The organism is Candidatus Hydrogenedentota bacterium (assembly GCA_019637335.1).
In the GTDB taxonomy this organism is placed as follows: domain Bacteria; phylum Hydrogenedentota; class Hydrogenedentia; order Hydrogenedentales; family JAEUWI01; genus JAEUWI01.
Map to the genome: position 1 here is coordinate 57,672 of JAHBVV010000015.1, position 95,877 is coordinate 153,548.

At 64.7% G+C, this 95,877-nt stretch carries 64 protein-coding genes and 1 pseudogene (1 of these 65 cut by a window edge); 25 read left to right on the forward strand and 40 right to left on the reverse strand.

Going from position 1 to position 95,877, the window contains the following annotated elements; translation table 11 throughout:
- The 3 genes from KF886_16160 to htpG all read right to left on the reverse strand — a co-directional run.
- Nucleotides 1-92 carry the beginning of a hypothetical protein gene (locus tag KF886_16160; GenBank protein ID MBX3178890.1) on the reverse strand. 1,129 nt of this gene lie to the left of the window's left edge, so only the first 92 of its 1,221 coding nucleotides appear in the window; its start codon is at nucleotides 90-92; the stop codon falls past the left edge of the window.
- Between the two features lie 289 nt (nucleotides 93-381).
- A complete protein-coding gene (locus KF886_16165; protein ID MBX3178891.1) occupies nucleotides 382-1,068 on the reverse strand; it encodes a hypothetical protein in 687 nt (228 codons plus the stop codon).
- 150 nt (nucleotides 1,069-1,218) lie between these two features.
- On the reverse strand, nucleotides 1,219-3,168 hold the full coding sequence (gene htpG / locus KF886_16170) for a molecular chaperone HtpG (GenBank protein MBX3178892.1): 1,950 nt from the start codon (nucleotides 3,166-3,168) through the stop codon (nucleotides 1,219-1,221).
- 287 nt (nucleotides 3,169-3,455) lie between these two features.
- Here htpG and KF886_16175 point away from each other — a divergent pair, with 287 nt between their 5' ends.
- From KF886_16175 to KF886_16185, 3 genes are all read left to right on the forward strand, one after another.
- Entirely contained in the window at nucleotides 3,456-4,283 is an 828-nt protein-coding gene (locus KF886_16175) for a hypothetical protein (protein MBX3178893.1), read from the forward strand.
- 371 nt (nucleotides 4,284-4,654) lie between these two features.
- A complete protein-coding gene (locus KF886_16180; protein ID MBX3178894.1) occupies nucleotides 4,655-6,229 on the forward strand; it encodes a sodium:solute symporter family protein in 1,575 nt (524 codons plus the stop codon).
- Nucleotide 6,230: 1 nt separating this feature from the next.
- Nucleotides 6,231-6,377 (forward strand): hypothetical protein, encoded by a 147-nt coding sequence (locus tag KF886_16185; GenBank protein ID MBX3178895.1) that lies wholly within the window; start codon nucleotides 6,231-6,233, stop codon nucleotides 6,375-6,377.
- Nucleotides 6,378-6,450: 73 nt separating this feature from the next.
- Here KF886_16185 and KF886_16190 read toward each other — a convergent pair whose 3' ends face one another.
- The gene (locus KF886_16190) at nucleotides 6,451-7,134 is read right to left on the reverse strand and encodes a methyltransferase domain-containing protein (protein ID MBX3178896.1); all 684 of its coding nucleotides are present in this window, start codon (nucleotides 7,132-7,134) and stop codon (nucleotides 6,451-6,453) included.
- A gap of 266 nt (nucleotides 7,135-7,400) precedes the next feature.
- Here KF886_16190 and KF886_16195 point away from each other — a divergent pair, with 266 nt between their 5' ends.
- The gene (locus KF886_16195) at nucleotides 7,401-8,795 is read left to right on the forward strand and encodes a sensor domain-containing diguanylate cyclase (protein ID MBX3178897.1); all 1,395 of its coding nucleotides are present in this window, start codon (nucleotides 7,401-7,403) and stop codon (nucleotides 8,793-8,795) included.
- Between the two features lie 53 nt (nucleotides 8,796-8,848).
- On the opposite strand, the gene KF886_16200 is transcribed toward KF886_16195, so the two are convergent.
- Nucleotides 8,849-10,198: a Gfo/Idh/MocA family oxidoreductase gene (locus KF886_16200; protein MBX3178898.1), complete on the reverse strand. Its 1,350-nt coding sequence runs from the start codon at nucleotides 10,196-10,198 to the stop codon at nucleotides 8,849-8,851.
- A 217-nt stretch (nucleotides 10,199-10,415) separates the two neighbouring features.
- Between KF886_16200 and KF886_16205 the strand changes: the two genes are divergently transcribed.
- Nucleotides 10,416-11,354 carry a hypothetical protein gene (locus KF886_16205; GenBank protein MBX3178899.1) on the forward strand — a complete coding sequence of 313 codons (939 nt, stop codon included), beginning with the start codon at nucleotides 10,416-10,418 and terminating at the stop codon, nucleotides 11,352-11,354.
- Here KF886_16205 and KF886_16210 read toward each other — a convergent pair.
- From KF886_16210 to KF886_16235, 6 genes are all read right to left on the reverse strand, one after another.
- Nucleotides 11,332-12,279 (reverse strand): tetratricopeptide repeat protein, encoded by a 948-nt coding sequence (locus tag KF886_16210; GenBank protein ID MBX3178900.1) that lies wholly within the window; start codon nucleotides 12,277-12,279, stop codon nucleotides 11,332-11,334. The two genes, KF886_16205 and KF886_16210, sit on opposite strands and share 23 nt — an antisense overlap.
- The gene (locus KF886_16215; GenBank protein ID MBX3178901.1) at nucleotides 12,279-14,303 is read right to left on the reverse strand and encodes a metallophosphoesterase; all 2,025 of its coding nucleotides are present in this window, start codon (nucleotides 14,301-14,303) and stop codon (nucleotides 12,279-12,281) included. The genes KF886_16210 and KF886_16215 overlap by 1 nt, the downstream gene beginning before the upstream one ends.
- Nucleotides 14,304-15,444: 1,141 nt before the next feature.
- Nucleotides 15,445-17,394, reverse strand: coding sequence for a cytochrome c biogenesis protein CcsA (gene ccsA / locus KF886_16220; protein ID MBX3178902.1), 1,950 nt, complete (start codon nucleotides 17,392-17,394; stop codon nucleotides 15,445-15,447).
- Nucleotides 17,391-18,536 (reverse strand): cytochrome c biogenesis protein ResB, encoded by a 1,146-nt coding sequence (locus KF886_16225; GenBank protein ID MBX3178903.1) that lies wholly within the window; start codon nucleotides 18,534-18,536, stop codon nucleotides 17,391-17,393. Before KF886_16225 ends, ccsA begins: the two co-directional genes overlap by 4 nt.
- 37 nt (nucleotides 18,537-18,573) lie before the next feature.
- Nucleotides 18,574-20,355 carry a hypothetical protein gene (locus KF886_16230; GenBank protein ID MBX3178904.1) on the reverse strand — a complete coding sequence of 594 codons (1,782 nt, stop codon included), beginning with the start codon at nucleotides 20,353-20,355 and terminating at the stop codon, nucleotides 18,574-18,576.
- A 271-nt stretch (nucleotides 20,356-20,626) separates the two neighbouring features.
- A complete protein-coding gene (locus KF886_16235) occupies nucleotides 20,627-21,730 on the reverse strand; it encodes a 1-acyl-sn-glycerol-3-phosphate acyltransferase (protein MBX3178905.1) in 1,104 nt (367 codons plus the stop codon).
- 692 nt (nucleotides 21,731-22,422) lie between these two features.
- On the opposite strand from KF886_16235, the gene KF886_16240 reads away from it, so the two are divergent.
- A complete protein-coding gene (locus KF886_16240) occupies nucleotides 22,423-25,494 on the forward strand; it encodes a c-type cytochrome (protein MBX3178906.1) in 3,072 nt (1,023 codons plus the stop codon).
- An 895-nt stretch (nucleotides 25,495-26,389) separates the two neighbouring features.
- On the opposite strand, the gene KF886_16245 is transcribed toward KF886_16240, so the two are convergent.
- The 3 genes from KF886_16245 to KF886_16255 all read right to left on the reverse strand — a co-directional run bounded on the left by KF886_16245 (nucleotide 26,390) and on the right by KF886_16255 (nucleotide 32,119).
- Entirely contained in the window at nucleotides 26,390-27,868 is a 1,479-nt protein-coding gene (locus tag KF886_16245) for a tannase/feruloyl esterase family alpha/beta hydrolase (protein MBX3178907.1), read from the reverse strand.
- A 57-nt stretch (nucleotides 27,869-27,925) separates the two neighbouring features.
- Nucleotides 27,926-29,719 (reverse strand): metallophosphoesterase family protein, encoded by a 1,794-nt coding sequence (locus tag KF886_16250; GenBank protein ID MBX3178908.1) that lies wholly within the window; start codon nucleotides 29,717-29,719, stop codon nucleotides 27,926-27,928.
- Between the two features lie 93 nt (nucleotides 29,720-29,812).
- Nucleotides 29,813-32,119, reverse strand: a complete 2,307-nt coding sequence (locus KF886_16255) for a tetratricopeptide repeat protein (protein ID MBX3178909.1) — start codon at nucleotides 32,117-32,119, stop codon at nucleotides 29,813-29,815.
- A 193-nt stretch (nucleotides 32,120-32,312) separates the two neighbouring features.
- On the opposite strand from KF886_16255, the gene KF886_16260 reads away from it, so the two are divergent.
- The 3 genes from KF886_16260 to KF886_16270 all read left to right on the forward strand — a co-directional run bounded on the left by KF886_16260 (nucleotide 32,313) and on the right by KF886_16270 (nucleotide 40,642).
- Nucleotides 32,313-34,949, forward strand: coding sequence for a hypothetical protein (locus KF886_16260; protein ID MBX3178910.1), 2,637 nt, complete (start codon nucleotides 32,313-32,315; stop codon nucleotides 34,947-34,949).
- Nucleotides 34,950-35,334: 385 nt separating this feature from the next.
- Nucleotides 35,335-38,235 carry a hypothetical protein gene (locus KF886_16265; GenBank protein ID MBX3178911.1) on the forward strand — a complete coding sequence of 967 codons (2,901 nt, stop codon included), beginning with the start codon at nucleotides 35,335-35,337 and terminating at the stop codon, nucleotides 38,233-38,235.
- Between the two features lie 361 nt (nucleotides 38,236-38,596).
- A complete protein-coding gene (locus KF886_16270) occupies nucleotides 38,597-40,642 on the forward strand; it encodes a hypothetical protein (GenBank protein MBX3178912.1) in 2,046 nt (681 codons plus the stop codon).
- A 71-nt stretch (nucleotides 40,643-40,713) separates the two neighbouring features.
- On the opposite strand, the gene KF886_16275 is transcribed toward KF886_16270, so the two are convergent.
- The 3 genes from KF886_16275 to KF886_16285 all read right to left on the reverse strand — a co-directional run bounded on the left by KF886_16275 (nucleotide 40,714) and on the right by KF886_16285 (nucleotide 43,998).
- Nucleotides 40,714-41,706: a Fic family protein gene (locus KF886_16275; protein MBX3178913.1), complete on the reverse strand. Its 993-nt coding sequence runs from the start codon at nucleotides 41,704-41,706 to the stop codon at nucleotides 40,714-40,716.
- A gap of 54 nt (nucleotides 41,707-41,760) precedes the next feature.
- Complete coding sequence (locus KF886_16280) at nucleotides 41,761-43,131, reverse strand: right-handed parallel beta-helix repeat-containing protein (GenBank protein MBX3178914.1); 1,371 nt, start codon at nucleotides 43,129-43,131, stop codon at nucleotides 41,761-41,763.
- Between the two features lie 102 nt (nucleotides 43,132-43,233).
- Entirely contained in the window at nucleotides 43,234-43,998 is a 765-nt protein-coding gene (locus KF886_16285; GenBank protein ID MBX3178915.1) for a phytanoyl-CoA dioxygenase family protein, read from the reverse strand.
- Nucleotides 43,999-44,173: 175 nt separating this feature from the next.
- Here KF886_16285 and KF886_16290 point away from each other — a divergent pair, with 175 nt between their 5' ends.
- Nucleotides 44,174-44,971, forward strand: a complete 798-nt coding sequence (locus tag KF886_16290; GenBank protein ID MBX3178916.1) for a hypothetical protein — start codon at nucleotides 44,174-44,176, stop codon at nucleotides 44,969-44,971.
- A 12-nt stretch (nucleotides 44,972-44,983) separates the two neighbouring features.
- Here the strand turns inward: KF886_16290 and KF886_16295 are convergent, their stop codons facing one another.
- Entirely contained in the window at nucleotides 44,984-48,241 is a 3,258-nt protein-coding gene (locus KF886_16295; GenBank protein ID MBX3178917.1) for a LamG domain-containing protein, read from the reverse strand.
- 163 nt (nucleotides 48,242-48,404) lie between these two features.
- Nucleotides 48,405-49,556 carry a DUF2961 domain-containing protein gene (locus tag KF886_16300; protein ID MBX3178918.1) on the reverse strand — a complete coding sequence of 384 codons (1,152 nt, stop codon included), beginning with the start codon at nucleotides 49,554-49,556 and terminating at the stop codon, nucleotides 48,405-48,407.
- Nucleotides 49,557-50,118: 562 nt separating this feature from the next.
- On the opposite strand from KF886_16300, the gene KF886_16305 reads away from it, so the two are divergent.
- The 4 genes from KF886_16305 to corA all read left to right on the forward strand — a co-directional run bounded on the left by KF886_16305 (nucleotide 50,119) and on the right by corA (nucleotide 53,769).
- On the forward strand, nucleotides 50,119-50,322 hold the full coding sequence (locus KF886_16305) for a hypothetical protein (protein ID MBX3178919.1): 204 nt from the start codon (nucleotides 50,119-50,121) through the stop codon (nucleotides 50,320-50,322).
- A gap of 61 nt (nucleotides 50,323-50,383) precedes the next feature.
- Complete coding sequence (locus tag KF886_16310; GenBank protein MBX3178920.1) at nucleotides 50,384-50,980, forward strand: Fic family protein; 597 nt, start codon at nucleotides 50,384-50,386, stop codon at nucleotides 50,978-50,980.
- A gap of 184 nt (nucleotides 50,981-51,164) precedes the next feature.
- On the forward strand, nucleotides 51,165-52,676 hold the full coding sequence (locus KF886_16315) for a hypothetical protein (protein ID MBX3178921.1): 1,512 nt from the start codon (nucleotides 51,165-51,167) through the stop codon (nucleotides 52,674-52,676).
- A gap of 4 nt (nucleotides 52,677-52,680) precedes the next feature.
- Nucleotides 52,681-53,769: a magnesium/cobalt transporter CorA gene (gene corA / locus KF886_16320; protein ID MBX3178922.1), complete on the forward strand. Its 1,089-nt coding sequence runs from the start codon at nucleotides 52,681-52,683 to the stop codon at nucleotides 53,767-53,769.
- 135 nt (nucleotides 53,770-53,904) lie between these two features.
- Here the strand turns inward: corA and KF886_16325 are convergent, their stop codons facing one another.
- On the reverse strand, nucleotides 53,905-54,765 hold the full coding sequence (locus KF886_16325) for a DUF1080 domain-containing protein (GenBank protein ID MBX3178923.1): 861 nt from the start codon (nucleotides 54,763-54,765) through the stop codon (nucleotides 53,905-53,907).
- 418 nt (nucleotides 54,766-55,183) lie between these two features.
- On the opposite strand from KF886_16325, the gene KF886_16330 reads away from it, so the two are divergent.
- The 3 genes from KF886_16330 (at nucleotide 55,184) to KF886_16340 (ending at nucleotide 58,536) form a co-directional block, all read left to right on the forward strand.
- A complete protein-coding gene (locus tag KF886_16330) occupies nucleotides 55,184-56,740 on the forward strand; it encodes an HNH endonuclease (GenBank protein ID MBX3178924.1) in 1,557 nt (518 codons plus the stop codon).
- Nucleotides 56,741-56,760: 20 nt separating this feature from the next.
- Complete coding sequence (locus tag KF886_16335; GenBank protein MBX3178925.1) at nucleotides 56,761-57,231, forward strand: SMI1/KNR4 family protein; 471 nt, start codon at nucleotides 56,761-56,763, stop codon at nucleotides 57,229-57,231.
- A gap of 198 nt (nucleotides 57,232-57,429) precedes the next feature.
- Nucleotides 57,430-58,536, forward strand: coding sequence for a hypothetical protein (locus KF886_16340; GenBank protein ID MBX3178926.1), 1,107 nt, complete (start codon nucleotides 57,430-57,432; stop codon nucleotides 58,534-58,536).
- Between the two features lie 116 nt (nucleotides 58,537-58,652).
- Here KF886_16340 and recQ read toward each other — a convergent pair.
- From recQ to KF886_16400, 12 genes and pseudogenes are all read right to left on the reverse strand, one after another.
- Nucleotides 58,653-60,443, reverse strand: a pseudogene (gene recQ / locus KF886_16345) (DNA helicase RecQ).
- Between the two features lie 181 nt (nucleotides 60,444-60,624).
- Complete coding sequence (locus KF886_16350; GenBank protein ID MBX3178927.1) at nucleotides 60,625-61,233, reverse strand: acyloxyacyl hydrolase; 609 nt, start codon at nucleotides 61,231-61,233, stop codon at nucleotides 60,625-60,627.
- Between the two features lie 123 nt (nucleotides 61,234-61,356).
- The gene (locus KF886_16355; protein ID MBX3178928.1) at nucleotides 61,357-62,154 is read right to left on the reverse strand and encodes a hypothetical protein; all 798 of its coding nucleotides are present in this window, start codon (nucleotides 62,152-62,154) and stop codon (nucleotides 61,357-61,359) included.
- 36 nt (nucleotides 62,155-62,190) lie between these two features.
- Nucleotides 62,191-62,739 carry a membrane integrity-associated transporter subunit PqiC gene (locus tag KF886_16360; GenBank protein ID MBX3178929.1) on the reverse strand — a complete coding sequence of 183 codons (549 nt, stop codon included), beginning with the start codon at nucleotides 62,737-62,739 and terminating at the stop codon, nucleotides 62,191-62,193.
- A 68-nt stretch (nucleotides 62,740-62,807) separates the two neighbouring features.
- On the reverse strand, nucleotides 62,808-64,049 hold the full coding sequence (locus tag KF886_16365; GenBank protein MBX3178930.1) for an MCE family protein: 1,242 nt from the start codon (nucleotides 64,047-64,049) through the stop codon (nucleotides 62,808-62,810).
- Between the two features lie 82 nt (nucleotides 64,050-64,131).
- Nucleotides 64,132-64,911: an ABC transporter ATP-binding protein gene (locus tag KF886_16370; protein MBX3178931.1), complete on the reverse strand. Its 780-nt coding sequence runs from the start codon at nucleotides 64,909-64,911 to the stop codon at nucleotides 64,132-64,134.
- A gap of 25 nt (nucleotides 64,912-64,936) precedes the next feature.
- Nucleotides 64,937-65,728 carry an ABC transporter permease gene (locus KF886_16375; protein MBX3178932.1) on the reverse strand — a complete coding sequence of 264 codons (792 nt, stop codon included), beginning with the start codon at nucleotides 65,726-65,728 and terminating at the stop codon, nucleotides 64,937-64,939.
- A 6-nt stretch (nucleotides 65,729-65,734) separates the two neighbouring features.
- Entirely contained in the window at nucleotides 65,735-66,049 is a 315-nt protein-coding gene (locus KF886_16380) for an STAS domain-containing protein (protein MBX3178933.1), read from the reverse strand.
- Nucleotides 66,050-66,196: 147 nt separating this feature from the next.
- The gene (locus KF886_16385; GenBank protein ID MBX3178934.1) at nucleotides 66,197-66,598 is read right to left on the reverse strand and encodes an ATP-binding protein; all 402 of its coding nucleotides are present in this window, start codon (nucleotides 66,596-66,598) and stop codon (nucleotides 66,197-66,199) included.
- Nucleotides 66,599-66,611: 13 nt separating this feature from the next.
- Nucleotides 66,612-68,312 carry a SpoIIE family protein phosphatase gene (locus KF886_16390; GenBank protein MBX3178935.1) on the reverse strand — a complete coding sequence of 567 codons (1,701 nt, stop codon included), beginning with the start codon at nucleotides 68,310-68,312 and terminating at the stop codon, nucleotides 66,612-66,614.
- Nucleotides 68,313-68,626: 314 nt separating this feature from the next.
- Nucleotides 68,627-71,416: a PKD domain-containing protein gene (locus tag KF886_16395; protein ID MBX3178936.1), complete on the reverse strand. Its 2,790-nt coding sequence runs from the start codon at nucleotides 71,414-71,416 to the stop codon at nucleotides 68,627-68,629.
- A gap of 233 nt (nucleotides 71,417-71,649) precedes the next feature.
- On the reverse strand, nucleotides 71,650-72,864 hold the full coding sequence (locus KF886_16400) for a beta-galactosidase (GenBank protein MBX3178937.1): 1,215 nt from the start codon (nucleotides 72,862-72,864) through the stop codon (nucleotides 71,650-71,652).
- A gap of 290 nt (nucleotides 72,865-73,154) precedes the next feature.
- Between KF886_16400 and KF886_16405 the strand changes: the two genes are divergently transcribed.
- Nucleotides 73,155-74,222 (forward strand): DUF1559 domain-containing protein, encoded by a 1,068-nt coding sequence (locus tag KF886_16405; GenBank protein MBX3178938.1) that lies wholly within the window; start codon nucleotides 73,155-73,157, stop codon nucleotides 74,220-74,222.
- Nucleotides 74,223-74,330: 108 nt separating this feature from the next.
- On the forward strand, nucleotides 74,331-75,347 hold the full coding sequence (locus KF886_16410) for a phytase (protein ID MBX3178939.1): 1,017 nt from the start codon (nucleotides 74,331-74,333) through the stop codon (nucleotides 75,345-75,347).
- Nucleotides 75,348-75,353: 6 nt separating this feature from the next.
- Here KF886_16410 and rfbC read toward each other — a convergent pair whose 3' ends face one another.
- Nucleotides 75,354-75,908, reverse strand: a complete 555-nt coding sequence (gene rfbC / locus KF886_16415) for a dTDP-4-dehydrorhamnose 3,5-epimerase (protein MBX3178940.1) — start codon at nucleotides 75,906-75,908, stop codon at nucleotides 75,354-75,356.
- A 40-nt stretch (nucleotides 75,909-75,948) separates the two neighbouring features.
- Nucleotides 75,949-76,737 (reverse strand): lipid-A-disaccharide synthase N-terminal domain-containing protein, encoded by a 789-nt coding sequence (locus KF886_16420; GenBank protein MBX3178941.1) that lies wholly within the window; start codon nucleotides 76,735-76,737, stop codon nucleotides 75,949-75,951.
- A gap of 310 nt (nucleotides 76,738-77,047) precedes the next feature.
- Between KF886_16420 and pyrR the strand changes: the two genes are divergently transcribed.
- The 3 genes from pyrR (at nucleotide 77,048) to KF886_16435 (ending at nucleotide 79,993) form a co-directional block, all read left to right on the forward strand.
- Nucleotides 77,048-77,632, forward strand: a complete 585-nt coding sequence (gene pyrR, locus KF886_16425) for a bifunctional pyr operon transcriptional regulator/uracil phosphoribosyltransferase PyrR (GenBank protein ID MBX3178942.1) — start codon at nucleotides 77,048-77,050, stop codon at nucleotides 77,630-77,632.
- Nucleotides 77,633-78,619: an aspartate carbamoyltransferase catalytic subunit gene (locus KF886_16430; GenBank protein ID MBX3178943.1), complete on the forward strand. Its 987-nt coding sequence runs from the start codon at nucleotides 77,633-77,635 to the stop codon at nucleotides 78,617-78,619.
- A 99-nt stretch (nucleotides 78,620-78,718) separates the two neighbouring features.
- Nucleotides 78,719-79,993, forward strand: coding sequence for a dihydroorotase (locus KF886_16435; protein ID MBX3178944.1), 1,275 nt, complete (start codon nucleotides 78,719-78,721; stop codon nucleotides 79,991-79,993).
- Between the two features lie 11 nt (nucleotides 79,994-80,004).
- On the opposite strand, the gene KF886_16440 is transcribed toward KF886_16435, so the two are convergent.
- Complete coding sequence (locus tag KF886_16440; protein MBX3178945.1) at nucleotides 80,005-82,065, reverse strand: hypothetical protein; 2,061 nt, start codon at nucleotides 82,063-82,065, stop codon at nucleotides 80,005-80,007.
- Nucleotides 82,066-82,075: 10 nt separating this feature from the next.
- Nucleotides 82,076-83,359: an acetylxylan esterase gene (locus KF886_16445; protein MBX3178946.1), complete on the reverse strand. Its 1,284-nt coding sequence runs from the start codon at nucleotides 83,357-83,359 to the stop codon at nucleotides 82,076-82,078.
- 455 nt (nucleotides 83,360-83,814) lie between these two features.
- On the opposite strand from KF886_16445, the gene KF886_16450 reads away from it, so the two are divergent.
- Genes KF886_16450 through KF886_16460 form a run of 3 tightly spaced genes read left to right on the forward strand, consistent with a single transcriptional unit; the run spans nucleotide 83,815 to nucleotide 89,199 of the window.
- The gene (locus KF886_16450) at nucleotides 83,815-85,275 is read left to right on the forward strand and encodes a hypothetical protein (GenBank protein MBX3178947.1); all 1,461 of its coding nucleotides are present in this window, start codon (nucleotides 83,815-83,817) and stop codon (nucleotides 85,273-85,275) included.
- An 18-nt stretch (nucleotides 85,276-85,293) separates the two neighbouring features.
- Nucleotides 85,294-85,785 (forward strand): GNAT family N-acetyltransferase, encoded by a 492-nt coding sequence (locus KF886_16455; GenBank protein MBX3178948.1) that lies wholly within the window; start codon nucleotides 85,294-85,296, stop codon nucleotides 85,783-85,785.
- A gap of 9 nt (nucleotides 85,786-85,794) precedes the next feature.
- Nucleotides 85,795-89,199, forward strand: coding sequence for a PSD1 domain-containing protein (locus KF886_16460; protein ID MBX3178949.1), 3,405 nt, complete (start codon nucleotides 85,795-85,797; stop codon nucleotides 89,197-89,199).
- Nucleotides 89,200-89,428: 229 nt separating this feature from the next.
- Here the strand turns inward: KF886_16460 and KF886_16465 are convergent, their stop codons facing one another.
- The 4 genes from KF886_16465 to KF886_16480 all read right to left on the reverse strand — a co-directional run bounded on the left by KF886_16465 (nucleotide 89,429) and on the right by KF886_16480 (nucleotide 94,784).
- Entirely contained in the window at nucleotides 89,429-92,101 is a 2,673-nt protein-coding gene (locus tag KF886_16465) for an ankyrin repeat domain-containing protein (GenBank protein ID MBX3178950.1), read from the reverse strand.
- Between the two features lie 84 nt (nucleotides 92,102-92,185).
- Nucleotides 92,186-92,698, reverse strand: a complete 513-nt coding sequence (locus KF886_16470) for a class IV adenylate cyclase (protein ID MBX3178951.1) — start codon at nucleotides 92,696-92,698, stop codon at nucleotides 92,186-92,188.
- A 130-nt stretch (nucleotides 92,699-92,828) separates the two neighbouring features.
- Entirely contained in the window at nucleotides 92,829-94,457 is a 1,629-nt protein-coding gene (gene groL, locus KF886_16475) for a chaperonin GroEL (protein ID MBX3178952.1), read from the reverse strand.
- Between the two features lie 39 nt (nucleotides 94,458-94,496).
- A complete protein-coding gene (locus tag KF886_16480; protein ID MBX3178953.1) occupies nucleotides 94,497-94,784 on the reverse strand; it encodes a co-chaperone GroES in 288 nt (95 codons plus the stop codon).
- Nucleotides 94,785-95,877: the final 1,093 nt, after the last annotated feature.

The following is a 95,877-nucleotide window of genomic DNA, read 5'->3' on the forward strand; positions in this document are numbered from 1 at the left end:
TCCACGGGCGCCGCGCCCGCGGACAGCATGGCCAGGGGAAGTGCGGCGGCGATCGCCCCCATGAAATAGTGCTTCAGCCCGTGGTGTTTCATCTGCCGGCCTCCTGTCTCTTGACAACCTCGCTTGTACCCTAAGACATCCGGGCGGTTTTGTCAACCCCCAGGGTGTAGAGCCAGTACAGCACGTTCCGGATCGGAGCGCTGGTCGCGGCGTGGGCCGGTACGTCTCGGCGCCGGGATACTACCGCGCCCGCGGTTCATAGCGAAGGGCCGCGGGGGTCGGGGTCAGCGGCATTTCCAACCGAGCTTACTCCAAACTATACTATTACTGCATTGCCAGGCAGGTGGCACAGAAGGCTCGTCCGCCACGCACGCCACCGCCCTACACCGTATGGACCGCCGCGCTCACCCGCTCCACGAACTCCCGCAGGGCCGCGTGACGCTCCGGATCCGCCAGGCCATCCGCCGCCCCCGGGCCCACCACCACGCGCGACGCGCCAAAACGAATACAGCGCGCGGCGTCTTCGGCCGACTCCGCGCCTTCGGCTTCCAGCGCCACGGCGTACTCGTGGTAGCGGATGTTTTCGTGCAGCAGCCGGATCCGCTCCCAGGCGGCGCGGGGCAGGCCACCGCGTCGCCGTACCGGATCCGCGCCGAGCAGCAGCAGGCGATCGATCTGGGGGAAGAGGTAGTTCACCTTCGTAAGCGGCGTCGCCGGGAGCACCGCAATACCGGCCTGCCGCCCTGCGTCCCGGATCTGCGACAGCGCCCGGTGGATGTGGACGCATTTTTCCAGGTGCAGCGTAACGGTGTCCGCGCCGCTCGCCAGCACCGCCGTGAGCACGCGTTCCGGCTGCGCCACGAGCAGGTGCGCGTGGCAGGGGATCGCGGATACGGCCTTCACCGCCGCAATGGCCGCCGGGGCGAATCCGAACACCTCCACAAAGCGGCCATCCGCCACGTCGAAGTGGAACTCGTCAATCCCCTGCTGCTCCAGCGCGCGCACCGCGCCCTCCAGGTTCAGAAGGTCGAGCGCCTTCATATCCGCCGCAAAAGCCGTCTTGGACACAACATTCTCCCGCTGTTACCCGTGCGAATCACGGGCAATCAATCTACCACACCCGCCGCGCGGGCGGCCAGAAACAGGCGAAGGGCGGGCCCGCGCGCCCGTGCGCCGGCCCGCCCTCGCGGTATCGTCTTCCGCTGTACGGCCCCGCCGTCAGCCCGCCTTCACCATCAGATCCGCCACCAGCTTGCTGAACTGTGCCGGGTTGGGCAGATCCCCGCCCTCCGCGAGCAGCGCCTGGCCATGCAGTAACTGCGCGTAATCTTCCAGCCGGGGATCGTCCTGGCTGGCGTCGTAGATGTCGTGCAGCTTCCGCAGGACCGCGTGATCCGGGTTCAGCTCCAGGATACGCTTGGACGCCGGAAATTCCTGACCCATCTGGCGCATCATCTGTTCGAGCTGCGGCGAAAGATCGCCGCCATCGGTCACCAGGCAGGCCGGCGAGTTCTTCAGCCGGTTCGACAGGCGAACCTCCTTCACGTGATCCTTCAGCTTGTCCTTCAGGCACTCCAGCAGCGACTGGTATTCCTTCTCCTTCTCCTTCCGCCGCTCCTCGGCCGCCTTCTTCTCCTCCTCCGTGCCCAGCTCCACCGCGCCCTTGCTGATGGATTTCAGCTCGAAGTCCTTGTGCTTGAAGACCTGCTGGCACCAGATCTCGTCCACCGGATCGGCCAGGATCAGCACCTCGTAGCCCTTGTCCAGGAAGCTCTCCATGTGCGGCGAGGACTCGATCTTCGCGCGGGACTCGCCCGTCATGTAGTAGATGGCCTCCTGGCCCTCCTTCATCCGCTGGATGTAGTCGGCCAGCGTCGTGTACTCGTCGGGATCGTTCGTGGACGAGAACAGGCACAGGTCCAGGATGGCCTCCTGGTTGTCCCGATCCTGGAAAATGCCCTCCTTGAACACCCGGCCAAACTCGTTCCAGAACGCGATGAACTCGTCCTTGTCGTCCTTGTACTGCTTGCGGAGGAAGTCCAGCACCTTGCTGACTATGCCCTTGCGCATCCGCTCGATCTGCCGGTTCTGCTGGAGAATCTCGCGCGAAATATTCAGCGAGAGATCTTCGGAATCCACCACGCCGCGCAGGAAGCGCAGATACTCCGGCAGCAGCTCCTTGCAATCGTCCATGATGAACACGCGCTTGACGTACAGGTGCACGCCGTGGCGGACGCCGTGGTAGTAGAGGTCAAAGGGCGCCTTCGCCGGCACATAGAGCAGCAGCGAATACTCCAGCGTGCCCTCGATCTTCGCCTGGATGCGCGCCGCGGGGTCCGTCCAGTCGTGGGAGATGTGCTTGTAGAACTCGCTGTACTCCTCGTCCGTCACCTCGCTCTTGTCGCGAAGCCACAGGGCCTTCATCGAGTTCAACGTCTCGGTCTTGACGACCTTCTTCTCCTCCGCGCCCTCCACCGGCTTCCCGTCCGCGTCCCGCTCGATCTCCGTCCGCTCGATGTCCATCTGGATCGGGTAGGCCACGAAATCGGAGTACTGCTTCACGATCTGGCGGACCTGCCACTCCTGCGTGTAGTCGTTCAGGCCGTCCTCTTCGTCGGTGGACTTCAGGTGCAGCGTCACCGTCGTGCCCGGCTCGTCGCGCTCCACTTCTTCGAGCGTGTACGTGCCGTCGCCCGTCGACTCCCACCGCGTCGCCGTCTCCTCGCCCGCCTTCCGCGTCAGCAGCGTCACCTTGTCCGCCACCATGAACGTGGAGTAGAAGCCCACGCCGAACTGCCCGATGAGCTCCGCCGACACCGCCGATTCCTTGCTCTCGCGGAGCTTCTTCATGAATTCCTTCGTGCCGGACTTCGCGATCGTACCGATCAAATCGATGACCTCCTCACGGGTCATCCCGATGCCATTATCGGCCACCGAAAGCGTGCGCGCCTCCGCGTCGGGCTCGATCCAGATCCGCAGCTCCGTGCCCTCGTCGAGCAGCGCGGGATTCTTCAGCCCCTCGAAACGGCGTTTGTCCAGCGCGTCGGAGGCGTTCGAGATGAGTTCCCGAAGGAAGATATCCTTGTTGGAATAGACCGAATGAATCATCAGGTCCAGCAGCTGCCGCGCTTCCGTCTGAAACTCAAACGTTTCTATGGGTTTGCTCATGGTTCATTTCTCCAATGCTTCAAACAAGCAAAGAACAAGACTGGAAAAAAGTGTAAATCGGACAGGAATCTGCCCTGCGAACCCCATATTTTAGCGAAATTCCCCAAGAAATGCGAAAACGCGAACCAACCGCCCCAACCGCACCTGCCTACAGACCTAAAGCCTGAAGCCTAAAGCCTATAGCCTGCAGCCTCAAAAAAACCTGTCACTCCTTTCTCCCCGCGGATCGTTGCTATACTACCGGCTGCCCATGCTCTATCCGATGACTGCAGGAATTCCCGACCTCCATGCCACGCACCCGAACAATTCGTTACGCCCTCCGCGCAATGGCCCTGCTCGCCATTCTGCCGCTGACCGCCGCCGCGGACGACCCCGTCCCCGTGCGCTCCGGCATCGTCTGGCTCGACTGGGCGGCGGACCAGGTCGACTTCGCCCTGCGCGAGGCCGTGCCCAGCGATCCCCTGGCCGCGACCCACTCCATCGAGTCGATAGAGATCTACCGGCTCCAGCAGGAAATCCACCAGCTCCGCCTGCTCATCGAGAACGAGTTCATCGACCGTATTATCGCCTTGGAAGCCGAGCTGCGCGCGGTGCGCGGCGCGCTGGCCAGCGGACAGCCCGTCCCGCAGCCGACCGGCCCGATCATACCGCGTCCCGACATCCCGCCCGCCAGACTGCGCGAGGCTGCGCCGCGCCCCGGCCCATCGGCGGAGGAAATGGCGCTGCCCGAGCCTACCGCGCCCGAGTCTTTACCGCCACCCGCCGAGTTCGTATTTACCGCCGTCGACGAGTGGGGGCGCGACCCGGAACTCGTCGCGGAGCTCGGTGGAGACGCGCAGACCCTCATCGGCATGGCCGGTTTCGTCCCGCCCGGAAGCCGCCGCGAGGATGTGGAAGCGCTTATCCAGGACCTTCGCGCGCAGTATGACGCCTACGACAATATCAACATTGAGATCTTCGACTCGAAAGCCGCCGCCCGCGGCTTCGCCGAGCGCCAGTCCGTGGATCCGGGCCACCACATCGCGAGCATCTCGCGCCACAAATCCTCCGGCCGCGATGTGCTCCTCTACCTCGGCGGCGGCAAGCCCGAGCCCGTCCCGCACGCGGCGGAATAGCCCCGGGGATACAGCCAATTTAGTTCATCCGGTATTGGCGTACGTGGACCGCCGATTCATGTCTGGCCCAAGGAAGATAACCCCGGTCTCTTCATGGGCGGCCAATGTGGCGGCTGTATTAACTTGTGGCGTTTGTTGTGTCAGGCAGGGATGCCTAACCTCCTGTTGCGCCGCTCGTTTGAGGGATTGTTGGCGGAATTGGGGATCGTTGCTCCCAGCACACGAAGGCGCCGGGGCGCCGCCGCGGGAATGCCAACGATCCTTTGCGGCGCTTGCAATCAAACCGGGAAAACGCCATAGTGATGGGGCCTGCGGGGTGTGTGCGGGCGATACGGATCCCGTTTGACCGCGAGAAGGAGGAGCGCACGTTCATGGAGTCTTACGCCGCCGTTTTTGCCCAGACCAACTTTTCCGCGCTGGACTGGGGGATTGTGCTGCTGTACCTGGGACTGTCCGTCACCATCGGCGTCCTGGCCAACAAGTACGTGGGCAGCCTGAGCGACTATATCGTCGCGGGCCGAGGCATGCGGACCGCCTTGGGCATCGCCACCCTGACCGGAACCGAAATGGGGCTGGTCACCGTCATGTACAGCGCCCAGAAGGGCTTTACCGGGGGCTTCGCGGCCTTCCACATCGGGGTGATGTCCGGCGTCCTGGCCCTCTTCATTGGCGTCACGGGCTTCATTGTCACCCGCCTGCGGCGCGAGGAAGTGCTCACCATTCCCGAGTACTACGGCAAGCGCTTCGGAAAGACCGCCCAGGTCCTCGGCGGCGTCATGCTCGCCTTCGGCGGCATCCTGAATATGGGCATGTTCCTCAAGGCCGGATCCATGTTCATCGTCGGCATTACCGGCCTGCCCGACGACGGGTGGGTCCTCAAGGCCGTCATGATCACGCTGCTGACGCTCGTGCTGACGTACACCGTGCTCGGCGGTATGATTTCCGTCATCCTGACCGACTACATCCAGTTCGTCGTCCTGTCCATGGGCCTTTTCCTGGCCACGGGCCTGGCGATCATGAAACTCGGCTGGTCCCCGGTATTCGATACCCTCGCCGAAACGCGCGGGGAAGCCGCATTCAACCCCATGATCGCCGAGAGCGGATTTGGCCTGGAATACATCGCCTGGATGGCCTTCCTCGGCCTCGTCAACTGCGCGCTGTGGCCCACCGCCGTGGCGCGCGCGCTCGCCTGCGACTCCGAGCGCACCGTCAAACGGCAGTACATGTGGTCGTCGATCTCCTTCGCCATCCGCAACATCGTGCCGTATTTCTGGGGCATCTGCGCCTTTGTCTGGGTCATCGGCCACCCGGAACTCAATGCCGTCTTCTTCCCGGAATCGGGAACCGGCCTCGACACCCTCTACGCCATGCCGGTCTTCCTCGGCCAGCTCCTGCCCATCGGCGCCCTCGGCCTCCTTACGGCCGCGATGATCGCCGCGTTCATGTCCACGCACGACAGCTACCTCCTGTGCTGGAGCTCCGTGCTGGCCAACGATGTCCTCAAACCGCTCATGGGGCCCCGCCTCTCCGATAAGGGCGCCGTCCTGGCCACGCGCATCTTCGTCGTCGTTATCGGCCTCTGCATCCTCACCATCAGCTTCGTCTTCCCCCTGCGCGAAGACCTCTGGGACTACATGGCCGTCACCGGCGCGATCTACTTTACCGGCGCCTTCGCCGTCCTCACGGGCGGGCTCTACTGGAAGCGCGCGAGCAAGGCCGGCGCCCTGGCCGCCCTCTTCTGCGGCGGCACCGCCGTATTCGGGCTGGGCGCCGTCCAGCATGCCGTGCTCGCGATTCTGGGTGTTGGCGAGGAACGCGCGCAATCGCTCATGGCCACCTTTACCGGCGCGCGCGTGGGGCTGTTCACCGTGGCCCTGACCGTCGTGGTCATGGTCGCCGTCTCCCTGCTCGTTCCCGACAAACACCCCAACCGCAAGGAAGCATGATATGGCATTCTGGATTTTTCTCTGGAAGGCAACCTTCATTATCGGCATGCTGCTTTTCGGGCTGCTGGCCGCCTACGTCACAATCTTTGGCGCCCGCGACGTCAAGCACCTGCTCACGACGCTGAATCGGGAGCACGGAAAGGAATAGAGGGCGGCGGGCGCGCCGCGGCGGCAGAGCCACGGCGCGCCAGCCGGGTCAGGTCACGGGCGATCCGGCAGGATCAGGCGTCACGCCCGGCGGCCACCGCCGCGAGCGATCCCACCGCGATCCGGATGGGCAGGGACCAGATTTCAAAATCTTCCTCGGATACCACGTTGAAATTCGCCCGATCGAGGAAGCGCGCGACGTCAATGGGCTGGCAATCGACGATGTGAGGGAAATGGCGGTGCATCCACACATAGGAACGCTCCATCGGGCCCGTTCGCTCGCCCTCGCGCGGGGTCGCCATCGCCACCACACCGAGCCGCCCGCCCCGCTTCAATACGCGCTCGACTTCATTTAGCGCCAGCGGGATGTCCTCCAGCGGCAGCAATTCCAGCGTGAAGCAGAAAAACGCCGCGTCAAAGCTGGCTTCCTCGAAGGGAAGCTGCCGCGCATCGCCGATCTTCAGCACCGTGCGGGACAGCAGGCTCCGGGCCCGCAGCTTTTCCTCGGCAATCTCGCGCATTTTCGGGGAGATATCCACGCCGGCCACCGTACCCTTCGGGCCGACGCGTTCCGCGAAGTCAACCAGGCTGTTGCCCGTCCCGAAGCCGATTTCGAGCACCGATTCCCCCGGCTGGAGGTTCAGGGCCCGTTCCCCTTTCTCGCGCGCCTGGTGCTCGCTGGCGTCGGCTATCAGGTCGTAGGACTGGCTGATGCGGTCATAGAAGGAGCGGTTCGTTTCGAGGTGCACGTTTTTCATCGGACTTGAAACTCCCTGGTTGTGCGCCGCATCCGCGCAACAAGGGTGTCGCGACGGGTGGGGCGCGCCTTGAAGTTCTCTCTTACCAGCGTAACGTAAAACGCCCCCGATCGCAAGGCTCGGCACGCCGAATTCTTCCCCCTTCTCTAAAGTGTTCCATTCGCGATCACTGCGCCGCGGACGGGGTGGTATACTCCACTCAGCCGCGGTCGCCCGGCAGCCTGGCCCGGCGCACGCTGGCCGATTGTTCCCGCCGAAGGCAAATCATGCAAGAAAAGCCATATTATTCGCCCCTCCTTTATGGGTGCATCCTGTTCTCCGCCGCCATGCTTGCGGGCGAAGTCGTGCTGCGCCTCGTGGCTTCGCGCGCGGCGTTCGCCGTGGAAAACCAGACCCTCGCCGAGGCTGCCGCCATACGCTCCACCATCGAATCGCAAACCAGCGCGGCCGCCTACCTGGCCATGGGGCTCAGCGGCTACCTCTCCCTCGCGCCCGAACTTGCTCCAGACGACATAAACCGCATGCTGCGCGCGCTGCACCGCCACGGAAGCCATATCCGGAATATCAGTATCGCGCCGGGCAACCGCATTACCTGGGTCTACCCGCCGGAGGGAAACGAGGAAGCCCTTGGGCTCCACTACGAATCGCTGCCCGCGCAGTGGCCCGACGTGAAGCGCGCGATCGACACCCGGCAAAACGTCATCGCCGGCCCGATCCCCCTGGTGCAGGGCGGCTTCGGACTCGTCTCCCGGACGCCCGTTTTCCGCGAGGATGGCGGCTACTGGGGCATGATCAGCATCGTCATCGATATCCAGAGCCTGCTGGAGGCAACCGCGAGCTCCCTGCCTCCCGACACCCCGCGCTGGGCCCTTCGCGCTTCGCAACGCTATCCAACCGGACCACGGTACTTTTTCGGCGAAGCCGATCTATTTGCCGAAGACCGGCCGAGTGGCGCCGCCTCGCTCGCCGGAGACAACTGGGAAATCGCCGTCGCACCGCGCCGGAAAGGCGGCCTTCAACCCCTACACCAGTGGCTGATCCGGCTCATGAACACGGGAATCGCCCTCGCCTTCGGCGTCATGGCCTTTCTCGTGCTGCGCGAACGGGAGCGCGCCCGGCACCTCGCCGATCACGACACGCTTACCGGCCTGCCCAACCGGCGCCTGCTCTTCGAACGCCTCGAACAGTGCACCGCGCTCTCCCGGCGCTATGGCGCGAACTTCTGTATCCTCTACCTCGATTTGAATTCGTTCAAACCCATCAACGACCAGTACGGACACCAGGCCGGCGACCTCGTGCTCAAGGAAACCGCGCGCCGCATGCGCGAGCGCGTCCGCGCAAGCGATACCGTCGCACGGATCGGCGGCGACGAATTCGCCGTGCTGCTCCCCGATACCCGCGAAATCGAGGGCGCCCGCGCCGTCGCCGACAACCTCCTGCGCGCGCTGGAGGAGCCCATCGCCAGCCGGGGGCGAACCTTGCACGTCAGCGCCGCCATTGGCATCGGTCGCTTTCCGGATCATGGAAACTCGGCGGAGGCGCTCATGAACCGGGCGGACGAGGCCATGTACCGCGCCAAGAACGGCGGGGGCGGGGGCATTGTGGCGCTGCCGGGACTGAGGGAGCAACAGGCCGACAGCACGAATGGCGATCACCACTAATTCGATAGCCTAACCTATGGTCCCCGGTTGCGGTGGGCCGGCCTGCCCGCTCTTCACGCCAGCGACCAGCCTTCCCGGTATTCGCGCCGGATCAGCGCCGCCGCTTCGGGAACATTGCGGACCGCAAGGGCCGCGGGATCCCACTCCAGCTTGCGCCCGAGCCGGTACGCCAGGTTGCCCAGATGGTTCGCTTCGGTCAGCCAGCCCGCGTACTCGAAGTTGCACGTAGTCGGATCCCCGGTCTTGCACGCGTGGATCCACTCTTCGTAGTGCCCGATAGAAGCCGGAATAAAGGGCTCGGGCGGCGTGAAGCCCTCGAAATCATCCTCGGGCAGCAGCATGTGCTTGCCGTAATCGGACAGGATCATGCCCTTATCGCCAACGAACAGCACCCCGCTGTCCCACTGCGGAATCGCGCCTTCCTTCCAGAGCGGCGGGCGGTGCGTGCCCTGATACCAGCTCAGCGTCAGCGGCCCGCGATCCCCGCGCGCGCCATAGGTGTATTTCACCTCCATCGACGCCGGCGCAATTTCCGGATTCACCGGCGGGCCCGCCGCCTCGACCGTTTGCGGGTAATCCAGATTCAGCGCCCAGAACGGCAGATCGATCCAGTGGCTGCCCAGATCCGACATCGTGCCGTTGCCGAAATCCCACCAGCGATACCACTTCGGGCCCGGCACATAGATCTCGTTAAACGGGCGCGCCGGCGCGGGGCCCACCCACAAGTCCCAGTCCAGCCCCGCCGGGACCGGGTCCGCCGACGCCGGGCGCTCCTGCACAAACACAATGTCCTTCGCCGCGTCCGATTCCGCCTTCGACGCGTGCCAGCCCCACGCGCGGCCCACCCACACATGCACCTCGCTGATCGTCCCGACGGCCCCGGTCTGCACCAGCTCCACCACACGCCGGTAATTGTCGCCCGCGTGAATCTGCGTGCCCATCTGCGTGGCGACGCCGGCCCGGTTGGCGGCCTCGCGGATTACGCGCGCTTCGTGGATTCCGTGGGTCAGGGGCTTTTCGCAGTAAACGTGCTTCCCAAGTTGCAGGGCCGGAAGCGTCGCAAACGCGTGCGTATGCTCGCAGGTGCTCACCACGACCGCATCAAATTCCGACGCGTGATCGTATAACTTCCGGAAATCGCGCACCTTACGCGCGCCCGGGTGCTTCTCCGCGGCCGCGTTCAGGTAGTCCTCGTTCACATCGCACAGCGCAACGATGTTCTCGCTGCTTACCCCGTTCATATTCGCGCCGCCACGGCCCCCGGAACCGATGATGGCGATGTTCAGCTTGCTGTTCAGGTTCTGCCCGCGAACGATGGCGGGCGCACCGAAAATTGCGGCGCCGGCCGCTGCCGCCGCGGTTCCAAGGAATTTTCGCCGGTTGTACGGTTGTTTCGTTTTCATGGCGTTCTGGCTCCTAATCCGGATGGCCTTCAGGCGGGTCACTGGGAAAAGGCCAGTCTAACGCCCCCGGGCGATGGCGGTCAACCGCACATCGCGCGGGAACTTTCATGGGTGTGCGAAGATCAGGTACGGTGCGGGTGCGCTCCGGCGCGCGGACCTTTCCGGCCGGGCGCGAGCGTGTTCCGCGAAACGGCAGCCAACCAGCAGGAGAACCCCCATGAGACAGCCCATCAAAGCCCGAATCCGCATCCCGATGCTCGCGGTCGGGATCCTGGCCGCGGGGGCGCTTTCCCCGGCGGCAACGGCCCTGGAGGCCACCCCGGGCCAGATCACCTTCGACTCGATTCAGGAGTCGGCGCGGATTGCGCTCACGCACAACGGGTCCCCGGTGCCCGCATCCGCCGTGCAGTCGGTCAAACTCTATGTGGGCAACCACGACTACGACCACATGATCCAGGTGTCCCGCGAGGATGGCGCGATCACCGTGCGCCCCACGGGCATGCTTGAACTCGGCACCTACGACCTGGCCATCCGCACCACCAGCGGAGAGACGCGGGTTCCGGTGTATGCGCTCCTGCAAATCGTAGACGCCAGCCTCGAAGCGCGCGCCGCGCGCCTCGGCGTCACCGTCGAGGAGGTCAAGGCCCGCCTCGGCATCAGCCAGGCCGTCGGACAAGACCGCGTATCCCTGAATATTCCCGACCTGTTCTATGTCGGCCAGGCCCTCGAAATGACCATACCCCTTCAGGCCGGGCGCGACGCAGTCTGGATGATCAACGGGACGGCGCACACCGCCGCGGGCGAGACGTTCCGGTTCGTCTTTGAGCAGCCGGGCACGTATGACATCGGTTATCTGGAATCGGCAAACGGTAAGACTGTCGCGGTAGGCTTGGACACCGCCCTCGTTGTGCCCGAACCGGTCGTGCGGACCAGCGTGGCCGCGGGCACGAAACTGACCCTGCACGCGCCCGCCGGCTACCAGGACGTGGTATGGACGCTGGACGGTGAACCCGCGGGCGTCGGAGCGGACTGGTCCGGCGAATTCACCGCGACGGGCGAACACGCCGTGGCGGTTCGCGCGAGCAACCCCGCGCCCGGAACGCGGCAGGACTTTCGCGTGGTCACCTACAAGATCACGGTGACCCCGGCGCAATAAGCGCCTCAAACTCGCTGAGCCACCCGCCCGGGACCCCAAGCGCGCGCGCTTTCTCCAGGTGGTCCCGGGCGATTTCGGTTTCCCCGAGAAGCCCGAAACCCAACGCGGCGTACGCCATCAATTGCGGATCGCGGCCCGCCCGCCCCGCGTTCCAGCGCGCGCTTATCTCGGCCAGCGCGGCGCGCGCGTCGGCGTGCTGCGCCTCCCGGTCACCCTGGCTCGCGTGTACGCGCGCCCGGAGCAACAGCCACGTGCTCTTCCACTGCGCCCGGGCCAGGTTCGCCTCGATCTCCGGCATCGCGTCAGCGGCGCGGCCCGCGTCCACAAGCGCCCACACCCACGTGCGATGCAGCACGGCGCTGGGGTTGCGCGCCCGCGCCGCGGAAAGCGCCTCCGCCCGCTCCGCATGCCGCCCCAGCCTGGCGAGGGCCTCGGCCTCCCCCAGAAACCAGTCCACCTCCGGGCGGGGCGACGCCAGGGCGGCGCGCCACGCCGGAAGCGCATCCTCCCAGCGCTCCGCCCGCGCCCGCGCCTGCGCCACGATGGCGTGGTACGGGGCCTCCCGCTCGGGGCCATCCTCAAGGGCCAGTCCCTGCTCCGCCACGGCCGCCGCCCGCTCCAGCTGGCCGCCGCGCAACAGGCATTGCGCCAGCCCCGCGATCGCGAGGCCATAGCGGGGCTGCAGCGCCAGCGCGGCCTCAAAATCGGCGATGGCCGCCTCCCGCTGCCCGAGATACTCGTATTCCGTCGCGCGCGCCGAGAGCAGCCGCGCCGTGGGGCCGTTGGTCTCGATCCGGTGCGTGATGGCATGAACCACGTCGCCCGGCGCGTCGTGCGCGCTCACCGGAACCGCCAGCAGCACCGCCGCCGCATAGCAGAGCGCCAGCCCGGCTAACCGTGCCGTATTTACACGAATCGCGACCATCACCGGCGGATCTGGAAGGCCAGGTACTCCGCCGCCGCGCCGGCCGGGACGTAGCAGCCCAGGTACGCATCGGGAAGGGCCGCGCCCGGATCAAACTCCACCTTCAGATCGCTGCCAAACTCCAGCCGAGCCCGGGTTCCCTCGCCGGCCACTTCCAGGGGAAGCCATTTCTCCCGCTCCACCGCAACCGCCTTCTCCACAAGAGCCGTCTCCACCCCATCGGCCACGCGGCTCACCCGGATCGCCCCAGCGGCCGCGTCCACCACCGCGCGCCAGTGATTGGCCGCGTCGACATATCCGAACACCAGGCCCGCCTTCGCGCCGGTCTCGGACGTGAAGCGCAGCATGGTCTGGAAGCGAAAGCGCGGGACCGTCGCCGCGTCGAACAACCCGATCAGGTCCTCCGCGCCCGCCTCCGCGCGCAGGTGGCGCTGCTTTCCATCCGCTTCGCCCGCCACGCGGAGCCCGCCGGCAGAACCCTGCGCCACGCTCCAGTACTGCGGCGGCGCCCCGATGCGGTCTTCCCGGAAGTTAAACGCAAGCCGCGTAATCAGCGACAGATCGTGGACCGGCTGCCACGGATTCTCAACGCGCACGGGAGTCACCTGCCCCTGCTTCACAATGCTGAAAAGATCCCGCCGCGCGCCGAACTTGTCCAGCATGACGCCGGTAAGGGTGTCGCCCTGAATGTCCAGAATCACCGACCCGTGCTCGAGAATGATCTCGCGCATGACCGGCATCGTCCCGCGCCGTCCCAGGCCCGCGCCACCATGGCCCGCAACCACGTTCACCGCGCCTTCGTTCGGGTTCAGCCCCGCACTCTTGCGGTAGGCGCCGTCGCCCTCCGGGTTGCCGTCGCCATCATCCAGAATGACGCCCTCGGCGACCGTCGGCGTGGCGTAGGCCCCGTCCATCAGCATGCTGCGCTCGTATATGTGCGAATGGCCCGTCAGCGTCACGTCCACGCCCGCCGACTCCAGGATGGGCATGATGTGCTCGCGCATTTCGATAAGCTGGCCCTCGACATCGCTGTCGTGCGAACCCTTCGAATAGGGCGGGTGGTGCCAGAACGCGATCATCCACTTCGCCTTCGCCTGCTCGAGGTCCGCCCGGAGCCACTGCGCCATCGCCCCGTCCGGCTTGCGATCCAGGTCATGCGAGTCGAGGCAGATGAAGTGCACGTCCGCAATGTCGAAGGAATAGTACGCCTCCGTGCCCGAGGGCGCGCCGCCCACTTCGCCCGCCGTGGGAACCACATACGCATCGTAATAGGGGCCCACGCCCGTTATCCCGCGCGACGTGTTGCCCTCGTGGTTTCCCATCGTCGGCCAGCACACGGTATTGCGCAACGTCGCCTGATACGGCGCGAAGAAGTGGTGGTGAAACTCCCAGTCCGTCCCGTCGCCATACGCCATGTCGCCCACGTGGATGTAGTGATCCAGGGGGCGCTTGGTCTCCGCGATAAACCCGCGCATCGCGTCGTGCACCAGCGCCTGATCCGTGCCGCCCGTGCCCGAATCGCCCACCACCCAGATCCGCATGTCCGCCGTGCTCCCCACCGGCGGGTGCGTCACGAAATAGTGGTCCGCATCGCCCCCAGCCAGCAGACGGTCGCCGTCGTAGATGGCGTAGTACTGCTTCGTGTTCGGAGCGAGCCCGCGCACGGGCGCCTCGTACTGGTGCGTGTTCGGAGCCGTCGACGGGTCGTGATCGTCCGGACGGCGCTTCGCGGCGTCCTCCGCCGGCTCCTGGTAAAGCCGCGGGACGTCTTCCGGCGCGTTCACGTCCGCCGCGACCCGCAGCGTAATGGCCTCGCCGGACACCGTGCGCGCCAGCGCGTCCGGCGCGTCACCGTAGCGCAGCACCGGCGTTATCGCGCCCAGCGTCCGCCAAACCACCACCACGCCGTCCGGCGACGCCTGCTGGAGGTATGGGGCCCGGTGAAGTTCACCCGCCGCCAGGGCGGGCCAGGCCGCCAACAAGGCCACGGAAGGAATCAATAAAAGGCGCAAGAGATGTTGCATGGGAATCGCTCCGGTGGGTTGCGCCGCGCCGCGGGGGAACACCGCCCCGCGCGCGGTTGCCCCATAGCATAATCTCCCAACGAGAAGCGGTCAAGGAGAACGAGAACGTGGATTCCTGGTTCAATCGCTTCAGCAACACATGGAGCCCACACCAGTTCCTTTGCGTCTTCGCGCCTTCGCGTGAATATCAATCCTTCTCCAACTTCTTTCCTTCGTGGTCTTCGTACTACTATCCGTCATTTTCTTGTTTTTTTGGCAAGTTTATTGGAAAGTAACACGGTAATCCATTCATACAAATCAGGTTACGTAGCCGAAACGCGGGTTCGAAATTCGGCCCAAACTATCGGCGAAGTCTTGAGAAAACACCCCGAAGGGGCACGGCAGCTTCGAGCCCCGGGCAACGCCCGGGGTTAACGGAATAGGTTTCCTGTGAGCCCTGAAAGGGTCGAAGATGCGCCGAAGGCGGACGGCGGAGTTCTTGCTCGTACGCTGAACTGCGCTGCCCTTTCAGGGCGAATAAAAACTACACCACGCTTTTCCCTGGGCGTTGCCCAGGGCTCGAAGCTGCATTGGCCCTTCGGGCCGGAAGAGCGGGAATCCCGGGGCCTTTGAATTCATCATCGACGCGCCTGGAAGCGCCACACAATTCGCGTTCATCCACGTTCATTCGCAGTTCAAACTTGATTGCGGCCAAACGCTGCTCCAGGCAATCCGCACTCAATACATGATTCGGCCCCTGGCTATGCCACACAGATTATTCAATCCGAAGGGACCTGACCGCACGGTCGAGGTGCTCCGGATCGCCGCCACCCAAATGATTTCTTTGTGTTCTTTGTGCTCTTTGTGGCTCCCAATCCGATCGCCCGCGCGCCGCACGCCTTGACCTCGCATCGCGCCCTGGATCGCCTCCTTGCAACTTTGCATGAATAACACCGCTTCTCAATCTTCTTCATTTCGTGCCCTTCGTGCTCCTCGTGGTGATCCCCCCTTCGGTTGCGGCCAGAGGCTGCTTCGCGTTCTTTGCGGTTCCAGAAAGACGGCGGCGCACGCCCCCCAATCCACTTCGCGCCAGAATAAAAAACGCCGGGCGGAGACGCATCTCGCATCTCCGCCCGGCGGCAAAACCAATCTGTGAGCCGGCTCAGGCCGTCGCGGCCCGGGCAGCGGCTTCGTCCTTCTCGCGGAACCAGACCCACGAACCGGCGGCAATCGTAATGAGCTCGATGGCCCAATAGACCACCAGCGCGTTCATGATGCCGCTGGTAAAGCCGTAGCTGTGCAGGCCGACGCCAAGCTGGTTGACGCCCCACCAGGAAAACGCGACGACCATCGCCAGGATGACCGATCCCTGGGCGATCCCCAGGTCCTTGATATGGCGTCCCATCTTCGCGTGGAGAATCACCAGGCTCCACAGGCAGATCATCAGCGCGCCGTTCTCCTTCGGGTCCCAGCCCCAGAAGCGGCCCCAGCTGTAGTTCGCCCAGATGCCGCCGAGAATCGTGCCAACCGTGGAGAAAACCAGCCCGAAGCAAAGCACGCCATACGTCATGCGCGTCAGGGTCCGGTAGAACTCCTTGTCGCTTTTCTTGAAGTTGAAAAGCTTCCCGAAGATGTACACGTGCGCCAGCGCGCCGGAAAGCATGCCCGCCGCGTAGCCCACGTTGATGATAGTAACGTGGGTGGCGAGCCAGAAGTTCGTGTCGAGCACGGCCACCAGGCTCGGCATGGTGTCCACGCCCTCCTTGAGTTCATAGCGGTAGGCCAGGAACATCCCCGCCATGCCCAGAAACGCGCCCATCGCCATCGAAATGCCCTGGCGGTTCACCCACTCCAGGAACATCGCCACAAGCACCGTGCAGGCCGTGATAAACAGGATGGTCTCGTATAGCGTCGTGATCGGCGGGCGATCCCGGATGATGCAGCGCAACGTAATCCCGACTATCAGCAGGATCGTCGGGATCGCCACGCCCACGGCGGTCACCTTCGGCATCCAGCGGCTTTGCGGAATCAGCCAGCTCAGCGCCACCAGCAGGAACGAAAGCACATACAGCCACTGGCTGTAGAAGATATACTTCGCCTTGTAATAGTGGACTTCCAGCGGGATCTTGTTGTATTCGCCGCGCTCCGCGGCCCGCCGCGTCACCGATTCGTGCAGATCCGACACCGCCGCCAGAAACGCCGCCCGATCATCCCGGCTTGAGACAAGCCTCTCCAGCGACGAAAGCATCGCGGCGGCTTCGTCGTTGAAATCAAACTCCTGCACCGCGCCCGCCGCCATATCCGCCGGCGTCCGCCAGACCTTGTCCTCCGCCTGTGGCGGCGGGAACATGGGGATTCCCTGCGCGAGCATGACCGTCTGGTCGAACTCCTCCATGATCCGGCTGAGCGGCGCCACCTCGCGGTTGAGCTGCGCGGAGTCCATGGCGTCGCGCTGCGCGCGGAGCTGGTTGAAGACCTCGGTGAATCGCTTCAGCGCCACGCTCAGCGGCACGCCCTCCTCCTCGGGAAAGGCCTTACCCATCAGCGTGTCGTCCCCGGGAACATCGTAACGCGCCTCGGCAAACTCCAGGAAGCGCAGCTTCTTCTGGAAGACGAAGACATTGTTCGCCAGATTAAGCACGCCCTGCTGGATGCGGTCGCGCTTCTTGGAGTCGATCTCGTTGTACTCCATCGCCAGGCTCATCAGCTTTTCCACGCCGGGCTCCAGCTCGCTGAAGGCGTAGCGGTCGCGCTTCTTGTCGTGGATCTCCACGCCAATCGCGGACACCACCTCGGAGTCGTCCACCACGAAGTGCTTGTAGTCGCGCGCGATCTCGGGGTAGAAGAGCGCATCGAGCAGCCAGGGCACCGGCCCCAGGCGTTCGCCCGAGGGCGTTTCGAAAGAGCGCTTGCCGTTCAGCTGGAGCATCGTGAACTGCGCGAAGGTATCCAGCGGCTTGATGCGCCCCCCATCCTGAACGGGCAGCGTGGCGAAAAGCTCGATGACCTCGTCGCTCCAGGGCTCGCGTTCGGCGGCGGGCGCGGGAACCGCGACCAGCGCGGCGGCGGCCGCCATCAGCATCAGGGACCGGGTGAAGTGGAGATATTTCATGCCGTGCGCCTCCGGTTTTCGGCTCGAAGATAAGAAACAAGTTTCTGCATGAAGTGGATTGTCAGGCCAACGGCGATGACAATGCACGAGTACAGCGGCCACTGGTCGGCCGGGTTATTCACCACCGCAAAGGTCGAGAAGAGCGGATCGCCCGGCCTCGCGTTCTGCGGGCCCCAGCTCGCCTGGAAGAAGGTGTATCCCTTGTGCCGAAGCGGCTCGTTCATCCGGATATTAATCTTCCGATCAACCTGCCCCTCGGTCATCGTGACCACGCTCTCGAAATTGCTCGCCATGCCCGTGCGCGGGTGCAGCTCCCGGATAAATTCATCGAGCTTGATGGTGAACGGAAGATCCCAGGTCTGGTGGCGCAGGTCGATGGCGTAGTCCCGCCCCTGCACCGTGACGACCCAGGGCGAAAGCGCAAACCCGAAGAGGATGCCGTTCTGGACCTCCTGGTTTTCCTTGTCGAGCACCATGGCGTAGGCGCCGGCCATGTTCTGCTCCGCCGCCATGGCGCGCGGCTGCGCCTGCAGCTTGACCCCGTCCACGCCCTCGTCGCCGGCGGCCGGCACGGGCAGGCAGTTGGATACGAAGCCCTCGATCAGCAGGGTGAACGGAAGGTCGCTGTGAAAGAACTCGCGGGTATCGCTGGGCTCCATGTCCGTAAACTGGCCGTGCTGGATGATCCACTGGCGCCCGATCAGGCCGTCCTTCAATTCCGCGATCGAGATTTCCCAGTCGTAGTAGCTCGCATACTGGTTCGACCGCTGCTCCGGAAACAGCGTCATCTGCCCGGACGTCGAGAAGTGGTAGGTCACGAAGCCGGAGAAGATCATGTAGATGATCCCGAAGTGCGCAATCAGCATCCCCGGCCGCCTCCAATCCTTGCGCGCCCGGATGATCCCGCCGCAGGTCAGGTTGACCAGCAGCAGCGCCGTCAGCAGGTACACGCCGGGCAGCGGCACGGGAATCACCCCGAACAGGTAGTGCACGAGGAAGAACGAGTTGAAGTACTTGTTCTGTACGTCGAAGAGGCTTGAATGGGCCTGCTCCAGCGTGCCGAACAACGTGAGGATGGTCAGCAGGATCAGCAGGACCACCGCGAACCCGTACGAGGCGAAGAAATCAAAAAGCTTTTTCAATGAACTATTCCGTTCTCTGGCCGGATTCGGCCGTACTTCAGCCCGCGCTGCCCTGGATCGAGGCGCAGAACGCGATAAAATTCTCTTTCTGCGCGTCCACCTCGGCGGCTGGGCCCGTCATCTTCACGAAGATCATGTGTGTGTCAGTCGCCACCAGGCTGCCGAGCATCTTGTAGTTCGCAATCGACTCGCCCCGCATGTTCGTGAAGTCGCCCGCAGACTCCACCAGCGGCGCCTGCTGACCGAGCAGCGCGATCTTCGGCAGCGCCGCGATGGCCGCTTCGTCCAGCGCCGGCTGGCCCATCTGGCCCACCCACCGGTTGATGTTCGCCTCCACGCCGCCCGCGTCGCCCGGGAGCACCGCGATATAGCACTCCGTCTCACCCATTTCATAGGTCACTTCGCGCATCATGCGCTCGCCGCCGTCCTGCCAGCCCTCGGGCGCCATCCATTGGAGCGCGCCGCTTTCCGCGGGTGCGGCCGCCGTGACTCCATGGGGATCCGCGGGCATCGGCGCCGCATCGGCCGCCGGAGCGGGAGCGGGAGCGGGAGCCGCCGGGGCGCCGCCGGACGCAAGCGACGCGCTGAAGGCCAGGAAATTCGCTTCCTGCGCCTCAAGCAAGGCCCGCGGCCCGGTCATCTTCACGAAATACCCCGTCTCGCCGTCCACGCGAACCAGCCCGTACATCCTGAAGTCCTGCTGCGCCACTTCGCCGCTCATGCCGCCGAAGGTGCCGTCGATCGTGACGAAGCTCGCCTCGCCACCCATCAACGTGGCTTTCGGAAGCGCCGCGATGGCGTCGGCGCTGAGGTCGTCCTGACCCATCTGCGCGCGCCACCGGTTAATGTTCATCTCCACGCCACCGTGCCGCCCGGAAAGCACCGTCAGATAGCACTCGACATCGGGATGCCCGGAAATCGTGACGTTCGCCTCGCGCATCATGCGCGGCGCCAGTGCCTCCCAGCCTTCCGGCAGCGTATACTGGTATTCGCCGGCCGGCGGCGCGCTCGGGCTGCTCATCGCCGAGGCGCCCGCGTGGGGGTTGGTCATCGGCGGGGCGCTGGACTCCGCTTCGTGATCGTGCCCCTCCCCCTCCGCGTGATCGTGGCCGCTGTGGTCGTCGTGGTCGTGGTCGTGATCGTGGGTATGGTCGTCACCCGGCGCCACCGCGTGCAGGCTCGACGCAATCCGCTCGAAATTGGCCTCCTGCCCCGCCAGCACGTCCGCCGGACCGGTCATCTTCAGGAAAAACGCCTGTTCCCCCGCGCCCCCGGCATCGCTGTGATGCAGGATCAGGCCATACATCCGGTAGTTCTCCCGCACGGGGCCCTCGCCCATGCCCGTGAAGGTCCCCGTGATGTCCACATAGGTCCCGGGCTGGCCGAAGATCGGTTTTTTCGGGAGCGCCGCGATCTCTTCGGGGCTCATCGGCTCCAGGCCCATCTGCGCGCGCCACCGGTTAATATTCGCGTCGAGACCGCCCCCACCGCCCGGAAGCAGCGTAAAATAGCACTCGGCCTCCGGAACCTCCTTCATCCGCAGGTTCACCTGGCGGAACTGCGTCTCCGCCAACTTCTCCCAGCCCTGGGGCACATCCGCGTGGAAGGTAATTCCGCCGAGTGCATCCTGTTGCGACTGGCTGGCGCCGCCCATGCCGCCCATATCGAGGCGCTGCTTCGTATCGGCCTTGGGCGGGGCCTGCCGCCGCGGGCTGGTCGGCTCGCGGACTTCGGCGATTTCCTGCCGCCCGGACTGGGAACAGCCAGCCAGGGCCAGGGGAACCAGAAAAGACACGGAAAGGGCTCGATACAGGCGCATAATAACGGTCGTATCCTTGGTTGTGCAGCCGCCCGGCACGTGGGGCGCCGCGTGTGGGAAGGTGGGGCCGCGGGCGCGGCTCGGGACCCGGCGGAAGGGACCACCGGCACGCCACCTGTCCCGGGGTAATCGATAGCCGCGGGAACTGCTGTCTTGCCGGTAAGTCTACCCGCCCCCCGATCACCAAGTCAATGAAAACCGGTCCATTGCGAAACGCGTCCAATAGGAACGGTCTGGCGGTTGTCCGCTTTTCGCGGCGCGCGGGTCAGCCTCAGACGCGATTCAATACCGCGTTTTCCAGCGCAACGCACACATCCGCCAGGTGGACGATCTGGTTCACGTGATACTGCACCGGATTCTCGATGCGGAAGCGCGTGGTGTGCGGGCGGGCCGCCAGAATAGTCCCGATTTCCGGGCGGTACCCCGCCGACTCACGGCGGACCATCCCGTGACGCGCCAGGTAACGCAGCGCCGCCGCCACGTCCCGATCCAGTTCTCCCGGCAACGCGGGATCGATATAGCGTCCCGGAATAGCCTCCAGCACCGCGCGGCAGTCCGACGCCAGCGCCGCCGCCGATCGCGGGGCCGCGATGCCGTGGCGCGCGCGCAGGTAGAACAGGCCCGACAGCAGGTGGAGCGCGTGGATCTCCACCAGGTCGCCCAAATCGGTGAAAAGCGCCTCGTCAAACGCCCGCTGGCCCTCCCGCCGCGCGCCCGGCTCCAGGCAACGCGCCGCGCCGACAATCACCGCGCTCACCTTCTTCACCGGGTTGTAGGTCCGGCCCACGGGGACCGCCGGGACCGCAAGTTCCGGATCCCGACGCTGCGCCTGCGCCAGGAAAAACGCGATCGAACCCGGCTCGTCGCCCAGATGCGCCTCCAGCCAGTGACCGCTCGTGCTGCGACCGCCCCCGGGGAAAATCACGAACGAATCCGGCGCAAGCAGCATATCCACCAGCGGCTTCAACTGCGCCAGCGACGGGCTCTTCTGCGAGATGTTGTACGATCCCCCCATCTCCGCGATCTCGTTCATGTCGAAGGGCAGCCACGACCACGGAAAACCCTGGAAGAAATCGTCCCGCATCACGAAGCGCGTGTGCATCGTGTAGCCGCTCGACTCCTGCACCGCATAGCACACAAAAAACGGGTCGTCCAGCTTCGTGTGGTTCCCCGCATACACCGCCGGATGCCGCGGCGGGCACCGCTCCGCATGCCGCACCCGGATCCGCGGGTCCATCCGCGTGATCTGCCGGTACACGGCCTCCACCCGGTCCCACCGCGCCGTAAACGAAGGCCGCCGCCCGATCCCCAGGCGGTACAGCGCATAGCGCGCAAGTATTCCAAGCGTAACGAACCAGCAACCGATCAATTTCATGGCGCGGCATTGTAGCGCCGACCCCGGCCACGGTCAAACCGCGCGGGCAGGGGGGGCGCGGGCGGTATCACTTTAGCCGAACAAAGCACAGTGGCCAAACCAGAGCCACTTGCACACTTGCAGAATAAAGGCTACGTGCAACTATGGAGCGCCGGCGGCCCGCCGGCATATTGCGCCGCCGGCGCAAGACAGCGTTCTGGAAATGCTACCGACGCATCAGAAGCCGCGTGTCGTCGGAAGACGCCGGAAACGTGTTCTTGCACCTTCGGTGCAATGCCGGCGGGCCGCCGGCGCTCCATGCACAACAGCTCCATTAGTGAAAACACATACTGTTCCGCACTTCAGACCGCTGAAGCGTTACCGCGGGCGAAACATGATTCATGGGCGCAAGCGAACAAGGCCTCCACACCTCGGCTCAACCAATCGTGAGCGCGGTGGAGCGCTGGCATCCTTGCCGGCCGCGATGACGGGGCGCCCGCCAAACCTCCGTTGCACACTCATAGCGACCTGAAAGTCTCTTCGCCACTACGTCAGATCTGAATGCGCATGAACCCCCCGCCGCAGCGATTTCCATCGCGCGGGAGGCGTGTGGCAGTATACCGGTTTCCCCTTTTCCCCTGGCTGGCGGGTTGCGCGGATGGCTCCGGTTCGCCCCGGCGCGCCCCGCCCTCTTTCTGGAGTATGAGAACGCAATGAGACTGTTTCTAGGGTTATGTGTGGCGGCGCTGTGCGCGCCGCTCGGTGCGGCGGCGACCGCGCCGCAATGGATCTGGCTGAACGAGGAAAAGGACGGCCAGCAGGCCTTCTTCCGCTTCGAGTTCACGCTGGAAGCGGCGGCGACCGAGGCGATCTTCGCGGGCGCGTGCGACAACGAGCTCACGGTGTTTGTGAACGGCGATCGCGTGATGAAACACGGCGACTGGGGCTTCGTGGCGGTGGCGCCGGTGCGGGCCAACCTCCAGCCGGGCCGCAATGTAATCGCGATTGAGGCGCGCAACCAGGAAGGCGCGGCGGGGCTCTTCGGCCGCCTCACGGTCACCGCGCGCGACGGCAAGCAGTCGGTCTTCGTGACGGACGGCGCCTGGAAGGCCTCCCCGCAGGCCGCGGAAGGCTGGACGGCGCCGGACTTCGACGCCTCCGGCTGGGCGGCGGCCCGCGTGCTCGGCCCGGTGGGCGACGCGTCGGTCCCGTGGTCGGACAAGGTGACGCTGGCGACCGTGGCGCAGGCGGAGGCGACGGATCTGGACCCGACGCCCGTGGCGGAGGCCGTGGCGGATCTGAACCTGCTCCCGGGCTTCAAGGCGGAGCGCCTCTACACCGTGCCGAAGGGCGTCCAGGGCTCGTGGGTCGCGGTGGCCAACGCGCCGGACGGCGGGCTCTACGTTTCCGACCAGGATGACGCGGGCCTCTTCCACGTGAAGCCGGCGGCCCTGGGCCAGGCGGACGCGAAGACGGTCGTCACGCCGTTGTCGGCGGCGATCTCCTCGGCGCAGGGGCTGCTGTGGGCCCACGGCGGGCTCTATGTGCACGTGAACAGCGGCGGCAAGAGCGGCCTATACAAGCTCACCGATACGGACGGCGACGGCGACCTGGAAACGGTGACCAAGCTGAGCGATATCCCCGGCGGCGGCGAGCATGGCCCGCACGCGATCATCCCGGCGGAAGACGGCGACAACCTCTACATCGCGGCCGGCAACCACACGGACCTGCCCGCGCTCAGCGGCAGCCGCGTGCCCACGAACTGGAGCGAGGATCACCTGCTCCCGCGCCAGTGGGACGCGCGCGGCCACGCCAAGGGTCGTATGGCCCCCGGCGGCTGGGTGGCGAAGGTCACGCCGGACGGGAAGCAGTGGGAGCTGTACAGCATCGGTTACCGCAATGAGTATGACATCGCCTTAAACACCGAGGGCGAGATGTTCACCTTCGACGCCGATATGGAATGGGACATGGGCACGCCGTGGTACCGCCCGACCCGCGTGAACCACGTGGTGAGCGGCAGCGAATTCGGCTGGCGCAGCGGCACGGGCAAATGGCCCGCCTACTACGAGGACAGCCTCCCCGCCGTCGTGGACATCGGCCCCGGATCGCCGACCGGCGTCGTCTTCGGGACGGGCGCGAAGTTCCCGGCGAAATACCAGCACGCGCTCTATATCCTCGACTGGACCTTCGGCACCATCTACGCCGTGCACCTCAAGCCCGAGGGCGCGAGCTACACCGGCGTGAAGGAAGAGTTCATCTCCGGTTCCCCGCTCGCCGTCACCGACGCGGTCATCGGCGCGGACGGAGCCTTCTACTTCGCCGTGGGCGGGCGCGGCACGCAGTCGGCCCTGTACCGCGTGTACTACGCGGGCGACGAAGCGACGGCCCCGGCCGTTCGGAAGGATCCGCCGGCGGCGGTTGAAGCGCGCAAGATCCGGCGCAGCCTCGAAGCCTTCCACGGCCACGCCGACCCCGCCGCCGCCGACGCGCTCTGGCCCTACCTCGGCAGCAGCGACCGCTTCCTGCGCTACACCGCGCGCGTGGCCCTGGAGTGGCAGCCGGTGGACCAGTGGAAGGACCGCGCGCTGAAGGAGAACAACCCGCAAGCCGCCGCGTCCGCGTTTATCGCGCTGGCGCGCCAGGGCGACGCCGCGCTCCAGCCCGCGCTGTTGGATTCGATGGCCCGCTTCAACCTGACGGCGATGCCTGAGAGCGCCGCGCTCGGCATGCTCCGCGCCTACGGCCTCTCCTTCCTGCGCCAGGGCCGCCCGGACCAGCCCGCGATTGGCCGGGTCATCTCGCAGCTCGACTTCATGCTGCCGTCGAAGAGCGACAACCTGAACGCCGAACTCCTCCAGGTGCTGGTGTACCTGGACGCGCCGGGTATCATCGACAAGGGCCTCGCGCTCATGGCCGAGGCGCGCCCGGAAGCCATCCCCAACTGGGCGGAGCTCCTCAAGCGCAACCAGGGCTACGGCGGCACCATCCTCGCCATGCTCGACAACCACCCGCCCGCGCGCAAGATCAACTACGCGTTCATGCTGCGCAACGTCCGCTACGGCTGGACCATGCCGCAGCGCGAGCAGTACTTCCAGTTCATCATCGACGCCGCGAAATACCCCGGCGGCGCCAGCTACAGCGGCTTCCTCGCCAATATCCGCGACGAGGCGCTGGAGAACTGCTCGGAAGCGGAGAAGGTCGCGCTCGCGCCGATCACCGGCCAGAGCCTGGAGGCGCTGCCGGCCTTTGAAATCAAGGAACTGAAGGGAACGGACACGCCCTGGACCCTGGAAACGGCCCTGGCCGCCGTCCGCGCGAAGGGCCTGCGCCAGCGCAACTTCGAGAATGGCCGCAACGCCTACTACGCCTCCGGCTGCGCCCAGTGCCACCGATTCGACGGCGCGGGCGGCGCCGTGGGCCCGGATCTCTCCAGCGTGGCGAACAAATTCTCCGTGGAAGACATCCTGGAGGCCATCATCGAGCCGAGCAAGGTCATTTCGGATCAGTACAGCTCCTCGATCATCCGGCTGAACAACTTCACGGAGTACGAGGGCATCGTGATCAACCACTCCGGCGCCGAGGAAGAAGGCCGCATGACCATCTACCCCAAAGCCCTGAACGCCGACCCGATCGAGGTGAAGACCGCCGATGTGGAATCCATCGAGCCGTCCCGCCTCTCCCAGATGCCCCAGGGCCTGCTGGACTTCATGAGCGAGGACGAAATGCTCGACCTGCTCGGTTATCTCCAATCCAAAGGCAACCCCGAAGCCAGCGTCTTCGAGTAAGACAGGCTCCAACCAAAAACACGCGCCCCGCGCCGGAACAATCCGGCGCGGGGCCTTTCGTTTTCTCTAACACGATAACCGTCAAACGCATCCTGCTATTGGCATGCACAACGTCCGGCCCAGCCAGAAGTATCCAATGCGCAACAGGATCGCGGACATTCCGCGGCAAAGTGAGCCCCGGTTCCAACAGATCCCAATCCCCACCAAAACAACCTTCAACAACAATAAAGTAGGATAGGCGTCCCGCCTGTCCAGCGCCGAAGGCGCAAAAGCAGGAAAGGCGTCCCGCCCGTCCAGCGCCGAAGGCGCAAAAGCAGGATAACCGTCCCGCCTGTCCAGCGCCGAAGGCGCAAAAGTAGGATAGGCGTCCCGCCTGTCCGGCGCCGAAGGCGCAAAAGCAGGATAGGCGTCCCGCCTGTCCAAGCGCCAAAGGCGCCACTCATACCAGCCTGGGCCAACGGCCCAGGTGGTAGATCGCGGAGAATTCCGGCCAGGGCTTAAAGCCCGTATCATAGTATTGCAGTAACACTTTAGCGGTCTAAAGTGCGGAACAGTATTTGTTTTTACTAATGGAGCCGGTGTGCATGGAGCGCCGGCATGGCGCCGAAGGTGCAAGAATACGTTGCCGGGGCCATCCGATGACACGCGGCTTCTGATGCGACGGTAGCATGTCCAGAACGCTGTATTGCGCCAGCGGCGCAATCTGCCGGCGGGCCGCCGGCGCTCCATAGTTACACGTAGCCTTTATTCCGCAAGTCGCTCTGGTTTCGCCACTGTACTTCGTTCGGGCTAAGGTAATACGTATTTCGGAGAGGGTAATGGCGGTCGAAAAAACGTTGACGCATCGGCGTGTTTTCAACCTGACGCTAGCAGAACCCCTCCTGTCCCACAACCCCTACTCCCCGGGAACGTATTTCACAAAATTCGAGGCGTCGTTCGGATCGCCATCGCCATCATACTGCGCCCGCGCGGGGTAGGGATACAATGGGCGCGCCATGGCGGGCTGATCGTCGCCCGCGTTCTTCTCCGCCACGATGGCATCCGGCGCAACGCCCGCTTCGACCCACTTCACGATTTCGCCCAGCCAGTCCACCCGCGATACGCCCGGGCCGCCGCCGCAATGGTAGCACCCGGGAATCATGAACAGCCGCGCATAATCCATCGCATCGGGATCGCGCGCAATCACCTGCTCGTAATAGGCGATGGTCGCCTGCGCCGGCAAAGCCGCATCCGCCCAGCCGTGCCATAGAATGATCTTCCCGCCGCGATCCCTGAACGCGTCCAGGTCCGGGTCGATCGAATTGAGCACCGACCCGGCGACGCGCGTGTCCTTCTTCCACCGGTCGAAATCGTAGGTGGAATAATCCCAGTCCGGATCCTGGAACACGAAATACTTGAAGATATTCGTGCTGAACGCGAAACCCAGGTTCACCAGATCGGGGATCGGGCCCACCTGCCATTCAAACCAGCCGCCTTCGCCACCTTCCGCGCCAATCGGCAGCCCCGGGTAAATGGGCCCGTCGGCATTGTGCGGGCCATCGTAAATCGCCTGGATCGCCGCGCGCTGCTCCGCCGTCAGACCGGGGACCTTCGCCAGGTCAAACGGCGCGCCGATCGGATCGTCAATGATCCCGTCGGCCAGCCCGTCGTGCGCGTCGGCCTGCTTCATCACCTCGGCGTACAGGTGGTTGAGGTCGTCGCGCGAAAGCACGGTCTCCGTCATGTTCTCCGGGTCCGGGTACAGCGCCTGCGCGATGTGAATGCCCAGCGCGGCGAATCCGGTCCAGTGGAAGGCCGGCGCGCCCGCGACAATGCCGTCGAAATCCTCCGGGTAGCGCTGGGACGCCATCATCGCCTGGCCGCCGCCGCGCGAGCAGCCCACGAAATACGACTTCTCCGGGTTCCGCCCGTAATACGCGCGGATCAGCGCCTTGGAAACCTCCGCCGTGCGGTGAATGGCCACATGGCCGAAATTGACGAGCGCCTCCAGGTCATCCAGCGCCCAGCTGCCGTCCGTGCCGCGGCCCTGGTGGCCGGTGTCCGTACCCGCGGTGGCGTAGCCCCGGTGCACGGAGTTGCGAATGCCGTTCTGCACCGAACCCACCAGCCCGCCGCCGCCCCCCATCGCGAAGCGCCCGTTCCAGTCGTCGGGCAAGAGCACCTCGAAGCGGATCGCGGGGCCGATGATGCCGTCGACCTTCAAGTGCCCGGCCTCGCCGCTTCCCTCGGCGGAGGGCGGCACATGGGCGACCGATTCGATGCGGACATCGGGAAGTTGCAGCGCCGCGATTTCGGCGTGCTTCAGGACCGGCGCCTCGGCCAGCGCGGACGCGGCGGGCAGTAATACGATAAACAACGTAACCACGTGCTTCACGGTATGCGCTCCTCTTGCATGTGTTTCGCGCGGAAACCGCGCGCGGCTGCCGGCCAATTATGGCTTTTCGATCACCAGCGCGTCGTGTACCGCGCCCTCCGCGTCGCGCGCCTCGTAGGTCAGCTTCTTCCCGTCGATGTGAACGGTCTGATAAAGCGGGATGCCGGACAGCGCCTTCTCGATGTAGTCCACCTCCGGCGCGGGCCGCTCGCGGTTGGGAATCGCGATACTCACGATGTAAATGGTCCCGTCCGCCGGATCTTGCACGACTTCGCCGCCCCGGATCGGCTTGGAGCGAAGGTAGCGGTGGGTGTGCCCCTGAAAGACCAGGTCCACATGGTAGCGGTCGAAAAGCGCGCCCCAGTTGTCGGTGATGGCCTGGTAATCCTCGCGGTAGTTCGGGTCGTAGTTCGGGAAGTGGTACGTCGCGAATTTCCACGTGGCCGTACTGCGCTGCAGCACCGCCTCCAGCCAGGCGTTCTGCACGGCGATCTCCGCCGTGCAATCGAGGCTGATCATGAGCAGGTCGCCGTACTCAAAGGCATAGGCCTGCTCCGGCTTGAGCGTCTCGGGCCCGTCTCCGGGCAACGCGAAAAGGTCGAGGTACACGCCCGGCCCCAGCCCATCGATGGCGTCGTGGTTGCCGATCGTCGGAACCACCGGCAGCGTCCGGAAGATGTTCCGCCCGTGGTGGAAGAACTCGTCCCAGTCGCTGTGGTACTGCCCGGTGTTCACCAGGTCGCCCGCGATCACGTAGAACGCGGACGCCGGGTGGCGCGCCAGCGCCGCGTCCATAAGCGCGCCCCACGATTCCTTCTGGTGCGTGTCCCCGGTCACCAGGAAGGTCACCGGACCGGCTTTCGCGGGCGCCGTCACAAACTCGGCCTCGTCGCTCCAGCGATCCGCCGCCGGGCTTCCGACCGCGTAGACATAGCGCGTGCCCGGCTTCAGCCCGTGAATCTCGGCGGTGTGGCGGTGGATGTAGCGGTCGTTCGCGAGCATCCGGTCCTGCATGCGGATCACGGACGACGGCGCAATCCCGCTGGCGCCGCCGTCTTTCTCGCGCCAGCGCACCTGGCCCACGGATACCCCAGTTCCCGTGCGCCATTGAATCGTCTGCGTCGTCTTCGGGTCCGCGCTCCACGTAAGCATGATCTGGTCGGGCGCGTCCGAGGAGGGATAGGGCGTCTGGCGGAAGCCACCGATCAGGTGGGCGTCACGCGCGCGACCGCGAATCGTCGTGAGCAGATGCTGGCCGCGCAGCGATTCCGGCACATCCTTCAGCACGTTCTCCGACCAGTCGTGGTAGCATTTCGCGCCCGGCTGCATGACTTCGATCGAGTATTGCGCCGGGTGCAGGTTGGAAATGTTCACCTTCGCCCCGGGATCCTTCGGGCCGACCGCGACAAGGTAGTGCGGGCGGTGCCGGTCGAAGCCATTGATCCCCAGTCCGACGCGCCCCGCCTCAAAGGTCTTCTGCCAGACCTCAAACTGCCAGTTCTGCACGTTCGTCACGACGAGATCCGTCTTCGTGAAGCCCGCTTCGGCCAACCAGAACGGCACGGCGGCCTGGCCCGTTTCCCGGAGCACGGACACGACCACCGGAACGTCCACATCGAAGTACCAGTGCTTCGTGGCCAGGGCCGCGCGCTCTTCCGGCGTGATGAAGTCCTGCACCGCCGCATCGTCCAGCGCGGTAAGCTCCGCCTCGCTCAGTGTGGCGTACATCCGCGTGACAACCGCGTCCATCGCGTCCGCCACGGAGGCGAATTCCGCGGGCGCGGGCCCGGCCAGAAACATGCAAAGCGCGGCAAGGACACTTCGGCGAAGGATATCGTTCAATCGTGGCATGATCGGACTCCGTGGTTCGGGTATAGCCGCTACCAGCACGCGGACGCGATCAGCCTACCCGATTCCCGGCGCGGCGAACAACGGGACCACGCGTCACCCCCGGAGGATGCCGGCCACCCAGGCCTGGAGCTCGGGATTGTCCGGATCGAGCGCGAGGAGCTTCTCCGCATAGGGTCGCGCCTCGCCGATCCGCTGCTCTTGGAGGTACAGAATGATAAGCGCCTGCAGGATGCCCGTGTCCCCCCCGTCGATACGGTGCGCCTGTTCGAGCGCGGCCTCCGCCTCGGCGCGCCGGTTCTGGTGCTGAAGCAACAGCCCGTAGTTGTAGAAGACGCGCGCCCGGCCCGGCAGCAATTCCGACGCGCGCTGAAGGTACACCGCGGCCTCGTCGAGACGCGACATCTCCGCGAGCAGCAGGCCCATGGAGTAGTGCAGCTCGCCCTCGTTCGGCGCGAGGCTCAGCGCCTCCGCCAGCAGGCGCTCGGCTTCCGCGTTGCGCCCCTGCGTGTTGTAGAGGTTCGCCAGGTTCACGCGCGCCGGAATGAATCGGGGATCGCGTTCGATCGCGAACTTGTAGGACGCCTCGGCCGCTTCGGTCCGGCCCTGCGCCATGCGCAGCAGCCCCAGGTTCAGGTGCGCCTCGGGCTGGTCGCCGATGGATTCCTGCAGCGCCACATAATCCGCCACGGCATCGTCCCGCGCGGTGCGCAATTCGCTGCCCAGCCCGTCAATCCCCGCCAGAAGCCGCGCCGCCTCGTTGCGCACGCTCGCCATCGGATCGAGCAGCAGCGGCCCGACCGCCTCGCCGCGCGACGCGGGCGGGATCCGGTCCATGCCCGCCGCCGCCTGCGTGCGCACAAGCGGCGACTCGTCCTTCAGCGCCGCGAGCAATGCGTCGGTCGCCGCCTGCCCGGGATACTCTCGCAGCAGCTCCAGCGCCGTCGCGCGTACGATGGCGGGCGTCTCCGCGTCGTGCGCCAACTCGGCAAGCGATCCTTCGGCGGACGCCTCCCCCGCGCGGCCCGCCGCAATCGTCGTGGCGAAGTGCGGTGTCCCGGAGCGCGAATCTGGGCCGTACCATTCCTTCACCTTCTCCGCCGCCCACGACGCGTCCTGGTCCGTGTGGCAGCCGTTGCACGCGTTGGGCACGCCCAGCAGCACCGACAGATCCGGGCGCGGCACGCGGAAGCTGTGATCCCGCCGCGCGTCGATGCCCATGTAGGTCCGCTCGGTCATGTGGCAATCCACGCAGAACGATCCGCTCGTGCCGGGCTCGTGGAAATGGTGTGACTTGTCGTCATAGACGCCCGGCTTCATCGTCGGAAAGTTCACCAGCGGAATGTTGTTGTGGCACCGAATACACAGGTCGTTCCCCTGCACCATGACTCGCGCGGTGTGTGGATCGTGGCAGTCCGTGCAGCGCACCCCGGCGTGGTACATCCCGCTCTGAATATACGATCCGTACACATACACCTCGTCCAGGATCTGGCCGTCGGGATAATAGAGCCCCTCCTGCAGTGTGCTCAGCCGGAAGTTGTCGTGATAGGTCCGCGCGGGATCGTCCTCCGCGACGGACGGCGCCCGCCGCGAGTGGCAGCGGGCGCACTGGTCGACCTGGTACTGCGGCCCGTTCCACTTGAAGTCCACCAGCATGCCGCGCTTCTCGAATTCGTTGTCGCGCGTGCGTTCCGGGGCCTGCGCCCATTCCAGGTGCGCGGAACCCGGCCCGTGACAGGCCTGGCAGCCCACATTGATATCCGAGTAGGTGGTGTTGAAGAAATTGCCCGCATTGTCGAAATTCGTCTGTACGTCCGTGCTGTGGCACTCCGCACACATGTAGTTCCAGTTCTGCAGGCGCCCGGTCCAGTGGAGCGGGTCCCCGCCGTCGATGGGCTCGTCGGGATACAGGTGGTACCACTGCTTCTTATCGACATCCCACGTCACCGGCAGACACTGGTAGCGCCCGCCTTCGAACGGCACGAGATACTGCTGCAGCGGGCGCACGCCGAAGGTGTATTCCACGTGATACACCAACTCCTCGCCTTCGCCCTCGCGCACGCCCACTTTGTACGCGTTTCCCTCGCGGAAAAAACGCCACGTCTCCTCAAAATGCGTGAACACCGCGTTGTCAAAATCGCCCAGCACCGAATCAGGCGTCGCATGGTCCATTGCGCGCTCGTGATCCGACCCGATCCAAAGGTCGAACTGCCGCTCGTGGCACTGCCGGCACGATTCATCCTTCACGAAGGTCGCGTGGGTGTTGGGGATGGCGTCTCGGGAGCCCGCGCCGGGCGACGCGCCGGAAGCAGCGGGCTCTTCAGAAGCCTCCCGCGCGCATCCGGCGGCGAGAAGTAGCGTGACAGCGGCGAGGCGCGCGGAAAAAGCGTGGATATGATTCATGCGAAAAACCTGACCTGGGTTGCGCGCGGCAGGGCGCGCGAGCGCGGCTTGTAGTGTACCCCGTAGCGCCAAGGCGTTAAAAGCCGCCCGGGACGTGCTTCGGGACGTTTTTTGCTTCCCAATACCCGGGCTTTCGGCTATACTGCTTCCATCGTGCTTCTATCCTGGGTCGGGAATTTGAGGAGATCTCCCGATGGGCAAGACCACGCTGTCACGCATCTGTGTTGTTTTTATGATCGCGCTCGCCGCCGCCGCGGCGTGCGGGGCGCAGGGGCAAATCGTCATCGATCGTATCCGGTACACGGCTACGGCATCGAGCAGCAGCCCGGAACCCAACTCCAGCCAGATAGACTCAAGGGTGCTGGAACCAGGGGAGTATTCCGGCGGTGGCGCGGTAAATTCCAGTTCCGGCGGGTCCGCCGGAAGCGCCAGCGCTTCTATCACTATCACGCCCAATGCAAGCGGGTTTACCGGGAGCATCTCGGGTTCCGCGTCGGGTTCGGTGGCGCTCACCAACGCGAGATCCCATCAGGGCGGCGGAACTGGGTTCATCGAATTCACCATTGAGGAGGGCGGCGCGACGCTGACGGCGACCGGCAATCTGAGCAGTTCCGGAACCGACGGCTTTTATAGCGCGCGCTTTCAAGTGTTCGCTCGCGATGGCGACGTTGTCGATATCCAGGTGCGAACCCCGGAATCGCCCGAGGCGGGCCTGCTCGAGAATGCCACGGTCAACGTGAATCAGGCGCTGGACGCGGGGTCCTACACGTTGGTGGCCGGCGCAAATGTCCTGCCCGGCATCGGCGGCGAAGGCTCGGCCATGGCGGAGGCGAGCTTCAGCGTCACCGCTTCGGGTCCGGCCCCGGGCCAGGTTTACTTCTGGGAGGCGAACGACGGGAGCTACACCGGCTCGGGGGAATGGGAGCCGACCGGCGTGCCCGGCCCGGGCGATATCGCTATCTTCGACCGCGATGCCGTCTATACGATTAGCATCGGCACACAGGAGACGGGCCGCGCGATCGTCGAGCGCGGCTTTGTCCTTTTTTCCGGCAATTCGTACACATTGTCCGGCGGCGATGCGGAAAGCCCGTCCTTTGTGGTCGGGGGCGACGCCGAGGATTCCGCGACCGCGCTGCTGCTCCTGAGTGATTTCCATACGCGGGACACCGTGATCGGCGGCTCCGCCGTGAGCACCGCCGGCGTCGACTCCATGGACAGCACGCTCTGGACGAATGACGCGAGCCTGACCGTGGGGCAGCGCGGCTTCGGGACCCTGACGCTCCTCAACGACGCCAGGCTGAATACCGCCGAACTGCTGCTTGGAGAGAGCGCGGGCAGCGAGGGCTCCGTGGATGTCGCGCTGCCCGACACCGGGCCCGGGGACACGTCGAAGCAGGAGGACACCGCCACGCTGGCAGCGGACGCCACCGCCATCGGCTTGGAGGGTAAGGGCGTATTCACCCTGCGGAACAGGAACGTGGTAACTGGAGAAACGCAGGTGGGCGTTTTTCCCGGCGCTTCGGGCGAACTGACTATCCTGGAATCGGGCCATTTCGCGTTCTGGAATCTGAAGGGCGATCTTGTGGTGGGCAATGAGGGAACCGGCACGGTGCACGTTGGCTCGGGTGGCGTACTCCGCAGCGCCCTCGGCAGTTCCATTTCAATGACGATCGGCAACGCCGCGGGATCGAGCGGCTCTGTGATCGTCAGCGGCTCGCTCTCATTCCTCGCCACGCCCGGCGAAGTATTCGTCGGGCCGGGCGGCGCCGGAAGCCTGATGTCGGAGAATGGCGGCCAGCTGGACTTCGGCATCCTGTATGTCGGCCCCATCGCACCCGGTATGTTGGCCGCTTCGGGCACGGTCCAGATCGGCGGCCCGGGCGAGCCCGGCGAATCCGCCGATCTGGAAGTCACAGGCGCCATACAGGTGGGCGCATACGGGACCGGCACGCTCACCGCCACGAACGGCGCCCGGATCACTTCGCGCCTGTGCGAAATCGGCGGCCAGCCCGAGGGCGATGGGCTGGTTACCCTGGACCACGCCACCTGGGTCGTGGAGCGGGGCTTCAGCGTGGGACAAACCGTGTTCGGGTCCCCGGGGCCGGAAGAATCACCCGGCTTCGGCGTCCTCAAGTTGGTAGAAGGCAAGGTGGAGGTGGGCGCCGTGCTTCAAGTTACGCCCGAGAGCCGGATCGAAGGCACGGGCGCAATCTCGACCGCGTTGGGCGCGTTTATCGAAGGCAGCGTCGCGCCGGGCGTGACGGTTACGGCCGAAGGGGAGATCAAGCGCCATGCCCATCCCGAACCGGCCGGGCGCCTGAAGCAGACAACCCCGGATAATTCGCTGGGGGCGCTCGATTTCACCGGAGACGTTGCGTTCAATGGCGCCGCAATCATTATCGAAGCGCGCGGCCCGGGAAAAGACGATTTTGACACCATTAACGTCACCGGAACAGCCACCCTGGAGGGCGCCCGCGTCCAGTTCGTGTTCATCGACGGCTACCGGCCCGCCGCGGGCGACCAGATCCCATTCCTCAACGCCGGCAACGTCACCATGGACGACGCCACGACATTCACGTACAGCGGCGCGGACGAAGGGTTTGAATTTGAGGTGACTGCCGAAGGAGGGATGCTGGTCTTCGAAGCTATGAACGGCGCAACGGGTCCGGGTGGAGAAGGAGAAGGAGAAGGAGAAGGCGAGGGTGAAGGCGAGAGACCGTCGCCCGTTGCCTGTGGACAGACGGATAGCGGATCGGCCACTCCGGTTGCCCTGGCTCCACTGGTGGCGATGCTGCTGATTCTGGCTTCACGCCGGTCGCGCCCCACCTGACCCTTCCAACATAAGTTCGCGCCCGCATTTGCGAACACCGGGCAGTTCGCATCCGGGCGCGCGCCATTACAGCGCCTGCCCCAAAAGTCACACCGGCGCGCGCCCAAGTTATTTGATTGCAGCGTTCTATACGTATACGCCAAGCGGGGCGCCCGAACTCCTGGTTGTCTCAGCCCGCAACGACCCTTTCCAAGCAGAGAAAAGTATAGTACAATCATTTCTATACGAATGATTTGTAGTAAATGTATTTGTTGGGGCGAATACGTACTTGCTTAAAGGCCTTTAATCTGGACGCAACGGAGTGTGCGGCCACCACACAACAAAAACGGCGGTTCAATGCCGCGGGCCGCGAATTGGATCGGACCGCCCCGGGAGGAGTTACTTCATGCAAGCCGGCTTTCACTTTGCGCTGTTCGCCGGGCTGTCTATCGTCCTGGCGCCGCTGGCGCACGCCCAGGCGCACGTGTCGATAACGCAGGCCACGTACCGCATGGAGGCGGCGGCAACCGCGACCTCCGGTGACGCAACCGACAGCCAATCGGAACAGGATTCGGGCAGTTTCACCCTGGTGTCGGACCGCGATTCGTTGGAGGATGCCGAGGATTTCTATCTCCTCGTCCAGGCGTCCGAAGGCGGTGTCCAGGCATCGGGAGCGATCGGTATCAATGACGCGTCGGTCTTCAATTTGCCCGCGTCGGACGGCACAAATCCTGTAAGCGGCTTCTCAATGTGGCTGGGGGCATCGGCCGCGAGAGGCGGTTTGATTCCCAATGCGGACAGGTCCATGGAGGCGAGCGCGGCGATTGATGTTACGGTCGTCGTATCGGTCACCGGCGGAGACGCCGAACTTCAAGTCTCCGGCCTTGCCGAGGCCATCACAAGTGGTGGCGCCGGCGATAATCTCGGCGCCGCGTCAGTGAACGTATCCGGCGGTCCGGCGGCAGACTTGATGTTCGACGTTGAAACCCGGATTTCGCCCGATAGGAATGACGTCAATCTCAACCATTCGGCCATCTTGACTCCCGGCACATACACGATCGAAATGCGGAACCGCGGCTTTTCGCCCGTGTCAAAGCGCGGAACTCGAAAAGGTCAGGGCTTTGCCGAAGACGCCACGGCCATCATTCAGATATCTCTTGGCGTGTCCCCGGTGAATGCCCCCGACGCCGAAATCTACTTCTGGGAGGGCCTTGACGGAACCTTCGAGGACGAGACGAACTGGGAGCCGCGGGGTGTGCCGGGCGCCGGGGACACGGCGGTATTCGACAAGGACCAGTCGTATGTGGTCGGCGTGGGGACGGCGGAGAGTTCACGGGCCCGTGTGGAGCGGGGGGAGGTGTGGTTTTTCGATGGCTCGTACACCCTGGCCGGCGGCTCGCCGGGCGACCCCTCCCTCGTGGTGGGCAACGACGCGGCGGATTCCCCGGAGTTAACGCTGGCGTCGGGCCACACGCTGAATTCGCCCTTCGCCATGCTGGGCAAGAGCGCCGCGGCGAACGGAGCGGTTTCGCTCAGCCCGCTGGGCTCCCCCTCGGCGTGGCGCGTGGACGGGCGCCTGACCATCGGGGAGTCGGGCGCGGGCCGGGTCGACCTCGGCGAAAACGGGCGCCTGAACGCGGGCGAAGTGCTGCTGGGCAACCAGGCCGATGGCGGGGGCACGCTCAATGCCGGCTCCAATGGGACGGGCGCCGAGCCATCGGCCGTGTTCACGAGCATGGCTGTGGGCGTGCACGGGACCGGAATCGTCAATGTCGCCGGCGATGCCATTTTCGCCAACACGATGGTCCTCGGGCTGCACGGCGGTTCCGAAGGCCTGGCGTTCGTCAGCGGCGAGTCGGCGCTACTTGAGGCCGGTCACTTGACCCTGGGCGACGGCGGCGGCGCCTCCCTGTGGGCGAACGGCGGCGCGGTGGTGTCGGTGGCGGACGTCGAGGCAACCACGGTCATCGCCAGCCAGCCGGAGGTGTCGGCCTCCGTGCTGATCGAGGAATGCGGGACGCGCCTCCAGGCCGCCAAACTCACCGTTGGCGGCCACGGAGCGGGAGCGCTTGAAATCGAACGTGGCGGAAGCCTGGAAACCGAACTCCTGGCCGTCGGATTCGAAGAGACGGGCGTGGGCGAGGTCGCCGTCACCGGCGCCTGCGAAGCCGGGGGCACACCAAGCGCCATCGTGATGCCGGATGACGCCACAACGATCATCGGCGGGCGGGGCGCCGGTTTTTTCAGCATTTCGGATGGCGCGGCAAGCTACATGGGCGAGGTCACGCTCGGGGCCCTCGCCGGCGGATCCGGCGTCGCCACCATCGACAATGCGGATTGGTTCATCGCCGGCGCCCTGGGGCTGGGCGACGCCCTCGCGCTCCAGGACGGCCCGTCCGCCAACGGAATACTCATCCTTCAGAACGGGGCATTTGTGTCGTGCGGCAATCTGGTTGTATTGCCCGAAAGCGGCATTTACGGCGCGGGCACGATCGAAACGCCGCCCGGCGCGGGCAACCGCGTGGAGGGCGCGCTGGCCGCGGGCGTATGGGTGCAGCCCCCGTCCGCGAAGCAGGCCGGCGGCGCCATGGCCTCCCCCGAGCGCGCCGGCGGTCACGGCGCGCTCACGATCATTGGCGATATCGAGATGGCGGGCGGCGCGATCGACCTGGCCGTCGGCGGCGCGGCCCCGGGCGCATACGACACGCTCATCGTGGACGGCGCCCTGACCCTCAACGGTACGGCGGTACTCCTCAACTTCACCAACGGCCACGCCCCGCGGGCCGGCGACACGCTCGACCTCATCCAGGTGAGCGGCGCGATGGCGGCGGCGGATCTCGTGCTCGAGTTCACCGGCCTCGAAGACGGCTTCGACTACCGCATCAACACCAAAGAAGGCGCGTTGGAATTCGAAGCGCTGACGGACGGCGTCTCCACAACCGAGCCCGGCGGCGAAGGCGAAGGCGAAGGCGAAGGTGAGGGCGAAGGCGAGGAACCAAAACAGCCCATTGGCTGCCACGCAGGCAGCAGCCATGGCTCCGGCGGCGCGTGGGCGGACTGGCTCGTCGCCGCGCTCGTACTTGGCGTACTCGGCCTGCTCTGGAGTAGGCCCGGCAGGCGTCCCGGAAACAACGGGGAAAAGGATTCCCGGGCCCCCCGCGGTTCTTTGAAGTTGCTACGCAAAAAAAACCGCTTCGCGCGGGCGGGAAATGCCGGCGTATGGGATTCCGGCCGGGCGCCCAGCCGGGGAGCAGTCGCTGACAAAAGCGCTTTCGCGGGGGTGCGCGAACATAACCAGGGAGTGTAATACCATGCGGACCTTTCCCGTTTTCTCGCTTGTCGCATGCTGTCTCTCGACCTTCAACGTCGCATACGCGCAATTCGACGAGTGTTTCGGCGGCGTTTACGTCGGTACGCTCACGCTCAGGGAGCCGGGTGCGACCCCTGTAGTCCTGGACGGCGTAATCTCAGGAATCTCATATATACGGTCGGAACGGCAACCGGAGTTCAATGAGACGCGCTTCTGGGTTACCTTCGAAGGACGATCATATTTGGGGGGAGACGATGGGGACGGCTTATTTGAAGGGGACCCGGGGGGATTCGTAACGTCAGCGCGGTTTCTAACGGACGACATTACGGGAATCTCTGGTGCGGCGACCCCGGGTTCCATGACCTTCACGGGTACGCGCGGCTTGTTGAATCAATCGGTCGAGTACAGCGGAACCTGCGCATTCGATCCCGCCATTGAAGGGCCGTGCGGTTCCAATTTCTTCGGCTGCGCCGTCGGCGGCGGAGAAGGCGAGGGCGAAGGGGAGGAAGAGGAAGAGATTTTCTGGGGGGCGGCCGAGGGGGCGTTCGACAACGCGCTGAACTGGGATCCGCAACGCGTGCCGGGCGCGGGAGAAACGGCGGTGTTCAATCTCGACACGCAATCGCTGGTAACCTTTGGGCAGGCGAGTTCAGAGCGCGTCTCGGTGCGGCGCGGCGCGGTGACGTTTTCGCAGGGCGCGTACAGAGTCGAGTCGACGTCGTTGATCGGCGCCAATCGCTCGCTGCGTGTAGGAGACGGCGCGGGGAACATCGCGGCGCTCCGGCTCGACAGCCATGTACTGACCAGCGTGCACTGCGCCATCGGGCGCGCCTCGGGGGCGACTGGGACCGTCATTGCCGAGAATGGGGCCATCTGGCAGAATTTTGGACGCATGAGCGTGGGGCTCGGCGGCGTGGGGACATTGGAAATTGGGGACGGCGCTGGCGTGTCGGCGTCGGAGGCCCGCGTGGGCGACAGTGCGGGCAGCGAAGGTTTCGTGCGCGTTACGGGTTCAGCCACGAAACAAGTGACATCAATATGGTCGACGGGGAACACCGCCATCGGTTTATCAGGGTCCGGGCAACTGCGGATCGAGTCGGGCGGCGCCGTCGTGAGCCACGACGTACACCTCGGTGTGAACCCCGGCAGCGAAGGCAACGCCCTTATCGGCGGAAGTTCCGCCAAGGGCGGGGCAGTCTCGACCTGGGAGATGGATAACCTGATTGTCGGCGGCGCGGGTCAGGGGCAGATTATTCTTCGCTCCGGCGGCGAACTCACCAGTGGCGGCTCAGCGGTAATTGGCGCGGAAGCGGGCAGCGAAGGCCGGTTTTTTATGTTTGACGTTTCCGCGCGCTGGTCTCCCGAAAACGATGTGACGGTGGGCGGCGCAGGTCGCGGTGTACTGCGGGTTGACGAAGGCACACAACTGCTCGTTCCCGGCAGGTTGACCATAGGCCGCGACGCGGGCAGCGAAGGCATCGTGCTAATTACCGAAATCACTGACCTTCAAAGCGCGGCGTTGACGGTCGAAGGCGAGTTGCTTGTGGGTGTGCGTGGCGAAGGACAAATCAGATCGTTGGGTTCGGTGATCGAATCCAGAGCCGGGGCATTCGTCGGGGCGGATGAGGGCGGCGACGGCCACGTGCGGCTTGACAACACGCTGGCGCTGTGGAGCACACCGTTCGTGGAACTAGGCACGGTCGTCGAGGGCAACGGCACGACGGCGGTGCTCGGAACCGGCCGCCTCACGCTGCACAACGGCGCGGGGGTGCTGGCGGAAAGCGTAACGGTGCGCGCCGGCAGCACCATCGAGGGCAACGGCTTCATCCTGGCCGGGGAAGGCGTGACCGTCGAAGGCACGATAGCGCCGGGCGTCGTCGTGGCGGACGGAAAGGCCGCCAAGCAGGGCGACGTGGATCCGACGTTAACCATCGACGGCAATCTAAGAGTCGAAGGCGGCGTGATCGCGATCGATGTAGGCGGCGCGGCGCCAGGCGAGGCCGGCCAGCTCGTAGTGAATGGCGATGCAGTCTTGCGTGAGGTCACAGTTCGCATGAACTTTGTCGATGGGTACCTGCCACGCGCGGGCGAGACCGCGACGGTGATTGTGGTCGGCGGCGCGCTCAGCTTCGAGAATCCAACATTGGAGTTCGACGGTGTTGCCGATGGATTCGACTACACGATAAACGAAGACGGCGGAATGCTGGACTTCGAGGCGATTAACGACGCACAAGCCATTCCCAGCGGTGAAGGCGAAGGCGAAGGCGAAGGTGAGGGTGAACGCGAGAGACCATCGCCCGTTGCTTGCAGCCCGGAATCCGCCAAGAACTCCAGCCTTGCATCGCTCGCGCCGCTGTTATCGCTGATCCTGTTGCTGTGCGTGAGGCCCAAACGGCGCGCATAGAGCGCTACCGGATTCAAGCGCAGACTTGTTAACCCGGACAGTGCGCCTTCGTGAGCCACGGCGCCATTCGATTATTCCAACATCGCTTTAATTTCATCCAGCGTATACCGCTGCTCCTGCAATGCACGAATCCGCTCAATCCGCTCGATCATCTCCGGCGCATAGAGCTGGTATCCCGACTCCGCCACCTCCGCCACCTCAAGCAGGCCCAGTTTGGTCCAATGCCGGATCGTGGAGTTGGCGACCCCCGCGCGCGCCGCCAGGGCTCCAATCTTGAGCAACGCGCCGCCGTCGGACGGCAACAACGTTTCGCCCTCCACCGCCTTGAGATACATTTCCAGAGAGCGGTCAACCGCCCGGTAGATGAGCGACTCGTAGCCGCTTTTCGACCCGCCGGTCTGCGCTTTCTCCAGTGCGCCGATGTAGGCCAGCCGCTCGCGCTTCTGGATAATGGCCGGCGGGTAGCCCGCCATCATCAGCAAGAGGTTCATCAGGAGCCGGGCCGTTCGGCCATTGCCATCGACGAACGGGTGAATCGTCACAAGGCGGTAATGCGCCTCCGCCGCCAGCGCCACCGGGTGCAGATCATTCGCCCCCGCCAGCCACGCCGCAAAGTCCGCCATCAGGTCCGGAACTTTCATGGGATTCGGCAACACAACCGTAGAGCCCGCGATGCGCACCGCAATGTTCCGGTAACGTCCCGCGTTAATATCGTCTATGCCCTTGAGAATCAGCGAATGAATCGCGAGCATATCGCGCTCGCCCAGGTCCGCCGGGGTCCGCCGCACCTGGTCCCGAACCCAGTCGATCGCCTGCGCATGGTTCGCCGCCTCCAGGTGCTCCCGCAGCGATTTCCCCCCAACCGTCAGCCCCTTCTCCAGCACCAGGGCCGTTTCGCGACGTGTGAGCGTGTTCCCTTCGATGGCGTTGCTGGTATAGGTCAGCTCGACGCGATACCAGTCCTCCAGATTCTTCACAAGATCGGGGGGGAGAGGCCGGTAGCGGTCAAGCCGCTTCTTCTTCTCGGTTATGGCATCGAAGATCATACGTAAAGCATAAACCATAACGTTATGGTTTACAATAGCACCGAATGCCCACTGATTTCTTTGCCCGTTACGCTACTCGCTCCCCAACGGCAGTTCCTGATTACACACCCCGTCCTTTCCCGCATGAAAGATATTCTCCCCCACGACCACATTCTTCGGGAAATGCGGGCTGTCGGGCGTGTACCGCACACACAGCGCGTACTGGTAGCGCGGGCCTTCCCGCACGAGTTCCCCATCCACCAGCACGCCATCCCGACCGGAATCGTACACGATATTGCCTTCGATGAGGATGTCGGACAGGTTCGGGTTTTCCTCCAATTGCTTGTCCATAAGGAAGATGCCGTACCCACCGTTGCCCTCGTTCCGCCCGCCCCAGTTCCAGTATTCGTGGCCGTAGCCGAAGTCCGTGATCTGGTTGTTGGCGATGATGATGCCGCTGTCGTGGTTACCCGCCTTCGCCGGCGCGCCTTCCTTCGCCAGCACGGCATGCTCCGAGGCCGCGCCGGGATTGATGAGGATGCCCCAGAGGTCGATGTGGGTCAGCAGGTTACCCGTCACCGTGACATTCCGGCTGCCGTGCGTCATCTTCACGCCCATGAACCCGTGGTCCACAATGTTGTCGGACACGATGACGTGGTCCGAGTGGATATCGATGCCCTGGGCGCAATTTTGCAGGTAATTGCCGCGGATGATCGTGTGGCTCGTCTCGCGCGGGCCGGTCACCACGATGGCGGAGCCCTGGTGCCAGTTGCTCACGTAGCCGGTCTCCCAGGCCTCCCGCGGCATAAGCTGGCCCTTCTCCCCGGGCCGCACGGTCAGCTCGCCGAGGCCATATTGCTCCTTCGCCTCCCGGGTCGGCAGCAGCCGCTCCTCAATAACCCGGTTCGATTCAATCACCGTGCCCCGGCTGCCGGTCACGAGAATGCCGGTACCGTCGATCGCACGGAACGCATAGCCATACAGCGGCGACGCCGTGCGATCGTCGATGGCGATGCACTTGTAGTTGCGCACCAGGCAATCCTTCACCGTCACCTGCTCGCTGCCGCGTATTTCAATCGCCGCGTCCCGCGCATGGTGGTCGAGCACCCGCACACCGCGCACGTCCACCAACCGGCTCTTGTGGATAAACAGTCCCGGCCCCCGCGCCGGTTCGTCCGCCGCGCTCCGCGTCAGCGTGACGCCCTCCAGCCGCACCAGGCTCGCCTTTTCCACCGTCACGATACTCGCGCCCGGATTGGTCTGTTCGATGGCGCCCGGCCCATACAGCCCCCCGCCTTCGCCGCGCAGAAACAGCGCAGCATCGATCGTGTGAACCCCCGGCGGCACATAGATCATCTCCCCCGGATGCGCGTCGATCGCCTCCTGCGGCGTGGGGTAGTCGGTAATCGCGGGCTGCGCAACGGCCAGCGGGGCCATCAGGGCGATACAGATCGATGCGAACATGAGGGGGATCCTGTGGATTGAACGGCCGCCCGCCATACCGCGCAGGGGGTATTGGCGGAGCGTGAACGGCGTGAAAACGTTACCGAACTGCGCATTGGCCCCTCAACAGCTCTCCTGCGGGACGCCGTCAATCAATAGCGGGTCCCCGCTGCTGTAGACGCCCTTCGCCGGATCGCCGTGGGTGAATAATGTCGGCGTGTACGCCACGAAATAGCTCCGCCGCGGGCGACCGGTGGTGTTCGCGCCGCTCCGGTGCAGCAGGAAGCTCGAAAAAGCCACCAGCGTCCCCGCGGGGACCTCGATGAGGTCGCCGGGGTCGTCGCCGCCGTAGCCCACCATGGCGTGGGCGGATTCGTCCCACGCATGGGGCAGGAGGCCGCGGGAGGGCGCGCGCTCAAAGGGCAATACCGAAATCGTGCCGTTGGCCTCGCTCATGTCGTCCAGCGCGATCCAGCACGTGAGATATGGCGTGTGCTCCGCCGCGCCGCCGGAATAGACCGAATAGCCGCTGTCCTGGTGCCAGGCAAAGCTCGTCGCCTCATCCGACATCTTCACCACGAACTGTTCGTTGTGCAGGTAGGCCGTATCCCCGATTGTCGCGCGGCAGACGGACGCCGCCTTCTCGCCGAAGATCAACGGCAGCAGCTCCGGATGGGTCTTGCGCGCGCTCAACACGAAGTACTTCTTGCCGAGCACGTTGATGCGATCCTCGGTTACCCCGCGCGCGCGCATGTCCGCCTCAATTTCCGACACGGACGCGTCACAGACGCCCCGCACCAATTCCAATTCGTTCGCGTCCAGGAAGTTGGGTGCGATCAGGTAGCCCAAGTCTCTGAACTGCGCGCACTGGCGCTCTGAAATCTGCATCGCTGCCTCGTTTACCGAAGAGCCTCGTGCGACGACCAACACGGGAGCGCAACGGCCTCGCTGAAGCCTACGTGAGCACACAAATCTGATTCAAATCCACTGCGACGCCTGGCGCGTGAATGGCGCGGCAGTCGGGTGCTACAATCCCCGCCACCGGCAACCCACGGAAATCCCCATGCACGCTCTCACCGCCATCGCCAACGGCCGCTTCACGCCCCGCGCGCTCCGGGTCTATCTCGCCGCCCTCATCGTTGGCTTCTACGGGCTCATCCTCCCGTGCTGGTGGCTATTCCCCGCCGAAAACAACTTCTCCATCCTCACCCACACCTTCAGCTACCTCGGCAGCTGGGAGGAAGACCGCAATCCACGGGCGTGGTGGCTCTTCAGCATCGCCATGACCGCCTGGGGCCTGGCGTCCATCCCGCTCGTGCTGTATTCCTGGCGCCGCGCCGCGCCCTGGGCCCGCCGCGCCCCACGCGTGCTTCCGGGCCTGCTGCTCGCGGGTTGCGCGGGTATCATCATCGTCGGGCTCTTCCCCGACACGCGCGATGCCATCATCGGCCCCCTGCGCTGGACGCGGGTGCATTACTTCGGCGCGCTGTTCATCGTCGTGGGGTTCCTGGGCGGTGTGCCCTGGCTCGGCGCGCTCGTGCGCCGCGCCGCGCGCGACCCGCGCCTGCCGGAGGATGTCCGCCGCGCCTACGCCCGCGCGCAGTGGCCCCACGCCTGCTTCGCCGCCATCTGCGCGGTCGCCCTCTTCTTCCTGATCCGCTGGGAGATCATCTACCCGGGACTGAAAGCCGCCGCGGAAGCCGAGGGCCGCGAATTCGGCAGCCGCTGGCGCGAGGCGATGAACACCATCTACTCCTTCCCCCTCTGGGACAACGTCTTCGTCCAGACGCTGTTCATTTACCTGGTCTGGACCGCGCTGGCGCTCCCGGCGCGCGAACCGGGCACGCTTGACGCGAAATAACGCGCAACGGGATCAGTCCCCGCCCACCCGGAAGAAATGCCAGGCCGCTTGCCCGGTCGCCCCTTCCCGCGCGCGGGCGCTCCACATGCCCGGCGTATCGTTCGGCGCGATTTGCAGGTCCACCCGCAAGACGCCGTCCTTCGCGCCGTAATACCCGCTGAATTCCGCCGCCCGCCCGTCGGGGTCGCGGATATCGAGCTCCACGGGAACCACCGCATCCACCGGCTGGCTTTCGGCGTCCGCCACCGTAACCGTCAGCGCAACCGGTTTCCCGCGCTGCGCTTCTTCCGGCCCACTCACGGCGATCGAGGCGATGGGTCTTGCGGTTACCAGCAACATCCGCCCGCCGCCGGGCTCCAGTTGCAGATCGAAGCGCGTGCCGTCCTCCGCGGGCGTCACGGGAATCTCGCGGGACGCCACCAGGTCATACACGTGCCCCGCCCGCGCCAGATCGATTGTGGTGGTCGCCGGAAGGCCGTTCTCCATCACCAGGCCGTGGCTGCCAACATAGCTCCCGAACTCCCGGTGGTCGTTGATCGCGAAAAGATACTCCGAGCTCCCGTACGCGCGGCGGTACGTCAACACCTCGGGGTTGGACGACCTCACCGGCCAGGCATAACGCCCCGCGAGCTGTTCGCGGAGTGCGGCGGCCCGCTCCAGCAATGCCGCCTTGTCAACATCCGCCTGTTTGACGCGCGTATAGACGGGTATCGTGATGTCCGGCGCAATCGCGGGGCAAAGCCGCTCGTCCCCCACCACAATGCCGCCCCCTTGCTGGAAGGCCCGCACGGCGTCCACGATGCTCCGGGGCAGCACATCGCAATCGGCCAGCACCAGCACGCGATAACGATCAAGCCCGTCCCGCTGGAGGCTCTCCTCGAACACGATCTCCGGCTGCAGGCCCGCGAAGCGCAGAATGTGGTAGGCGTCCGCGCCCCACGACCCGCCCCAGCCGTAGGTCCCGCGCCCGGCGAACATCTCCGAGGTGAAACTCTCCAGAAAAGCCACGTCCGAAGGGGCGGCGGGCGTCTGGAGAAGCGTCGGACCCAGGGGACGCACGACCGTCGCCGCTAATTCCTTCAGCGCATGCCGCGTCTCCGGGTGCGTGTAGCGGTACACCGATCCGCCTTCCGCCGGCACAAGCGACTGCCAGCCGTGGTACATGATCCCCTTTACCGGCCGCGCGATCTTGCTCCAGAAGGCCTGCCGCAGGTGCGCCGGCGCAATCGTGATGTACGCCGCGTCGGGATCGTAGTCTTCCCACGCGGACTGCGCCGCCGCTACCGTGCCCTCGGCGGGCGCGGTCTGTGACCGGTACCAGATGATCTGCGTCATCTTCATCACGTCCTGCCCCGTCCGCCCGCCGCGCGCCATCGCGAACAGTTCGTCCGCCGCCAGCCCGATGCGCTCGGGATCGGGATAGCTGTAGGTCCAGTGGGAGAGGTAGTCCACATTGCCGCCGCTCCCCCAGATCGACGGAACGCGCACCGCCGGATCGAAGAAGGTCCAGAAGTCATCGCCCGCCTCCCGCAAGCCGTCGTGGACCGCGGAGTGCATCGCGTTCCACCCGTCGCCCACCTTCCAGAACCAGCGGTAGTACTGGAGCAATTCGTGATCATCCGGAACGGCGCGGTCCGGTCGAAAATCCGGAATCTCGCTCCAGCGCACGCCGTTCTTGTGCTGCGCCTCCTCCGGGATCTCCCGGCCGGTCGCCGCGCGGTAGGCCGCGCGATCGTGCTCGTGAAAGCAGACCTGCGAGCTGTCCCGCACTTCCGTGTTGATCAGGGCCGCCTGGAAGGCCGGAAAATCGCCATAACTCTGCGCCACCGATTGCCCCACATTCTTGGAGAAGTCCAGCAGACCCGGCGTCAGGCAGCAGGGGTTCACGCGCTCGTAGGGCGCGCCGTCGCGGCCGATGCGCAGGAGTTCGGTCTTCGCATCGAGCCAGTGCCCCACGCCAAGGCTGATGATGACGCCGAAATCCTCCGCAAAGGCCCGGTCCAGCATGCGGTAGCTCGCGTCCAGGTTCCGCGAATCCTGCGCGGGAACCGGCGCGCCCGCCCGCCAGACGGCGTCGTAATCACAGCGCAGCCCGAGGCAGTGCGTGAAGCCCAACTCCTTCAATCGCGGCAACTCCTCCACAACGCCTTCGACCCCGCCCACGCCCCACATCACCACGGGCATCCGGTGGGGCGGCTGGCGCGGCACGATGGTCACGGGGAACGTGTCGGTGTTCCGGTACGCGGTTTCCTCCGGGCCGGTCGCATACGTGACCGCCACCGCGTACTCCCCCGGGCGAAGCGACGTGTCCAGCGCGTACGCCACGTCCGCCGATCCGCCCGGAGCCAGTTCGGGCAGCGTGTAGGCCTGTTCCGGCATTCCCGGAACGCGCACCGTCGCGGTCACCCCCGTGAGTGGCGCCCGCCGCGCGTTGGTCAGCGTGAAGCCCAGGCGCGCATCCGCCTCCATCCGGCCCCAGGCCGTCCGCACGTGCGCCGCCGACACCACCAGCGGACGGAATTCCCGCGCGCCTTCCGTCAGCCGGACTTCGTCGATCGTGCCGGGAAAGCCGTGGTACAGGCTGCCCACGCGATCGCCGATCGACAGCCCGTGCGCCCCAGGGTGCACCGGCCCCCGACCCGGCTTCGTGGAACGGCCCACCGACCGCCCATCGCGGAAGAACTGCACCGTCCCCGCGCCGTCGTAGGTGAAAGCAACGTGACGCCACACGCCCGGTTCGTAGGACAGCCCCCCGCCATCCCACCAGGTCTCCGAATCTTCGCCAAACCCGAGCACTACCCGCATGCGCCGCAGGCCGCTCCCGTCCGCCGGCCCGAGAATCCACTGGTAGTCATCGTGCGCGACGTATTTCTTGTCCAGCAGGAAGGAATCCGGATAGTCCGCAATCGCCTCGCTCGGGCGTATCCACATCTCCGCGGTGAAGGCGCCGCGCGGCGACAGTTCCGGCGCGTCGGGCGCGCGCATGGCGTGGCGCACGTCCTCCACCGGGTGCCCGGGATACGAGGCGAGCCCCGCGCCGAAGCGCCCTTCGGGAACCCGCGCCGCGCCGTCCAGCACGCCGTCATGCCCCTTTCCCGAGGCATCGGCAACGGCGCCGCCCTCGCCCTCGAAGTTCCAGAACGCGATGACGTGTTCGCCCGCCGCGTCGTCGCCCGTGTAAGCCGACTCCCACGGCTCGGCCTGCTGCGCGGCGGCGGCAGAAGCGAGAGCAATCACAAGAAGGGCGCTGAAGAAGAACTGGGGTCGCATCGGAATTCCTCGGGTTGAAAGCCAACCCGGGGAGTATGGCGCCCGCTCGACCGCCGGGACAAGAAGCGTGGGAGCTGCGACCGGCGCGCAACGGCACGCGCGGGCGGGCCGCCCCCGAAACCGCGCCGCACGCGCCCCGAATTCGTCTCGTAACGCCTTCGCTTTACTCGTCCACGATAATCAAATCTTCCTTCGCCGGCAGCGGCGGGAACGGGTTGTGCGGCTCCAGCTGGTACCAGTACGCCACCGACGCCAGGTCGTCCTGCAGCGGCAGGTAGCGGCCCTCGCTCTGCCAGCCGAGACTCTGGATGGTAATCCGCAGATCCTTTTCAAACCGGACCGGATCCGTGATGTGCCAGCGGTACTGGCCGAAGCGGCGTTGCGGGCCCTCGTAGTTTTCCACGTGGTAGAAGCCGGTGTAGGGGCTGGTAAAGCTCTCGTAGCGCACCTTGCCGTCGACTTCATGCTCCGAGTAGCCGTAGGACCCGCAGAAATAGTCCTCCTCGCCCGTGCCGCAGATCGTCGGGAAGTCCGTGTCGCCGTCCATATAGAACTTGATCTCGCCCTCGCCCCACCAGCCCGGGCTGTTCGCCCCATGGGCCAGGTACGTTCCCACGTAATTGCCCCGGCCCTGGATCCCGTCCACAATCGTGTAGTCCTCCTTCTCGGGCAGCGGGTTCACGCGGCGGAACTGCGCGTGGAAGTACGGCGTGTTCTCCGGCACGGCCTCCAGCGAATAGTCGATCTGGTAATAGACCGTCGCCCGCTTCTCGCCCAGGTTCTCCATCGTGACCTTCGCGCCCTTCCGGAACGGCATCTGCCAGTACGAATTGAAGCCGCTGCGCGGGTTCACGCATACCGCCAGGGACGTGATCCGCGGCTCGTTGCCCATGCCCCAGCCCGCCGCGAAGAAATCGCCCACCGGAACCTCCACCGAAGGCGTCTCCTCGCCGTCCCAGTAGAAGCGCAGGATCATCAGGCGGTAATCGCCCACCGGTGTCATCCAGATATGGTTGATCACGCCGGATTCGTTAATCTCGCCCAGCGTGAACGTCGTTCCCGGCTCAATGTGCACATAGGGATTCACCTTCCAACCCTGCCCCAGCTCCCGCGCGGCACGCGACGCCGTGCCCTCCTCCAGCGTCGCCATACCCCCCTTCCCCTTCTCGCCCGTGAAATTCTCCGGGCTGATGGATCGGGTCTTGGCGTCCTTCAGCTGGTACAGATGGTCCAACGTGTTCGTTTGCGCGTGCACGGCGGCGGCTCCCATGGTCATCAACAAGGCGGTGGTCAGCAGACAGATGGCTCGTTTCATGATTCAATTCTCCCCGGTTGGGTTGGCATACACGCCTGATTGTAGATCCGGGACGGAAAGCAGGCAAGTTTTCCGGCTTGGATCGCCCCCGCTCCTGAGGAAGGCTGCATCGTCCAAAGGCTCCACCCGGACGCGCCGCGATTAACGCCTCGGAAAGAGCTGGTTTTGCTGAGAGCACGCTCAGCCGCATGCCGCGGCCCCGGCCGCACCCAGGCCCGGAGAGCGGAATGGACTACCAGCCTGTGTGTGGTTTCGGTATTGCTCAGCAATGGAATTAACTCGCCGCGGGCGCCCATGGGGACCGTTGTCTGCCCTCCCCGCTGCTCAAGCCCGCTCACTATGGTGTAAGGAGGTCAGCCGTCGGCAAATCGAGTTCCTCCACCACGCATTGTACCCGCCCACAAAAACCACCCACATCTAGCACCCAAAGGACGAACTTGATTGAATCCTGTTGAAAATCAAGCCTTGGCAATGTATCCTGAAGACGCGGAGTTTCAGGCGCATTGGACTCGAGTTGCGTCATGCCAGCTAAGTGGTGCAATCAGCAATAGGAGTACTTGTCATGGCGGATCGCAAGCAGTTCTTAAACGTACGAGATACGCGCCCTCGTCTTCTTGAATTGTTGAATAAAGCTAAAACGCAAGACGTGTCGGAGGAAGAATTGAGGGAACAGCGAATAAGTTTTGCTTTTGGCAATGCGCCCGACTCAACGCTCATCACCAAAGATTCTGTGCGCCAGTCGTCGCATAGGATTCGCCTGAAATAGGGCTCTCACATAACAATAGGCGGCTCTTGTTAAATCGGCGTTCCTGGAGAGAGGGGTATTCATGTCAGTTCGTGAGAGTGACGATCCAGAACTTCATGCCCGGATTCAAGAGCAGAACCTTCTTCGCCAATATGACCTCCTCACCAATTGTATGGAGATTGGTTTTGCCAAGGGAATAGAGGCCTTTGACAAGTATACCCTGTGGGCGCTGAATGGTGTTGCGGTTGCAAACATTGCCCAGTTTGGCGGCCGCTACCGGGAACAGCCAATTTACGTTGCCAATCACATTCCTCCCCATTTTGAAAAAGTGCCCCACCTGATGGATCAATGCCTGTCAATGGTCCATGAGAACTGGACGATCATTAATCATCCAACATACCTAGCAGCATATGTACTTTGGCGCATGAACTGGATACATCCTTTCATTGAAGGTAATGGCCGAACTGCACGGGCGGCTTGCTATTATCTCCTTTGCATGAAGCACGGAAGGCTTCTTCCGGGGCAAAAGATTGTTCCCGAGCGAATTCGGGATAATCGCCAACCGTATTACGAAGCGCTACGGGCCGCGGATGTCAAGTGGAGTGAAGGCCAGCTTGACGTTTCGGCACTTGCTGAATACCTCGAAGAATTGCTTGAGGCGCAATTGATTGATGATTAGTTAGAGCGGTTGATCGAAATCTCCATATCGGCGAAGCGCAACGCTGCTACGCCATTGCATAAAGTTCCGATTTCAATCGGATCAAACGCTATACGTGACCTGATAGTACGTACCAATCGCTGTTCGTTCTGCCTCAATTCACCGGGAAAGTCTCCAAATCATCATTTGTAGAGGAGTAATGTCGATGCGTCTCGTTGTGGCAATCTGTGCCTTGTATTGCCTTGCGCTCCCCGCCCTCGCCGATCCCCCCGCGCCCCTCTTCGCGGGCGTCGCCAGGTCGGACATCTCCCGCGCCGAAGAGGGGCTGCGCATCAACGATCCGGTCTACGCGAAGGCCCTGGTCCTCCAGCAGGCCGATGTGACCGTCGCCATTGTCGCGATGGACGTCACCGCCATCGGCGGAATCGGCGAAGTGACGGACGCCTTCCTGCCGGAGCTGCGCGCGCGCATCGAGGCGGAGCTGGGCATCCCGCCGCTCCACGTGCTGGTCAACGCCTCCCACAACCACCCCCCGCACAATTTCCTGTGCTCCCACGAGGAGCAGGTCGCCCGCGCGTTCGACGCGGTCAAGCGGGCGCACGGCGCCATGGAGCCCGTCACGGCGGGCGCGGGCGCGGGCCACGAGGACCGCATCTCGATGAACCGCACGTTGCGCCTGAAGGACGGCACGGGCTGGACCATCCGCCACAGCAACCCCTCCCCGCCGGATGAGGTCGTCGAGAGCGTGGGGCCGATCGACCCGGAAATCGGCGTGCTCCGGCTGGACCGACAGGACAGCTCCCCGCTGGCCGTGCTCTACAACTTCGCGTGCCACCCCTACGTCACCGTCCCCGAGGGCGGCGTCACCTCCGACTACCCCGGCTTCGCCTCGGAGGTCATCGAGGACAACCTGCCGGGCGCCATGGCGATCTTTATCCAGGGCGCGGGCGGCGACATCACCCCGATCCTCTACAAGGACGTCAACCGCGCGCGCGACTCGGCGCCGGAGGGGCGCATCCTCGGCCTGTCCACGCTGAAGGCCGCCCGCGCCATCGCCACCAGCCCCGCGGAGCTGCGGGTGATCAATGAACCGCTGCGCCTGCCCCGAAAGGACGACTTCGACGCGCGCGTGGCCGAACTGGAGGCGGATCAGGCCCGGCTTCTCGCCTCGCTTCGCGGCACGAGCCTGAACCTGAAGACCTTTGTGCCGCTGTATATCAAGCACCTGATGGACCCGGAGCAGCCGCTGGACTACAAGTACCGCTACCTCCAGTCGGAATCCATCGGCGCCGATGAGTTCACCCTGATCGACCAGCAGAACCGCGCGCACCTGGACAAGTACATCCGAAACATCCGCGCCATGGAGCAGCTCGCACGCATTCAGGACAAGATCGCCACCCTCCGGCGCCACCAGAAGATCAACGCCGACTCCGGCGAGGAAACCGTCGCGACGGAGGTCATGGGCGTTCGGATCGGGGATTTTGTGCTGGTGTCCTCGCCGACCGAAATGCTCACGGCCGTCGGCCTCAACGTGAAGAACGCCTCCCCCTTTGACCATACCTTCATCGCCGCCTACTCCAACGGCTACATCCACTACGGCCCCCCCGCCTCGGAGTACCCCATGGGCGGCTACGAAGTCGTCGAGTGCCTCCTGGCGCCCGACTGGCAGGCGCTCTACGAGGAAAAGGCGGCCAACGTCCTGAAGGCGCTGGAGTAACCCCATGCGACGCAAACGCCGGCGGAAGACCCACCGCGAATCGCCCTTCGAAAACAAGGCCGGCCAATCCCCCGGCACCGCCATCTTCATCGGCGAGCGAAAACAGGATGAGACGCACCTCGAAGTGATGCGCTATTCGGCCGACCGCGTGGAGGAAATCCGGGACGCCACCCTGGCCGATTGCCGACCGCCGGACAATGGCGCCGACGTCGTCTGGGTCAATGTATTCGGCATCCACGACGTCGAACTCATCGGCGCGCTCGGCGATCGCTTCCAGATCCACCCGCTCACCCTCGAGGACATCGTCAACACCTCGCAGCGCCCGAAGACCGAAGAGTTCGACGACTACTTCTTCGTCGTGCTGAAGATGCTCAACTACATCCCGGATCACCGCGATATCGAAATCGAGACCATGAGCCTCATCCTCGGCCGCAATTTCGTGCTCTCCTTCCAGGAACGCCAGGGCGATGACTTCGAGCCCGCCCGCGAGCGGATACGCACCGGAAAGGGCCGCATCCGCCGGATGGCCGCGGACTACCTGGCCTACGCCCTCATGGACGCCGTGGTCGACGGATACTTCGTGGCGCTGGAGCAAATCGGCGACCACATCGAGATCATCGAAGACGAAATCGTCACCGCGCCCGCCCCTAGACACATGCAGGAAATTCACCGCCTCAAGCGCGAAATCCTCTTCATTCGCAAGTCCGTCTGGCCGCTCCGCGAAGAGGTCTCTTCGCTTTTGAAGACGGATTCCCCCCTCATCCGGAACGAAACCCGCGTCTACCTGCGCGACGTCTACGACCACACCATCCGCGTGATCGACATGGTCGAGACCTGCCGCGACATCCTCAGCAGCATGCACGACACCTACCTCACCAGCGTGAGCAACCGGATGAACGAGGTCATGAAGGTGCTCACCATCATCGCCACCATCTTCATTCCGCTCACGTTTGTCGTGGGCGTCTACGGCATGAACTTCCAGCACATGCCCGAGCTCGCCTGGCGCTGGGGCTATTTCGGCGTCTGGAGCTTCATGCTCGCGCTATCCGCCGGCATGATCCTCTACTTCCGCAAACGCGGCTGGCTGGGATGACTTTGAGGGACTCAGACATTCCTGTCTGAGAAAAATCAAGGCTGCAGACGCTCCGGGCGAACCCATCCCGTCGAAGCAGGCACACGCGATGCGCACCCTCCCGATCCGCCATTCCGCCGAATGTCCAACGCGGCTTCAGTCCGCCAGCGGCCGCACCCACACATTCCGGAAATTCACCGGATTCCCGTGATCCTGAAACTGGATCGGGCCCGTATCGCCATGGGGCACGTACTCGCTGATGGAGCTGCCGCCCTCCCAGCCCGTGCCGCCCGTCAGCTCCACGTGATCGTGGACCAGCACGCCGTTGTGCAGCACCGTAAACGTCGCCCGCTTCACCACCTTGTCCCCCTCGAAGATCGGACGGTGAAAAATAATGTCGTAGCTCTGCCACTCGCCCGGCTTGCGGCACGCGTTCACCAGCGGGATGTGCCGCCCGTACAGCGCCGCGCACTGCCCGTCCGGGTACGTCGTGTTGTTGTACGAATCCAGCACCTGGATCTCGTACTGGCCCATCAGAAACACGCCGCTGTTCCCCCGGCCCTGTCCATCGCCCTCCACCTGCGCCGGCGTCTGAAACTCCACGTGCAGCTGCACCGAACCAAATTCCTGCTTCGACTGGATGTAGCCCGAGCCTTCCGTCGGCTGCATCGCCCCATCCTTCAGGATCCACTTCGTCGGCGTCCCATCCGTCGCCGTCCAGTTGTCCAGGCTCGTCCCGTCAAACAGCACGATCGCGTCCGAAGGAGCCGCGGCAATGAAATCGCCCGCGGGCGCCGGCCCCGGATCCACCACCTTCGGCTGCGGCACAATCGCGGGATCGTCCTCGTGCACCATGATCCCGTCGATCGTCATGTACTTCACCTCCTTCAGCTCGCCCTGGTCGTTCACCTCCATCTTCGTCCAGCGTTTTACTTCCGGTTTGTCGAAATCGGCGTGGGCGGCGAAGGCGCTCATCAGTACGGCGCCACAGGCGGCAAAAACAACGGGCTTACGCATAATCTCAGGATCTCCCTGGTTGGCAATCGACTTCTGGGAATGCTCCGCTAACCTTAATACACGCGCGCACTAGAGCGCAACAGGGGGAGTGCATCGGGCTGGCAAAGACGCCAAACGCTGGAACCAAGGCGCCAAACCAGCCCGAGGCTGTGCCCGAAAAAGCTGCTCCGTAATTTCAAAAGGAGCCACGGGCGCCACGTTCAAGCTCCGCGGCTCCGCCGCGAAGGCTTGAGCGTGCGAGACTCCAGTAGAGCCCCAACAGTCAGGGGCAGTGTTTCATCCTTAACGGGTGACGCAACGCGTCATGAAAGACTGCGCTGAAAAACTAGGGACCCCACCCATATTGGCCAGACAGGCCTCCACCGCTCATTGACAGTTGAAATCCGTTCATCTGGCCTCGGGCGCCTCCTTGAGCTCGATGAACGATCTGCCCCAGGGCGGCACGCTGACCCAGGTCCTCAGCGCGGACACGGCCCTCACCAACGCGAGCACGGACATCGGCTTCGGCGTGGGCGAAAGGGCGGACTACCTCTTCGACGATGTCCGCTTCTTCGACCCCACGGCCACCGGCGAGCAATCCACCATCGGCCGGCGCTACGCCTACGACGCCCGGGGCCGCCGCGTGGCGGAGACCACCTTCGAGGACGGCGTCGCGGAGACCACCTACTTCGTCTACGACGGCCACCGCGTCATCGAGGAGCTCGACGGCGACGGCAACGTCACCGCGAGCTACGTCTACGGCCAATACATCGACGAAGTCCTGCAGATGCGCCGCGACACCGACCCCGGCGCGGCGGGGATGGAGGACCACTACTACCTCCACGACGACCTCTTCAACGTCGTCGGCCTGACCGACGCGTCGGGCGCGCTCCGGGAGCGCTACGAATACGCCGACTACGGCATGCCCGCCGTCTACGACGCCGCCAACAACCCCCTCGCCGCCTCGGCCTTCCAGAACGCCTACCTCTTCAACGGCCGCCGCTTCGACGCCGGCACCGGCCTCTACTACTACCGCACCCGCTACATGGACCCGGACCTCGGCCGCTTCATCTCCCGCGACACCATCGGGCTCTGGGGGGATGCGAACAACCTGGGAAACCCCTATTCCTACGTGGGGAATAACCCCTGGTCGCGCCTGGATCCGTTTGGGGAACAAGAGTTTCATCAGTCATTCGGCGAGACCGCGCGCGCAGTCTTCGGCTTTTTCGGCGACGCTCATGAAACGGCAGTTGCGGGGCCGCTGAGGGAGGTTCACACCAGTCCGGGACCAATCGCGGCCGCGTTTTACAACGAAATCCTGATGGTAGAGCCGTATGGCGACCTTGACCTCTACACGCAGGGAAACAATGCTGCCTATGCGGGAACACAAATTGTCCTCGTCGTATCCCCAACAAAAGTCTTCAAGGTCATCAAAGGGACGGCAAGAGCAATAGCAGGAGCTACCCGGGGGATTCGTGGCACGCGAACCGTTGTCATGATGGTGGATGGTGCCGATGAGGCAGCCAATCTGGCTCGACAGTTGGCAGGTAGTAGCGATGAAATATATGTTACCCTGAACAACGGGAATGTGATTGGCGATATCTCCAGGATCTCCAAGCCGAAGCACGCGCCCGTCATAGATAAGTGGGTAAAGAAAGGTGGCAAGGTTAGGCAGCATGCCGACGGAACTGTTGAATACATAGATGGCTATGGAAACTCTGTCCTCTACAGAAATGGGTATCCTGATTTCAAGGCTTCCGGTCATGTAACTGAGGAAGTCAAAATTACGGATATGCAAGGGGATTACACTACAGACTTTGCAAAGGCAAACGCGCAGTCGGGAAAACCGCTGGAACCGTGGGAGACTTGGCATCACCATGAAGACATGACGACTATGCAAAGAATGTCGGCTAGTGTAAATGCTAGATTTACACACTCGGGTGGAGCATCTAAAGCCAGAATAGAGCGTATAAATAATGCACTACGGGATAAGTAATATTACGAAAGAAACGTCGAGTGAGATTTGCTAAACTGCATGGCATGCATCAAGAAGTCCTTCCGCCGGCATTGGATGCAGATATCGCCAAACTTGAGTCGGACATTGGTTTCCCATTACCCGCCGATTATAAGGCCTTCTTAAGGGACATGAACGGAGCTCAGGCACTTGATCGCTGTTTCTACGTTCGAGGCCTAAAGCAAGACATTGCATTGCATATTCTTCTTGGAGTACATCCGGGGCGCAATTGGGCTGATCTCTTTTCTTCGTGGGATGAATTCAACGAAGATCTTCCAGAGAACGCACTCATTATTGGCCTCGACCCCGGCGCAAACTTTCTTGTCCTATTACTAGATGGGAACGCAGACGGGGTGTACTACTGGGATCACAAGCACTTCTTTCCTCAATCCTCTGATCTGCAGAACATGTACTTCGTTTCCGAATCATTTTCATTCTTTATAGATGAGCTAAAGCCACTTCTGAAAATGTAAGGCTGATTGTACCGGTCTCGCAATCACCTGAACCCACGCTCTATCTCAGGTTAGGCAAAAACTTACACATTCCGACAGCGAGACCTACACGCTGGAGCCGGCGGGCAACCGCACGGCCACTTCGGCGGGCGCATTGTCCGGGGCAACGTCCCCCAGGATCTGGAGACCTTCAGCTTCTCCTACCAGTCCCTCCTGGATGTGGAGGACCTGGACGGGGACCCGGATACAGAGGACGAGTACGGGCCGGAGTACTATGGGCTCGCGCTGATGAAGGTGTTCCAGCAGGCGCCCGTTCCGCCGGCGGAAGTGGGGGAGTACGAGTACGTGGCGCTGGTGGTGACGCCGAACGCGATCAGCCTGCGCGAGTGGGACGCGGATGAGGTCACCGTGCTGGATACGGCGGGCGCGGTGAGCGAGGCGGGCGTCTGGTACGACATCGCCATCGCCATCGACGGCGCCACACTCACCGTCAGCCGGGGGCCCCGGGGCGGCACGCTGACCCAGGTCCTCAGCGCGGACACGACCCTCACCAACGCGAGCACGGACATCGGCTTCGGCGTGGGCGAAAAGGCGGACTACCTCTTCGACGATGTCCGTTTCTTCGACCCCACGGCCACCGGCGAGCAATCCACCATCGGCCGGCGCTACGCCTACGACGCCCGGGGCCGCCGCGTGGCCGAGACCACCTTCGAGGACGGCGTCGCGGAGACCACCTACTTCGTCTACGACGGCCACCGCGTCATCGAGGAGCTCGACGGCAATGGCAACGTCACCGCGAGCTACGTCTACGGCCAATACATCGACGAAGTCCTGCAGATGCGCCGCGACACCGACCCCGGCGCCGCGGGGATGGAGGACCACTACTACCTCCACGACGACCTCTTCAACGTCGTCGGCCTGGCCGACGCCTCGGGCGCGCTCCGCGAGCGCTACGAATACGCCGACTACGGCGCGCCCACCATCTACACCGGCGACGGCACCGCCACGCGGACCGAATCCGCCTACGGCAACCCCTTCCTCTTACAGAAAGCCTGTACCCGACCCCCCTACCGCTTCTCCACCGGTGCCCCCGGCTTTTCCTCATTCTTCATGCACGCGATCACCACGTCCACCAACTCGCCCGGAGCCGCGCCGCCAAGGCGTTCCAGGATGTCATCCCGCGCCGCAAACCCAAGTTCGTCGGCGGCGATGCTGATGTCGTCCGCCAGGCCGGGGTCCATCCACGGAGTCGGGTCGGTGAGGCCCTTTTCCTCGATGTACTCCCGCAGGTACTTCGCCGCACGGCGCGCCGTCACCATCAGGTGATCCGCCGTTTCGTCAAGGTCGCAGCCAGCGGCAAACAGCCGGAACGCCTCCGCCTGGATGCGGCCCCCCCGGCCCTGTTTAGACTTCGGCGCCCGCCCAGCCCCAGCGCCGGCGAACTCGCGTATCACCGGCAGGAAACGAGCGGCATAGTCGGCGCACTTCCGCTCGCCGACCCCGCTCACCTGGAGGAACTCCACTTCGTTTTTCGGCTTCTTCCGCGCCATGTCGCGCAGGGCCGCGTCCCCAAACACCGCGAAGGCGGGCCCGCCGTTCTCCTGCGCAATTTCGCGACGGAGCGCGCGCAGCCGCTCGAAAAGCTTCTTGTCCACGCCGTCCCACGACTTCGCGGCCGCGGCGGAAGCCCGGCGGGGGGCGCGGGCCGTCTCCGCGGGCGCGAGCAGGCGCGGGGTCTCCTCACCGCGCAGGACCTGCCGCCCCCGCGCGGTGACCTGGAGGATATTGTACTCCCCGGTCTTTTCCAGGTACCCCTGGGACGCCAGCTGCTCGATCCAGTTGCGGATGGTCCGGCCGTCGTGCTCCGCCAGAATCCCGAAGGTGCTAAGCTGATCGTGTCCCTTCTCCACCACGCGGTGCTCCCGCGCCCCCTGCAGGATCAACGTCGTGTAGCTCGGGCCCGCGACGGGGCCGAGCCGCGCGGCGCAGGAGAGGATCTTCTGCGCCACCACCAGCGCGTCCTTCACGAGGTCCGCATTGCCCAGGCACAGGTCGCAGGCGCCGCAGTTGGGCTTGTCGATCTTCTCGCCAAAGTACTCCATCAGCACGCGGTGGCGGCACGCGACCGCCGTGCAATAGTTGTACATGTCGTGGAGTTTGGCCTGGGCGATGCGCATTGCTTCGCTGTCCAGATCCTTCAGCAGGAAGTTCCACAGGTTGAAGTCGCTGCCGGAATAGAGCAGCAGGCATTCCGCCTCCAGGCCATCCCGGCCCGCGCGCCCGCTTTCCTGCTGGTAGTGCTCGATGGTCTTGGGCATGCCGGTGTGGATGACGTAGCGCACGTCGGGCTTGTCGATCCCCATGCCGAACGCCACCGTCGCCACGATGAGTTCCGCGCCCTCCCGCGAAAAGGCCTCCTGGTTCCGCTGCCGCTCCTCCGGACTCATCCCCGCATGGTAGGGCAGGGCCTTGTGGCCGCGATCCGTCAGCGCCGCCGCCAGCTCCTCCACCTTCTTGCGCGTGATGCAGTAAATGACGCCCGATTCGCCCCGGCGCCGCTCCACAACCTCCATCACCTGCGCCAGCTCGTTGGTGCGGCGCTCGGCGGCGTAGATCAGGTTCGGGCGGTCGGCCGAAGCCACCATGATCTCCGGATCGCGCAGTTTGAGCGCCGCGCAGATGTCCTGGCGCACGTGTGGCGTCGCGGTGGCGGTGTAGGCGTGAAAGGCCACCTCCGGAAAGGCCTCCCGCAGGCTCTCCAGCGCCCGGTACTCCGGCCGGAAATCGTGGCCCCACTGGCTGATGCAGTGGGCCTCGTCAATCGCGATAAACGAGATCGGCCGCTTCTTGAGGTACGCAATGAAATCCGGCTTCACCGCCCGCTCGGGAGCCACATACAGCAGTTTCACCGCCCCCGACTGGATGGCCTCGTGGGTCTCGCGGCGCTCCCGCGCGGTCAGGCTGCTGTTGATGCACGCCGCGCCCGCCCCCACCGCCCGAAGGCTGTCCACCTGATCCTTCATCAGCGAAATCAGCGGCGAAACGACCACCGCCATCCCGTCGCGGGCCAGGGCCGGCGCCTGGTAGCACAGGGACTTGCCCCCGCCCGTGGGCAGCACCACAAGCGAATCGCGCCCCGCCATGATGCACTCCATGGCGCTGGACTGGAAGGGCCGCAACGCGTCATAGCCCCAGACGCGGCGTACAATTTCGGAGAGCTTGCCGTCAGGCATGCGCGGAGTGTACCACAGCGCTCCGCAACGCGTCGATAGAACGACGCCCCACAATCTCGCCGATGGTCCGCCGTGGCGGAAATGTCCGCGATCCTGCGATTCAGGCTATTCTTGACCGAAACACGCATTCACACCGGTGGCTGCTTCATCCCGCCCATGTGTTACGGCTTCGGGTATCGTTTCAGAATTTGAAGCCAACTCCAATTCCGAGCGCGTTGGCGCCGGAATTGTGGCTGCCGAGGCTCGCATTCGAGATGTGCTGGTAGTGCACCTGGACGTGCCAGTCGGACTTGAACGCGTAGCCCACACCGATATTGCTCAGGAAATTGAGGTTGGAATTATTCCCGTTGAATTTGCCGGCATGCACAAGCGCCGTAATACCGGCTTCCGCAAACCAGCCCCGGTACTCGTCTTTCACCTGGTAAATTCGCCCTGAGAGCCCGATACCCCCGCCCCAGACGGTGTCGCCGTCCTCGTGATCGTTGTCGCCGAACCAGCGCTGGAAAAGATCGCGGTCGCGATGCTCATCCTGGGTGTACACGAAGAGGGGCAGAAGGCGGAGGCCCAGGGTCGTGCGGCTGGTCGCCGGCACTTCGTACTCCGCGACGACGTTCAGGCTGTAATCCCCGGAGCGGTCCCGGCTTCCCTGGTGAACGCCAAAATCATTGTTGAGTTCGAGGCGCCAGCGGCCCGCGTCAAAATCCAGGCCGGCCTGGGCGGTCTGGCACCAGGCGGCCAGAAAAAAGGCCGCCGCCAGCGACGTTGCATTAACACACTTCAGGAAATTCATGGCGTTCAGACTCCCCGGGACCATTCCGGCCCGATTGCTACCCGTTACGCCGCGCGCGGGAGGCGCGGCGCCCTCAACTATTGCGCTGCCCTGGCGGCGCGCGTGCGATGTCAAACGCGGCCGCTAGGCCATGGTTACGTAATAGGCGAGCACACCATCGTTGAAGTAATGCTTGTCGATATCCAGATAGCACGACCCGCGGAGGTTGTAAACCCGGCCCACGAGGCGATTATCCGCGAAAAAGCCCTTGCTTCTCAACTGCAGCAGCGCCCGCTCCGGTTGCAGGGACTCGATCTCCACCTCCAGATCGCTCAGCGTGATGGGGCGCCGGAGCAGGGCAACCTCTTTTTCGCAACGGAAAACGCGGGCCCGGGAGGGAAGCGCGCCGCCGATCCGGAAGCTCTTCCCGCCGCCCCCGGCCACCACGCGAATTACCTCGCCGGAAGTCGCGTCGGTAATGTTCCACCAACGGTGGCTCGGGTCGGCCTCGACCGTGTAGCCGCTCGTGTCGTGATTGTCGGTCAGGCTGAAAAGCGTGCCACGGGCATGGGCGGGGTGCCGGAGTAGAATGTGGTCCGCAAAGGGGTCGGGAAAATCCTGTGCCGATTCCCGGGCGTCGGGCACGCCGTGCGCGGCCGCGAGCACCCGGCGCGCGCGTAGCTCGGCCACAAAGGCGCGTATCGTGAACACCACAATGCCGAAGACAATCAGCGCCACAAACGCAATCGCGCCATAGCGCAGCCAGTCGGGCTTGTCGAAATAGACGCCGACGAAAATGGCGCCGAGCGCTTCCGCAATGCACACAAGATAGGCCGTTATCAGACCCATGGTGAGCGAGTTGTTCGTTCGCGGCAGGTTGTGGTAGCAAACGGCCCGCTCGTAGTCCGACAGGTGATCGTGGGATTCGGGCTGTACCGTCATGGCGTCACTTTCCGGCCTGGGCGGCCGCTCCGGAGGTTAGAGCGCGGCGGCGTCGGCCACTATCTCGCGGGCGATCGTTTCCAGCAAGTCCGACAGGGACAGCACCACACCGCCGGGCGTCGCGGAAACCGCGGGCCCCCGCGCGGTGTACGTTTTCGCCAGCGCGGGCGTCGAGTAGTGGCTCGCGCTCGCCTCGCGTATCTCCACCGCCAGCCGTACGTGCGCTTCCGCGCCGCCGGGGCTGTCCACCTGCTCAAAAGCCTGCAGCACACCCGAGATCACGTAGGAGCGGCGCTCCGGATCGGTGGGGCCAAACTCCGCCGACAGCTTCTCCGCAAGCAGCTCGTCGAGGCTGGCCGCCCATTGCGCGGCGGCGTAGTACTCCACTTCCGTCGGGCTCTTCTTAATGAGAATGCGCTTGTTCTGCAGCGGCTCCGCCACGCGAAGACGCTTCACCGCGATGTTCACCGGGCTCCCGGCCTGGGCCGAGGGGGCCATGTTCAGGGTGTAGAGGTCCGGGCCGCCCGATGTTACACAACCGGCGGCGATGGCCCCGAAAAGGGCCAGGAACATGATCTGCTTCATAGTTTCTCCTACCTCGGGCGCGCGCCCGGCGTCCGGGCCCGCCGGACCCCGCGCCACGGCGCCTGCCCTTACTTTCGCCCGCTCTCCGGGCGCCCGAAGAGCACCGACTGCGGGTGAGATTTCAGTTCTTCCAGCAGCACGTTCAGGCTCTGGATGGTGTTGCCCAGATCGCCAACGAGATCCTCGATCGCCGGGCGGTTGAAGTGCACCAGGTCGCGGGTTTCCCCGGTCAGGTCCTTCACCTGCGCCAGCGTCTGTTCGAGGGTGACCAGGAGCGTCTCCAGATCCTTGCTTACCGTGCCCGTGATTTCGTTAAGATTCTTGATTATTCCATCGATATTCGCCTTGTTGTCCGTGACCGTCCGGGCGACGCCGTCCAGCGCGCGCGTGGCCGACTCCTGCAGCGGCGGCACCTTGTCCAGGATCGTCTCGATCTGCCGGTCGTACCCGTCCAGCATGGAATCGACGCTGGCGATCACATTCTCCACGTTGGCGGGATCCGGGCCGCCCCCGGCGGCCTTCGCCTTCGCCTCCTCGACGCCGAGCAGGTCGCGGACGTCGCCGGTGATCCGGGAAACGCTGGCGAACTCCTTGCCGCCCGACGCCTCGGTCTCGATGGCGGCCTCCACGCCGAGGAGCCTGCGGAGATCCTCGGCGAGCAGCGCCACGTTGATGGCCTCGCCGCCTTCGGCCTGCGCCTTTTCAATCGCCTTCTTCACGCCAAGAAAGGCGCGCACATCGGCGGCGATCCGCTCGATACTCGCCATTTCATCCCCGCCGGCGGCCTCCGCCTTTTTCGCGGCCTCCACGCCAAGGAAGTCGCGCACGTCGGCGATGAGCTGCTCGCTCCCGCCCACCAGGCCGTCCACGTCCGGGATGTCGATGAATCCGTAGCCGCTGTTGACGACCTGCATGTCGCCGCCATCGGGAAGCAGCGCCGCGTCGGGCGTGCCCGTGGAGATTTCGAGGTGCTTCTCCGATGTGAGGCCGACCTGTTCGATCGTCGCGATGCTTGATGCGTTTACCGGCGCGCGCGGATCCACGCGGGCCTCAACCAGGATCCGGGACTGGTCATCGGGATCGTAGGTGACCGCCGCCACACGGCCCACTTCCACGCCGCCGAATCGCACCAGGGCGTTGTTCCCCAGGCCGACCGTGCTCGTGAAGCGCGCATACAGCACCTTGCGTTCCGGCTCGGGCTGCAAGCGCTCGATCACGACGACAAACGCCACCGCCACGGCCAGGCTGATGATCACCATCAGGCCCGCGGTAATCTCCGTCTGGGTGAAACTATACTTTTTTACGGCCATGGCCTCCTTGCTCCACTTCTACGCCGCGGCGGCCCAACGGCGCGCACGCGTGGCAATTCCGTTACGGCGGCTGCCCGCGCCGCTAGTCCGCACCTGTCAGGGATTGGAGGTACTTCGCGGTATCCTCCCCTTCCGCATCGGGGCGCCGCGCGAAAAACTGCTCTATAAATGGATGATCGATATTCTGAATGTCGTCCAGCGTGCCCAGCCCGATCACCTTGCCCTTGTCGAGCATCACGATGCGGTCCGCGATCAGCTTGACGCTTTCCATCTCGTGCGTGACGACCACGCTGGTCAAATTGAACGTGCTCTGCATCTTCCGGATAAGCATGTCCAGGCCCGCGCCGACAATCGGGTCGAGGCCGGCGGAGGGCTCGTCATAAAAAATGATGTCGGGGTCCATCGCCATCGCGCGGGCGAGCCCGGCCCGCTTTTTCATGCCGCCGCTGAGCTCGGCGGGCATGAAGCCTTCAAACCCCCCGAGCCCGACCAGCTGCAGCTTGATCTTCGTCATGATATCGATGGTCGAGGGATCGAGCTTCGTGTGCTCCCGGAGCGGCAGCGCCACGTTGTCGCCCACCGTCATCGAGTTGAACAGCGCGGAACCCTGGAAACACATCCCCATGCGCTTCCGGACTTCGATGCGCTCCTCGTCGGTCATCCTGGTGAAGTCCTGGCCGTTGAAGAGGATCTGGCCCGAGTGCGGGCGCATCAGCCCGACAAGATTGCGCAGGAGCGTGCTCTTGCCACAGCCGGAGCCGCCGAGAATCACAAACACCTCGCCGCGCCGCACGGTGATATTGACGCCGTCCAGCACGGTGCGCTCGCCGTATTTCACGCGCAGGTCGCGTACTTCGAGTATGTTGTCGGGTTTCGTATCCATGAGCCTACTGGGAGAAGAACAGCGCGGTCCAGATGAGGTCCACGACGATGATAATCAGGATCGAAGTTACAACGGAGGATGTTGTTTGCCGGCCAACGCCCTCCGCGCCGCCCTCGACCTGGAAGCCGCGGAAAACGCCGACCCAGCAAATGGTGACGGCGAAGAAGAAACTCTTAATAAGACCCGAAATCAGGTCCATCCGCGTCAGCGCGCTGGCGGTCTGGTTGTAGTACACCATCGGGTCGACGCCGACCAGCACAACGCCGGCAAAGGCCCCGCCGAGGATCATGATCAGCATGGCGAGCACGGTAACGCAGGGTACGGCGAAAAGCATGGCCAGGAACTTGGGAACGACGAGGAATTTCGTCGGGTTCAGGCCCATCACGTTGAGCGCGTCAATTTCCTCGGCCACCTTCATGGTGCCGATTTCGGCGGTGATGGCGGAGCCGCAACGGCCGGTGATGAGGATCGCGGTCATGAGCGGCGCGAGCTCGCGAAGCGCCGAAATGCCGACGAGGTTGGCGATAAGCTGCGTGGCGCCCCATTTCTGGAGCGTGTAGGCCCCCTGCAGCGCCATGATCACCCCGATCAGCGCGCAGATGAGCCCCACAATCGGAAGCGATCGCACGCCGAACTCGACGAAATGCTCGACCGTGCTCCGGATACGCAGGCCCTTGCCCCGCAGAGGCTGCCAGAAAACCCAGTTGAGGGTGTCCACCATCAGGACGCAAACCGTGGAGGCCGCGTAAAGGGCGTTCAGCGTGGAACGGCCGGTATTTCCGAGCAGGGCAGACATCCGCGGCTACAACTGCTCCACGATTGGAAACACGGAGTCGAGCCGGGAAAGCTGCAGGACCTTCAGCACCGGCTGGGACGGCGCGACCAGCGCGAAGGAATCCGCGCCGCCCGCGGCCTGGAGTCCCTCCACCAGCGTCGCCACGCCCGAGGAATCCATATAGCCGACGTCCCGCAGGTCTATGCCGACCTTCCGCGTCTTGGCCTTGCAAGCCTTCAGAATGGCCTCGCGCAATTGCGGCGAGGAGTACAGGTCGATCTCGCCCTTCGCGGCGACAATGCAATTGCCGTCCTGTTCGGTCTGATTCAGTTCAAGCGCCATGCAATATTACCTTTTATAATGTCGCGGCCGGCTGGGCCCGGGCCTCCGGAAAAGGCCCGCCCGGGCCAAACTGCCCGATACGGTCTGGATAGCCCCGCGCCGCCCCACACGGCGCGCCTGGCCGACTTGTTGGCCGGTATCCGTATGTTACACTTTTCGCAGTCGCATTACGACGGTGTTGCCCGCCGCCGCGCCCGGCGTGAATTCGACGTCATCAAAAACATTGTAAATCAGGTGCATTCCCAGGCCGCCCGGCGTGAGGGCCTCGGCGATGATGTCCTCCTCCGATTTGCGCCGCACGCGCTCGTAGGGGGCCGGAACGCCATCGTCATGCAATACAAGCTCTATCCATCCATCCCGCGAATCCAGCGAAAGTTCCAGCGGGCGATCATCCGCCCCCCGGTACGCGTGCCGGATCGAATTCGTGCAGGCCTCGTCCACCGCCAGGACTATCTCCTGCACGCGGTCTTCCGCAACGCCCTGATTCAACAGGTAGCTGCGCACCATCGCGCGCACATCGCAAAGGAGGCGCGGCGCGGAACGGAACACTATCGATAAGTCCTTACCTTCCACCGGCATACCTCAAGGCCATCATCGTGCAATCGTCATGCGGCGCGGCCGGCGCCGTGTAACGTTGCACGTCCAGGATTACGGCATCGATCAGGGCGCGCGCGGGCTTCCCGAATTGCCGGGAAGCGCACCGCATCAGCCCCGCCTCCTCGTATTCCACCGGGGGCGATGGCGTGGCCCCCTCGATGAGGGTCGTCATGCTGCGCGCCTCCACGATGCCGTCCGTGTAGAGCAAGAGGGTGTCGCCCGGGTCGATAATGGCCCGGGTCTCCACCCACGGCCCCTCGGGCAGGATGCCCGCGGGCGGCCCCGTGGCGTCCCCAAAAGTGCTGACTTCCGTCCGGCCTACCCGGAGCACCGGGTGGTGGCCGGCGTTCGCACAAACCACGTGCCCGCTGGTCAAGTCGAGTGTCAGGTAGCACAGCGTGCAGAACATCCCCCGCTGGCTGCGCTTCACCAGCCCGCGGTTCAGCTCTTTGAGCACCTCGCCGGGCGCGTCCAGGTCCCGGGCGAGCAGGCGAAACTGCGCGAGCAATTGCGCCATGGTCAACGCCGCCGGGACGCCTTTTCCGCTCACATCGCCGATCAATATACCGATTTTGTCGCGGTTGGGGCGGACGTAATCATAAAAGTCGCCGCCAACCGTCTTCGCGGGGCGGGTTTCGCCGTAAACATCAAACCGGGGATCTTCCTGGGGCCACTCCTTGACCAGGAAGCCTTCCTGGATCGTCCACGCGGTCGCGAGATCCTGCTCGATGCGCTGCTTCTCCAGGATCTCCTGGTGCATATGCGCGTTTTCAAGCGCGAGGCCCGCGCTGTTGCCCACGGACGCCGCCAGCAGCAAGTCGTCGTGCGAGTAATTCTGGTCCTGGCGATCGGAGTCGATATACAGAATGCCCAGAATGCCGTGTTTGGCGCGCAACGGGACGCAGATGATCGATCGCAACTGCAAGGACATAATACTTTCGGACGCGTTCAACTCCATGTCGCTGTCCGTGTCCTGATAGAGCACGCTCTCCCCGTCGCGAATGACCCGGGAGGCCACCGTGCTGCTGATCTGGATGTCGCCAATGCGCGCCTGCTGCAGCTTGCCGTTGGCGATGCTGTGCACCGCGCCGCAGTGCGGGCAGGGGAGTAATTCGGCCGCGGGACCCGCCAGAAAGATGGCCCCGCGCTGCGCGTTAATCGCCTTGAGGGTCTTGGTGAGGACGCCATCCATCAGACTGCACGGCTCGTAGTTCGTCGCAATCTCGTTGGCGACCGAATACACCGCTTCCAGCAGCTTGGTCGTCTTGTTCGGCGCTTCCTGCTTCTGGACCTGCCCGTGGGCGTCCATGATGGTTTCGGTGAAAAGGCGGCTTTCCTCGCCGGTTCCGCCGCCGGATTCCGCGGGGCGCGACGCTTCGGCCCGGCCGTGGACCTCAAACCGGAGGGTCGTCTCACCAATCTGGATCGTGTCGCCGTTCTTCAGCTCGCCCGCGAGCATCTTGGCGCCGTTGACCAGCGTGCCGTTGGTGCTGCCCAGATCCTTCCAGATAAACCGGTCCGGGCGCGCCTTGATCTCCATGTGACGGCGGGACGCCGCGTTGTCTTCGATCATGAGGCCGCTATCCGCGGTTCGGCCGATGACAAGCGATTCCTCCACGGGGACCTTGCGCCCGTCGGTTTCGATTATGATATATCCCCGCAGCAACGGCGTCTCCTCGCAATATGAATCGAGCGGGCATTGTACCCCATTGCGCCGGGGATTTGAAATCGCGGCGGACGCCGCCACAGGCCCCGGAGCAATCACGCGCCGCACATGGGGCGCTCCCGAATGCCTGGAGTGGAAGTCCCGCCCGTTGCCGAATTCTCCCTCCCCAATACGCCTGGCGAGCCATCGGGCGACATCGTGGCGCGGGCGGCAGGCCCGCGAAGGTCCACCGCGCCCGCACCGTGCGCCGGCACAGGACCCCGGACGACCCCGCCATCACCATGGCGTTTTCGAGAAATCTCTCGCCAGGCGCCCTACGGGTTCGGCAGGCGCATGCGCAACATGGGATCTCCGAAGAGGTGGTAGATCTGCTCGTTGTAATCGGCCTGCGTCTCGTTCCAGCCCGTCGTGATGATCCGGTGCAATCGGAACTTAGCGTCCCGGAACGCCGCACCGAGGCGCACATGCGAGCCATACATGTGCCACGGAACCGCGCCGTGGGGGTAGTCCGGATACATGGCGGAGAACAACAAGGTGGAGAGCTCGTGGTTCTTGTCCGAGTCGCTCCCGCGGGACGCCGCGATACACGCGATCCCGCCGCCGTCCGCAAAGCGCACCACCGCCTCCGCAAAGCTCTCATCCCACGGCAAGGTAGCCGTATCGGGCGCGAGCGCGCCCGCGCCATCCCGCATGACGTCCGTCTCATTGTCGAAATAGCCGGAGCTGCAATTAATGCTCAGCACGATGGGATACCACCCGGTCGCCGGTACGCTCAACGCCACCAGATCGCCCCGCATCAGCCGGGGGTGCTGCCATCCGGCGGGCTCCCCGTGATCGCTGTGGAACACAATCCCGTCAATTCCGTCCCGCCAGTTGTTCTGCAGCTCCGCCGTCGACGGGTTCCACCCATACGCCAGCAGATCGGGAGCCAATATGCTCAGATCATGCAACAGGTGGGGCTCGATACCCGGGTAGCGCGCGTATCCATAGCGCACCGTCACCCCGCGAGCCGTCATGAATTCCCGCACCTGCTCCGGTGCAAGCATGAAGTCCCAGTCGTCGATGTGATCCTGCCAGCCCATCTCAAAGGTCAACCCCGCGCTTGACGTCTCCCGATAGTTGCGGGTGAGCCGCAGACTCGTATCGCTCGCGATGCTCGCCACCTGGTACCAGGGCGCCTCCTCCCGGCTGCCGCAGGTCTCGCAGTAGATCCGGATCCAGTCGTCCACAAGCAGCTCCGAACGAAACACGGTTCCCGCACCCGTTACCAGCGTACTGCCATTGCTCACCCTCAGTGTGCCGGTCAACACCGCATGCTCCCGCGGCACATCATGGAAGAACGCGTAGGTGGCCATGTGCGTCGGGTGGTCGCCCGCCGCCCCGCTCTCGTAACGCTCGATCTTGTCCACCACATCCTGAAGTTGGTCGGAGGTCGAAGTCGGCGGCTCCACCGAAATCCGCCCGAGCGCCACGTCGGGCACGTCATCGCCCCCCCGGAGCCGCGCGTAATACACATCCGTCCCCGCCTTGTTCACCGGATCGTCGCCCGGTTCCGGGTCCGCGTGCCCCCGCACGTTCATCCCCGCCCACGTGGGAAGATAATCCGTATCGCCGATCAGCAGAATCGCCGCAAGCGCATGCGGCTCGCTCCCATACACCGTCGGCAGCCGGTTGTCCCGGTCCGCCCCGGCAATGAAATCGCGAATGCTCAACGGCGTGGGGTACGAGGCTTCGCTCAAGACCGCAAGCCGGACCCGCGTCCCGTACTCCTGACGCAACCGCGCCAGCCGCCGCGCCCCCTTCGAAAACTCAGGCCGGGTTATGATCAACAGCTCGTAGCCCTCGTCCCAGAGAATCACGGAATCGAGCGGGGGCAATTGATTCACCAGGTCGGGCGCGCTTACCCGGCGCACGCTGTCCGGATTGATGAGCCGCCCCAGCATCCACGCGTCCGTGCTTTCCTCCCCCGATCCCGTGTAGTCGCCCAAAACCGTCGGGGCCTGCACACCCGCCACCAGATCGAAGGTCACCCACACCCGCATCGCCGTCGCCAAATGGGCCGTCCGCGCCGTCGGATCGTAGCGCACGGGAAAGACTCGAACCTCCAGAATCCGCAGATTCCCGGCTGTGTACTCCGCCGTCTCGTGGCGCATCGGCGGCCACGGCTGGCCGTTGGCATAAAAAGCCGCATCCATCGTGAAGTCCGGCCGAACCGACTCCGCCAGATTCGACTCCTCGAGGAAAGACGGCGGCTGGACCGGTATGGCGTGGATGTCCGGTATCTCCACCTCATCCTCCACCGCCACCGTCAGATCGTACGAAACCGCCGACTTTGTCTGTGGATCGATCGGCATCGCAATCATCAACGGATAGAATGGCAATCGCGGCATGCCCTCGAAGTCGGTATAGCCCGCCCCCTGCAACTGAAGCTGGTGATAGCGCCGCCCGTTCGCAGGAACAATGGCCGCCGCGACCCCCGGAAACGTGATACGCGCATCCACATAATCAAACGATGCCATCGAGTCCAGATCCGGAGCCACCTCGGCCGCATCTATCGGCAGATCCTCATTGAAGGGTTCACCTTCGCCTTCGCCTTCACCCTCGCCTTCGCCCTCGCCTTCACCCTCGCCTTCCCCCTCGCCTTCACCCTCGCCTTCACCCTCGCCCTCGCCCTCGCCTTCACCCTCGCCTTCACCCTCGCCTTCGCCCTCGCCCTCGCCTTCGCCTTCACCCTCGCCTTCACCCTCGCCCTCGCCCTCGCCCGTTACCGTGATGTACTTGTTCTTATCCTCGGCGTCCGAACCCACCGAGTTCCGGACCGACAGAGATACGCTGTAAACGCCGGCGCGCATGTACGTGTGCGCGGGATGCTGCTCCAAGCTGATTCCCCCATCGCCAAAACGCCACGACCAGGCCTCAATATCGGCGCTCCCCCGCGAAGACGAGTCCGAGAATTCCACCGTCAACGGTGCGGGACCGCTCGTCGGCGTCCCGCTGAAGGCCGCAGTCGGCCCCACCTGCGGGTTCAACGGACACGCCGTGAAGAACAGCAATTCCACCAGCAAGACGGAACAGAAGAAAGCGAGAGCACGGCGGGTGAGCATGGTTCCTCTCCCCAACACGGGCCCACGTGGAGCGGAGAGCGCGCCTTTCCTTTAGTCTCGCCCCAAAGCAGAAATTTGTCAACAGAATTCGCGGCCCCACTGCCCCCATCCCTCAGCAAAAGTCAAAAAAACGCGATCCTTCGATACGCATACTCCGCCCCCCCCGCAATATGGGATATTGATTCCATCTCCGGGGCCAATGCAATTCCTCCGAACACTAATCAATTCCCCCATCACCCGCCACCCGGCATTAAGAACAACCGCCCATCCCCGGCCCCCAGCGAAATCTGGATGCCCTCCATCGCCGGGCTGTCGTCGATAAGCGGAATCAATTCCCCGCTATACTTGTCCACCTCGCGGATCGCCTCGGTTGGCGAGTCAAAGGCAACCGTGGGCCACGCCGTGTAGGCGAAGTGGTAGTTGTTCAGCAGCACTGCGCGGCGACCGTCGTCATGCGCGAACGCCCCGACAAGCAGATCCAGCGGCGGATCTTCCGTGTCGCGCGTGAGATCTGTAATGGGCTGCCCCGCGAGTTTCTCGGAGGGGACGTCCCCCGCGCTTTCGTCCACGCGCACGTCCGCCGTGCTTCGCAGCTGCATGAGCACCGGACCCAGGCGCTTCAGTTCCGCGTTGATCCGCTGCGCCTCGTAATAGTGCCGCGTGCGACGCCCGTCCCGCTGGATAATCGCGCCGCCCTTGGGAAACTCTCCTCCCGCCGGCGTGTAGTAGCAGAAATACAGCACACCGCGCGCGCCGTATGCAAGCGACGTGTATATCTGCCAGCGCAACTGCCCCTCCGTGGGATCCGTATGCGGGCCGTAGGGCATCGTGTTGAAAAAATTCCAGAACGGGATCCCCGCCGCCTGCGACTGTTCCCGGAATATCTCCAGATTCTCCCGGTAGCGCTCCCGCGTGTCGCGCCCTGGGTGAAACAGCGGGTAATTGTCCATGCTCAACACTTCGGGCCGCACCGTCTCGATAAACAGCCGCACATGCTCCTCGTACGTCTCCGTACCGAGCTGCTCCGCGTCCGCATAGTTCGGAAACAGGTTGATGTACGGCAGCTTCCCAGGACGCGCCGCGCGCACCGCGTCCGCCCGTTCCCGCAGTTCTGGGAAGTCCCGCGCGTGGGGCTCGTCGCGCAGCGCATAGCCCCAAACCGCCGGTCCGTCGGCCAGATCCGCCGGGTCGCCGCGCCGGCCCGACGCGATCAGACCGAGACCATACTTCTCGCAGAGCGCCGCCTGCAACGCCGCCTCCGGACCGCCAAACCCGCCAATCACCAGCGTGAAGTGCGCCTCCGCAAGCTCCCGGTAGCGCTCGTCCGCCCGCTCGTCCAGCGGCGGATCGACCCACAGCCCGATGGCGAATTCCTCCTGAACGAACCGGGCGCTCTCGGCCCCCGCGCCCATCGCGAACAAGGCCGCCCAGAGAACGGCGGAATACACCCCTGTTTTCCACATAGCTCACATACTCCCATAAATGCCGATTCGCTGGGCTTCTCGCGGCCCGCCGCCGGCGCCAACCCCCTCACGCAAATCTAACCCGTATTTACCCCCATCCTCAAATATGCCTAATTCTCCCCCAACGCGCCGCGCGTAATCTTTTCCCAACTTGCCCTGCCAATCCGAGCGCCGCGCTGCGCCCGCAAGAATTTCACCGGAAGCGGCGCTGGAGGCGGGCGGGGAGGGATGTGTTCCGTATCTGGACTGTGCAAAACAAACCTTGGAGAAACGCAATGAAACGACGTGGATTCACCCTGATCGAACTGCTGGTGGTCATCGCGATCATCGGCATCCTGGCCGCCATTCTGCTCCCCGCACTGGCGCGCGCACGCGAGGCCGCCCGCCGCGCAAGCTGCCAGAACAACCTCAAGCAGATGGGGCTCGTGCTGAAAATGTACGCCAATGAGTCGCGGGGCAACCGTTTTCCACGGCTCGGATTGCAGGAAAACCTGGAGGCGAAGGAGTACCGCGACGACCCTTCCGGTACCGTGCCGTGGCAGGACTGGGATCTCGACGCCCAGAACATCCCCTCCGGAGTCGAGCTCTATCCGGAATACATGAGCGATGCCAGCATCATATTCTGCCCCTCGGACAGTGAAACCCCGGACGGGTACCTGGACTGCCCACAGGGCGACTGGTGCGAAGGCGCGGAAGGCAACCTGCCGCAGTCCCACCCCGCCTATGGATCAATTGCCCCGGGCGCCTTCGAAGACGCCAGCTACACCTACTGGCCGTGGGTCGCGGAAAACGTCGACGTCTTCGCAACCCTCGTCACCATCACCATGGGCAAGGAAGACTACGGCATGATGAACCTCGAAGGTGGCATCGGCGACTGGCTCGACGCCGGCTTCGGAACCACCCTCGAATCCTTCTACGCCGCGCTTGAATCCGACATCAGGGTGTCGAACTGGCCCGCCGCCCAGGTCGCCCAGCACGTGCTCGACTTCACCGGCATCAGCATCAACGTTACCGGCAACGGCGGATCGAGCACCATCCTCCGCACCCGCGAAGGCATCGAGCGCTTCCTGATCACCGATATCAACAACCCCGGCGCCTCCGCGCGCGCGCAGAGCGAAGTTCCCGTCATGTGGGACAACATCGGTTCCGGCGCCCTAGTGCCGCCGCCCGCCCCCTGGTTCAAGGAGGAAGGCCCCGATTCCTTCAACCACCTCCCCGGCGGCTGCAACATCCTCTACATGGACGGCCATGTGGAGTTCTCAAAGTATCCGAGCGACACCGACATCCCGACCAGCGTCCTCGCCGCCGCGATCGGTTTCAACTACTCCTCCTGGGACGACTGATCGCCCGCCGCGTTCCTCCGCCGCCGCGCTCCAGCATGGGGCGCGGCGGCGTACTCGTAGGACGCCACCCGCGCCGCTTCGCTACACTACACCCAGGAGAACCTCACCATGTTTACACGCACCCGAATACTACTCGTCGCCGCCACGATCGCCCTCGGCGCCGTCAACCACGCCCCCGCCAATGAAGACACCACCCTCACCCCCGCCCTCACCCTGACCAACCCCGATGTCCTCGATCAGGACGACATGTGCATCTGGGTCCACCCCACCGATCCCGCCCGCAGCACCATTATCACATCGGACAAAACCGCCGGACACCTGTTCGTCTACGGCCTCGACGGTTCCCTCATTCAGACCGTCGCAAACGTCGGGAAACCCGGCAACATCGATATCCGAAACGGATTTCCCCTCGGCGGGCGGGAAGTCTCCATCGTCGCCTTCAACGAGCGAAACGATCTCAAGGTGCACATCTACGCGGTTGACCCCGAAACCCGCACCATCGCCCGCGTGGACGATGACGCCATACAGACCGGCATGAACTACGGCCTGACCCTCTACCGCAGCCCCCGCGACGGGGCCTTCTACGCCATCACCGTCCCCAACGACACCGGCGGATTCGTTGAGCAATACCGGCTCGATGTAAGCGGGGACGGCGCCGTAAGCGGAACCAAAGTTCGCAGCTGGCCCATCACCGAAAGCGAGGGATGCGCCGCGGACGATCAAACCGGCACGCTCTATATCGGCGAGGAGAAAGTCGGTATCTGGCGCGTCGGCGCGGAACCGGCCGACCCCGCGCCCGGCGAACTGGTCCACCCCGTCGGCGCGCACGGCCTCACCGCCGACGTCGAGGGCCTCGCCCTCCTCAACGGAAAGGGCGACAACCGGTACCTCCTCGCCTCCAGCCAGGGCAGCAGCCGCTTCATGGTCTACCGGCTCGACGCGGAAAACTCTTTCGTGATGTCCTTCGCGGTCGAAGGCGCCACCGACACCGACGGCATCGACGTTTCGCCCGTCAATTTCGGCGGCCAGTTCCCCGGCGGCGTATTCACCCTCCACAACGGCGCCAAGGTCCCCTACCCCGTCCTCGTCTGCGACCTGCGCGGCCTCGGACTCCCCCTCGAATAATCCGCCTCAATAGCTGAAATTCGTCTCGGCATCATCCAGAAACGGCGCGTCCGCGTCCTTCTGGGTGATGACCGACGGCGCGATCGGCCACACGATTCCCACCTTCGGGCACGCATAATTCAACGCGCGTTCAAACGCCGGCGCATGGTGGCCCGTGCACTTGTAGTGCACCAGCGAATCGTCCTCCAGCGCCACAAACCCGTGCGCGAAACCCGCCGGAACCCAGAACGAAAGATGGTTCGCGGCGGATAGCTCAATGCCATGCCACTGGCCGAAGGTCGGCGATCCACGGCGCAGATCCACCGCCACGTCATACACCGACCCGTGTACGCACCGGACCAGCTTCCCCATCGCCTCCGGCGCAATCTGGTAGTGCATGCCGCGCAGCGTCCCCTTCCGCGAATGGCTCAGGTTATCCTGCACAAATTCCTCGCGAAACCCCGCCTCCGCCCACATCATCCGCGAATAGGATTCCGAAAAGTAGCCCCGATCATCGTGGAACACCCCCGTCTTCACCACAAGCAGGCCATCCAGCGGGGTCTTTTCAATCGTTACGGGCATGGGCATGGTCAATTTCTCTCCCGGTCGGTTGGAGGCCGATTCAGGCCGATTCGGAATACTGCTGCTTGTGCCGGTGAATGATCCAGATGTTCCGCGTGTAAATCGGCAGCGTCGTCGCAATACCAAGCGCGAAGATCCAGTCCCGCAACTGCACAAACGAAGCCAGCTGCAACACCGATGCTGCCACGCTCAGGTACCAGAAGGCAACTGGAATCACGCTCTCGCGCCGCCGCTCCGTCGTCACCCACTGCAATATGAACCGGCCCGCAAACAGCGCCTGCCCCGCAACCCCCACCCCGATCCAGAACCAGGTCCGCCCCGCGTCCAACTCAGGACTCGTGCGCGTGCTGTGCAACACATTGAACCACGTGAAAACAAGCAGCCCCGCCGCCACCACGATCGCGCCAAGCGCCAGACCATGCACAATCAACGAACGGCGGCGGCTCAGCGTCCCCCGCGCGCGCCACACGTGAATCAGGTTCCGCGCATAAATCAGCGTGTTGAAGCAATGCGAAAGCGTCCCCACCGCGGACTGCACGTACACGCCGTAGCCAAACAGCAACAACGACCCGGCGCTGCTCATGTACCAGAACCCGATCGGAACCACACTGCGCTTCAGGCGCTCCGACGTGTACCACTGCAAGTAGAAGCGCCCGTAAAAGATCAGCGCGGCGACCAGGCCAATGGCGTCGCCAAGCCCGAAACCCCAGTTTTGCAACAGGTTGTACACACTAAACCCCAGGAAGGAAACTCGGAGGGAAGCGCGCGCCAGCTGGCGCAGCCGCACGCTCAACCGATCATGCCACGTAATGAGGTCGGATGCAAGCACAGCCGACAGCCCCCCCCCCAGGGGAAGCCGCACACGGGAGCAAACCCAAACCTCCCGGTGAACGCGGGCATGTCCCGGCTATATCCGGATCGTGGAATCCGTCGTTCCGCACACGATGGCCCAAACTAGGAAAAACGGGGGGCCGCCTCGCGATAGGGGTCGGTGCCCCCTTGCATCCCGCCCGCGACCCTGCTAATATTTCCCCGGTGTACGCATATGGCTGCATCTGACGCAATAGGGTAGCCTGGCCAATGAACGAATCCGCCTTCTCGCCCCCCCGGGAAGGGCTTTTTTTTATCTGGACGCGGTTATGAGCGAAACAATGCCCCCGGAACAAGAAGCCACGGTTGTCATGGGTGAATCCGCCATGGCGGAGAATCTCTTGCGCATGGCGCACGAAATCGCCAACGACAATCCGGAACTGGAGGATCTCGCGCTGCTGGGCATCCTGCGGCGGGGGCGTCCGCTTGCCGACCGCCTGGCCGCGATAATCGGGAAGCTCACGGGGATCACGCCGCCCGTGGGATCGCTGGCGACCACCCTGTACCGCGACGACTTTCGCGGGGGGCTGGGGTCGCCGAAGGACAAGGGCAGCACGCACTTTGATTTCAACGTGGACGGGCGGACGATCCTGCTCGTGGACGACGTGCTGGCGGCGGGGCGGACGATCCGGGCGGCGATGGACGAGGTGATGGACTATGGTCGGCCGCGGCGTATCCAGCTGGCGTGCCTGGTGGATCGTGGCGGGCGCGAGCTGCCGATCCAGGCGGATTATCTGGGGTATTCCATGGCGACGGATCCGGGCGAGTGGGTTACGGCGCGCCTGGTGGAAATCGATGGCGAAGACCTGGTTCTGGTGACCCGGCGCGACGCCGGGGAAGAAGGAGCACGCTAGGTGGCGCCCGAATCGCGTGAGAAGACGTGGAGCCGGAAAGACCTCATCGGCATTGAAGGCCTGGAGCGGTGGGAAATTGAACTGATTCTGGATACGGCGCCGCAGTTTGTGGCGGTGTCGAAGCGCGAGAGCGGGATTAAGAAGGTGCCGCTGTTGCAGGGGCGGCTCGTGGTGAACTGGTTTTACGAGCCGAGCACCCGCACGCGGACGTCGTTTGAGCTGGCGGCGAAGCGGCTCACGGCCGACACGCTTTCGATTGCCGCGAGTTCGTCTTCTTCGGTGAAGGGGGAGACGCTGCACGACACGCTGGCGAATATCGAGGCGATGCACTCGGATGTGATTGTGTTGCGGCACAGCGCGGCGGGGGCGCCGCATATCCTGGCGGCGCGCCACGATTCGCACATCATCAACGCGGGCGACGGGCGCCACGAGCACCCGACGCAGGCGCTGCTGGATGCGTTCACGATCCGGGAGCACATCCGGAAGTTGCGGCGGGACCCGGAGGCGGGGCTGGACGGGGTGCGGGTGGCGATTATCGGCGATATCGAGCACAGCCGCGTGGCGCGGAGCAACATCATGTGCCTGAACCAGCTTGGCGCGCAGGTGGTGTTGTGCGGTCCGGCCACGCTGATGCCGGCGGCGATCGAGCGGATGGGGGTGGAGGTGACGCACAACCTGCGCGAGGCCATCGACGGCGCGGATGTGATCTATTCACTCCGCATCCAGCTGGAGCGCCAGCAGGACGGGCTGTTCCCGAGTTTGCGCGAGTATATTCGGCTTTTCCGGATCGATACGGCGGCGCTGGCGCATGCGAAGCCGGACGCGCTGGTTATGCACCCCGGGCCGATTAACCGGGACATCGAGTTGTCGACGTCGGTGGCGGATGGTCCGCGCAGCGTAATCCTGGAACAGGTGAGCAACGGGGTGGCGATTCGCATGGCGGCGATGCACCTGCTGGTGAACAGCGGCGGCCGGGACAGGCACTGAAGGGCGGATCGGCGGCGCGGGATGGGTTGCAGGGACTTGAGGCGCCCGATGGGCCATAGCGAGTAGCGTAACATTGCAGCACGAAAGAGCATTTCAGCCATGAGCACAGTTATTAAGAACGGGCACGTGATTGACCCGGCGAGCGGCCTTTCCGAGCGCCTTGATATCCTCTTTGAGGGGGCGACGATTACCCGGATTGGCAAGGATCTTAAGGGCGACGCCACGATTGACGCGGCGGGCTGCGTGGTGTGTCCGGGCCTGGTGGACATCCACGTGCACTTCCGGGAGCCGGGCTTCGAGTCGAAGGAGACCATCGAAACGGGGAGCCGGGCGGCGGCGCGGGGCGGCTTTACGACAGTGGTGACGATGGCGAACACGAATCCGACGATTGACAACGCGGGCATGGTGGAATTTGTCAACCGCCGCGCGCGGGAGACGGCGTGCATCAAGATCCGTCCGGCGGCCTGCGCCACAAAGGGAATGCAGGGCCGGGAAATCACGGAGATGGCGGAGCTGAAGGATGTGGGCGCGGTGGCGGTGACGGACGACGGCAAGGACATTCCGGACAGCGGCGTGATGCGGCGCGTGCTGGAGTATGCGAAGATGGTTGGGCTGCCGTACATGGCGCATTGCGAGGATCACGATCTTTCGAAGGGCGGCGCGATGAACGAGGGCTATACGTCAACGACGCTCGGCATTCCAGGCATCCCGAAGGCCTGCGAGGAGATTGCGATTGCGCGGAATATCCGGCTTGCGTGGATGACGGGGGCGCACCTGCATATCCAGCACGTGACCACGGCGGAGGGCATCGACACGATCCGCCACTACAAGCGGAAGGGCGTTCGGCTGACCTGCGAGGCGGCGCCGCACCACTGGGCGCTGACGGACGATGCGGTGCGGACGTTCAACACGAACGCGAAGATGAACCCGCCGCTCCGCGAGCAGATGGATTGCGAGGGCATTATCGCGGGCATTAAGGACGGGACCGTGGACTGCATCGCGACGGACCACGCGCCCCACACGGCCACGGAGAAGGCGCAGGAGTTCGCGGACGCGCCCTTCGGCATCATCGGGCTGGAGACGTCGCTCGCGCGAACCATCACGGACCTGGTGGGGCCGGGCCACATCAGCCTGGAGCGCGCCATCGAGCTTATGACCGTGGCGGGGTCGCGGATCTGCGATCTGGGCGCGGGCGAACTGAAGGAAGGCGGCGCCGCGGACATTTGCATTTTCGATCCGGAGGCCGAGTGGCTGGTCACCGAGCGCGAATTCGGTTCCCGGAGCAAAAACTCGCCGTTTGTCGGGGAGACGCTGAAGGGGCTCGTGAAATACACGATCTGCGACGGGAAGATCGTGTACCGGCGGGAAGCGTAGACTCCAGCCAGCTACCGCACCCGGAAGAGCACCGCATCCCCCACCGCCGCGACCTCCTCCAGCCATTCGCAGGCGCGCAGTTGGGCGACCGTGCCTGGATCGACCGGGTCCGTATCCGGGCAGAAGACGTAGCGCACGCACCACTCCGCCGCCTTTTCCCGCCGCCAGGCATCGGCGGTTTCCGGGCGGTAGAAATCCGCGACATCCGCCCGGATGCCCGTGACTACCCGCCGCGAGTAATCCAGCGTACCGATGCCATAAACGGTCGGGTTTCCACGCATCACCGCAAGGTCGCCCATGAGCGGGGCGCCCGTAGCCGGCGCCAGGACGACGCCTTCGCCGAGATGTACGAGGGCGTCCGCGTCCGCCTGGTTCATGTAGGGGTTTCGGGTCCAGGAGTAGTGGCGCTGGAGGGTGTGATAGCCCAGTGGGCCATGGCTGACCAGCCAGGTGACGAGGATGGAGAGGATGCCGCAGCAGAGGATGGCGAGTTGCATGCCGCGAAAGAAGCGCGGGCGGCGGGAAATGCCGCGTTCAATCGCCGCCGCGCCAAGGATCGCGAGGGGCACGCCGAGGACGATCACGAAACGGTCGGGGGTGAAGCGGAGAAACGAGCCCTGGCCCCAGGCGGAGAAGGACAGGCCGAAAAAGGCGAGGAGCCAGAGAGCGGCCCACGGCGGAACCTCTGGCGTGGCGTCGCCCCGCGCTCGATACCCGCCTTCGCACGCATGGTGCGGCGGCGCGTGGGGTTCCCGCGCCGTGAACGGCAGCCCTCCCGGCGGGAATGGGAATCGCTGGGACGGTGTCCCGATCCACCAGGCCGCCGCCAGGCCGATCGGTACGCCGAAAAGCAGGGCATAGTCGGACATAAGCACCGCCACCTGGAACTCGCCGGTGATGAGGAAATTGCCGTAATACGCCTGATAGCCCGCGTAGAGCAGCGCGAAGGCGGCGATGTAGGCGAACGCCGTCCAGCCCGCGTACCGGAGCCATCCGGGGGCCTGTTGAATCCCGCGGACCAGGGTGGTCGGGAGGATCATCCAGTAGAAGAAGGTTGCGCTGATGAAGGGCGAGAACCAGAGGGCGGTACGCTGGCTCCGCGCCACGCTCTCGACGAGCTGGGGGTTCCGGGAGACCATCCACAGCGCGGCCCCGCCGCCGATCATGACGCCTATGAAGGAGACGGCGATCCAGAGGCCGGACTGGCGGAAAGTCCAGTAACTCGCGGCGGGCCGGGCCGGTGGAGCGTCTGCGATCCCCGCCACGGACGCGCCCCCCGCGGCACAGCCAAGATGCAGGAAACCGGCGGCCCACAGCATGGGGCCCACCCGGAAATTTGCGAACGCGGTTGCCGCGAAAAGCGCCGAAGCGATAGCGAGATCGGCGCGGCGCCCGTATAGTATGCCGCGAGCAAGCGCGGCAAGGGCGAAAAATCCGAAGCCGAAAGCCAGCGTGTAGTACATTCGCGCGGCCATGAGCCAGGGCTGGAAACGCGGGCCATCGTTAAGCTCGTAGATGAAGTAACGCAGAAAATAGCGCCCGAACTCCGGGTGATCGTGGACGCCGAACGGCCACGTCAGCACGTACAGCAGCCCGCCGAGGCCGCCGCCCAGGCCAAAGAGCAGGAAGGCGCGGTTTGCGAGGCGCGGCACGGCGATGGCGAGAAAGCAATAGACCGCGTAAAGGTAGAACATGGCGCAGAGGCCGTTGGCGATTCCCGCCATGTGGAACGGCGGAATATGCAGCCGCGACCCGATTGCGCCGACGAGGCCGAACAGATGGTGGTGGGGGATGGCGTAGATCGCCGGATCGCCATCCGCGCCGGCATCGCCGCAAAGGGAGTAGGGCGAGTACCACGGCGGGCGGGCATAACGCATGCCCGTAAGGTAGTTGAAGGTATCCACGGTGTGGCCGCCCGTGAAAACCGCGCCAGCCGGCGGAAAATTGGCCACGAGCAGGTGCGACAATGGGTCAATCAGCCCGGCGCACAGGATTATCGCCAGGGCGAGGCGCGGCGGGCGCACAAAGAGCCGTCTCGGCCCCGGGTTCGCCTCGCTGTCGGCCGGCGCCATATCGCCGCCGCTACCGGCTGAATTGAAGGTCGGCGAAGTCGAGAATGCCCTTCCAGTAGGCCTGGTTCAGGGTGTGCTTCTCGTCCAGCCGGAACTGCATCAGGTTGCCGGTTTTTTCGGGATCCAGCGGCGCGGGGCCGAGGACCATGTCGTTTCCGGCGATGCCCGGGGCGCCCAAAAACTTCCAGACGGGGTCCGCCGCGCGGATGTTTTTCAGGGCGCTTTCGTAGTTGGCCCACGCGTCCTGGAGGCCGGCGGTGTCCAGCAGCGCGCGCGGCGCGACGAGGGCCACGAGCAGGTGCTGGTCGACCGGCAGCCGGTTTTCCCGGTGATCGAACCAGGTGAAGGCGTCGCAGAACCAGTGGGGGAAGACGCGGTTGATGCGCTCGACGGTTTCCTGGTCGTTGTTTCGGCTGAGGGCCATGCCACCGGTTCCGGACTGGTGCGGCACGACGAGGGCGACACGTTCGTCCAGGGCGGCGGTGAGGAGGGCGGTCTTCCCGCGGCGGGAGTGGCCGGTCACGCAGACGCGGTTGGCGTCGATGTCCGGGTCGGTGACGAGGTAGTCGATACAGCGGCGCAGCCCCCACGACCAGGCGGCGATGGTGCCCCAGGCGTGGTCGGGAGCCGCGACATTCTTGAAGGCGGCGTGGACGCCGTCCTCGAAGTCGTGTTTGTCGGGGTCGACATCGCTTTCGTGGAAGGTGGCGAAGGCGTAGCCCCGATCCAGCAGGTATTCCACGCACCAGAAGTCCTGCTTTGATCCGCGGCCCTCCTCGACGGTCTCCGGGCATTTTTCGTGACACCAGGCGTCGGGGTTGTGATGGATGGCGGGATCCGGGAGGACTTCGTAGTTGCCGCACTTGTTGATTGCGAGGAAGACCGGCACGGGGCCCTGGGCGCTGGCGGGGAGAAAGAGGGCCAGGTTGATCCGGGGTGCGCCGGGGGGCAGGCCCTCGAAGGCGATCGTCACCTGTTTCAGCCGGCCCTTGCCGTCGAGGATCGTGGTTTCGGGGGCGGTTTCCTCGAAGAGGAGCTTCGGGGCGGGCGGCGCGTAGCCGTAGACGTAGTGCTGGAAAAGGGCCTTGAGCTCCGGGCGGCGTTTCTGGACCCAGTCTTCCGGGGTTTCCACTTTCGAGCCGTCGAGCATGATGAAGGGGTCGGGGAGATCCGCGCGTTCGGGGAGGGCGTCAAACGCGGGGAAGTCCGATGCGGCGGGGAAAGCGGTTAGCAGCAGCGCGCCCGCGCAGATGCGGCGGGTGACGCGGGAGGATACGAGATGGGATATGCGCATGGGGGATTCCTTTCATCGGTCGCGATCCGGGGTGCGGCGGCGCGTGGAAACGCGCGCGGATCGGGCGAAGGGGCATTGTGGCAAAGGATCGCGGGCGGATCAAGGCAGGTGCGTCAGGGCAATCGCATCTAAACTCGATCTCGGAATATGGGCGTAAGACTTGAATCGATTTGGAACCTTGAATCAACGAAAGTGAGCGATTTGGAGCGCCGGCATCTCTGCCGGCAAGGTCCGGGATTCGCCGCAGGCGAAATGCCCGTCCTCCAACACGCGCCCTTTCTAACATGGAAGGTGCTTCATAGGGCGCTCGGCTGAAATTGGAAGTCTAAATGCGATCGCCCTGGCAGGTGCGTTGTGCGGGCGGGCCGGTGTACCATGGCGGATAACCTCAACGGCGCGGAGCGATGTTTTCGGATTTGGACACGGCGAGATCCCATACACCGGCGGTGATAGTGATGACGGAAGCGCTGCGCCGCCCGGCGACGCGGCGCCAGTGGTGGGCGGGGTGCGTGGCGGTGGCGGTCTGCGCGGTGGTCATTTTTTCGTTCAACGTGCCGCGCACGGGCTTTCACGGGGACGAGGCGGGGTGGATACCGGCCTCGCTCCGGGCGGCGGAGGCGTTTCTGGCGGGCGACTTCCGGCCTTCGTCTTGGACGGGCGAGGGGCTGAGCACGTACGGGAACATGAATCCGCCGGCGGGCAAGCTGATGATCGGGGTTCCGCTGATTCTCTGGCAGCGGGCCTTCTATCCCGCGGAGTCGGGCGCGGCGGTGTACCACTGGAACCAGTCCATCGAGAACAACATCATCCATGGCCGCGTGCCGCCGCTGCCGCTGCTGTACGCGGCGCGGAGCATCTGCGCGTTCTACGGCGCGTTGAACTGCGTGCTGGTGTTTGTGATGGCGACCTGGGCGCTCCGGTTCGAGATTGGGCTGATTGCGGCGGCGCTGACGATGTTGAACGGGACCTTCCTGAACCTGGCAACGAACGCGATGACCGACATGCCCTACCTCCTGGCGCTGCTGTGCGCGGGGCTGGCCCTTATGGCGTTGCTGGAAGCGCGAAAACCGCGGCGCGTTCTGTCGCTGGCGTTGCTGTGCGGGGTGTGCGCGGCGATCGCGTACTCGATCAAGGTGGCGGGGCTGGTGCTGATCGGGGCGTTGTTCCTGGCGGCGATGGTTTTGCGCCCGCGCGCCACGGCGCCGGGGATGCGGTGGCGTGTTGCGGCCGTGGCGGTATTCGGCGCCGCCGCCGTACTGCTTCCGCTGCTGATGAATCCATTTTTCTGGCCGGACCCGGCGCGGTGGGACGGCGCCGCGCTGCGGGAGGAGATCCAGCGCGTCCGGACCCCCGGCGCGGGCGAGGAATTGCCGGGCTGGGGCGAAATCTGGGCGGAGCTGGCGGTGGCGGGGCACGCGCGTCCGCTGGTGAGCGCCCATTACCCGCAGATCGCGAATCTGCTCAAGCCCCTGGAGATGCCGCTGCTGTTTTTTCGCTGGAAGACGCTGATGCGGAACCAGGCGCGGACGATTGTGGGGGAGGACAAAGGGCCGCCGGGGATTCCTGAGATACTGAACCGGGTGGCGTGGAGCCTGGCGACATTTCCGGGCGCGGCGCTGTTCCTGTTGGCGGGTTTGGGGGCATTGGTGTTCCGCGCGGTTCACGGTTGGGCGCGGGAGCCCGGATCGGCGGCGATCTACCCGCTGCTGGCCTTTCTGGTGAACCTTTTGTTTCTCATGCTGTTTCTCGTCCTCCCCTGGCCGCGTTATTATCTTGCCGCCATCGTCGCATCGAATATACTGGTAGCGGTGGGCCTTTTTCTTGCGGGGGGACTGGTGCGCGGGAAGGCCCGCGCGGTGTATACGTTTTTTCGCGAAGCGCTGCTGGAACCGGCCGCGGCGCCGGGCGAACCGTGAGAGGAGGTCCTTTGAGCCATGCCTGACGTGATAATGGTGGTGGACCGGGTGGAGGCGGTTCCGCGGCGCGAACTGCCCGCTGGTTTCTCGTACCGCGCCTACCGGGCGGGCGATCGCGAGACGTGGACGCGGATCCATGCGGAGACGCATTTCTACGATCCGCTGCCGCAGGCGCTGCACGCGCGGCAGTTCGGCGATGACGAAGACGCGCTGGCGGCGCGCCAGATCTTTGTGGTGAATGGCGACGGCCGGGCGGTGGCCACGGCGACGGCGTGGTTCAACGATCCGGCCCATGGCGTGCCCGGCGGGCGGGTGCATTGGGTGGCTGTTGTGCCGGCGGTGCAGCGCCGTGGTATCGCGTCGGCGTTGCTCGGGCGGGTGTGCGAACGTTTTGCGGAACTCGGCGATACAGCGGCGTATTTGACGACGGACGCGGGCAATAGCCGCGCGATTGCGCTGTACCAGGGCCTGGGCTTCCGGATCGCGGATGGTCCGGGCAGGATGGAGTGAACGGAAACCATGTGGCGCCTTCGGTTAGAAGCCTTCGTTCTTATCCTCGCGGGTCTCGCGCACACGGGCGGGGTGATCGCCGGGGAGGCTCCGGACTTCAATCGCGAGGTTCTGCCGATACTCTCCAACAACTGCTTTGCGTGCCACGGCCCCGATGCGCCGGCCCGGAAGGCGGGGCTGCGCCTGGATCTGGAGGAGGCCGCAAAGGGCGCGGGTAAGGATGGCGCGCGTCCCGTGGCGCCGGGGGATCCGTCCGCGAGCCTGATCCTGGAGCGGATGACCGCACCCGATCCCGACAAGCGGATGCCGCCGCCGGAAACCGGGAAGTCGCTTTCGGAAGCGGAAATCGAGACCGTGCGTCGGTGGATTGCGGCGGGCGCGCCGTGGCAGGCGCACTGGGCGTTCATCCCGCCCGCGCGGCCGGCGGTCCCGGAGGTTGCGCCCGCGGAATGGCCGCGGAATCCGGTCGATAACTTTGTGCTGGCGCGGCTGGCGGATGCGGGGATGACGCCGTCGCCCGAGGCCGATCGCCATACGCTTATCCGCCGCGCCTCGCTGGCGCTGACCGGCGTGCCGCCGACTCCCGAGGCGGTGGAGGCGTTTGTCCTCGACGCCGATCCGCATGCGTACGAGAGGCTGGTGGACCGGCTGCTGGCGTCGCCGCGTTACGGGGAGCATCTGGGCCGGTACTGGCTCGATCTGGCGCGGTACGCCGACACGAACGGGTACGCGGCGGACATCGAGCGCACGATGTGGCGATACCGGGACTGGGTGATCGCGGCGTTCAATCAGAACATGCCCTTCGACCAGTTCACGGTGGAGCAGCTTGCGGGGGACTTGCTCCCGGCGCCCACGCTGGAGCAGCGGATCGCGACGGGGTTCAGCCGGAACCATCCCATCATGATGGAGGGGGGCGCGATCTTCGAGGAATACCGCGTGATGAACGTGGTGGACCGGGTGGATACGACGGGCGCGGTGTGGCTCGGGCTTACGCTGAAATGCGCGCAGTGTCACGATCACAAGTACGATCCGATATCGCAGCGCGAGTTTTACGCGATGTACGCCTTCTTCAACAACATCACGGAGGAGGAGTCGCGGCTTTTCGGCACGGAGCTGGACGGCAATTCGATTCCCCGCATCCCAGCGCCGTTGCCGGAACAGTCCGCCGCGCGTGCGCGCCTGGAGGCGGCGATTGCGGCGGTGCGGGAGGAGAAGCTGCGGCCGGATCCGGCGCTGGACGCGGCGCAGGCGGCGTGGGAGGCGGAGGAACGCGCGGCGGCGGGAGCGCGCTGGACGCCGGTGGAGGTTTCACGGGAGACGCCGGAGGCGGGTGTGGCGGTTTTGACTGGGATTTTGGAGCAGGAAGGCGTCACGGCGGTGCGGCTTTCGGCGGGCGGGGATGCGGCTTCTCTGCGGATTGCGGAGGTGGAATTGGGCGTTGCGCCGGCGGATGGCGCGGGCGAGGCGGCGCCCGTGGCGCTGGCGGGGAGTGCGGCGATCGCGGGGGACGCGGCGCCGGCGCACGACGGCAGCCTGGAGACGGCCTGGGAAGGTGAAGCGCTGGTGCTTGCGGCGGGGGCGCCCATTGGTGCGGACGGTTCTTCTCTGCTTCGGGTTACGGTGCGCGGGGCCGCCGCGCAGGATGGCGTCCGGGTCGAGGTCAGCTCCGATCCCGGCTGGCTGCCCGCGGCGATGGGCCCCTGGCATGTGACCGGGCCGTATGTGGAGGCGACGGGGGACGCGGCGCTCGACACCGCGCACGTGGCGCCCGGCGGGATCGATCTGGACGCGCTCCGCCCGGACGGGACACCCGTCTGGGGGCGTCCCGAGGGGGAATTCGCCGACGGCAAGCCGCAGGGGCTTCCCGGGAAGACCTGCGCGACGTATCTCTACCGTACCATCAGCGCGCCGACGCCGCGAACGATGGATCTTGCGCTGGACAACCGCAACGCGGTCCGGCTCTGGGTTAATGGTCGGCTGGTTCTGGACAAGGCGGCCCAGCGCGGGGAGGTGGGGCCGCATCCGGCACCGGTGACGATAGAATTGCGCGCGGGCGAGAACGCGGTGCTGGCGAAGGTGGTGGATTACTATGATTTTAATGGGCACAGTTTCTTTTTCGCGCGCCGGGGCGAGGAACTCGGGCCAATGCCGCTGTTGGTGGCGCGCGCGCTGGCGCGGGGTCCCGAGGAACGAAGTGACGCGGAGAACGTGGCGCTGCGGACGTTTTACCGGAGCCGGCACTGGGACAGCTGGGCGGCGCTTCACGAGGAGGAACGCGACCAGGCCTGGGCGCTGTCGCGGCTGGACGCGCAGATTCCCACGACGATGGTCATGGAGGAGCGGAGCGAGCCGCGTCCGGCGCATGTGCTGGTGCGGGGCCTGTACGATCAGCCGGGGGAGGCTGTGGCGCCGGGCGTGCCCGCTGCGCTGCACGGGTGGCCCGAAGGGACCCCCGCGAACCGGCTGGGCTTTGCGCGGTGGGTTGTCGCGCCGGAGAATCCGCTGGCGGCGCGCGTGACGGTGAACCGGTTCTGGCAGCGCCTCTTCGGGGAGGGGCTGGTGCGGACGCCGGACGATTTTGGTTTGCAGGGCGATCGCCCGTCGCATCCGGAACTGCTCGACTGGCTTGCGGTGGAGTTTGTGACGTCTGGGTGGGACGTTCGGGCGATGCACCGGCTGCTTGCGACATCGGCGACGTTCCGGCAGTCGTCGCGGGTGCGCGGCGATGGGGCGGATCCGGACAACCGGCTTCTGGCGCGGGGTCCACGCTTCCGGCTGGATGCCGAGGTGATTCGGGACAGTGCGCTGGCGGCGAGCGGGTTGCTCGTGGAGCGTTTGGGTGGCCCGAGCGTGAAGCCGTATCAGCCGCCCGGTTTGTGGCGGGATGTGGCGTATGGCGGGGGCGGCCAGCGGTACACGGCCCAGGAGTTCATTCAGGATCACGGGGAGAAGCTGTACCGGCGCAGTCTCTACACATTCTGGAAGCGTGCGGCGGCTCCGCCGGGCATGCTGATTTTCGACGCGCCGAACCGGGATGTGTGCACGGCCCGCCGGAGCCGGAGCAACACGCCGTTGCAGGCGCTTGTGCTCATGAACGATGTGCAGTACGTGGAGGCGGCGCGGGAGGTGGCGCGGCGGGTGCTGGAGGAGGCGGGACCCGGGGCGGGCGAGCGCATTGAATACGCGTGTCGGGTGGTGTTCGGGCGTCCGCCGCGCCCGGTGGAGATGGCGGCGCTGCTGGCGCAGTATGAGACGGAGGCGGCGACGTATCGGGCGCGTCCGGATGCGGCGAAGGCGTTGTTGGGTGTGGGGGAGACAGTGGCGGGTGAGGGGTATGATCCGGCGGAGTTGGCGGCGTGGACGCTGGTGGCGAGCGCGTTGATGAATGCGGATGCGTTTGTGACGCAGTATTGAGGGAGGATTGGAGGGGTTGGCAGGTGGGGCGCGGGATCGAGCCGGTGTGGGCTACCCGGACCGGGACGGGCACGCGCCCTGGGGCTTTCGAATCGGACCGGGACGTACCCCCGCGATTTGGGTATTGTGGCTGGGTTTGGGTGTTGGGTTTGACGTGGGGTTTGTTTTGGGAGGTTTGGCTTCTTTGCGGCGGTACGTCCCTTTGCGGCAGTACGTCCCTCGGGGGGGATTATTGTTCGGGTGTGGCCGGGTCCGGGCGGCTGATGTCTGGGGGGCGGGTGAGTTCTTCGACGATGTCGTCGTAGCCGGCGGCCTGGGCCACCTGTATCGCGGTCTGGCCCTGGACGAGATGCCATACGCGGGCGCCGTGGTTGAGGAGGAGGCTTACGAGGTTCCTGTCGGCGCGGGCGACGGCCTGGAAAAGCGGGGTCTTTCCGTCGCTGGCGGTGGCGTTGACGTCGGCCCCGGCTTCGAGCAGCATTTCAGCGAGGGTGTAGAGGCCGGCGTTGATGGCCATGTGGAGGGGGGTGAGTTCGGCGGGCCCGCGCTGGAGCTGCACGCATTCGGGCCAGTGCTTGAGGACATTGCGCGCAAGTGCGAGGTCGTTGTACATGATAGCGCGAAAAATATCGGTCGCGCGTCCGCGATCGCCGCTTTCCAGGACTTCTCCACCGTCCACCGAAGTGAAATCGGCCACGGTATCCGCCCCATCGAGCAGGCCGGCGGTGGATAATGCGGCGAGCTGGGCTTCAACCTCCTGGAGCAGCATGACGATGCGGACGTGGCCGCGGTCGAGGGCAAATTCGCAGGCGGTGTTTCCCTCGCGCGAGCGGATCCGCACATCGGCGCCGTGGTTGACGAGGAGGCGCACGAGTTCGATGTTGCCGTTGCGCGCGGCGTACATGAGCGGGGTCATGCCGCGGCTGTTGGCCAGGTCGACCTGCGCGTTGAATTCGAGCAGGAGCTTGGCCATGTTGGCGTTGTCTTCGCGGACGGCGTGGAGCAGGGGTGTCCAGCGCTCGTGCCGGGTGCGGGCGTCCACGCAAAGCGGGCGTTCCTTGAGGATGGAGAGCGCCTTGGGCGGGTCGTCTTCCTTGACGGCCGTGAAGAGGGCGTGTCCGGCGGCCTGCTGATCGCGGAAAGAGTCGATAAACTCGACGATGGCGGGGCGGTCCTGCTGCTCGGCGTAGCCGCGCAGGTCGATTCCGGTGGGGTCGACCTGGTCGATTCGGGCGCCGCCTTCGAGGAGGGCCTTGACCATGGCCAAGTCGTCAAGATCGACAGCGTAGGCGATGGCGGCTTTGCCCTCGGTGCTCCGCGCGTGGACATCGGCCCCGTTCGCCAGGAGGATCTCGGCAATATCGAGGTGGCGCGCGCGCACGGCGATCAGGAGGGGCGTCCAGCGGCTGCTCTTGGAGTGGACGTTGACGCTGTGGGGGACCTGCGCCACGATTTCGCGGATGCGATCAATGTCGCCGCGGGCGACGACTTCGAGGATATCCATGCAGGCGGCGAGGCGTTTGACGCGTTTCTTGAGGTAGGCGGCGAGATCGGCGTGGCCTTCGCGCTCGGCGCACTGGACGGGGGTTTCCTTGTTGGCGAAGGGCGCGGTGACGTCGGCGCCGGCGTTCAGCAGGCGGCGCGCGATCGGCTGATTCCCGCGAAGGACGGCGATGCGGAGCGCGCACATGCCGTCGCGGTCGGTGTGGTGCACATCGGCGCCGCGCTCGATGATGCGCCGGACGAGTTCCTCGTCTTCCTGCTTCACCGCCATCATCAGGGCGCCGGCCCCTTCTCGTGGCGCGAGATTTACATCGACATGGTGGCTCAACAGGCGGTTGACGAGGTCGCGGTGGTCTTCGCGCAGCGCGATCATAAGCGCGGTCCAGCCCCGATTGTCCTGCTGGTTGACGTTGGCTCCGGCGGCGAGCAGGGCCTGGATCACGGGGACGTGGCCTTCGCGGGCGGCGATCAGGAGCGGCGTTTCGCGGTGGACCGTTTCGGGGTCCACGGGGAGGCCGAGGGAGAGGAGGTACTGGACGGTTTCGGCGTGGCCGTGCTGGGCGGCGGCGTAGAGCGGGGTCTCGCCCTGCGCGGTGGCGAGGCCGAGGTCCGCCCCGTGTTCCACGAGCTCCCGGAGGACGGCCGTGTCGCCCTGTCCCGCGGCGTAGATGGCGGCGGTGTAGCCGTGATCGTCGAAGGCGTTCGGATCGACGCCCTTTTTCAATTCGCGGAGGATCAGGGACTTGTGTTGGCGGGAGACCGCTTCGGCGATGGCGCTTGATGCGCGCGGGCCGCGCCGCCAGCCCCACAGCGCGAAGGCGGCGATGAGGGCGACGAACCCCCCAGCGGCGGCATAGTAGCGGGACGTGGTCGCACCGGCGCCTTTTTGCTGGTCCTGGATCATGTCGACCACGCGGGCGGCGCATTCCACCAGGCCGGGCGCCAGCGAGCCGATGTCCAGGTAGTCCGCCCGGATCCCGGCAAGAATACCGGGCGCGCGGCCGCGCGCGGCGGGCGTCCATCCCGGGCCGAGTGCGATTTCGATCTTGCCGGCGTCCGCGAAGAGTATTACGGCGACGGCCCGATCCCGATCCAGGCCACTGTCTTCCGCGAGCGCGGCCTGAAACGCGGCGAGGATCCGTTCCGCAAAGGCGTCGGGGGCGAGCCCGTCTCCACCGTAACCTTCGGGGGCGGGGACGGCGATAGCGTAGAGGGGCACGGCGTCAATGGCGCGGGCCTGGCGGGCGCTTTCTTCGAGGCGGGTCACGTGGTGGTCGCCGAGGAGGGAGGCGGGATTGTATACGTGCTCGTCGGGCCGGACCCAGTCCAGCGGGGCCTGTGCGGCGGCGTTCCAGGCGGACGCAAGCGCGAGCAGCAGTGTCAGGAGCTTCGTAACCATGCGGACCCTCGTGGGCGATCAGGGTATGGCGGCGGTTGCGCCAGCATGTAGAGTACCTTACACAATTCGCGGGAAAAAGGCGAGTTACGGTCTGGTTGTTTGCAGGGTCATCTCCAGGTAGGAGTACGCCAGCGTGTCCTCCCGGTCAATGCCGAGCGCATTGCCGAGGTGCTCCAGTTTCGCGTAGCCGCTGGCGTCCTCTTCCCCTTCGGCCAGGACAGCCTCGAATTCGAGGAAGTCGCCCAGGCCGGTAACGCGATCGAGATGGATGCGCACATTCTCCCACAGGTAGAGCGTGCGGGTTTTCTCGACGGTCGCCAGAACGCCGAGCGCCTCGCCGAATAATCCGGCTGCGGTGGGCGCTATGGGTTCCAGCAAGTAGTCGCAGCCCTTGGCCCCAGCGATGTCGGGACGCCGGTAGAAGATGAGTTCGGCGCGTCCGGGCGTTGCGGCGCGGAGTTTGAGGCGTCCCTCGGGAACGCGGAAGTAGGTGTCGACCTGGTGGATGTCGCCGTGGCATCGCGCGCCGATGGCTTCGCTGGCGGCGATGGCCGCGGCGCGATCGCGCAGGCGCGCCTTGAGCTCGATGTTTCGCATGGTTCTCCGCTCCCGGATCCACTATACCGCGCCGGAGGGCGGGCGTCACGCGTTGCGCCGGCATGAAAAACGCCGCCCGGCGCGCTGGGGCGCCGGGCGGCGGGGTGATTCATTCGAATCGGGAATCGGCTTACATCATGCCGCCCATGTCGTGGCCGCCGCCACCGCCGCCGGCCGGCGCTTCCTCGGGAAGCTCCGCGATCAGCACTTCGGTGGTGAGCAGGAGGCCGGCGATGCTCGCGGCGTTCTGCAGCGCGGTGCGCGTGACCTTGGTCGGGTCGATGACGCCGGCCTTCATGAGGTCTTCGTATTCGCCCGTGGCCGCGTTGTAGCCGACCGAGCCCTTCTTGGCCCGGACGTGCTGGACGACAGTCGCGCCCTCGTCGCCTGCGTTGTAGGCAAGCTGGCGGAGGGGCTCTTCAATGGCGCGGCGGACGATAGTCGCGCCGACGGCTTCGTCGCCGCTGAGCTTGAGGGTGTCCAGGACTTCCTGGCAGCGGATGAGGGCCACGCCGCCGCCGGGTACGATGCCCTCTTCGACGGCCGCGCGGGTCGCGTGGAGGGCGTCTTCGACGCGGGCCTTCTTTTCCTTCATTTCGATCTCGGTCGCGGCGCCGACGTTAATGACGGCCACGCCGCCCGCGAGTTTGGCCAGGCGCTCCTGGAGCTTCTCGCGGTCGTAGTCGGAGGTGGTGCCCTCGATCTGGCGGCGGATCAGGTTGATGCGGCCCATGATGTCCGCGCTGGAACCGGCGCCTTCGACGATGGTGGTGCTGTCCTTGTCGACGACGATTCGCTTTGCGCGGCCCAGATCGCTCAGGCCGATGCTTTCGAGGGAGCGGCCGAGGTCTTCGGAGAAGGCCAGCCCACCGGTGAGGATGGCGATGTCTTCGAGCATGGCTTTGCGGCGATCGCCGAAGCCCGGCGCCTTGACCGCGGCGGCCACGAAGGTGCCGCGAATCTTGTTGACCACGAGGGTCGCGAGCGCTTCGCCTTCGACGTCTTCGGCGATGATCAGGAGCGGTTTTCCGCTCTTGGCCACCTGCTCAAGCAGCGGGAGCAGATCCTTGAGATTGGAGATTTTCTTCTCGTGGATGAGGATGTAGCAGTCTTCGAGCACGCACTCCATCGTCTCCGTGTCGGTGACGAAGTAGGGGGAGAGGTATCCCTTGTCGAACTGCATGCCCTCGACGACTTCCAGGGTGGTCTCGATGCTCTTGGCCTCTTCCACCGTGATGGTGCCGTCGTTGCCGACCTTCTCCATGGCGTCGGCGATGATCTGGCCGATTTCCATGTCGGTGTTGGCGGAGATGGAGGCCACGCTGCGGATGACGTCTTTGTCGTTGCGGACCTGCTTGCTCAGGGTTGCCAGCTTCGCCACGATGGCCTCAACGGCCTTGTCAATGCCACGCTTGAGCTCCATGGGGTTGGCCCCGGCGGTCACGTTGCGCAGGCCTTCCCGGAAAATGGATTCCGCGAGGACGGTTGCCGTGGTGGTGCCGTCGCCGGCGACATCGGAGGTCTTCGAGGCGACTTCCTTCACCATCTGCGCGCCCATGTTCTCGTACTTATCTTCGAGCTCGATTTCCTTGGCGACGCTCACGCCGTCCTTCGTGACGGTCGGGGCGCCCCATTTTTTGTCGAGCACGACGTTGCGGCCCTTCGGGCCCAGCGTCGCCTTTACCGCCTTGCTCAGCTTGGTCACACCAGCGAGCACGCCGCGGCGGGCGGCTTCACCGAATTCAAGTTGCTTTGCCATAGTGCAACATCCTTCCTGCGTTGATTGTGGGGAACGCGATTACTCGATGACGGCGAGCACGTCGTCTTCGCGCATAATGAGGTGCTCGACGCCGTCGATTTTCACCTCCGTGCCCGCGTACTTGCCCATCAGGATCCGGTCACCCGCCTTGAGCTCCAGGGGCGTGCGCTTTCCGTTCTCATCGACCTTGCCGGGACCCACTTCCACGACCTTGCCCTCCTGGGGCTTTTCCTTGGCCGTGTCGGGGATAATGATGCCGCCACGGACGGTTTCGCTCGGCTCTTCGCGCTTGACCAGGATCCGGTCTGCCAGCGGACGTACTTTCATGGTCTGTCTCCTCTTTCGAAGTAGTGGTATCAGGCTACCGTTGTTACCGGCCCCGCCGTATAACGGGCGGGGCGAATTTGGAAATGGACTGGGCGGGTTGTTAGCACTCACCCTTGGAGAGTGATAATAACAACCCGCCCGCCCCCTTGTCAATACCCCCACCCCAGTGAAAGCGGGGCCAGGCCAATCACGATCGCGGGCGCGGCGCCGGAAAACGCTCTTCCGGCGATTGGATGGCGAGCGGGGCGCGGAGTATGCCGCCCGGAATACCGAACGGAGAATTTGAGACGCCAACCGGTCGTGGAGGCTTTGACGTTCAGCCTCGCGCCCGGCTGACACGCGGGATGGGTACGAGAACCCGGCCCGGATTACCCGCCAAGAGCTTGCTTAGTCAGCGCCATTCAGCACAAGCCATTGCCGAATAACGGGTTACGACAACACAGTTCAGCCTGGAGATCCACAATAAACACGCATTCACCCCAGGCTGCGCTGGCCCTTTGGCCCGAAAAAGTCTGGCGGCATACACACGGCATTCCAGTTTGCCGTCCCACAATTCGATTCTTCGTAATGCTTCAGCCCGCGGAGGTAGACCGCCCGCATATACGAAATGCCGTAACAGTTTAGCCGTCTGAAGCAAAGAAGATTCTCAACCACGAATGAACACAAATTCACACGAATAAGAGAGACTTTTGACCGGGTTTGAAGAGCCGTCTCGTCCTCCGTGGCCAATCGGGATTCTTGTTGCTCGGGCGCCTGGCTGCGGGCCTGGAAAAAGGCCGGCTTCATGAACGGAATCTCGGTTTCTTATTCGTGTCCATCCGCGGTTAAACTGCTACTCAACTTCAGATAGCCAAAGTGTTACCCGCTCTTCATTCGCGATTCGAATTTACACCGATCCTTCTCTATCCATGTCATCAGTGAAATCCGTGGCCACAAATCCTGATCGCGGCCCGCGGCTGCTTCCAATGCATTCGTGTGCATTGGTGTTCATTCGTGGTTAAGAATGCGCTCTCGATCATCCACCCGATCCATCTGCGAACCAGGAATCACCCTATGCGCTCTCTGCGTTCTCTGCGGTCAAAAACGTCGTCTC

What these genes read in the sequence shown, in the direction of transcription:
- rfbC (MBX3178940.1), bottom strand. Translation starts at nt 75,908, where the DNA reads ATGCCCGTAACGATTGAAAAGACCCCGCTGGATGGCCTGCTTGTGGTG.
- KF886_16195 (MBX3178897.1), top strand. Translation starts at nt 7,401, where the DNA reads ATGCAAGAAAAGCCATATTATTCGCCCCTCCTTTATGGGTGCATCCTG.
- ccsA (MBX3178902.1), bottom strand. Translation starts at nt 17,394, where the DNA reads ATGAAATATCTCCACTTCACCCGGTCCCTGATGCTGATGGCGGCCGCC.
- KF886_16435 (MBX3178944.1), top strand. Translation starts at nt 78,719, where the DNA reads ATGAGCACAGTTATTAAGAACGGGCACGTGATTGACCCGGCGAGCGGC.
- KF886_16275 (MBX3178913.1), bottom strand. Translation starts at nt 41,706, where the DNA reads ATGGTTTATGCTTTACGTATGATCTTCGATGCCATAACCGAGAAGAAG.
- KF886_16285 (MBX3178915.1), bottom strand. Translation starts at nt 43,998, where the DNA reads ATGCAGATTTCAGAGCGCCAGTGCGCGCAGTTCAGAGACTTGGGCTAC.
- KF886_16450 (MBX3178947.1), top strand. Translation starts at nt 83,815, where the DNA reads ATGACGGAAGCGCTGCGCCGCCCGGCGACGCGGCGCCAGTGGTGGGCG.
- KF886_16295 (MBX3178917.1), bottom strand. Translation starts at nt 48,241, where the DNA reads ATGCGACCCCAGTTCTTCTTCAGCGCCCTTCTTGTGATTGCTCTCGCT.
- KF886_16440 (MBX3178945.1), bottom strand. Translation starts at nt 82,065, where the DNA reads ATGGCGCCGGCCGACAGCGAGGCGAACCCGGGGCCGAGACGGCTCTTT.
- KF886_16270 (MBX3178912.1), top strand. Translation starts at nt 38,597, where the DNA reads ATGACCTTCACGGGTACGCGCGGCTTGTTGAATCAATCGGTCGAGTAC.
- KF886_16185 (MBX3178895.1), top strand. Translation starts at nt 6,231, where the DNA reads ATGGCATTCTGGATTTTTCTCTGGAAGGCAACCTTCATTATCGGCATG.
- KF886_16205 (MBX3178899.1), top strand. Translation starts at nt 10,416, where the DNA reads ATGAGACAGCCCATCAAAGCCCGAATCCGCATCCCGATGCTCGCGGTC.
- KF886_16215 (MBX3178901.1), bottom strand. Translation starts at nt 14,303, where the DNA reads ATGCAACATCTCTTGCGCCTTTTATTGATTCCTTCCGTGGCCTTGTTG.
- KF886_16200 (MBX3178898.1), bottom strand. Translation starts at nt 10,198, where the DNA reads ATGAAAACGAAACAACCGTACAACCGGCGAAAATTCCTTGGAACCGCG.
- KF886_16230 (MBX3178904.1), bottom strand. Translation starts at nt 20,355, where the DNA reads ATGCGCCTGTATCGAGCCCTTTCCGTGTCTTTTCTGGTTCCCCTGGCC.
- KF886_16380 (MBX3178933.1), bottom strand. Translation starts at nt 66,049, where the DNA reads ATGGCGCTTGAACTGAATCAGACCGAACAGGACGGCAATTGCATTGTC.
- KF886_16330 (MBX3178924.1), top strand. Translation starts at nt 55,184, where the DNA reads ATGAACGATCTGCCCCAGGGCGGCACGCTGACCCAGGTCCTCAGCGCG.
- pyrR (MBX3178942.1), top strand. Translation starts at nt 77,048, where the DNA reads ATGAGCGAAACAATGCCCCCGGAACAAGAAGCCACGGTTGTCATGGGT.
- KF886_16240 (MBX3178906.1), top strand. Translation starts at nt 22,423, where the DNA reads ATGAGACTGTTTCTAGGGTTATGTGTGGCGGCGCTGTGCGCGCCGCTC.
- KF886_16290 (MBX3178916.1), top strand. Translation starts at nt 44,174, where the DNA reads ATGCACGCTCTCACCGCCATCGCCAACGGCCGCTTCACGCCCCGCGCG.
- KF886_16470 (MBX3178951.1), bottom strand. Translation starts at nt 92,698, where the DNA reads ATGCGAAACATCGAGCTCAAGGCGCGCCTGCGCGATCGCGCCGCGGCC.
- KF886_16255 (MBX3178909.1), bottom strand. Translation starts at nt 32,119, where the DNA reads ATGAATCATATCCACGCTTTTTCCGCGCGCCTCGCCGCTGTCACGCTA.
- KF886_16250 (MBX3178908.1), bottom strand. Translation starts at nt 29,719, where the DNA reads ATGCCACGATTGAACGATATCCTTCGCCGAAGTGTCCTTGCCGCGCTT.
- KF886_16360 (MBX3178929.1), bottom strand. Translation starts at nt 62,739, where the DNA reads ATGAAGCAGATCATGTTCCTGGCCCTTTTCGGGGCCATCGCCGCCGGT.
- KF886_16325 (MBX3178923.1), bottom strand. Translation starts at nt 54,765, where the DNA reads ATGCGTAAGCCCGTTGTTTTTGCCGCCTGTGGCGCCGTACTGATGAGC.
- KF886_16350 (MBX3178927.1), bottom strand. Translation starts at nt 61,233, where the DNA reads ATGAATTTCCTGAAGTGTGTTAATGCAACGTCGCTGGCGGCGGCCTTT.
- KF886_16455 (MBX3178948.1), top strand. Translation starts at nt 85,294, where the DNA reads ATGCCTGACGTGATAATGGTGGTGGACCGGGTGGAGGCGGTTCCGCGG.
- htpG (MBX3178892.1), bottom strand. Translation starts at nt 3,168, where the DNA reads ATGAGCAAACCCATAGAAACGTTTGAGTTTCAGACGGAAGCGCGGCAG.
- KF886_16395 (MBX3178936.1), bottom strand. Translation starts at nt 71,416, where the DNA reads ATGCTCACCCGCCGTGCTCTCGCTTTCTTCTGTTCCGTCTTGCTGGTG.
- KF886_16480 (MBX3178953.1), bottom strand. Translation starts at nt 94,784, where the DNA reads ATGAAAGTACGTCCGCTGGCAGACCGGATCCTGGTCAAGCGCGAAGAG.
- KF886_16260 (MBX3178910.1), top strand. Translation starts at nt 32,313, where the DNA reads ATGGGCAAGACCACGCTGTCACGCATCTGTGTTGTTTTTATGATCGCG.
- corA (MBX3178922.1), top strand. Translation starts at nt 52,681, where the DNA reads ATGCGACGCAAACGCCGGCGGAAGACCCACCGCGAATCGCCCTTCGAA.
- KF886_16315 (MBX3178921.1), top strand. Translation starts at nt 51,165, where the DNA reads ATGCGTCTCGTTGTGGCAATCTGTGCCTTGTATTGCCTTGCGCTCCCC.
- KF886_16265 (MBX3178911.1), top strand. Translation starts at nt 35,335, where the DNA reads ATGCAAGCCGGCTTTCACTTTGCGCTGTTCGCCGGGCTGTCTATCGTC.
- KF886_16210 (MBX3178900.1), bottom strand. Translation starts at nt 12,279, where the DNA reads ATGGTCGCGATTCGTGTAAATACGGCACGGTTAGCCGGGCTGGCGCTC.
- KF886_16235 (MBX3178905.1), bottom strand. Translation starts at nt 21,730, where the DNA reads ATGAAATTGATCGGTTGCTGGTTCGTTACGCTTGGAATACTTGCGCGC.
- KF886_16180 (MBX3178894.1), top strand. Translation starts at nt 4,655, where the DNA reads ATGGAGTCTTACGCCGCCGTTTTTGCCCAGACCAACTTTTCCGCGCTG.
- KF886_16365 (MBX3178930.1), bottom strand. Translation starts at nt 64,049, where the DNA reads ATGGCCGTAAAAAAGTATAGTTTCACCCAGACGGAGATTACCGCGGGC.
- KF886_16410 (MBX3178939.1), top strand. Translation starts at nt 74,331, where the DNA reads ATGTTTACACGCACCCGAATACTACTCGTCGCCGCCACGATCGCCCTC.
- KF886_16310 (MBX3178920.1), top strand. Translation starts at nt 50,384, where the DNA reads ATGTCAGTTCGTGAGAGTGACGATCCAGAACTTCATGCCCGGATTCAA.
- KF886_16445 (MBX3178946.1), bottom strand. Translation starts at nt 83,359, where the DNA reads ATGCGCATATCCCATCTCGTATCCTCCCGCGTCACCCGCCGCATCTGC.
- KF886_16355 (MBX3178928.1), bottom strand. Translation starts at nt 62,154, where the DNA reads ATGACGGTACAGCCCGAATCCCACGATCACCTGTCGGACTACGAGCGG.
- KF886_16375 (MBX3178932.1), bottom strand. Translation starts at nt 65,728, where the DNA reads ATGTCTGCCCTGCTCGGAAATACCGGCCGTTCCACGCTGAACGCCCTT.
- KF886_16460 (MBX3178949.1), top strand. Translation starts at nt 85,795, where the DNA reads ATGTGGCGCCTTCGGTTAGAAGCCTTCGTTCTTATCCTCGCGGGTCTC.
- KF886_16300 (MBX3178918.1), bottom strand. Translation starts at nt 49,556, where the DNA reads ATGAAACGAGCCATCTGTCTGCTGACCACCGCCTTGTTGATGACCATG.
- groL (MBX3178952.1), bottom strand. Translation starts at nt 94,457, where the DNA reads ATGGCAAAGCAACTTGAATTCGGTGAAGCCGCCCGCCGCGGCGTGCTC.
- KF886_16405 (MBX3178938.1), top strand. Translation starts at nt 73,155, where the DNA reads ATGAAACGACGTGGATTCACCCTGATCGAACTGCTGGTGGTCATCGCG.
- KF886_16305 (MBX3178919.1), top strand. Translation starts at nt 50,119, where the DNA reads ATGGCGGATCGCAAGCAGTTCTTAAACGTACGAGATACGCGCCCTCGT.
- KF886_16280 (MBX3178914.1), bottom strand. Translation starts at nt 43,131, where the DNA reads ATGTTCGCATCGATCTGTATCGCCCTGATGGCCCCGCTGGCCGTTGCG.
- KF886_16175 (MBX3178893.1), top strand. Translation starts at nt 3,456, where the DNA reads ATGCCACGCACCCGAACAATTCGTTACGCCCTCCGCGCAATGGCCCTG.
- KF886_16465 (MBX3178950.1), bottom strand. Translation starts at nt 92,101, where the DNA reads ATGGTTACGAAGCTCCTGACACTGCTGCTCGCGCTTGCGTCCGCCTGG.
- KF886_16190 (MBX3178896.1), bottom strand. Translation starts at nt 7,134, where the DNA reads ATGAAAAACGTGCACCTCGAAACGAACCGCTCCTTCTATGACCGCATC.